General features: G+C 47.8%; 97 protein-coding genes, 9 tRNA genes and 2 rRNA genes. 59 read left to right on the top strand and 49 right to left on the bottom strand.

All coding sequences use genetic code 11. The features are described from left to right. A 23S ribosomal RNA gene (locus tag B5P39_RS10405) occupies window positions 1–106 on the top strand; the annotation flags it as partial. Window positions 107–282: 176 nt separating this feature from the next. Next, window positions 283–398: ribosomal RNA gene (rrf, locus tag B5P39_RS10400) — 5S ribosomal RNA — on the top strand. A gap of 275 nt (window positions 399–673) precedes the next feature. On the opposite strand, the gene B5P39_RS10395 is transcribed toward rrf, so the two are convergent. Then, complete coding sequence (locus tag B5P39_RS10395) at window positions 674–1,378, bottom strand: DUF2057 domain-containing protein (protein ID WP_088211441.1); 705 nt, start codon at window positions 1,376–1,378, stop codon at window positions 674–676. Between the two features lie 237 nt (window positions 1,379–1,615). Then, complete coding sequence (locus tag B5P39_RS10390) at window positions 1,616–3,673, bottom strand: bifunctional 2',3'-cyclic-nucleotide 2'-phosphodiesterase/3'-nucleotidase (protein WP_088211440.1); 2,058 nt, start codon at window positions 3,671–3,673, stop codon at window positions 1,616–1,618. 691 nt (window positions 3,674–4,364) lie between these two features. Between B5P39_RS10390 and B5P39_RS10385 the strand changes: the two genes are divergently transcribed. The 11 genes from B5P39_RS10385 to B5P39_RS10335 all read left to right on the top strand — a co-directional run bounded on the left by B5P39_RS10385 (window position 4,365) and on the right by B5P39_RS10335 (window position 16,536). Beyond that, entirely contained in the window at window positions 4,365–6,512 is a 2,148-nt protein-coding gene (locus B5P39_RS10385) for a M3 family metallopeptidase (RefSeq protein WP_088211439.1), read from the top strand. Between the two features lie 225 nt (window positions 6,513–6,737). After that, entirely contained in the window at window positions 6,738–7,361 is a 624-nt protein-coding gene (locus tag B5P39_RS10380) for a 2OG-Fe(II) oxygenase (RefSeq protein ID WP_088211438.1), read from the top strand. A 427-nt stretch (window positions 7,362–7,788) separates the two neighbouring features. Further along, window positions 7,789–8,391, top strand: coding sequence for a GNAT family N-acetyltransferase (locus B5P39_RS10375; protein WP_088211437.1), 603 nt, complete (start codon window positions 7,789–7,791; stop codon window positions 8,389–8,391). A gap of 82 nt (window positions 8,392–8,473) precedes the next feature. Further along, window positions 8,474–8,938 (top strand): GNAT family N-acetyltransferase, encoded by a 465-nt coding sequence (locus B5P39_RS10370; protein WP_088211436.1) that lies wholly within the window; start codon window positions 8,474–8,476, stop codon window positions 8,936–8,938. 34 nt (window positions 8,939–8,972) lie between these two features. Continuing rightward, window positions 8,973–9,368 (top strand): hypothetical protein, encoded by a 396-nt coding sequence (locus B5P39_RS10365; RefSeq protein WP_011625878.1) that lies wholly within the window; start codon window positions 8,973–8,975, stop codon window positions 9,366–9,368. Window positions 9,369–9,535: 167 nt separating this feature from the next. Further along, a complete protein-coding gene (locus B5P39_RS10360; RefSeq protein WP_088211435.1) occupies window positions 9,536–9,931 on the top strand; it encodes a hypothetical protein in 396 nt (131 codons plus the stop codon). Between the two features lie 224 nt (window positions 9,932–10,155). Beyond that, window positions 10,156–11,220 carry a DUF2157 domain-containing protein gene (locus tag B5P39_RS10355; protein WP_088211434.1) on the top strand — a complete coding sequence of 355 codons (1,065 nt, stop codon included), beginning with the start codon at window positions 10,156–10,158 and terminating at the stop codon, window positions 11,218–11,220. Continuing rightward, window positions 11,213–12,325 (top strand): DUF4401 domain-containing protein, encoded by a 1,113-nt coding sequence (locus B5P39_RS10350; protein WP_088211433.1) that lies wholly within the window; start codon window positions 11,213–11,215, stop codon window positions 12,323–12,325. Before B5P39_RS10355 ends, B5P39_RS10350 begins: the two co-directional genes overlap by 8 nt. Next, window positions 12,325–12,840, top strand: a complete 516-nt coding sequence (locus B5P39_RS10345; protein ID WP_088211461.1) for a GDYXXLXY domain-containing protein — start codon at window positions 12,325–12,327, stop codon at window positions 12,838–12,840. The genes B5P39_RS10350 and B5P39_RS10345 overlap by 1 nt, the downstream gene beginning before the upstream one ends. Before the next feature lie 239 nt (window positions 12,841–13,079). Next, window positions 13,080–15,926, top strand: coding sequence for an ExeM/NucH family extracellular endonuclease (locus B5P39_RS10340; protein ID WP_088211432.1), 2,847 nt, complete (start codon window positions 13,080–13,082; stop codon window positions 15,924–15,926). A gap of 181 nt (window positions 15,927–16,107) precedes the next feature. Beyond that, on the top strand, window positions 16,108–16,536 hold the full coding sequence (locus tag B5P39_RS10335; RefSeq protein WP_088211431.1) for a DUF6678 family protein: 429 nt from the start codon (window positions 16,108–16,110) through the stop codon (window positions 16,534–16,536). A 58-nt stretch (window positions 16,537–16,594) separates the two neighbouring features. Here B5P39_RS10335 and atcC read toward each other — a convergent pair whose 3' ends face one another. The 7 genes from atcC to B5P39_RS10300 form a co-directional block, all read right to left on the bottom strand. After that, window positions 16,595–17,491, bottom strand: coding sequence for a cold adaptation protein AtcC (gene atcC / locus B5P39_RS10330; RefSeq protein ID WP_011716640.1), 897 nt, complete (start codon window positions 17,489–17,491; stop codon window positions 16,595–16,597). 10 nt (window positions 17,492–17,501) lie between these two features. Then, on the bottom strand, window positions 17,502–18,260 hold the full coding sequence (gene atcB / locus B5P39_RS10325) for a cold adaptation protein AtcB (RefSeq protein WP_088211430.1): 759 nt from the start codon (window positions 18,258–18,260) through the stop codon (window positions 17,502–17,504). Next, the gene (gene atcA / locus B5P39_RS10320; protein WP_176399906.1) at window positions 18,260–18,790 is read right to left on the bottom strand and encodes a cold adaptation protein AtcA; all 531 of its coding nucleotides are present in this window, start codon (window positions 18,788–18,790) and stop codon (window positions 18,260–18,262) included. The genes atcB and atcA overlap by 1 nt, the downstream gene beginning before the upstream one ends. Window positions 18,791–18,931: 141 nt before the next feature. Then, complete coding sequence (gene atcJ, locus B5P39_RS10315) at window positions 18,932–19,216, bottom strand: cold adaptation protein ActJcold adaptation protein ActJ (RefSeq protein ID WP_011622321.1); 285 nt, start codon at window positions 19,214–19,216, stop codon at window positions 18,932–18,934. 429 nt (window positions 19,217–19,645) lie between these two features. Further along, a tRNA-Met gene (locus B5P39_RS10310) sits at window positions 19,646–19,722 on the bottom strand. 33 nt (window positions 19,723–19,755) lie between these two features. Continuing rightward, a tRNA-Met gene (locus tag B5P39_RS10305) sits at window positions 19,756–19,832 on the bottom strand. Window positions 19,833–19,894: 62 nt separating this feature from the next. Beyond that, window positions 19,895–19,971 (bottom strand) — tRNA-Met (locus B5P39_RS10300). A gap of 257 nt (window positions 19,972–20,228) precedes the next feature. On the opposite strand from B5P39_RS10300, the gene rlmKL reads away from it, so the two are divergent. The 5 genes from rlmKL (at window position 20,229) to rmf (ending at window position 26,744) form a co-directional block, all read left to right on the top strand. Then, on the top strand, window positions 20,229–22,370 hold the full coding sequence (rlmKL, locus tag B5P39_RS10295; protein WP_088211429.1) for a bifunctional 23S rRNA (guanine(2069)-N(7))-methyltransferase RlmK/23S rRNA (guanine(2445)-N(2))-methyltransferase RlmL: 2,142 nt from the start codon (window positions 20,229–20,231) through the stop codon (window positions 22,368–22,370). Further along, window positions 22,363–22,602 (top strand): glutaredoxin family protein, encoded by a 240-nt coding sequence (locus B5P39_RS10290; protein WP_088211428.1) that lies wholly within the window; start codon window positions 22,363–22,365, stop codon window positions 22,600–22,602. The genes rlmKL and B5P39_RS10290 overlap by 8 nt, the downstream gene beginning before the upstream one ends. A gap of 1 nt (window position 22,603) precedes the next feature. Then, complete coding sequence (locus tag B5P39_RS10285) at window positions 22,604–24,526, top strand: ABC transporter ATP-binding protein (protein ID WP_088211427.1); 1,923 nt, start codon at window positions 22,604–22,606, stop codon at window positions 24,524–24,526. Window positions 24,527–24,554: 28 nt separating this feature from the next. Further along, window positions 24,555–26,381, top strand: a complete 1,827-nt coding sequence (locus B5P39_RS10280) for a DUF3466 family protein (RefSeq protein WP_088211426.1) — start codon at window positions 24,555–24,557, stop codon at window positions 26,379–26,381. Window positions 26,382–26,567: 186 nt separating this feature from the next. Further along, window positions 26,568–26,744, top strand: a complete 177-nt coding sequence (rmf, locus tag B5P39_RS10275) for a ribosome modulation factor (protein ID WP_011071969.1) — start codon at window positions 26,568–26,570, stop codon at window positions 26,742–26,744. Window positions 26,745–26,851: 107 nt separating this feature from the next. Here the strand turns inward: rmf and fabA are convergent, their stop codons facing one another. Next, window positions 26,852–27,367 (bottom strand): bifunctional 3-hydroxydecanoyl-ACP dehydratase/trans-2-decenoyl-ACP isomerase, encoded by a 516-nt coding sequence (fabA, locus tag B5P39_RS10270; RefSeq protein ID WP_011625892.1) that lies wholly within the window; start codon window positions 27,365–27,367, stop codon window positions 26,852–26,854. Window positions 27,368–27,441: 74 nt separating this feature from the next. Then, complete coding sequence (locus tag B5P39_RS10265; RefSeq protein WP_088211425.1) at window positions 27,442–29,175, bottom strand: AAA family ATPase; 1,734 nt, start codon at window positions 29,173–29,175, stop codon at window positions 27,442–27,444. Window positions 29,176–29,396: 221 nt separating this feature from the next. Between B5P39_RS10265 and B5P39_RS10260 the strand changes: the two genes are divergently transcribed. The 9 genes from B5P39_RS10260 to B5P39_RS10220 all read left to right on the top strand — a co-directional run bounded on the left by B5P39_RS10260 (window position 29,397) and on the right by B5P39_RS10220 (window position 34,647). Next, window positions 29,397–29,487, top strand: a tRNA-Ser gene (locus tag B5P39_RS10260). Window positions 29,488–30,132: 645 nt separating this feature from the next. Next, window positions 30,133–30,223: transfer RNA gene (locus B5P39_RS10255), tRNA-Ser, on the top strand. Between the two features lie 511 nt (window positions 30,224–30,734). Beyond that, the gene (gene uvrY / locus B5P39_RS10250) at window positions 30,735–31,379 is read left to right on the top strand and encodes a UvrY/SirA/GacA family response regulator transcription factor (RefSeq protein ID WP_011622328.1); all 645 of its coding nucleotides are present in this window, start codon (window positions 30,735–30,737) and stop codon (window positions 31,377–31,379) included. A gap of 109 nt (window positions 31,380–31,488) precedes the next feature. Next, the gene (gene uvrC / locus B5P39_RS10245) at window positions 31,489–33,318 is read left to right on the top strand and encodes an excinuclease ABC subunit UvrC (protein ID WP_088211424.1); all 1,830 of its coding nucleotides are present in this window, start codon (window positions 31,489–31,491) and stop codon (window positions 33,316–33,318) included. A 47-nt stretch (window positions 33,319–33,365) separates the two neighbouring features. After that, window positions 33,366–33,914: a CDP-diacylglycerol--glycerol-3-phosphate 3-phosphatidyltransferase gene (gene pgsA / locus B5P39_RS10240; protein ID WP_088211423.1), complete on the top strand. Its 549-nt coding sequence runs from the start codon at window positions 33,366–33,368 to the stop codon at window positions 33,912–33,914. A gap of 210 nt (window positions 33,915–34,124) precedes the next feature. Beyond that, window positions 34,125–34,200, top strand: a tRNA-Gly gene (locus tag B5P39_RS10235). 20 nt (window positions 34,201–34,220) lie between these two features. Then, window positions 34,221–34,294, top strand: a tRNA-Cys gene (locus B5P39_RS10230). Between the two features lie 48 nt (window positions 34,295–34,342). Beyond that, window positions 34,343–34,429: transfer RNA gene (locus B5P39_RS10225), tRNA-Leu, on the top strand. Between the two features lie 131 nt (window positions 34,430–34,560). After that, window positions 34,561–34,647: transfer RNA gene (locus tag B5P39_RS10220), tRNA-Leu, on the top strand. Window positions 34,648–34,952: 305 nt separating this feature from the next. On the opposite strand, the gene B5P39_RS10215 is transcribed toward B5P39_RS10220, so the two are convergent. The 5 genes from B5P39_RS10215 to B5P39_RS10195 all read right to left on the bottom strand — a co-directional run bounded on the left by B5P39_RS10215 (window position 34,953) and on the right by B5P39_RS10195 (window position 39,105). Further along, complete coding sequence (locus B5P39_RS10215; RefSeq protein WP_088211422.1) at window positions 34,953–35,228, bottom strand: HU family DNA-binding protein; 276 nt, start codon at window positions 35,226–35,228, stop codon at window positions 34,953–34,955. A 382-nt stretch (window positions 35,229–35,610) separates the two neighbouring features. Beyond that, entirely contained in the window at window positions 35,611–36,519 is a 909-nt protein-coding gene (locus tag B5P39_RS10210) for an ABC transporter ATP-binding protein (RefSeq protein ID WP_088211421.1), read from the bottom strand. Then, entirely contained in the window at window positions 36,516–37,346 is an 831-nt protein-coding gene (locus B5P39_RS10205) for an ABC transporter permease subunit (protein ID WP_088211420.1), read from the bottom strand. Before B5P39_RS10205 ends, B5P39_RS10210 begins: the two co-directional genes overlap by 4 nt. Window positions 37,347–37,433: 87 nt before the next feature. After that, complete coding sequence (locus tag B5P39_RS10200) at window positions 37,434–38,099, bottom strand: YceH family protein (protein ID WP_088211419.1); 666 nt, start codon at window positions 38,097–38,099, stop codon at window positions 37,434–37,436. A 166-nt stretch (window positions 38,100–38,265) separates the two neighbouring features. Then, entirely contained in the window at window positions 38,266–39,105 is an 840-nt protein-coding gene (locus tag B5P39_RS10195) for a CvfB family protein (RefSeq protein ID WP_088211418.1), read from the bottom strand. Between the two features lie 474 nt (window positions 39,106–39,579). Here B5P39_RS10195 and B5P39_RS10190 point away from each other — a divergent pair, with 474 nt between their 5' ends. The 9 genes from B5P39_RS10190 to B5P39_RS10150 all read left to right on the top strand — a co-directional run bounded on the left by B5P39_RS10190 (window position 39,580) and on the right by B5P39_RS10150 (window position 47,838). Continuing rightward, on the top strand, window positions 39,580–39,732 hold the full coding sequence (locus tag B5P39_RS10190) for a hypothetical protein (RefSeq protein WP_011071981.1): 153 nt from the start codon (window positions 39,580–39,582) through the stop codon (window positions 39,730–39,732). 464 nt (window positions 39,733–40,196) lie between these two features. Next, window positions 40,197–42,110, top strand: coding sequence for a biosynthetic arginine decarboxylase (gene speA, locus B5P39_RS10185; protein ID WP_011716660.1), 1,914 nt, complete (start codon window positions 40,197–40,199; stop codon window positions 42,108–42,110). Between the two features lie 297 nt (window positions 42,111–42,407). Further along, on the top strand, window positions 42,408–43,343 hold the full coding sequence (locus tag B5P39_RS10180; protein ID WP_088211417.1) for an adenosylmethionine decarboxylase: 936 nt from the start codon (window positions 42,408–42,410) through the stop codon (window positions 43,341–43,343). Between the two features lie 228 nt (window positions 43,344–43,571). Further along, window positions 43,572–44,210 carry a pyridoxamine 5'-phosphate oxidase gene (gene pdxH / locus B5P39_RS10175; protein ID WP_011716662.1) on the top strand — a complete coding sequence of 213 codons (639 nt, stop codon included), beginning with the start codon at window positions 43,572–43,574 and terminating at the stop codon, window positions 44,208–44,210. Between the two features lie 18 nt (window positions 44,211–44,228). After that, window positions 44,229–44,681, top strand: a complete 453-nt coding sequence (locus B5P39_RS10170) for a YaiI/YqxD family protein (RefSeq protein WP_011716663.1) — start codon at window positions 44,229–44,231, stop codon at window positions 44,679–44,681. A 151-nt stretch (window positions 44,682–44,832) separates the two neighbouring features. Beyond that, complete coding sequence (locus B5P39_RS10165) at window positions 44,833–45,408, top strand: YceI family protein (protein WP_011716664.1); 576 nt, start codon at window positions 44,833–44,835, stop codon at window positions 45,406–45,408. A gap of 162 nt (window positions 45,409–45,570) precedes the next feature. Further along, window positions 45,571–45,927, top strand: coding sequence for a DUF3802 family protein (locus B5P39_RS10160; RefSeq protein WP_011716665.1), 357 nt, complete (start codon window positions 45,571–45,573; stop codon window positions 45,925–45,927). Between the two features lie 373 nt (window positions 45,928–46,300). Further along, complete coding sequence (locus B5P39_RS10155) at window positions 46,301–46,681, top strand: STAS/SEC14 domain-containing protein (protein ID WP_041412987.1); 381 nt, start codon at window positions 46,301–46,303, stop codon at window positions 46,679–46,681. Between the two features lie 191 nt (window positions 46,682–46,872). Further along, window positions 46,873–47,838 (top strand): putative ATP-dependent zinc protease, encoded by a 966-nt coding sequence (locus B5P39_RS10150; protein WP_088211416.1) that lies wholly within the window; start codon window positions 46,873–46,875, stop codon window positions 47,836–47,838. A 31-nt stretch (window positions 47,839–47,869) separates the two neighbouring features. Here B5P39_RS10150 and B5P39_RS10145 read toward each other — a convergent pair whose 3' ends face one another. The 3 genes from B5P39_RS10145 to nhaB form a co-directional block, all read right to left on the bottom strand. Next, a complete protein-coding gene (locus B5P39_RS10145; RefSeq protein ID WP_088211415.1) occupies window positions 47,870–50,488 on the bottom strand; it encodes a PAS domain-containing protein in 2,619 nt (872 codons plus the stop codon). A gap of 170 nt (window positions 50,489–50,658) precedes the next feature. Beyond that, a complete protein-coding gene (gene dsbB / locus B5P39_RS10140; protein ID WP_011716669.1) occupies window positions 50,659–51,186 on the bottom strand; it encodes a disulfide bond formation protein DsbB in 528 nt (175 codons plus the stop codon). A 95-nt stretch (window positions 51,187–51,281) separates the two neighbouring features. Further along, window positions 51,282–52,883 (bottom strand): sodium/proton antiporter NhaB, encoded by a 1,602-nt coding sequence (gene nhaB, locus B5P39_RS10135; RefSeq protein ID WP_011716670.1) that lies wholly within the window; start codon window positions 52,881–52,883, stop codon window positions 51,282–51,284. 303 nt (window positions 52,884–53,186) lie between these two features. On the opposite strand from nhaB, the gene fadR reads away from it, so the two are divergent. Beyond that, window positions 53,187–53,912 carry a fatty acid metabolism transcriptional regulator FadR gene (fadR, locus tag B5P39_RS10130; RefSeq protein WP_088211414.1) on the top strand — a complete coding sequence of 242 codons (726 nt, stop codon included), beginning with the start codon at window positions 53,187–53,189 and terminating at the stop codon, window positions 53,910–53,912. 120 nt (window positions 53,913–54,032) lie between these two features. On the opposite strand, the gene B5P39_RS10125 is transcribed toward fadR, so the two are convergent. The 4 genes from B5P39_RS10125 to sodB form a co-directional block, all read right to left on the bottom strand. After that, a complete protein-coding gene (locus B5P39_RS10125; RefSeq protein ID WP_088211413.1) occupies window positions 54,033–55,559 on the bottom strand; it encodes a SpoVR family protein in 1,527 nt (508 codons plus the stop codon). 9 nt (window positions 55,560–55,568) lie between these two features. Next, a complete protein-coding gene (locus tag B5P39_RS10120; RefSeq protein ID WP_041408751.1) occupies window positions 55,569–56,837 on the bottom strand; it encodes a YeaH/YhbH family protein in 1,269 nt (422 codons plus the stop codon). Window positions 56,838–56,902: 65 nt separating this feature from the next. After that, window positions 56,903–58,837, bottom strand: coding sequence for a PrkA family serine protein kinase (locus B5P39_RS10115; RefSeq protein ID WP_011716674.1), 1,935 nt, complete (start codon window positions 58,835–58,837; stop codon window positions 56,903–56,905). 251 nt (window positions 58,838–59,088) lie between these two features. Further along, complete coding sequence (gene sodB / locus B5P39_RS10110) at window positions 59,089–59,673, bottom strand: superoxide dismutase [Fe] (protein ID WP_011622352.1); 585 nt, start codon at window positions 59,671–59,673, stop codon at window positions 59,089–59,091. 226 nt (window positions 59,674–59,899) lie between these two features. Between sodB and B5P39_RS10105 the strand changes: the two genes are divergently transcribed. Further along, window positions 59,900–60,232 carry a Grx4 family monothiol glutaredoxin gene (locus tag B5P39_RS10105; RefSeq protein WP_011622353.1) on the top strand — a complete coding sequence of 111 codons (333 nt, stop codon included), beginning with the start codon at window positions 59,900–59,902 and terminating at the stop codon, window positions 60,230–60,232. Between the two features lie 136 nt (window positions 60,233–60,368). Here the strand turns inward: B5P39_RS10105 and B5P39_RS10100 are convergent, their stop codons facing one another. Then, complete coding sequence (locus tag B5P39_RS10100) at window positions 60,369–61,607, bottom strand: uracil-xanthine permease family protein (RefSeq protein WP_088211412.1); 1,239 nt, start codon at window positions 61,605–61,607, stop codon at window positions 60,369–60,371. A gap of 215 nt (window positions 61,608–61,822) precedes the next feature. On the opposite strand from B5P39_RS10100, the gene B5P39_RS10095 reads away from it, so the two are divergent. Together B5P39_RS10095 and hda are read left to right on the top strand one after the other, a co-directional pair. Continuing rightward, the gene (locus B5P39_RS10095) at window positions 61,823–62,905 is read left to right on the top strand and encodes a DUF2066 domain-containing protein (RefSeq protein ID WP_088211411.1); all 1,083 of its coding nucleotides are present in this window, start codon (window positions 61,823–61,825) and stop codon (window positions 62,903–62,905) included. Window positions 62,906–62,982: 77 nt separating this feature from the next. Continuing rightward, the gene (gene hda, locus B5P39_RS10090; RefSeq protein ID WP_011622356.1) at window positions 62,983–63,693 is read left to right on the top strand and encodes a DnaA inactivator Hda; all 711 of its coding nucleotides are present in this window, start codon (window positions 62,983–62,985) and stop codon (window positions 63,691–63,693) included. 194 nt (window positions 63,694–63,887) lie between these two features. On the opposite strand, the gene B5P39_RS10085 is transcribed toward hda, so the two are convergent. From B5P39_RS10085 to B5P39_RS10070, 4 genes are all read right to left on the bottom strand, one after another. Further along, window positions 63,888–65,837 carry a hypothetical protein gene (locus tag B5P39_RS10085; protein WP_088211410.1) on the bottom strand — a complete coding sequence of 650 codons (1,950 nt, stop codon included), beginning with the start codon at window positions 65,835–65,837 and terminating at the stop codon, window positions 63,888–63,890. Window positions 65,838–66,280: 443 nt separating this feature from the next. Continuing rightward, window positions 66,281–66,661: a DUF2069 domain-containing protein gene (locus B5P39_RS10080; RefSeq protein WP_011716678.1), complete on the bottom strand. Its 381-nt coding sequence runs from the start codon at window positions 66,659–66,661 to the stop codon at window positions 66,281–66,283. A gap of 47 nt (window positions 66,662–66,708) precedes the next feature. Further along, window positions 66,709–67,059, bottom strand: coding sequence for an arsenate reductase (glutaredoxin) (gene arsC / locus B5P39_RS10075; protein WP_088211409.1), 351 nt, complete (start codon window positions 67,057–67,059; stop codon window positions 66,709–66,711). A gap of 111 nt (window positions 67,060–67,170) precedes the next feature. After that, window positions 67,171–68,640 carry a beta-barrel assembly-enhancing protease gene (locus B5P39_RS10070; RefSeq protein ID WP_011716680.1) on the bottom strand — a complete coding sequence of 490 codons (1,470 nt, stop codon included), beginning with the start codon at window positions 68,638–68,640 and terminating at the stop codon, window positions 67,171–67,173. A gap of 112 nt (window positions 68,641–68,752) precedes the next feature. Between B5P39_RS10070 and B5P39_RS10065 the strand changes: the two genes are divergently transcribed. Both B5P39_RS10065 and B5P39_RS10060 read left to right on the top strand, forming a co-directional pair. After that, on the top strand, window positions 68,753–68,986 hold the full coding sequence (locus B5P39_RS10065; protein ID WP_088211408.1) for a sulfurtransferase TusA family protein: 234 nt from the start codon (window positions 68,753–68,755) through the stop codon (window positions 68,984–68,986). A gap of 208 nt (window positions 68,987–69,194) precedes the next feature. Further along, complete coding sequence (locus B5P39_RS10060; RefSeq protein ID WP_088211407.1) at window positions 69,195–70,295, top strand: AI-2E family transporter; 1,101 nt, start codon at window positions 69,195–69,197, stop codon at window positions 70,293–70,295. Between the two features lie 117 nt (window positions 70,296–70,412). Here the strand turns inward: B5P39_RS10060 and B5P39_RS10055 are convergent, their stop codons facing one another. Continuing rightward, window positions 70,413–71,330 (bottom strand): LysR family transcriptional regulator ArgP, encoded by a 918-nt coding sequence (locus B5P39_RS10055; protein WP_088211406.1) that lies wholly within the window; start codon window positions 71,328–71,330, stop codon window positions 70,413–70,415. Between the two features lie 112 nt (window positions 71,331–71,442). On the opposite strand from B5P39_RS10055, the gene B5P39_RS10050 reads away from it, so the two are divergent. Then, entirely contained in the window at window positions 71,443–72,057 is a 615-nt protein-coding gene (locus B5P39_RS10050) for a LysE/ArgO family amino acid transporter (protein WP_088211405.1), read from the top strand. 180 nt (window positions 72,058–72,237) lie between these two features. Here B5P39_RS10050 and bcp read toward each other — a convergent pair whose 3' ends face one another. Both bcp and B5P39_RS10040 read right to left on the bottom strand, forming a co-directional pair. Beyond that, the gene (bcp, locus tag B5P39_RS10045; RefSeq protein WP_088211404.1) at window positions 72,238–72,705 is read right to left on the bottom strand and encodes a thioredoxin-dependent thiol peroxidase; all 468 of its coding nucleotides are present in this window, start codon (window positions 72,703–72,705) and stop codon (window positions 72,238–72,240) included. Window positions 72,706–72,708: 3 nt separating this feature from the next. Beyond that, a complete protein-coding gene (locus B5P39_RS10040) occupies window positions 72,709–73,260 on the bottom strand; it encodes a glycine cleavage system protein R (protein WP_011716686.1) in 552 nt (183 codons plus the stop codon). Window positions 73,261–73,432: 172 nt separating this feature from the next. Here B5P39_RS10040 and dapA point away from each other — a divergent pair, with 172 nt between their 5' ends. From dapA to B5P39_RS10020, 4 genes are all read left to right on the top strand, one after another. Beyond that, window positions 73,433–74,317: a 4-hydroxy-tetrahydrodipicolinate synthase gene (dapA, locus tag B5P39_RS10035; protein ID WP_011716687.1), complete on the top strand. Its 885-nt coding sequence runs from the start codon at window positions 73,433–73,435 to the stop codon at window positions 74,315–74,317. Between the two features lie 3 nt (window positions 74,318–74,320). Continuing rightward, complete coding sequence (gene bamC, locus B5P39_RS10030; protein ID WP_088211403.1) at window positions 74,321–75,418, top strand: outer membrane protein assembly factor BamC; 1,098 nt, start codon at window positions 74,321–74,323, stop codon at window positions 75,416–75,418. A gap of 369 nt (window positions 75,419–75,787) precedes the next feature. Next, complete coding sequence (locus B5P39_RS10025) at window positions 75,788–76,870, top strand: efflux RND transporter periplasmic adaptor subunit (RefSeq protein ID WP_088211402.1); 1,083 nt, start codon at window positions 75,788–75,790, stop codon at window positions 76,868–76,870. After that, a complete protein-coding gene (locus B5P39_RS10020; protein WP_088211401.1) occupies window positions 76,867–79,962 on the top strand; it encodes an efflux RND transporter permease subunit in 3,096 nt (1,031 codons plus the stop codon). The genes B5P39_RS10025 and B5P39_RS10020 overlap by 4 nt, the downstream gene beginning before the upstream one ends. 74 nt (window positions 79,963–80,036) lie before the next feature. Here the strand turns inward: B5P39_RS10020 and B5P39_RS10015 are convergent, their stop codons facing one another. The 16 genes from B5P39_RS10015 to B5P39_RS09945 form a co-directional block, all read right to left on the bottom strand. Continuing rightward, complete coding sequence (locus B5P39_RS10015; RefSeq protein WP_441347612.1) at window positions 80,037–80,462, bottom strand: GNAT family N-acetyltransferase; 426 nt, start codon at window positions 80,460–80,462, stop codon at window positions 80,037–80,039. 34 nt (window positions 80,463–80,496) lie between these two features. Beyond that, a complete protein-coding gene (locus B5P39_RS10010; RefSeq protein WP_088211400.1) occupies window positions 80,497–80,853 on the bottom strand; it encodes a hypothetical protein in 357 nt (118 codons plus the stop codon). Between the two features lie 219 nt (window positions 80,854–81,072). Next, window positions 81,073–81,828 carry a sulfite exporter TauE/SafE family protein gene (locus tag B5P39_RS10005; RefSeq protein WP_088211399.1) on the bottom strand — a complete coding sequence of 252 codons (756 nt, stop codon included), beginning with the start codon at window positions 81,826–81,828 and terminating at the stop codon, window positions 81,073–81,075. A gap of 179 nt (window positions 81,829–82,007) precedes the next feature. Then, the gene (locus B5P39_RS10000) at window positions 82,008–82,319 is read right to left on the bottom strand and encodes a cytoplasmic protein (RefSeq protein WP_088211398.1); all 312 of its coding nucleotides are present in this window, start codon (window positions 82,317–82,319) and stop codon (window positions 82,008–82,010) included. A 31-nt stretch (window positions 82,320–82,350) separates the two neighbouring features. After that, a complete protein-coding gene (locus tag B5P39_RS09995) occupies window positions 82,351–82,953 on the bottom strand; it encodes a DJ-1/PfpI family protein (protein ID WP_088211397.1) in 603 nt (200 codons plus the stop codon). Window positions 82,954–83,075: 122 nt separating this feature from the next. After that, entirely contained in the window at window positions 83,076–83,249 is a 174-nt protein-coding gene (locus tag B5P39_RS24670; protein ID WP_176399889.1) for a hypothetical protein, read from the bottom strand. A 165-nt stretch (window positions 83,250–83,414) separates the two neighbouring features. Continuing rightward, complete coding sequence (locus tag B5P39_RS09990) at window positions 83,415–83,732, bottom strand: hypothetical protein (protein WP_088211396.1); 318 nt, start codon at window positions 83,730–83,732, stop codon at window positions 83,415–83,417. Between the two features lie 183 nt (window positions 83,733–83,915). Continuing rightward, window positions 83,916–84,572 carry a 3-oxoacid CoA-transferase subunit B gene (locus B5P39_RS09985; protein ID WP_011071998.1) on the bottom strand — a complete coding sequence of 219 codons (657 nt, stop codon included), beginning with the start codon at window positions 84,570–84,572 and terminating at the stop codon, window positions 83,916–83,918. Window positions 84,573–84,681: 109 nt separating this feature from the next. Beyond that, window positions 84,682–85,386, bottom strand: a complete 705-nt coding sequence (locus B5P39_RS09980) for a CoA transferase subunit A (RefSeq protein ID WP_011071999.1) — start codon at window positions 85,384–85,386, stop codon at window positions 84,682–84,684. 68 nt (window positions 85,387–85,454) lie between these two features. Next, window positions 85,455–86,387, bottom strand: coding sequence for a hydroxymethylglutaryl-CoA lyase (locus B5P39_RS09975; RefSeq protein WP_088211395.1), 933 nt, complete (start codon window positions 86,385–86,387; stop codon window positions 85,455–85,457). Next, complete coding sequence (locus B5P39_RS09970; protein WP_088211394.1) at window positions 86,388–88,427, bottom strand: acetyl/propionyl/methylcrotonyl-CoA carboxylase subunit alpha; 2,040 nt, start codon at window positions 88,425–88,427, stop codon at window positions 86,388–86,390. It abuts the gene before it with no gap. Continuing rightward, complete coding sequence (locus B5P39_RS09965; protein WP_088211393.1) at window positions 88,427–89,272, bottom strand: enoyl-CoA hydratase-related protein; 846 nt, start codon at window positions 89,270–89,272, stop codon at window positions 88,427–88,429. The genes B5P39_RS09970 and B5P39_RS09965 overlap by 1 nt, the downstream gene beginning before the upstream one ends. Window positions 89,273–89,316: 44 nt before the next feature. Next, window positions 89,317–90,924, bottom strand: coding sequence for a carboxyl transferase domain-containing protein (locus tag B5P39_RS09960; RefSeq protein ID WP_088211392.1), 1,608 nt, complete (start codon window positions 90,922–90,924; stop codon window positions 89,317–89,319). Window positions 90,925–91,025: 101 nt separating this feature from the next. Further along, window positions 91,026–92,195 (bottom strand): isovaleryl-CoA dehydrogenase, encoded by a 1,170-nt coding sequence (locus B5P39_RS09955; protein ID WP_011716702.1) that lies wholly within the window; start codon window positions 92,193–92,195, stop codon window positions 91,026–91,028. 153 nt (window positions 92,196–92,348) lie between these two features. Further along, window positions 92,349–92,753: a MerR family transcriptional regulator gene (locus B5P39_RS09950; RefSeq protein ID WP_011623082.1), complete on the bottom strand. Its 405-nt coding sequence runs from the start codon at window positions 92,751–92,753 to the stop codon at window positions 92,349–92,351. Between the two features lie 273 nt (window positions 92,754–93,026). After that, window positions 93,027–94,709: a L,D-transpeptidase family protein gene (locus B5P39_RS09945; RefSeq protein WP_088211391.1), complete on the bottom strand. Its 1,683-nt coding sequence runs from the start codon at window positions 94,707–94,709 to the stop codon at window positions 93,027–93,029. Between the two features lie 226 nt (window positions 94,710–94,935). Between B5P39_RS09945 and B5P39_RS09940 the strand changes: the two genes are divergently transcribed. From B5P39_RS09940 to B5P39_RS09910, 7 genes are all read left to right on the top strand, one after another. Then, window positions 94,936–96,843: a propionyl-CoA synthetase gene (locus B5P39_RS09940; RefSeq protein WP_088211390.1), complete on the top strand. Its 1,908-nt coding sequence runs from the start codon at window positions 94,936–94,938 to the stop codon at window positions 96,841–96,843. Between the two features lie 326 nt (window positions 96,844–97,169). Beyond that, window positions 97,170–97,484, top strand: a complete 315-nt coding sequence (sugE, locus tag B5P39_RS09935; RefSeq protein ID WP_011716705.1) for a quaternary ammonium compound efflux SMR transporter SugE — start codon at window positions 97,170–97,172, stop codon at window positions 97,482–97,484. Between the two features lie 227 nt (window positions 97,485–97,711). Then, the gene (gene gndA / locus B5P39_RS09930) at window positions 97,712–99,238 is read left to right on the top strand and encodes an NADP-dependent phosphogluconate dehydrogenase (RefSeq protein WP_088211389.1); all 1,527 of its coding nucleotides are present in this window, start codon (window positions 97,712–97,714) and stop codon (window positions 99,236–99,238) included. A 537-nt stretch (window positions 99,239–99,775) separates the two neighbouring features. Continuing rightward, window positions 99,776–101,893 (top strand): S8 family serine peptidase, encoded by a 2,118-nt coding sequence (locus B5P39_RS09925; RefSeq protein WP_011716707.1) that lies wholly within the window; start codon window positions 99,776–99,778, stop codon window positions 101,891–101,893. A 10-nt stretch (window positions 101,894–101,903) separates the two neighbouring features. Beyond that, the gene (locus B5P39_RS09920) at window positions 101,904–102,368 is read left to right on the top strand and encodes a hypothetical protein (protein WP_088211388.1); all 465 of its coding nucleotides are present in this window, start codon (window positions 101,904–101,906) and stop codon (window positions 102,366–102,368) included. A 290-nt stretch (window positions 102,369–102,658) separates the two neighbouring features. Beyond that, window positions 102,659–103,369 carry a hypothetical protein gene (locus B5P39_RS09915; protein WP_088211387.1) on the top strand — a complete coding sequence of 237 codons (711 nt, stop codon included), beginning with the start codon at window positions 102,659–102,661 and terminating at the stop codon, window positions 103,367–103,369. Window positions 103,370–103,640: 271 nt separating this feature from the next. Beyond that, complete coding sequence (locus B5P39_RS09910; protein ID WP_088211386.1) at window positions 103,641–103,958, top strand: hypothetical protein; 318 nt, start codon at window positions 103,641–103,643, stop codon at window positions 103,956–103,958. A gap of 65 nt (window positions 103,959–104,023) precedes the next feature. Here the strand turns inward: B5P39_RS09910 and B5P39_RS09905 are convergent, their stop codons facing one another. Continuing rightward, entirely contained in the window at window positions 104,024–104,923 is a 900-nt protein-coding gene (locus tag B5P39_RS09905; RefSeq protein ID WP_088211385.1) for a LysR family transcriptional regulator, read from the bottom strand. Window positions 104,924–105,122: 199 nt separating this feature from the next. Here B5P39_RS09905 and B5P39_RS09900 point away from each other — a divergent pair, with 199 nt between their 5' ends. Beyond that, entirely contained in the window at window positions 105,123–105,602 is a 480-nt protein-coding gene (locus B5P39_RS09900; protein ID WP_088211384.1) for a DoxX family protein, read from the top strand. A gap of 69 nt (window positions 105,603–105,671) precedes the next feature. Next, window positions 105,672–106,481: a DODA-type extradiol aromatic ring-opening family dioxygenase gene (locus tag B5P39_RS09895; protein WP_088211383.1), complete on the top strand. Its 810-nt coding sequence runs from the start codon at window positions 105,672–105,674 to the stop codon at window positions 106,479–106,481. Between the two features lie 155 nt (window positions 106,482–106,636). Here B5P39_RS09895 and B5P39_RS09890 read toward each other — a convergent pair whose 3' ends face one another. Continuing rightward, window positions 106,637–107,512 (bottom strand): 1,4-dihydroxy-2-naphthoate polyprenyltransferase, encoded by an 876-nt coding sequence (locus tag B5P39_RS09890; RefSeq protein ID WP_088211382.1) that lies wholly within the window; start codon window positions 107,510–107,512, stop codon window positions 106,637–106,639. Between the two features lie 324 nt (window positions 107,513–107,836). Between B5P39_RS09890 and B5P39_RS09885 the strand changes: the two genes are divergently transcribed. The 3 genes from B5P39_RS09885 to B5P39_RS09875 all read left to right on the top strand — a co-directional run bounded on the left by B5P39_RS09885 (window position 107,837) and on the right by B5P39_RS09875 (window position 110,177). Then, a complete protein-coding gene (locus B5P39_RS09885; RefSeq protein WP_088211381.1) occupies window positions 107,837–108,790 on the top strand; it encodes an SDR family NAD(P)-dependent oxidoreductase in 954 nt (317 codons plus the stop codon). Window positions 108,791–108,904: 114 nt separating this feature from the next. Then, window positions 108,905–109,771: an acyl-CoA thioesterase II gene (gene tesB / locus B5P39_RS09880; RefSeq protein ID WP_023265842.1), complete on the top strand. Its 867-nt coding sequence runs from the start codon at window positions 108,905–108,907 to the stop codon at window positions 109,769–109,771. A 1-nt stretch (window position 109,772) separates the two neighbouring features. Continuing rightward, window positions 109,773–110,177, top strand: coding sequence for a YbaY family lipoprotein (locus B5P39_RS09875; RefSeq protein WP_088211380.1), 405 nt, complete (start codon window positions 109,773–109,775; stop codon window positions 110,175–110,177). Window positions 110,178–110,216: the final 39 nt, after the last annotated feature.

Below are 110,216 nucleotides of genomic sequence, written 5' to 3'. Positions count from 1 at the left end.
AAGTCCACTAAAGAGCCGTTCGAGACTAGGACGTTGATAGGTCAGGTGTGTAAGCGTTGTGAGGCGTTGAGCTAACTGATACTAATGACTCGAGAGGCTTAACCATACAACCCAGATGGGTTTTACTGAAAATGTTCCAGACATTTTCCAGTACTTCCTCCTTCCCTGGAGGTCGTACAGTACTTAGCTTGAATACAAACACTTAAGAAGTGCAACTCAAACCAGCTTTCCGAATTCATTTACTGCCTGCGACAATAAGACAGGTAGTGAATAACAAATTTGCTTGGTGACAATAGCATTGTGGTCCCACCTGATCCCATCCCGAACTCAGAAGTGAAACGCAATCACGCCGATGGTAGTGTGGGGTCTCCCCATGTGAGAGTAGGTCATCGCCAAGCGCCTAATTTGATTTCACTTTTAAAAGTGAAGATAAACAGTCTCGTGAAGAGAGCAGAAAGCTAGCTGAATAAGCTGGCTTTTTTGTTTATGGCGTTTGCAATTTTTACCTCTTACTCCCTTTATATATTCCCACTTCACTCACTGTTTAGCTTGGTTTATCCCTAGCAATTTAGGCAAATAATATCAGGCCAATAAAAAGAGCAACCTAGGCTGCTCTATTCTGTATTGGATAGGTGTCTTGCTCGCTTGTTACTGCCAAAACTAACGAATACGCTTATTGCTCGTTAATTTTGGCCTTGAATTTTGCTTTGGTGGTGTCATCGGCGAGGTGATACCAATAATCCAGCATATGGCTGATTTCAGCTTGGGTCGGCGAGTCAGGTGCTGTGCCTTGTGTTACTGCAGCAGCACTGGCGGTTACGGCTGTTGATGGCGCAGAAGTGGCGGCTTGCAGAGTTGGTGCAGTCGTTGTTGCTGATACTTGAGGCTGGTTTTGCACTGCGGCAAGCGTTATCGATGCGGGATGTTGGCCTTGATTGTATTGAAAGATTTCCTGCTCGAAGTTTCGGCCTATCTGAAGCCCGTTTTTCACTAATCTGTCTTGATCAAAACTAACCGCTTGATTGTGCTGATCTAAAAGCGTGAGTGACGGTGACTCATCGAACTGCTTTGCAGCTTTTGCCGAGTCGATATTAGGCAGTTTGAGTTGTAATGCTTGGTCAGTTTCATTAAAGCGGATGATCAGTACGTCCGATTGATAGCGTACCGAATTAGCCTGTTTGCGATACTGGGCATTGTAGCGAAACGCGATTTGGTTCAATCCATCGCTCAGCGTGACTGGTGAGGTGCTTAATGGCTTTTGTCCATTCACGGTTAACAGCTCGACATCACTTGGCAGCTGCAGGATAACTTCGGCACAAACGGGTTGCAGGCTGGCAAGCAGTATGGCGGATGCGCACAGGATAGCAGAGGATTTCATAGGCTTTCTCTTGGTTGATATCACGCACTAATGATAAGTGAGATGGCCGTTAACACAAAGTGGAGAGCTAAGTTGATGGTCACAAAGAACACACAAAGGATGCATAAAGCGCGATACATTCATTGATATTTGGCTGCGATGTAGAATAAAGAAAAGGCTCACAGGGAGCCTTTTCTTGCCTAAGTACGAGACTGAGTTAAGCCTGACTTTGGCTTAACCTAAGCGCAATAACGCAAATTACTTCGCTTTATCTTGGCTTAGATTGATGCGGTACACGGCGAAACCGAGTTCATCTTTACTAATCTTGGTCATTTCGCGCTGTTTATTCGCTTCGATAAAGGCAGCGGCTTTGTCGCTATCTTGGGTTTGGAAGCGAATATCTAACGCAACATTGGTGCTGATGGTTTTGAAATCCCAGTTGTAGTCAGCACTTGGGTTGACCATGCCTTCATACTTGCCTGTGGTTTCGTTGTACTGAGATTGTGCCGTGATATAGGCCGCTAAGGCTTCACGGTTAGTATCTGGCAGTTCGAGTACCACATGATCACTGCCGGTACCGGCGAACTTGCCACCAAAGGCGCGGTAGTTATTTGAGGCCACGATAAATTCTTTGGCCGCAAACTCTTCGCCAGTGAAGACTTTACCGTTGGCATCTGTGTAGCTTAAATCGACAATACGGTTAGCATTGGCATTGACGACGGCGCAGTCGCGGTCGAACTTGCTCGGTTGAGTCACATCAATTTGGTAGGTCAAGCCATCGAGCACGTCGAAGTTGTAGGTTGGGTGACCATCCCAGTTGATTAACTCCTGCGGCGTGGTTTTGGTTGGATCGATTTGATTGAATTGGTTAGCCGAACACTCCAGCCAATCTTTCAGTTCAGCCCCCGTTGCTTTAACCGCCACCATAGTGTTGGGGTAGAGGTAAAGGTCGGCGGCGTTTTTAAAGGTCAATGCGCCTTTATCGACTTGTACATATTGGTCTGCATCGCTGGTCGTTCCGTGGCGACCACCGGCTTTGAATGGCGCAGAGGCCGATAAGACGGGCAGATCTTTTAACGCCTCAGGGAGTTTGGCTTTGACGTTAGCAATTTGCGCGTCAGAAACGATTTGTACGGTTGGATCGTCCTGCACTAAGGTCAAGAAGCTGTACATATCGGCGGCAGCAACCCCAATCGGCTCGTCCACGAAGGCGAGTGTACCCTGGTGCTCGGCGGCGACAGCATCATGGATAGCTGCATCGGCTTCGACTAACGGTGTTTTGGTCGCGCCATCATAGATAGGACGTGCCTTAGTGGTGGCACTGAGTACAGACCACTTACCGTCTTTACGCTCGAGTTTAAAGTCGACCACACCTAAGTTATCACCCCAGCGTCCAGGCATGACGGCTGGCACACCATTTAACAGACCCTTAGTCACGTCTGTATTAGGTAAGTCGGCGTATTTGGCATCGGGGAAAATAGAGTGGCTGTGACCAAAGAGGATGGCATTAATACCGTCAACATAGGTCAAGGCATAGGTTGCGTTCTCTGCCATAGGATCGCCAGGATTTTCGGTCGAACCAATACCAGAGTGGGGGATTGCGATAATCAAATCCGCGCCTTTCGCTTTCATTTCAGGCACATATTTCTTGGCGGTCGCAACAATATCTTCAACCGTTACTTTGCCCGTGAGATTTTGTTTATCCCACAATAAGATTTGTGGTGGCACAAAACCAATATAACCAATCTTAATGGTTTGGTTATTTCCTTCGCTATCGACGATTTGTTTTTCTTTAATGATATAAGGGGTGAATAAATGCTCACCTTTTTTCACATCATTCCAGCAGCCATTATCGTCGGCACAATAGACGTTGGCATTAATATAAGGGAATTCTGCACCATGAAGTGATTTATTTAAAAAATCTAAACCATAGTTAAATTCGTGGTTACCGATATTTCCTACTTCGTAATCTAATAGGTTCATTGCTTTATAGGCGGGGTGAACATCGCCCATTTGTAGGCCGACTTTAGCCATATAGTCACCCATAGGACTACCTTGAAGCAGGTCGCCGTTATCTACGAGTACACTGTTTTTGGCCTCTTTACGGGCGGCATGGATAAGGCTAGCGGTACGAGCTAGACCGATTGTCGGATCTTCTTTACCGCTGTAGTAGTTGAAATCCATGATATTTGTGTGCAGATCCGTGGTTTCTAATACACGTAAATCCGCTTGAACGATTTGCTCATCATCCGAGCCACAGGCGCTTACGCCTAAGGCGGCAGTGATCATCACTGCGAGTAGTTTTTTATTTAACATCGTTTTCTCTATTTATATTTATTTGACCCTAATACATGTTCTTTTGAGAACATGCCCATCATCCTGTTAATTCATGACGAAAGAACCGTTCGGTAATCGCGTCATTGAGTTAACGGACGGGGATTATAAAGAGATTTGATGATCTGAATGTGACATTAATTGGATAAAAGCTGTTTCAAATTGTGACTAGGCGCTTGATTGATTAATTTGTGCACCATGGCTGCGGTATTTTTATTCATCGGCTGGTTAATTCGATGTTGCCAGCAGTTTATTAAGAATAATTAATATTTGTTAGCTGATTGAATTTCGCCTGCGCTTATATTCGATGAATCTTTGAGATAATGTTGCCGATTTTTATGAGGTGTTTTTGCCTAAGCTTTTATTTATAAAATAAATTCTACCAGTTAAAAACTTGATTGTTTGTACGCCTTACCTATGACCGCTCGTCGCTCAATCGCAGACAAAAGCCCCTTGTTGCCGTCGTTTGACGGCCGTCACACATAAAGAGATACAAATTCCCCTCGATCCTAGGCTTTGAAAACTTGGCCGAAGCTCGCTTAACTTGCTAAGGTTGTGCGTCGAAAACGGACGCCCAAAGCATGCGTCAGTTGGAAGAGAAGCCAAAATCCGTTACTCGCACCTTTCACTTAAAAAATATAAAGACAGGGCAGTAACACTCTAGGGAGTTCCTATGCGTAAGTCTGTTATTACTACTGCCGTGGCCGCGGCATTGTTATTGGGCGCTTGCTCAGAAAAACCGGCAGCAAATACTGAGGCCGCCAATGCGGTTGCGACACAAGCCGCTGCATCGACTCAAGCGAATGCGACCAATGTGTTATTGAGTAAGAGTCCACTGCAGGATCAAGCTCCGCAGTTTAATCTGATAAAGAGTTCGGATTATGCCCCCGCGTTTGCGCAGGGGATAAAAGAACATGAGGCTGAAATCGCAGCGATTATCGCCAATAAACAGGCGCCGACCTTCGAGAATACGATTTTAGCCATGGAAACCTCGGGTGAGTTGTTAACTCGAGTGTCACGCACCTTCTTCAATCTGGCGGGGTTAATCTCCGACGATGATTTTCAAAAAAACGAGGCGGATTTAGCGCCTAAGTTGTCGGCTCACCGCGATAATATTTACTTAGATCCAAGTTTATTTGCCCGTGTCGAAACCGTGTATCAACAACGTGCTGGGTTAAATGCCGAAGATAAGCGCCTAGTCGAGTTTTATTACGAGCAGTTTGTACGTGCAGGAGCCAAATTATCCGATGCCGATAAAGCGAAAATGCGCGACTTTAACGCTGAGTTAGCGACCCTTGCGACTGAGTTTTCCCAAAACAGCTTAAAGTCATTTAAAGACGATGTGATTGTTGTGACCGATAAAGCACAACTGGACGGTTTATCTGACAGCGAAATCGCCACCTTAGCGGCCGCAGCACAGGCGGCGGGTAAAACGGGTTACCTGATCACCTTAGTGAATACGACGCGTCAGCCTATCTTAGCCAGTTTAAATAACCGCGAACTGCGCCAAAAAGTCTGGGAAACCTCAGCTCACCGCGCCGTTGCCAGCAATGGCCCTTTAATCGTGAAGATGGCGCAGCTGCGCGCTAAGAAAGCCAATTTACTCGGCTTTGATACTTGGGCAGCCTATGCCGTGGCCGACCAAATGGCTAAAACGCCAACTGCCGTGTATGAAATTTTAGATGACTTGGCACCTAAGGCGTTGGCTCACGCTAAGGCCGATGCGGCGGATATCCAAGCTGAAATCAAAAAGGCCGGCGGTAATTTTGAATTACAACCTTGGGATTGGGCTTATTACGCCGAGAAAGTGCGTCAGCAAAAGTACGCCCTCGATGAAAGCAGCATCAAACCCTACTTTGAATTTAACTCTGTGCTGAAGGATGGCTTGTTCTTCGCGATGCACAAACTCTACGGCATCAGCGTTAAACCACGCACCGATTTACCGGTATGGAATAGCGATGTCCTCGCCTTTGAGGTTTTCGATAAAGACAACAGCTCTATTGGTCTGTTCTATCTTGACCCTTATGCCCGTGAAGGTAAGGGCGGCGGCGCATGGATGGATGAGTTTGTCACTCAAAGCGGCCTACTAGGCACTAAGCCTGTGGTGTATAACGCACTGAATATCCCGAAACCTGCTAACGGTCCAACCTTGATGACCTTCGATGAAGTGACCACTATGTTCCATGAATTTGGTCATGCGGTGCATGGTTTATTCTCTAAGGTGAAATACCCGAGTGTGGCGGGTACCTCTACGGCACGTGACTTTGTGGAGTTTCCGTCTCAAGTTAACGAAGATTGGAACATTGACCCCGCAGTCATTGCCAATTATGCCAAGCACTATCAAACCGGTGAGCCTATTCCTAAAGCCCTACTCGATAAAATCTTAGCCTCGAATAAATTTGGTCAAGGTTTTGATACTGTTGAGTATTTAGCGGCTGCATTACTGGATATGGAATGGCACTCGATTGGTGCCGACACCCAAATCAAGGACGTGGAACAGTTTGAGCATCAAGTGTTAGCCAAACACGGCCTCGATTTCGCGCCAATTCCACCGCGTTATAAGTCGAGCTATTTTAGCCATGCCTTCTCGGGTGGCTATTCTGCCGGTTATTACGCTTACCTGTGGACGGAAGTGTTTGCCGCCGATGCCTTTGCTTATATGGGTCAACATGGTGGTTTAAAAGCCGAAAACGGCGATAAGTTCCGTGATGCGGTATTGTCTAAAGGTAACAGCGAAGATCTGATGCAGGATTACATCCACTTTACCGGTCAAAAACCCACGACCGACGCCTTATTAAACCGCCGTGGTTTAGTCGATTAAACGATTCATTGTAAAAAGGGCCAAAGGCTTGGTAGGGCAACCTATCAAGCCTTTTTTTACGCTATTGTTTTTCGATAATCTTTACTCTAAAATCCCGCCAAATTTGACTGTGGGATAGCTTCTTTATCCCGTATCGACGCCCCTCGAAAATCAGGCTCAGTTTTCCCTCCTTTGAGCCCTTGAGTACAGCTAAAGCGTAGCCTCTTATTATTGGATGTAGCATTAATGGTTTCGCAATTAAGTGAAGCAGTGCTGGATGTGATCGCTGACGCCTTGGTAGACAAAGGCTATATTTTTTTACCTGAGTTAATTCCTCACCCCATTAGCCAAGTATTATTGGAAAAAATCCAAGCAACAGAAATACATGAGCTCAAAGCGGCTTCGATTGGACGTGGTGCAGAGCAGCAACTCAACCCCGATATTCGCCGCGATAGGATCCAGTGGCTGGAGGAGCAGAGCGAGCCAGATAGCCTCTATTTAGACTTGATGACGCAGTTAAAGGATGGCCTAAATCGTCGATTATTTATGGGATTATTCGACTACGAAAGCCATTATGCTGTGTATCAACCCGGCGCTTTTTATAAGAAGCATGTGGACGCGCTAAAAGGCAGTCAAAACCGTATCTTAACCACAGTATTTTTCTTAAATCCCGATTGGACGCCAGTAGATTGCGGCGAGCTGATTATTTACGATGAAGCCGATAATGAGATTGAACGCATCGCGCCTAAAATGGGGCATTTTGTGATTTTCTTAAGCGAACGTTTCCCCCATGAGGTCAGTAAAACCTTAGCCCAGCGCAACAGTATTGCCGGCTGGTTTAGGGTGAGTAATAGCGTGCATGGGTTTTAATCTTAGGCAGTTTTGACTTGAGATAGCCAAAGGCTAATTGCGACGTAAAAGCGCAGTGTTTCTAAGTAAACACTGCGCTTTTTTGATCTTAATGGGGGTGTTTTATCCACTACCGCCAAATCGATGTCTAAGTCGTGCGCTTTGCTAGTTTGCACTAACGCTAGGCTAAAAGGGGAGTCATGACTATTTGAACTTTTTAGAGCCCTGCGTTATTTAGCTGCATCAGAACGACTACAACATCTGCCTAATCCAATTCATCAACATGTCATTTTCGACGGCGAAGCTTAAGGAAATCTTAGCGCCTGCACCTAGAATGAAATTATCAAATCACATTGAAAATAGAGGTTTTTTTATTTTAGATTAATGTTAGGCTAGTAAAAAATGTGCGCAAGGACACACTTTTTAGTCAGCTAATGGAGGCGATACTGTGGGCGAACGCGATCTTTTAGGTTGTTTAACGGGCGAACATGTCGTGCTGGAACCCCTCTCTTTATCCCATGTTGCCGCCTTGAGTTTAGCGGTGGCGGATGGCGAGTTGTGGCGTTTATGGTTTACCAGCGTGCCAGAGCCAAGTGAGATGAAAGCCTATGTGAGTAAAGCCTTAGATGAGAAAGCGCGCGGCGAGAGTTTCCCGTTTGCGGTGCGCGACCGTCTCTCCGGTGAGATTGTCGGCTGCACCCGTATCTGCCACTGGGAGAGCGAGCATCGCCATTTGGAGATTGGTTACACTTGGTACGCCAAGCGCGCCCAGCGCACGGGGATCAATACCGAATCCAAGTTATTACTACTGACCTTTGCCTTCGAAACCCTCGATGCCATTGCCGTCGAGTTTCGTACCCATTGGCATAATCAAGCATCTCGCCAAGCCATTGCCCGCCTCGGCGCTAAGCAAGATGGCGTGCTGCGCAACAATAAGATCCTCAAGGATGGCACGATCCGCGATACCGTGGTGTATTCGATTATCGATTCCGAATGGGCCACAGTGAAACACAACTTAGCATTTCGCTTACAGCAACGACCGGTAGAGTAAGGCGAATTGAGGCTTCAAATGGCGGCATTCATTCGCTATTTGGAGTCGCAACACGCACGTAGATTTGAGGTAGGAAAGGCCGATGGCAAACATTATTTCTCGCGCTGACGTATCCCATAGTCATGAGGTTGCCCTGTTATTTAATGAGTATCGGCAGTTTTACGGCTGTAAGGATGATGTTTTTGCGGCGGAGCAGTTTATTCGTGCGCGTTTGCAGGATGCCTCGTCCGTGGTGTTTATCGCGCGCTCTCCCGAGGGTATGGGATTGGGTTTTGTGCAGTTGTATCCCAGTTATTCATCGCTGCGTTTGGCGCCGATTTTTATCCTAAACGATGTGTTTGTCACCCAGCATGCGCGTTGCGTCGGTATCGGTCGGGGGTTGGTGCAACAGGCGACTGAGTATGCCAAAGCCCAGGGCGCTCGCGCCTTAGTGCTCGAGACCCAAAAGGAGAATGTCCGCGCGCAGGGATTGTATGAGGCCTTAGGCTTTGTGCGGGATCAGAAATTTTTAACTTACGAGCTTGAGATCCACTCATTGCTTAAGTAGTTTATGCTTAATTGCTAATAAAAAGGACAACAAGATGTTTAAAGCGTTTGCCGTTGCCGGCTTAATGTTAACTGTGAGCCATAGCGTAGTTGCCGATGAGGCAGAAAAGGCCTTTAGTAAAGAAGCCATTGAATGTGCTGCTTATTATCAAATCAGTTCAGAGGCCATTGGCGCCATGAATGCTCCGCAAATGCAGGCTGTGGGTGAGCGTTTAAAAACCTCTAAGGTCGAGGCTGAGAATCTGGCGAAGAAGTATCAGTCAGAAGCCGAAGTCACCCAAGCGGTGGCCGACGCTAAAGCGCGCCAGATCCAGAGCTTAGGCGGCTCAAGTAACTTAGGGGCGCTGATGGGCAAATATAAAGAAGAATGTAAAAACCTGTTAGCCGATCCGCAAAAGCGCCTCGATTACTGGACCATGGCCACCATGTAAGTATTGCGTGTGATAAACAAAGGAGCCTAAGGCTCCTTTGTTTTATTATCTAAAGAATGATTTTTTGAATTAGCGTTAAGCACCTGCAATAGAGTTGAGCTTTGGCGGGTCTTACTCCCTAGATAAGCAAGGGCCTGATGGCCGCGAATAAGGGCGAGAGATAACCAATGATCAGTTTGGCGATAGCAACAATCCTGAGCGCAGGTGTGTGCGTTTACCACTTAGTGGAGGGGAAACAAAAGCGGCTGCCGAAGCTGATGAATGCGCCTTTGTCTGAGCCAGATAAACAGTGGTTTAGCGCGCTATTCTATTGCCAATCGGTATTCTATTTATCCACTACCGCCGTGTTTTTGGTGTGCGCCCTCAAACTCCTTCCTGAAATGTATGGCTACAGCTTATTGCTGTTTTTGGGGCTTAATTACGGTATGTATGCGATTTGGCTTTTTTACGTGGCCTTATTATCCCCACCCCAAGCCAGCCTACGTCTACGTTTGCAATCCTTAGTGTTTCTATTGATAGCCTTGCTTGCTGTGCTGAGTCCACTGCAGTTACAAGCACTTTAGTTCGATTAACCATTTTACCCTTCAAAAGACGTGCTTTTATCCCTTTGGTTGATTTATGGATAAGGCTGAAGATTCACTTATCTATTTGCTCTATTGATCAATACAATAGGGACTATCTTTGGCAATTTACTTGGCTGGTTTGTTGCGCACCTAGTTGTAGCACTTAGTGATAGCATCTGGTGAAGTTGCGCTGTCACGTCAGGTAATAATAGGGAGATTTCAGATTGCGCTATCTTACCTCGCACGTCTATGAATGGCTGGAACAGGGACATATCACGCCAACCGAGGCAAATGAACTGTATCGACAGTTATCCGTACCACCCAACGCCGCCAGTTGGCGCAGCTTATTAGCACAGCTTTTACAATGGTCGGGGGCGTTAAGCTTTGCCTGCGGAGTGATTTTCTTTTTTGCCTATAACTGGCAGTCCCTCGAGCGAATGAGCAAGTTTGCGCTGATTGAAGCGGCGCTATTAATTAGCCTTGTCAGCTTTGTCTGGCTGTATTATCGCAGTGCGGCGAAGCGGCTCGTTGATCCTTCTCATTCTTTATTTGGAGCAACTCTTGCCAATGCTGCGCTGCTGGTGGTGAGCCTGTTGGTGGGAGGATTGTTAGCCCTGGTCGGGCAAACTTATCAAACCGGCGCCGATCCTTGGCAATTGTTCGCCATTTGGGCGCTTGCGATTCTGCCCTTCGCGTGGGTGGCAGGCTTTGACGGTCTATGGTTACTGCTGGTGGGGCTAGTCAATTTAAGCCTTGGGCTGTATGTCGATACGACTTCACTCTGGCTAGATGAACAGTTGTGGTTATGTCTCTTTGTGGTACTTAATCTGACTATCTACTACGGCTTTGTATTTCTCAGCAGTAGTAGCAGACGTTGGCATGCGCCATTTGTAGAGTATGCGAGTTCACTGACGGCCATGGGCTGTTTTACCTTACTGGTCTGTTGGATGATTTTTGAGCCGAGCGACACTAAGCCGCTGCTTGTCGGTGTGTGGGTTGGCTACGTTGGCCATCTATTGTTTGGATTCTGGTGGTTCAGGCACAAACGATTGCAGGTTTATCCCTTGGCGTTGGGTGGCTTTAGCTTGATTACCGTTGGCGCGGCACTATTCACCGAACTGTTGTTTCGCGATAGCGATCCCATTGGCGGCTTTTTGTTGATTGGGCTTTACATCATTTTAGCGAGCACTGGCTTAAGTGCGGTGTTAAGACGACTGCATCGGCAAGCTAAAGCGGGAATCTCGCCTACGCAGACACCCAGCGAGAATGAGGGGCTAAGCCATGAATAAGCACCCGAATGAGCTCCAGAATGAGTCGGCGCAATCTCTGTGGGAGAGTTTGTATACCAAGGGCGCAGTGAATTCCCCTGAGTTGCCTGAATCCCAAGACATGCCTTGGTATATCGCCTTGATGCAAGCCGGTGCAGCCTGGATAGCAGCTTGGTTTTTATTAGGTTTTATGGTGTCACTTTTCGATAGTTTGTGGGGGCGATTCGAAGGGGGCGCGGCACTCTTTATCGGTGGCAGCTATTTAGGCTTAGGGCTTGCCTTATATTGGGGCGGGCGCCAACAGCACTTTTTGCAGCAGTTTGCCTTTGCCTCCTGCTTAAGCGGCTCGCTTGCCTTGGCTTGGGGGCTGTTTGATTTACTCGGCGGAGCCTTCAATCTGGCTTGGTATCTGAGCATGGCTGCATTGTTTTTACTGCTTTGGGGGATTATCAAGCACACTGTGGCCCAGTGGGTATTTGCATTTGGCTGTAGTGTCTGTGTCACCGGCCTGTTGGCCGAGTGGCATCTCTTATCGTTAACGCCGACGCTGTGGCTATTGCTATCGAGTATTGTGCTACTCAATCTTCACCGCACTGGGCACCACTATCAAAGGGCGAGAATGTGGATTTTTGCCACGAGTGCAAATCTGCTCACCATTCAACTTATGCATGTGTTTAGTCTGGATAGGGAGTTTTCGCAGTTGTATGCCGTGGGGTGGCAGTCGGGGATAACCGCGATTCATTTACTGGTCGTGTTTGCCATCTGCAGCTTTTTGCTCCTGAGTCTGTGTAAGCAATGGCAGATCCCATTCACCCATCCTGCCATATTGTTCGCGCTTTTAGGGTTAGTGCTTATTAGTGCACTGTCTTTGCCAATGCAGGGCTTATCAACGGCTGTGCTACTGATATTGTTAGGGCACTACGGGCACGAGGTGTGGCTTAAGGGGATGGGGATTGCCTCTGGGCTGGTGTTTGCGGCGGGCTATTATTATTCCCTAGAGACGACCTTGATGCTTAAATCTCTGTATTTGATGGGATTAGGCGGAGTGCTTATTATCGCGAGATTGCTGATGTGGCGCTATTTTCCCATCAAACAAGTGCTGGTCGCAGCAAAGGAGCAAGCATGATGAATCAAGCGACCTTAGCATTAAGCCGTTTTCATAAGCGCGCCATAGTCTTAGTGGTGTTTACCGCTGCGGCACTGCTGATAAGCATCAACTGGCGAATCGCTCAGTTTGAGCAGTTATTACAGGATGGCCAAGTGGTACGTTTTGCCTTAGCGCCAGTGGATCCTCGCTCGATTATGCAGGGGGATTACATGGCCTTGGAGTATGCTATTGCACAGGAGGTGCGCGCCGCGTTGCCCGAGGGGATGACGCAGGGACAACTGCTGTTGACGCTCGACTCGCAAAAGGTGGCGCACTTTGTCGGTATTTACCGTGATCAACCCAAAACGGCTGAGCAACTCACGGTAGATTTTCGTCTGCGCAATCATAGAGTAAAACTCGCCTCAAATAGTTTTTTCTTTGAAGAGGGCCAAGCCGACCACTTCAGCCAAGCAAAGTATGGCGAGTTTAGAGTTAGCGATAAGGGAGAATTGTTGTTAGTCAGCCTACTCGATGCGCAGTTGCAGCCGCTATAACGGGCTACTCTGATGATCTTTAACAAGATGGTGAGCCATGCCCGCCATCTTCGCTATTTTTCCTAGTCCAATCCGCTAAATCGCCGCCTAAATATCCATCTTAAGTTGCAACTTGCGTGCAACTAATTTGTAACCTTGATTCCCTATAGTATCGTCAGTTTTCGAGGCTAAGCGCTTCGTGAAATCGTAAGTCTTTAACTTCAATACCAATATAAAAAATATACTTATTAGGGGTCATTATGTTTAATAACAAAACGCTGTTGGCATTAGCCATCAGTGGCGCGTGTGGATTTGCTCATGCAGCCGATAATCTGATTATTACTGAATATGTTGAAGGCAGCAGCAACAACAAAGCCATTGAGTTATACAACCCAACCGCCAGCAGCATCGATTTAAGCCAGTATCAATTACGCTTCTATTTTAATGGCAGCACAACGGTGGGCACGACTATCGCCCTGACCGGCACCTTAGCCGCAGGGGCGACTCATGTGGTTGCTGATAATGATGCATCGGCCGATATTCTGGCGGTGACAAATCAACAAAGCAGCGCGAGTTTTTTCAATGGTGATGATGCCATTGTGCTGACCTATCAAGATCAAGTGATTGATAGCTTAGGTCAAGTGGGCGTCGATCCCGGCAGTGAGTGGGGCAGTGGTGATTTATCGACGCAGGACAATACCCTGCGCCGCAATCCTGATCAACTAATCGCCGATCCCATTATTGATGATGCAGTCACCTTTAATACATGGTTAGGTTTTGCCAAAGACGATATCTCGGATCTGGGTAAGTTCAGCGCGGGCACACCAACCGATCCTGTTGAGCCGCCACCGAGTTCATTAGCCTGTGGTGAAGCCTCAACGCCTATCCATGCCCTGCAAGGTTCGACCAATGTCAGTCCGTTAAACGGACAAACCTTAGTGGTAGAAGCCATTGTGGTGAGTAATCAAGAAGCTGGCCTCAAGGGCATCTTCGTGCAAATGGCCGACAACGAAGCCGATAACGATCCACAAACCTCGGAAGGGGTGTTTGTTTATACCGGTAATGCGCCTACGGGTTACGTGGTTGGCGACCGTATACGCTTAAAGGCTAAAGTCACTGAATATCAAGGCTTAACGGAACTGACTACCGTTGCCGATCATAAGCTGTGTGCCGCAGGGCAGACCCTGCCGACAGCCGCCGTGGTGACCTTACCTGTGAATTCGAGCGATGACTTTGAACCCTTTGAAGGCATGCGCGTCCGCTTTAGCCAAGACCTGGTGGTGAACGAAGTCTACAACTTGGGCCGCTATGGTGAAATTTCACTCGGTAGCAGCCGTCACTTTATTGGGACGCAAGTGGCCGCGCCAGGCACAGATGCCTTAGCCGTCACTGCTGCCAATCTCAAAGACAGTATTTTACTCGACGATGGCTTAACGGCGCAGAACCCTGATCCTGTGATTTTCCCGGCGCCAGGTTTAAGCGCTTCAAACACTGTGCGTGTGGGCGATAAAGCAACGAGTCTGACGGGCGTTATGCACTATGGCTTTAATCTTTATCGCATTATGCCGACTGAGCCAGTTAATTTTGTGGCAGAAAACCCTCGTCCACAATCGCCAGTGCTTGCCGAAGGCGGCAACCTGAAAGTCGCTAGCTTTAACGTACTGAACTACTTTAATGGCGATGGACAGGGCAGCGGTTTCCCTACTGCGCGCGGTGCCAATACCCTGAGTGAGTTTGAGCGTCAAAAAGCGAAGATTGTCAGCGCCATGGTAGGGATCAGTGCCGATGTGTTTGGTCTGATGGAAATCGAGAACGATGGCTTTGGCGCTAACTCGGCGATTGCCGATCTCGTGGCGGGCCTCAATGCCGCCGTGGGTGAAAATCGCTATGCCTATGTTATTCCAAAGGTCAATGGCAACAACTTAAGTGCGATCGGTACGGATGCGATTACCGTCGGTCTCATCTATCGCAGCGACAAAGTGAGCCCTCAGGGTGATGCGCGTATTTTATCGAGTGCTAACTCTCCCTTGAATGACGCCGCGCAGCCACTGTTCGACGACAGCAAAAACCGCCCTATGTTGACTCAAGCCTTCGTGCTAAACGGCAGTGAGGAGAGTGTAGTCGTTGCGGTTAATCACTTGAAATCTAAGGGCAGTGAGTGTGCAGGCGATCCAGATATGAACGATGGTCAAGGTAACTGCAATATTACCCGTACCCGCGCAGCAACGGCGGCGGGGCAGTGGATTGCCGCGCAGTATCCAGAGCAAGGCGTACTGCTGATTGGCGACTTAAACTCCTACGCTAAGGAAGATCCGCTAAGCGCATTGGCTAACGCTGGCTTTAGCGAGTTGTTTGCAAAACTCGAAAAAGCCAATCCTTATTCCTATGTATTCTCGGGTGAATCTGGGCAGTTAGACCATGCACTGGCCAATGCCGCGTTAGTGGATAAAGTCCTAGATGTGACCGAGTGGCATATCAATACCGACGAGCCACGCGTGTTAGATTACAACGAAGAGTTTAAGACGGCTGCGCAGCTGCAAGACCTTTATGCCAGTGATGCTTATCGCTCATCGGATCATGATCCTGTGGTGATTTCACTCCTGCTTGAAGCGGAAAACGTGGCTCCTGAAGCCAGCTTTACTCAGCTTGTGAATGGTGCGAGTGTGCAATTGACTTCAACTTCCATTGATAGCGACGGCCAAATTGTCTCTACTCAGTGGGACTTTGGCGATAATAGCCAAGCCATGGGCGAGTCGGTATCCCACACCTATGCGCAAACTGGTGATTATCTAGTGACGTTAACCGTGACCGATAATGACGGTTTAAGCCATAGCAGCTCACATATGGTGTCTGTGGTGGTTGAGAATGTGAAAAAGCCACCCGTTGCACAAATTCAGCACATCAATTTATGGTTAGTCGATATGTTTATTTCGACCAGCTATGACACTGACGGTGTGATCAAACAGCATAAATGGAAGTTTGATAACGGTAGCCGTGCAAGTGGTCCTGTTGTGTTTCGCCAAGCACGCCGCGGGCTGCATACGGTCGAGTTAACCGTGAAAGACAATGATAAATTAACGGATACCACGTCACTGACCTTCCGTTAAGCCTTAGCCTCTTTCTTTAAATATCAAAAGCCTGCATTGCAGGCTTTTTTACGTTTATTCGCTTACTTTAATTCACAATCGCGTGCTTGAAATTCAAGCTAAGTCGCTGTAAGTACATCCTCGCTTAAGCTAAGATGACGCTACTTATGGATTTTTACTCACAGGGAGCACACTCATCGCAATGAATGCAGACACCTTGGCGTACCTCAATCAGCACCAATTAACCTCGGTGATGAATCTGACTAAATGGCGTCAGCTTGAGCAGGCGCTCCATGAAAAACCGGATTTTGTGCCCCATGTGCGTTATAAACTGCTGGAAGATGAAGGGCCAAACCCTGGTTTTACGCCAGTGTGGTGGGACGAGTTACTCGCAATTTGCGAGAGGATTGAATGGCTTGAGATTGATCCGCTCAAAAGAGAACACCGCGGCAGATTACTGCCGGAAAAAACCACGGATTTCACTGATTATATCGAGGCGCAACTGCACAAGTATCGGCTCCCCTACAGCAAAGAAGCGCAAGGGATCAGGATTTGGGGCTATCTTCGCCCCGATGCGGCTATGCCGGTATTTTGTATTGCAGCTGGTGGCGAGACGATAAAGGAAGCGTAAGCAACTTCAGATGGTAGATAAAAAGCGGGGCGCTAATTGATTAGCGCCCCGCTAAGGATTAAAGCACGATATAAAGTGGCCAGCCGAGTAGACCGACGAGTCCTTCTTTATGCTCGAATCTTTCTAAACGCTCAGGGGAGGCGTCGCTAAGCAGCAATTCGCGGTAGCTTTTCGCGAAATTCAATGTACGCAGCAATGCTGGCGCAAAGTTTTTACCCAAATCTTTACCGATGGTCTCGGCCAGTTCCGCTGGGAGTTCCGCCAAGGCTTTTTGGGTTTGCTGCTCGATATACTCGAGGCTAAACCATTCGTCCTGCAAGCTGATTTTGGCAATGCGCTTTTTCAGATCTTGTCTGACTTTGGCATTATCAAACAACATCCGATACAACACGGCTTCGGCCAATACGCTCTCCAGATTTAAGAAATCTAAAGGATCATAGCTGGTTTGGGCATAAAACTGCGCCATTAGCGCCGCAATCGATTGCTGACGTTGGTGCTCGGCCAATGCATCTTGGTAGGCCTCATAGCCCAGCCACTCTTCGGCATCTGGCGGTGTAGAGACTTGTTCCAGCAGGAATTTATCCACATCACCATAGAGCGACTTACCATTCACCAGCTTATGTTTGCTGACGACGCTGAGCATGCTCCAACCCTTTTGGAAGCATTTGACCACGCCATCGGCGGTGAGCAATAAACGCACCGCTTGCTGTTGGTCCTGATCAGACAGTTCCATTAATCCGAGACTGACGACGCCAATCACATCGTGCGCCGCCTGTTCCAGTAAGTGCATCTTGTACTTGTTGTAGAACTTATCCGCCAATTTGAGGCTCATCAAAATGGCTTTAGATTTGATTTGTGCGAGCTGCTCACCGCTAAGGGTGTCGTCTGCTTGGCCTTTGGCCAACACCTTGCTCAGGTATGGGCCTTGGTCTAAATCACGCAGTACCAGTTGCATCTAAGGATCCTTAATCTAAAAAGCTAAACATATCATCCACTTCTGCGTATTCGTCCGTGACTTGGTTTTTCTCTTTCGCTTGGATAACCAGTTCATTGACGAACTTGTTAATGATTATTTCCCAGCCAGAGCTTTCGTTACGCAGCAGGTTTTTAATGGCTTTTTCTACATCGGGTGCCAGCTCATGGATTAACGCCATCAGACTACGTGGGTCATCTAGGCTTAAGCTATGGGCTTCTTCACTGTCGACACGACTGTCATAACCGACGGTGTCGGTATCTTCTTCATCGTCGTAATAATCGTTGAAGTGGTCTTCATCGTCGTGGCGCTCACCCAACATCATCTCGATAAAGGGGATAGACAGATAGAAGAGGCCGGCGGGATCTTCGGCAATACATTCTAAAATAGCGGTTTGTTTTTCTTCGCTGTCTTGGATGCGAATTAAATAGGTCAAAAAATCAAAGGTATGCTGAATGAGCTCTTCGGCATTGTTCTTGATTTTTTCTTCCCAATACAAAGGTTGCTGACAGACGATGTCGCGAATTTGCTCTGGGGTCATCAGCTCCGACATAATTGACGGGCAGGAGATATCGTGGTGACTGTTGATTTGCGTCAGGGTCACAATATCCATTTTTTCAATGACTTCAACTAATTGCTCATCGTTCATTGTGGTGGCGATGAGTTCGAAACGTTTACTGGCCTGTTTTGGCTCGACATCGGCGAGCTCTTTAATCTCGGCAACGGTTATTTCAATGAGACTAGTGTTCATTAGCGGTCCTCATCATCGTAGTGATCGTAGTAGCCATCTTCCTCTTCGCCGTCATCATCGTCATCGGAATAATCGGCGTAATCACTGTCTTCGTCTTCAAAATCATCGTCAGCGCTGCGTTTAGGCGCAGGTGCACTTTTGCCTTGGTTTTCCAGTAAATAGAGTACGGCGCAGCTTTCAATCAATAAATCTTCTGAATAGGCGCGCACCGCCTGCACTAATGGGACATCGGCATTGTTAAAGCCGATAGTGACCTTGAACTCATCCCACTCGGGCTGCGTTGCGGTGTTTATCCAGTGAGCCCACTTGAGCTTGGCATCACTTGGAAATTTGACTCGGCCATAGAGTGCTACAGGCAGGTACTCGGGCACCGACTCGAGCATTTTAGGATCGGCCTGTAATACTTTTTTGATTTGACTGGTAAATTGTTCCAGTGCCTTGGGCGTATCAGGGTCATCATAGGACTCGATATTGTCGTAGGCATTGGTCTTAAGCTCATTAATGCGTGAGATATTCAGTTTTTTGGCCATGGGCATGTCTCGAAATAAAAAGCTATCAAACAAACAGCTTCTCAAAATAAACCGTGTTGCAATAAAAGGTCCAAATTAAGGGGCTTGGCAAATTAAGCTCATTAATTTGGCACTCCCAGTGTTGCACTGGAAATAACCCGCTTAAGGGTAAAATTGATCCCACAATTCGCGCATCGCGCCATTGGGATCGGTCACGATCACATTGTTGAAGTCTCGGATAAACGCATTTCTAAGCTTGGGATCTGATAGCACTTCATAAGCTTTTTTAACGCGCTCAAGTTGCTGCGATGCTTGCTCTTTTTCTTCATCAGAGGCACCTAACAACTTATCGGGATGGTATTTGTTTGAGAGCCGGCGATAGGCTTTTTTAATGTCGTCTTCTTTGGCGCTAGGTTTGATACCGAGCACACTAAAGTGGTTAATCATATTTGTACCTGCAGGCGATGGGTTGGTATCGCAAGATAAAAGCTAAGTGCTGATTATCTGTCAATTTGTGGAATTATGATTAGTCAGCGATGGATCATAGCAGAAATGCGTATTGGGCGGCAAACGACTCTGTTGGCATTTATGACTGAAATCGTGGCATTTATTAGGCTTGATGAAAATCGCCGGCGCTTTTGGAAATGAGATATATAAAGCCGAACAGGGGCAGGGGAAAAGATAAGTAAACTGAGTGAGTTGACGGCTAGCAACTTGTGCTGGATTTAAACCAGCCACTTCGTCTGTTGCTTATAGATAGTAGAGCCCGACGAGCGAGTCGTTACCATTGGCTGAAACGAATCAGAGACACAAGATGTGAATTTTAGGCACAAAAAAACCAGCTTAATGCTGGCCTAATGATATTAAGTTGATAATTGGTTGCGGGAGCTGGATTTGAACCAACGACCTTCGGGTTATGAGCCCGACGAGCTACCAAGCTGCTCCATCCCGCGTCCGATTATTACTTTTATTTGTTATCCATCAATTGGTTGCGGGAGCTGGATTTGAACCAACGACCTTCGGGTTATGAGCCCGACGAGCTACCAAGCTGCTCCATCCCGCGTCCGATATTGAGGATTTACAAGATTAGATATCCTTTTGAATATCATCACCTTGGCTTTAAATTGGTTGCGGGAGCTGGATTTGAACCAACGACCTTCGGGTTATGAGCCCGACGAGCTACCAAGCTGCTCCATCCCGCGTCCGTCTCTAAAGCGGGGCGAACTATAACGGCAGTGCTGTGGCATTGCAAGGAGGAATTTCAAAAAAATGAACGAGTGCTTAATTATGAATCGTAATGGGGGAATTTCGGACAATCTGGGCAATATGGCCCGCTTATCTGTCGTAAAGAGAGTGGTAACTGCCTGACTAAATCGAGTTTCGGCTAATAACTGTTTATCTTTTATGTCGCTTCACAGGTATAATGTCGCTTTGATTTTGACTGCGTATTGATTATCCCATGCTTAATTTTTTTGCTGCCGCCCCTAAGGGCTTTGAATATAGCTTAGCCCAAGAACTGACAGAATTTGGTGCGACTGAGATTAAAGAGAGTGTTGCCGGTGTCTATTTTACCGCGCCGCTTGCCTTAGCCTACCGTATTACCCTGTGGACGCGTTTGGCCAGCCGTATCGTACTGGTGATCTATAAGGGCCCCTGTGAGTCGGCGGAGCAATTATATAACGCAGCTTATTGTATTGATTGGTCTGCTCATTTCTCAAATCGCAACACCTTTAGTATCGATTTTCACGGCACTGGCGGTTTTATCAACAACACCCAGTTTGGTGCGTTAAAGATTAAAGATGCGATTGTTGACCGTTTCCGTGATGACGGTGACGCCCGTCCAAATGTCGCCCGTATCGATGCCGACATTAAAATCGACGCCCATTTCCGTAATGGGGTGATCACCATTGCGATGAACTTCTCGGGACCTTCTTTGCATCAACGCGGTTATCGCTCTACGACCGGCGAAGCCCCGTTAAAAGAAAACCTCGCCGCCAACATGTTGGTACGCAGTGGTTGGAAAGCCGCGCCAACCACTTTACTCGATCCTTTCTGCGGCAGTGGTACTGTACTGATTGAGGCTGCATTAATGGCTGCCGATATTGCTCCCGGGTTGCAGCGCAGCCGTTTTGGTTTTGAGCATTGGCGCCGTCATGATAAAGCCACATGGCATGAAATTTTAGAAGAGGCCAAGGCGCGCGCTTCTTTAGGCGTAAAGCGTTGTGACGTGAAGTTCTACGGCTCGGATATCGATTCGCGTTTAGTGGCACTGGCAAAACGCAATGCGCAAAACGCCGGTGTACTTGATTTGATTGACTTTAAGGTTGCTAATGCGCTGAATGTCGAGCCGCCCGCTGGTGAAGGTTACATGATTACTAACCCTCCCTACGGTGAGCGTTTAGGCAGTGTCTCTGAGCTATTGCAGCTGTATTACCAATTAGGCGACAAGTTTAAGAAAGAGTTTGGCGGCTGGAAAGTGGCTATGCTCTGTAGCGATATCGAGCTGATTTCGGCACTGAAACTCAAAGCCGATAAGCAGATGAAGATGTTTAACGGCGCGCTAGAGTGTGCCTTTAACCTGTATACCTTGCACGCGCAAAGCACTCGCCGTGATACGCCCGTATTGCCGGAAGGGGTGGACATTGCCGATATCGCGCCAGCATTTGCTAACCGTATTAAGAAAAACGCCAAGCAATTAGAAAAGTGGGCGAAAAAAGAAGGTATCGACAGCTACCGTTTATATGATGCCGATATTCCCGAATATAACGTAGCGGTCGACCGTTACTTAGATCATATCGTGGTGCAGGAATATATGGCGCCGGCCAGCATTCCTGAGGCCGTGACAAAACGTCGTTTAAGCGATGTGCTCTTGGCGCTGCCTGCTGCGATTGGTGTCGACCCGCACAAGATCACTATGAAGACCCGTGAACGTCAAAAGGGTACCAATCAGTATCAAAAGCTTGATGAGCGTAAGCTTGAGCTTATCACCACCGAATATGGCGCTAAGTTTAAGCTGAACCTGACGGGCTATTTGGATACAGGCTTGTTCCTCGATCACAGATTAACCCGCCGCTTAGTGGGACAAAAATCGAAAGGATGCCGGGTATTGAACCTGTTCTCTTACACGGGTTCTGCCTCTGTGCATGCCGCATTAGGCGGTGCTAAGTCGGTCACGACGGTCGATATGTCAAACACTTATCTGGCGTGGGCGAAGGAAAACTTTGCGCTTAATGACCTTCATGGTAAGCAGTATGAGTTTGTGCAGGCCGATTGTTTGCAATGGATCCGCGATAGTGCGCTCGATAAATCCGTGCAGTACGACTTGATTTTTATCGATCCGCCGACCTTCTCTAACTCCAAGCGCATGGAAGATTCCTTCGATGTACAACGTGACCATGTGAATTTACTGGGCATGCTCATCAAGCTGTTAACTCCAAATGGGGAAATAGTGTTCTCCAACAACAAACGCAAGTTTAAGATGGACACCGAAACCTTGGCCAAGATGAAAATCAAGGTGGAAAACATCGATGATCTGACCTTGCCTATGGATTACAAGCGCAATCCCCATATCCATAATACTTGGTTAATCACCCATGCATAATTTACTGCAAGCGGGTTACATTCTATACCACACCGAAGGCTGTCACCTATGTGAACAGGCTGCGGCATTGCTTAATGCCGCCGAGGTGCCTTTTACGGCCATCGATATTTGCGATGATGAAGCCTTAGCTGAACGTTATGGCGTGTGTATTCCCGTGGTGAAGGCCGCGGATGAGCGTTGCCTCTTTTGGCCCTTTGACGCTACCCAATTACAAGAATTTTTAGGAGCTTAGTTTGAGTCTGGTTCGTATCAATAATGGCTCGTTAGCCTATGGTTATACTCCGCTGCTGCAAAATGCCGATTTTACCATTGAGCGCGGCGAGCGAGTGTGTATTGTTGGCCGCAACGGTGCGGGTAAGTCGAGTCTATTGAAGATTTTATCCGGCGACGTGCTGGTCGATGAAGGGGAATTCAACATCGATGGCAGCGTGACAGTCAGCCGTTTGCAGCAAGATCCACCAAAGGCGGAGCAGGGCTCGGTTTACTCTTATATTGCTGCGGGTTTAAAGGAAGTCGGTGAAGCGTTAGAGCAATACCATCAACTGTCCCACGATGTAGCTTATGCCGAACCTGAGCTGATGGAGCGCATGCTTAATCAAATGCAAAAGCTGCAGGAGACTTTAGATCATCACAATGGCTGGCAGCTTGACTCGCGCATCAAACAAAATTGTGAGTTATTAGGCCTCGATCCCGATAAATCCTTAAGTGAATTATCCGGTGGTTGGCAGCGTAAAGTGGCGCTTGCCCGCGCCCTCGTCAGTGAGCCGGATTTATTGCTGCTCGATGAACCGACTAACCATTTAGATATCGATACCATTGAATGGCTGGAGAAATTCCTGCTGGATTTCCAAGGCGCTATCGTGTTTATCAGCCACGACAGGGGCTTTATTGCCCGCATGGCCACCCGCATCGTCGATTTAGACCGCGGCGTGGTGACTTCATGGCCTGGCAATTACCAAGCTTACCTCGATGGTAAGCAGGAATGGTTAAGGGTTGAAGCCGAGAAAAACGCCTTATTCGATAAGCGCTTAGCCGAAGAAGAAGTCTGGATCCGCCAAGGGGTTAAGGCCCGTCGTACCCGTAACGAAGGCCGCGTGCGTGCACTCAAGGCACTGCGTCAAGAACGTAGCGAGCGCTTGAATCGTCAGGGCAGTGCCAAGATGGCGGTGGCCGATACCGAGCGTTCGGGTAAGTTAGTCTTCGATGTAAAGGACTTAAACTACAATCTGCCCGATAAAAATCTGGTTAAAAACTTTAATACCACAGTACTTCGAGGCGATCGTATTGCGCTTATCGGCCCGAACGGTTGTGGCAAATCAACCCTTATTAAGCTGTTGATTGAGAAGTTACAACCTCAATCGGGTGAGGTGAAAGTCGGCACTAAGTTAGAGATTGCCTATTTTGACCAATACCGTGAGGCGTTGGATCCTGAGCAAACCGTTGAAGACAACGTGGGTGAGGGGAAAAAGACTATCACCATTAATGGTCAAGACCGTCATATCTTAAGTTATCTGCAGGATTTCCTATTTTCGCCGATGCGCGCCCGTACGCCAGTAAAGGCATTATCGGGTGGTGAGAAAAATCGATTACTGCTGGCTAAGTTACTAATTCGTCCTGCTAACCTGATTATCCTCGACGAACCGACAAACGATCTTGATATTGAGACCCTAGAATTGCTAGAGTCGCTGCTGACTGAATATCAAGGCACACTGTTGCTTGTGAGCCATGATAGGGCCTTTATCGATAACACTGTCACCAGCAGCTGGTGGTATGCGGGTAATGGGCATTGGAGCGAGTATGTTGGTGGTTATCAAGACGCAATTGACCAAGGGGCAAAGTTTTATTCAGAGGAACCTAGTCAGCCAAACACGGTCGAAGCTCCTGCGACAGTAAAAACCGCTGAGGTGAAAGTGGCCGAGCCCGCCAAAGCCGCGAAAAAACTGTCCTATAAGTTACAGCGTGAATTAGAGGCCATGCCTGAGTTGATGGAAACATTAGAGGCAGAAATCCTCGAATTGCAAACCACAGTGGCAAGCCCAGATTTTTATAGTCAAACACAGGATAAAATCAATTCGGTATTGAACCTGTTGGCGGATAAAGAAAAGCAATTGGAAGTTTGCTTCGAGCGATGGGAAGAGCTTGAGTCACTGAAGTAAACCAATAATAAAAATGGGAATAGAATTAATGAAGTCAAAGTTGGATAAAGCCCTCTCCTTGGTTGCCTTAGGTGTCCTTGGCGTATTACACAGTGCCCATGCCGCACCCGTATATGAAATTGTTAATCTTGATAATTATGATCTGCAAGGTACGCTCGAAGGCACACGAAACGGTTATGCCTTGGGCGTGAATGCCAACGATGAGTTAGTCGGTATCGCTAAAGGTAAGAAAAAACTCAGTACTTCTGATGTGGAAGGTGGGGTTATCGACGTTGAAGATGGTATTGCCCCTGAGGAAACCATTACTTACTCCATTACAGAAGCTATTGTTGCCAATAACTTTGCTTTTGTTGCTGCGCAAAATGCTGCCGCTGGTGCATGGTTACCGACCTTCGATAGTATCAACGGCACTACACCACCCAGCGATACTTCGGTAGTTAACTCTGTCGATACTTTTTACTACGGCATCAACGATGCCGGCGTGAAAGTGGGCAGCATGACGGCCCCTGAAAAGAAGACGGAAAATACCGCAACTACAGATGATACGACTGATTACTGGTATTACCGTGATTATGAGTATCGCGGTGTAGCCAAAGTAGGCGATAGCGAAATCCCATTACTGCCACCTTACACTCAGTACGTGAAGGATGATAAAACGGTTGAGTTAGGCGGTTGGTCGGCGGCGACGGCGGTTAACAACAATAATTTGGTTGTTGGTTATGCTAGTACCGATATCAGCAAATACGGTGGCGACCGCGTAGCCTACTGTTTAGGCACAGATAATACGTTACCGTTAGATGTGTGTATTCAACGCGAGCAATACCCTAATGCTCAAGGTACACGCAATATTCAGTACCAAACCCGTGCTTATGTATGGCAACTGGACAATGGTGCTGCAACGGGAACCGCTTTACCTTTAGGGTTAACTCCGGCCAGTGACAATACGCTGACCTTTACCGCCCAAGCGTTGGGTGTTAACAATGAAGGTGTGGTCGCAGGACGCTCGCACGTTTACCGTAACGGTAATACCGATAGATTACGTCAGGACGCAGCCTATTGGAGCAAAGATGCTGAGGGTAACTATCAATACCATTGGATCCCGATGGGTGATTCTATTTCAAGCTCCATCGCCTACGATGTGAATGACAGCGGTATTCTTGTTGGTAGCTATCGTAGTTATATCCAAGGATATTTACGTGATAAGTTCTTCTACTTTGATACCAATACGCCTGAAGTGGCTTATGTTACGCCAAATGACTTTGCATCAACTACCACGGACCTATCTAGCAAACCCAAAGATATCAATAATAAAGGTCAAGTTGTTGGTTATATTGAAACCACCTATGATAAGGAAAAACCACGTCCTAAGGCGGGCTTCCTGTATGAGAAATCTACTGGGGAGTTCAGTAACCTCAATAACTTGCTGACCTGTGAATCCAAGGGTTTTGAAAAAGGCTCTGATGGTAATTGGACTCGCCATCAGGTCGAAGTGCAGGATGGCACTGGTAAGGTGCTAAGCTACAACAGCGATATTCTGGTTGTTGAAGCCGCAAGCATTAATGAAGATGGCACTATCGTAGGTACTGCCTTTATTCGTAAACCTTCCTATCAGTTTGACTCGGATGGTAATGTTATTGTGGGTGAGAATGGTTTGCCGCTATTTGAACTCAGTGGTAATGGTGACCCAGTCACAGCTTATATTCCGCGTATGGTTGTATTAAAACCGACCACTAATGGTGAAGCTTGTACAGTGGATGAAAGCACTGACACAGGCAATTACGAACGTAAAGGTGCCGCTTCTCTTGCTTGGTTACTTGCGTTACCTTTAGTCTGGTTACGTCGCCGCACTCGCTAATTTTTCAGCTTGAATTCAGACTCAAAAAATCGAGGCAAAATGCCTCGATTTTTTTAATCATGATCTCAATAGTTTAATAAATAGTCGATAAAATGGACGATTTTTTGATTGATCTCGAGGCTGAAAAGCACTATCTCTATGGATGAAGCTGTTGCTTCTATTTCACGTAGAACAGAGGACGCTTGCATGAAAAGACAAAAACGAGATCGTTTAGACAGAGCTTTTTCCAAAGGATTCCAGGCTGGTATTGGGGGCCGCTCTAAAGAGCTTTGTCCTTATGCAAATCTTGATTCGCGGTCACAGTGGTTAGGTGGTTGGCGTGAAGGTGTGGATGGCCGAGTTAATGGGCTATTTAATAAATAACGAGTGTTTCTCGTGGATTAAATAGCCCAGAACAGACAGAGTAATGCAGCATAATTGCCCTCAGATGAGGGCATTTTTGTATCGAGTCGTGTAGGGTACAGCAGCGATTAGAAGGTCGAAGTGTCGCTAAATACGCCAACTTTTAAATCGGTCGCGCTATAGATTTGACGACCATCCACTTCAAGGATGGCATCGGCAATACCCATGACTAACTTGCGATGAATAGTACGCTTGATATTTAGCTTGTAAGTCACTTTTTTCGCACCGGGTAATACTTGTCCGGTAAATTTCACTTCACCTACGCCCAGCGCGCGGCCTTTACCCTCGGCGCCTTCCCAACCGAGGTAAAAACCCACTAATTGCCACATGGCGTCTAAGCCTAAACAGCCTGGCATCACTGGGTCGCTAATAAAGTGACAGCCAAAGAACCATAGGTCTGGATTAATATCGAGTTCAGCAACAATTTCACCTTTGCCAAATTCACCGCCGTTATCGTTAATAGTAATGATCCGGTCGATCATCAACATATTATCGACGGGTAAACGAGGCGAGTTTGGACCAAATAAATTCCCATGGCCACAGGCGATGAGTTCTTCTTTATTGAAACTGTTTGCTTTATTCATTGTTTTACTACTCCAGCAATAAGAGCCGCCAAGATTAGCGAACACGTGTAAGCTAAACAACTCCGATCAGCTAATTAATGGCGAAATAATCCCAGTTTTGCGAGTAACCTCGTCATTAAGCTAATCTCCTCTTCGCCATTTCCTGCCAACTTATCTAGCCGTTCTTGCACTAGGCCGTATAAGGAGTCTTCTGGGAAGTCATTATCTTCATTGGCCACCCCCGCGGGCATCTGCATCAGCAGCTCCACCGCTTCGTCCATATGCTCAATCGCATAGATATGGAATTGTCCTTTGCCTACAGCTGTTATCACTTTTGGGGCAAGGTTAAGCTGCAGAACGTTCGACTTCGGCATAATCACGCCCTGTTCGCCAGTTAAGCCGCGACGCTCACACAGATTAAAGAAGCCTTCAATTTTCTCATTAATGCCGCCAATGGCTTGCACATTACCGAATTGATCCAAGGCGCCGGTAATCGCGAGTGACTGGATAATCGGTTGCTCGGCAATCGCCGACATCAAACAGCAATATTCGGCGAGCGAGGCGCTATCGCCATCGATCTCTTGATAGGACTGCTCGAATACGATGTTGGCATTAAGGTGCAACGGTGCATCGCGACCAAAGATACGATACAAACAGGCAGAAAGGATCATCATGCCTTTGGCGTGGATATTGCCACCCAGCTCGGACTTTCTTTCAATGTCAGCCACTTCGCCATCACCATAATGCACGGTTGCGGTGATCCGCGCGGGTTCGCCGTAACTATGGTCAATCGCATCGATCACAGTCAGGCCATTAATCTGTCCTACCATAGCGCCTTCAGTTGGCAGATTTATGAAATTGTCATCAAAACTTTGCCCCGAAAATTCCTCAGAGCTGTTATGACGGTAGTTGGCTTGCTCGAGCGCGTGTTCAATACTGGCGGCATTGATAGAGGCTTTGCCGCGATAAACCTTAGCCTGAGCCATTAATTGGGCAAAATCGAGCATTGAGAGGCTTAAACGGCGTTGATGTTCGGTCAACCTCGCGCTGTGCCTAAACAGCGGCGCAAGGCTTGATTGCTCTAAACCAACTTCAACGCTCTGAGCCACGGCTTGTAACCAACTGGCATATTGCACTTCTTTAAAGCGCGTCAGATCGAGTTCACTCGCCAGCTCTGCCAGCAAACTAAAGTGGCGCTGAAATTGCCAGTCTTCTGAGCGGACTTGGCTATAGATTAAGCCTGCACCAATAAGAATGATTTTACAATTTAGCGGAATAGGGCTGAGGTGACTGCTTATCTGATACGATTTTTGCGTCAGAATTTGCATGACCAGATCCCATAGGCCTTCGCGTTTCCACAGCGATTCGGCGCAGATAAACACATAGTGGCACTGGGCGAGTGCACCGGGTTGATATTTGCTGCCATTTGCCGATTGCACCATGCGACCGAGAAGATCGGCACGGCGGATATTGCCACTCAGGTAACGGTAACTGACATTTTTCTCGGCAATGGCGCCTTGATTATCGAGCGGCGCTTCATACTGCCATTGGAACTGAATGGCTTTTTCTACAGGCCGAGCCGCCACTAAATAAGCACTGGATAAGGGCTCGACAGTTTCCATTAGGGCTTGCATGATTAATTGTCGGTCGATGCCCGGAAAATCGGCGAGGTAGAGCTGTTGATCGGCAATGGCGTTATGTAACTTAAAGGCATCCAATACACGTTCTTGCCCTAAAAGCAGGGCTTTTAACCCTGTGGCCGATTGCGGCAAGGTAGGAAGGTTAAATTCAGGCGCGAGTGAGGATGATGGTATTAAGAGTGAATTCATATAAGCATTTACCATGAAAAGTTACCGCGATTTTACCATACCAAGACGGCAAGTCTCTTACTGTATAGGTGTTTTTGCGTTGGTTTACTCAGATATTGCTGAAAATTTGTTGGCAATTTGCCTGAAAAAACATCTTGGTGAACATAAGATGAGCATTTGACACAATATTGAAAAATTGCTGTTTACAAGCACCGATGATGCTTATATTATTTGCGCCATTCGGAGGGGTGGCAGAGTGGTTTAATGCACCGGTCTTGAAAACCGGCGTGGGTTTATAGCCCACCCAGGGTTCAAATCCCTGCTCCTCCGCCATATTTTACGGAAAAGCCATCAGCAATGATGGCTTTTTTGTTTGTGCAATTTGAACCCGGGTTCCTCATTCTAAGTGCAGCTCCTACGCCATATTTGTTAGAAAGGCCGCTAAGTCATTAGCGGCCTTTTTGCATTCAAGTCCACACAAGCTTCCTGTGCTTTATTTAATGCTGCATCTGAACAGAGCCTGCTTGAGTACTTCCTTGGCTCATATGGGGTCGCATTCGCTTCAGTCTCTCGCATTGTCTTAAATGAACTTATATTTGCCTTGAGGGTTTATACCTACCTTCTAAGCCACTTATGAGTTCAGTCATCAGCATCGCCAATTTGCCTTCACAAGCCTTTAGCGCGCTTTGATTTGAGTGACTTTTTATCGAGTCTTTATTTCGACTATATAAAGTGGCTACTTTAAGGTGCTGTCGAGTTAAAGAAGTTAATGGGGGGGGCGAGTGTATTGAGCGCAGCGTTTTTGGCCTAAGTGGCTATAAGTACAACCTTAATTTAGGGATAACACGGCTTTTGATTGAAGATCAGGCGTTATTCGATGGATTTATCGACGACTGAGTATCAAATCGCCAATCAATTCAATTAATAATAAATTTAGGTTTACAACCAGAGGGGAGATAGCTATTATCTCGCTCGTTCGGAGGGGTGGCAGAGTGGTTTAATGCACCGGTCTTGAAAACCGGCGTGGGTTTATAGCCCACCCAGGGTTCAAATCCCTGCTCCTCCGCCATATTCTACGGAAAAGCCATCAGCAATGATGGCTTTTTTGTTTTTGGCATTTCGGAATTTGAACCCCAGGGTTCCTTATTCTCAGCGCAGCACCTCCGCAATATTCCACAGATAAACCATCAGCAATAATGGCTGTTAGTTAATATCATTTGAATCCCAGAGGTTCTCATGCTAAGTGCTGCTTCTCCGTCAAATGCAATCCAAAGACCGCTAAACAATTCGCGGTCCTTTGTATTTTAGCCTTCCATTCTATGGTGTTTAAAACTTGCGGCGTTGAGCACACACTTGGTTATTTGCCGTGAATACCGAAACCCGCAGCGCCTTAAGTGCAGAATTTAAACTGGGTTAATGAGTCCGTTGTTCCTTTAAATATCATCTAGTTAACAATATTCATTTTATGCTTTGCGAAATGCCATTGTTGGGCTAAATTACCCTGATAACCTATATTCCGGTTGCGGTATTCTGATTTGACTACACTGTGTTAGTCGACATTGGTTAAAGGTGGATAAAAGTTGATATCGATATATTTAGTTGACGACCATGAGCTTGTAAGAACTGGGATCCGCCGCATCTTAGAGGATGAACGTGGGATCAAAGTCGTGGGAGAAGCACCTGATGGCGAAACCGCGGTACAGTGGGCGAGACAAAATGAAGCCGATGTCATCTTAATGGACATGAATATGCCGGGGATGGGAGGGCTTGAAGCCACGCGTAAAATTTTACGTTATCAGCCCCATGCCAAGATTATTGTGTTAACTGTGCATACTGAAGATCCTTTCCCCAGTAAAGTGATGCAGGCGGGCGCGTCCGGTTATTTAACCAAAGGGGCGACACCTCCCGAAGTACTGCAAGCGATACGTCAGGTTTCCCGTGGTCAGCGTTATTTATCCCCAGAAATTGCCCAGCAAATGGCATTGAGCCAATTCAACCCTGCCGATGAGAATCCGTTTAAAGCCTTGTCTGAGCGTGAGCTACAAATTATGTTGATGATCACCAATGGTGAAAAGGTCAATGATATTTCTGAGCAGCTCAACCTTAGCCCAAAAACCGTTAACAGTTACCGTTATCGCTTGTTTGCCAAACTAGGGATCAGTGGTGATGTGGAGCTGACCCGTTTAGCGATCCGTTATAAAATGTTAGACGCTGGCCATTTCTAGTGGCCGCTTGTGTCAATGAATCTAACATTAATTAAGTGTTAGCAGTGAGTGTGAAGACGATTTATCAAGTTGTGTTGAAGACAGTGAGTCAAAGAGTGGGTGTATAACGATGTCGACAGGTTTTAACGCCCAGAGTTTTTTACGCACAGTCTCATCCTCTGCCGGAGTTTATCGCATGTATGACGTCAAAGGCGACGTCATCTATGTGGGTAAAGCCAAAGATCTTAAGAAGCGCTTATCCTCCTATTTCCGTAAAAACCTTGGGAATGTGAAAACCCAAGCGCTGGTGTCCCATATCCATCATATCGATGTGACGCTGACCCACAGCGAGACCGATGCGCTGCTGCTTGAGAATGACTATATCAAGCAGTACATGCCCAAATACAATGTGTTACTGCGGGACGATAAGTCATACCCTTATATTTTCTTGAGTCAACATGAGCATCCACGCCTCGCATACCATCGCGGGCCGCAGCGGGAGAAGGGCTATTACTTTGGGCCTTATCCCAATGGCGGCGCGGTGCGTGAAAGTTTGCACTTGATGCAAAAGCTGTTTCCTATCCGCCAGTGTGATGATCTCTATTATAAATCCCGCACTCGTCCCTGCCTGCAGTACCAGTTATCCCGTTGCAGTGCACCTTGCGTCGGTAAGGTCAGTAATGCGGAGTATGACGAGCAGGTTAAACTCGCCAGTCTGTTCCTGAAGGGCAAAGACAAGCAAGTCATCAGTGAACTCGTGGCTAGGATGGAAGAGGCCGCCGAGCAGCAAGCCTATGAGCAAGCCGCGCGCTTTCGCGATCAAATTATGGCGCTGCGCCGCGTGGCCGAGCAGCAAGAGGTCTCGGGCAATACCGGGGATATGGATGTTATCGGTGTGCACTACGCTTCGGGCATTGCCTGCTTTCACCTATTATTTATCCGCGAAGGTAAAATTTTTGGTAGCCGCAGCTATTATCCAACGGTGCCCGCGCAAACGGATATCGAAGAAGTCTTACGTTCCTTCCTATTACAGTTTTATTTAAATGCCGATATTCAACGCACAATTCCTAAGGAAGTGGTGATAAGCCATCACTTTGAAGAATTGCATGAGTTAGAGGCGGCGGTGTCTGAGGCGTTAAATAAAAAGTTCAGCATCAAAACCAATGTGCGCGCCGACAGGGCAAGCTTTTTGCGCCTTGCACTGACCAATGCCACCAATGCGGTGATGACGCGTCTGTCCCATAAAAACACCGTTGAACAGCGTTTTGTCTTGCTGGAGGAGATCCTCGAGCTTAATGCGCCAATTCAGCGGATGGAGTGTTTCGATATCAGCCATACTATGGGGGAGAGCACGGTAGCCTCCTGCGTGGTGTTTAATCGCGAGGGGCCCCATAAAGCCGAATACCGCCGCTACAATATCGAAGGCATTACGCCTGGCGATGATTATGCCGCGATGAAACAAGCTATTAGTCGCCGATTTGATAAAATCGATGCCAGCGGCAAAATTCCTGACATCTTATTTATCGACGGTGGCTTGGGTCAGCTGCGTATCGCCCAGCAAATAGTGGATGAGAAATTCGTCAATTTAGATAAAGCGCCGCAACTGATTGGGGTGGCAAAGGGGGAGAGCCGTAAACCCGGGCTTGAAACCTTAATCTTTGGCGACACTGAAACGAGCTTTTCCCTTGAAGATGACTCGCCAGCGCTGCACCTTATTCAACATATTCGCGATGAGTCCCACCGCTTTGCGATTACTGGCCATCGTAATCGTCGCCAGAAAACCCGTAACACCTCAACGCTCGAGTCGATTCCTGGCATTGGTCCTAAGCGGCGCAAGGCGTTATTGCAACATCTTGGTGGTTTACAGGAAGTGAAGGGCGCGAGTGTGGCCGAGTTAGCGAAAGTACCCGGTATTAGCATAGAAATGGCACAAACCATTCATGATGCATTGCGAGGGTGATAAATTTAAGGCAAGATTGGCGCTGCTTTTGACTAACTGGTTTGATCATGCCGTTTAACTTACCTATAGCATTAACCCTTTTTAGGCTTTTTTTACTGCCCATCTTCGTGGTGCTCTTTTATCTGCCGTACAGTTGGACTCCCTTCGTTGCTGCATTTGTGTTTTGGCTTGCCGCCATTACCGATGCCTTGGATGGCTATGCCGCCCGTAAACTCAAGCAACTCACGCGTTTTGGGGCTTTTCTCGATCCCGTTGCCGATAAACTAATGGTGATCACCGCGCTGGTGTTGCTGGTGGATCAATATGCCGATATTTGGTTAACCTTGCCGGCACTGTTTATGATTGGTCGCGAAATTGTGATTTCAGCCCTGCGTGAATGGATGGCCGAATTAGGTAAGCGCGGGACGGTTGCGGTTTCTTGGATCGGCAAATATAAAACGGCGGCGCAGATGGTGGCGATTATTGGCCTGATCTGGCAATACAACCCTCTCATGATCACCGCGGCATTTGTGCTGTTATATATCGCTGCAGTGTTAACCTTCTGGTCAATGATGAGCTACATTTTAGCCGCTTGGAAAGATTTAACGGCCGAATAGCACAATAAAAGATCAAAGAGATTATTTAGTGCGCAAGCAGTAAGTTATCGATAAAACAGCGGTTGACACTGCATGGTAAATAGGTAGAATGCCTCCCCGTAGACGAGAGACGAAGTGAAAACAAAATCTTAACTCTACGAGATGCAACATAAGCTCAGTTGGCAAGGTGAATACGATGCCTTGTTTTTTGAGTGAGTGTGAAATCGAAATGCGACATTAGCTCAGTTGGTAGAGCGATACCTTGCCAAGGTATAGGTCATCGGTTCGAACCCGATATGTCGCTCCAATCTAAATGATTGGAAAAATGGCGCGATGGCAGAATGGCTATGCTGCGGATTGCAAATCCGTCGATCTCGGTTCGACTCCGGGTCGCGCCTCCATAATTAAGATATTAATGACACGATTCCCGTCGTTAATATAAAGAGTTTGCCCGAGTGGTGGAATCGGTAGACACAAGGGATTTAAAATCCCTCGCTGGTAACAGCGTGCCAGTTCAAGTCTGGCCTCGGGTACCATTATTATAATGGTGACAGCTCAAAGCGAGCTGAATCGTTAAACTTCGTTACTTATTTTTTTGAAATATAAGTAAAATAACGAAGCAAAGAGTTAACAATATCAATAGCTGTGCTTGCGATATTCAGAGTTTGCCCGAGTGGTGGAATCGGTAGACACAAGGGATTTAAAATCCCTCGCTGGTAACAGCGTGCCAGTTCAAGTCTGGCCTCGGGTACCATTATTCTTAGTGAATAGTAAATAAGCCCCGACATCAGTCGGGGCTTTTTTGCATTTACAGCATTGATATTTTCGTTTTGTTTTACAGCGACTTTTTATCTTCTCATCTATAGCCTCTGGTGCTCTGTCAGCCACTTTTATTACAGGCTCTAGTCTGACCTTGTAATCTTCTTATTTCTGCGCTCTGAACTTGATAGTGTCAAACTCAGCAGGAGCATCTTCCTCCTTGCCAAAGTAATATCGTTAACCTTGACCCATAAAAAAGCCCCGTGGTTTTCACGAGGCAATTTTTACACATCCACAATACTACTCATTTATCGCTTGCTTTAGCGCTGTCGCCGCCTTAAAGCTTGGCTGGTTAAAGCCAGCAATCTCCATCGTCTCGCCGGTTTGTGGGTTCCGACCCGATTTAGGTAAATGATAACGTAACTCGAAGGTGCCGAATTGCGGCAGGAAGACTTTCTCACCTTCGCTTAAGGCGATATGGATCTGTTGCAGGAGCTGCTCGACAACAGGTTTAGTGCTGGCCTGGGACTGTTCAAGCGAAGTGGCGATACGTTGGATAAGTTGTGCTTTGTTCATTGAAACCTCTGAATTCAGCGAAAGAGCAGGAAAGGGAAGTTATAACAAGCGCGGGATCAGATTGAAAGCCTAGCTTTACCAAAGCGGCTTAACTGCTGCTTTATTGGTTAGCGGTGGTGACTCACCTTTTCTTTGAAACGGAAATACTCTTCATATAAGCAGCGTTAGGGGCTAAGTGGGCCTAGTGGCGTTTAGTGCTAAGGTGGGCGTGAAACGATAAAGCGTTTTAACACTGATAGTTACGACTGTTCCACCTTTGATAGGGTGTAAGCAAATGGCTTGCTTTCGTTGTGTATAAACAACACTGTGTTTACTGAGCGCCCTTGCGGGCGCTGTAAGAGTTGGTTTAAGCGGTGGAATTATGGCTGGACTTATCGCGGGCTTAAGAAAATAACGTCTCTTCCAATGTCCGTCCTTTCAGCAGCATCTTATATTGCCAATGCTGCAGCTTAAATAGGGCGAGTAAGGCGGTTTCAAACTCATAATGGCGATTTGCCGTGTCATCTAATTGGATCACAAATACATGGGCTTGTTTTGAGGTGATATTCACTACACCGGGTATTTGACCTACTGTTTGGATAAGCGTTTCACTGTCGCAGTGTTCCATCGTGAGGGTGAGATAATCACTACCGCTATTGGATGAGCGCATCGAAATCGATTTGCCCAACTCACCTTTATCTAGATACAACACTTGGTCACAGAGCTTTTCGAGCTCGTCCAAGTTATGTGAGCTGATCACAAAGGTGATACTGGGCGAAAGCGTTCTGACGAGCTCACGGATTTTCTTGGCATTGGCGGGATCGAGTCCTGCGGTGGGTTCATCTAGTAATACCAGCTTAGGCGAGCCGATTAAGGCTTGAGCAATCGCCACACGTTTACTCATCCCATGGCTTAGACTCGGTGGCTTTTGCTGCGCCACCTCGGCTAAGTCAACTAAATTCAGTACTCGCAGGGCTTCTTGATTTGCCTGCTTGCTATCCATCCCTTGAAGACGCGCAAAGAAGCTTAACTGGCTGATAATGGTTAAATTGGGATCGAGCGTTGCATCCTGTGGCAGGGCGGCAATTTGGCCTAATAATGCTGGACTATTGGGCGCTTCTCCCAGAATACGCACCGTGCCCGCGCTTGGGGTGAGGTAACCACAGAACAGGCTAAACAGTGTGGTTTTACCTGCACCGTTAGGGCCTACCAAGGCGATCGGCGCTCCCGCTTCGAGGGTTAAGTTAACGTTATTGAGCGCTTTTTTACTGCCATAGTGTTTGGACAGTCCTTGGCATTGAATGAGGATCATAGTTGACTCCTTTGGATATAAACGCGGCCAAGGAAGAGGGCGAATGCGGTTTGTAATAGGGGAATAGGTGCGTAGGCAAAGCTATTGAGTCCATTGGTGTTGACCATGTTCGACAGTTGAGCGCCCGGCAATATCCATTGTAAGCCTTCAAATAAGCTGGATTGATTACCCAAAATCAATAGTGCAATCGAGACGACCGTCCACAAGATGGTGGCGAGCACCATGGCCTGTCTTGCCGTGTTGGCATAGAGGGACAATAAGGTCATGACCGCGGTAAAGGGTAAAATCACGATAAGCAAGTTGACACCGACCAAGGCCCCCGACGTGAATGCAGGTAATAACAACCCGATATCGCGAGTGAGTGCCAGCGCTATGGTGGCGAGGATGGTCAATAAGATCAGTAGGCCTTGGATCAATATTTGCCCCAAGAAGCGGCCGAAGAGTAGGCTGTCTTTGCTGGTTCTTAGGGTATAGAAGCGCAATGTGCCGCGGGTTTTGTCTGAGGAAAACTGATCGGCGGCAATCAAAATACTGAACATTGGAAACAGATACAGCGCAAAGCACCAGAAGATGGCCATTTCCGCCACGGGCCAGTCAAACAGTACATTGAGTGCTTGGTTGCCTAAGAGGCCGTCGATCAAATCTTTGATATTGGGCTGCATCAATAGGGTCGAAGCGCCTTGGATGGGGTAGAGCAATAGTATGCCCCACACTAATGCAAAGGCGACCAGGGCGATAATCCCGCGAAGGTTAAAGAGAAATTTTCGACATTCAAAGCCAGCGATCAAAAGCATGTTGTTGAATGTACTGGGAGCGTTCGGTGTCATTCGCTGTCTCGTCAGTGAGTGGGCGGACAAACTTTCACGTTAGTCATCATGAAGAGCGACCATTCGCGAAAGTCGTCCGCGGCGCGGTTAGGATAAAGAAGCGATAAGTGAGTCTAACTTATCTTTAAGTTCAGCCACTTGCTCTTCAAGCTGCGTGACTCTCGCTTCCAGTTGTTGTCTATCCTGCTCGTTTAACGGGTGTACATCTGCATTGGTGGCACTGGTGAATGACGCGGCGCTAATTTGCTCCGCGCCTTGGGAGAACAGCTCAGTATAACGGCATTCACGCTTACCCGGCTCCCGTGGCAGTTGGGCTAGCACGGGTTTATCTCGCTCCATCAATTGCTTAATACAGGCTTCCACTTCGAGCACATCTTTAAAGTCATGCAGCCTGTTGCTGCGGGTACGCAATTCGCCCGGCGTTTGTGGGCCGCGAAGCAGCAGCAAACAGACGATGGCTACCGCCGCGCTGGAAAGTTGTAACTCGCTAAATTCGGTGTTGCAGAATCTGTGCTTATATTTGACGACTCGGCTACCAAAGCCGGATTGTTCGCTGATTAAGCGCTTTTTATTCAATGAATCGAGGGCATCTTGAACCTGCGCTTCGCTTAAGTCCAATACGGGATCGCGGCTGGTTTTTTGATTACAGGCGAGGGTCAGGGCATTGAGTGAAAGAGGATATTGCTCTGGGGTGGTGACTTCTTTTTCAAGTAGGCAACCGATAACTCTGGCTTCGTGTAACGTGAGTTCCATATAAGCTCCAAAGAAAAAAGCATGGCTTTGTTATAACAGAGCCATGCTTAATATCCTAGCGCTTGTCGGTAAACTGAGGTTTAAGGCAAACTATTTGTACAAATAAAGCACTAACATGGGGGCGAGAGAGTGCTAAGTCCCGTATTCGGTTGACTATTCTGCCTAATCAGTCTGCTTCCGTCAGGCGTAAGCCATCATCGTCGATACTTAATTTGCCCGCTTTAAACAGGCCGCCGATGCTCTTCTTGAAGGCTTTTTTACTCATGCCGAGTTGCTCGTAAATCACTTCGGCATCGGTTTTATCGGTCAGCGGTAAGAAGCCACCCGCTTGCTTGAGTTTTACTAAGATAATGTGTGCGTGCTTATCGAGCTCTTGCTTACTGCCTTGCTGCAAGACCAGATCGATTTTGCCATCGCGGCGCACTTGTTTGATAAAGCCTTTAACTCTTTGGCCAAAACGCAGCTTTTGGAACACTTCATTTTGGTAAATCACACCCCAGTGGGCATGGTTAATAATGGCTTTGTAGCCTAAATCTGTGGTGCCACCAATATATAAGTCAACCTGTTGACCCACTTCGTACTGAGCTGGGGTTTTATCGAGGAACTTATCGATTTTAGATGAGGCAACAATACGTTCATCCGCGCGGTTAACATGCACGTAGACGAGGTAAGAGCGGCCTTCTTCGATGGGCTTATGCTGCTCGCCAAAGGGCAGCAGTAGATCTTTATCTAATCCCCAGTCTAAAAATGCCCCGTAGGGACCCGTTGCCACGGCTTTTAGATAGGCAAACTCACCGACTTGCGCAAGCGGTTTGCGCGTTGTGGCAATGACGATATCTTCAGAGTCCAGATATAAAAATACCTCCAGCCAGTCACCGACTTGGCAATCTTTTGGGGTGGCTTTGTTGGGCAGTAACACTTGGCCAAATTCGAGGGCATTTAAATACACACCGAAGCTGACTTGTTTTACCACCTCAAGTTTGCAGGTTTTTCCTATCTGTACCATGTAGCTCTCTATCTATAGATGTCATTCGGCGGTGATTATAACCGCTTTATCCGTAAACGGCAGCTTCCAGTTCGGCTTTTAGGTTTGCACTTTAGGATTAATGGCTTAATAGCCGTTAAAAATCATGCCGACGCTGAGATTGTTAGCCATTTATTCTGCAAGCCTATTAAAAAATATTGAACGTATTAAAAGTAGGATTATTCTCTAAGTCATTAATTTGTTGAGATTAACCCTGCGTGTGGATGCCATTCCTGTTAATGGGGTGTTTGTTATATTTTAATGAAAAATATTAAATGAGATTCTTGCTTGCAATCTGTGACATTGCGCGGTTTAATTGCGCCGTTTAACGACTTCGCTCGTTACAGACATGACAAATATTACGTGAGTTGTAATGGTTTTATGGTTCACAGGTCATTAACCGTGTAACGTACAATTTATAATGGTTACATGGGGTTAAGAGGAATTGTTTAGCTAATGCACAAGCATCCATTTTTTGCTCTTTGCCTAAAAGCATCACAATGTCAGCGCTCAATCGTTGTGCCCTATGACGATACCAGCCTTAAACATCTCACGTTAATCCGTATCAATTCTGGCCGCGAAGAAGCCAACAGTCCCCTGTTACAATAATCTTGCCTGTTATTAGGTGCGCTCGGTCTTGCCTAGCCGCTTAATATGTAATGTTGTTCCTTTAGTGTTACCTGTTGTTGTAGACATGCTTAAAACCCCTTGTTAGTGAATTTTGGGTCTTGAGCTGTGATGCGACGCCTAACGTTAGGGTTTTGGGTGTTTTTTAACCTCAAAGCGCGCTAAGGTTAATGCCATTGGTGAGAAACCTTGGCGATAAAGGGTGATATGAATTGCCGTCTCCTACCATCGCTAAAGTAATAAGAATCTGGGGTCTACCCCGGCGCGTTAAGGAAAAACGCATCAATGTCACCTAAGCTGGGTTGATTTTGCTGCATTAAATAGGGTGAGTTCATCCTAATTGTATGTCAGGTAAATATTTGTTTTACCTGGGTTTGTCGAACGGGCGGTCGTGCAAGAATGCAGTGGCCGTTTAACCCATTTTTTTATAGACGGGCTAAATAAAAATGAATGATTGGTCTATTGATGCTGCTCGTGCTGGGTACAACGTTACCCACTGGAGCCAAGGGTTTTATGGGATCAGCGACCAAGGTGAGGTGACAGTGTCGCCGGATCCTAAGAATCCTGATCACAAGATTGGCTTAAATGAGCTAGCAAAAGACATGGTTAAAGCAGGGGTCGCTTTACCTGTATTAGTTCGTTTCCCGCAAATTCTGCACCACAGAGTGAACAGTTTGTGCCAAGCATTCGACCAAGCGATACAAAAATATGAGTATCAGGCGGACTATTTGCTGGTTTACCCCATTAAAGTAAACCAACAAAAAACTGTGGTAGAAGAGATCCTTGCGAGCCAAGCATCAAAAGAAGTTCCACAATTAGGCCTAGAAGCCGGCAGTAAGCCAGAATTAATGGCCGTGTTGGCCATGGCGCAAAAAGCCAGTTCAGTGATCGTATGTAACGGTTACAAAGATAACGAATACATTCGTTTAGCCTTAATTGGTGAAAAGTTAGGCCATAAGGTCTACATCGTTTTAGAAAAACTGTCTGAGCTGAAGATGGTGTTGGCCGAGTCTAAGCGTTTAGGGGTGAAACCTCGCTTAGGTCTACGTGCTCGCCTTGCATTCCAAGGTAAAGGCAAGTGGCAAGCCAGCGGCGGTGAAAAATCGAAATTCGGTTTATCAGCAGCGCAAATTCTGACCGTGGTTGATCAGTTAAAACAAGAGGATATGTTAGATTCTCTGCAGTTACTGCACTTCCACTTAGGTTCGCAAATCGCCAATATCCGCGATATTCGTCAAGGTGTGAGCGAAGCGGCGCGTTTCTACTGTGAATTACGAGAGTTAGGCGCCAGCATTAACTGCTTCGACGTCGGCGGTGGTTTAGCGGTGGATTACGACGGTACCCGTAGCCAAAGTAACAACTCGATGAACTATGGCTTAAGCGAATACGCGAACAACATCGTCAACGTGCTTACCGATATCTGTAATGAATACGAGCAACCAATGCCACGTATAATTTCAGAATCTGGCCGTCACTTAACGGCGCACCACGCTGTGTTGATCACCGATGTGATTGGTACTGAAGCCTATCAGGTAGAAGAAATCCAACCACCTGCGGAAGAGTCGCCACAGCTGCTGCACAACATGTGGCAATCTTGGACCGAGATTAGCGGCCGCGCCGATCAACGTGCTTTGATTGAGATTTACCACGATAGCCAAAGTGACCTGCAAGAAGCGCAATCGCTGTTTGCCTTGGGCCAATTAAGCTTGGCAGAACGTGCGTGGGCTGAGCAGGCTAACCTGCGTGTATGCCACGAAGTGCAAGGTTTGTTAAGCACCAAAAACCGTTACCACAGACCGATTATCGATGAGTTAAATGAAAAGTTAGCCGATAAGTTCTTCGTTAACTTCTCATTATTCCAATCGTTACCGGATGCTTGGGGTATCGATCAGGTGTTCCCAGTGCTGCCACTGTCAGGTTTAGACAAGGCACCAGAGCGCCGCGCCGTGATGCTGGATATCACCTGTGACTCTGACGGTATTGTTGACCAATACGTAGACGGTCAAGGGATTGAAACCACACTGCCAGTACCGGCTTGGAGCGCTGAAAGTCCTTATCTGATGGGCTTCTTTATGGTCGGCGCCTATCAAGAGATCTTAGGTGATATGCACAACCTGTTTGGTGATACCAACTCTGCGGTGGTGAGCATCGAAGAGAACGGCATGACCAACATTGAGTCGGTTCTTGCCGGTGATACGGTTGCTGACGTACTGCGCTATGTTAACTTAGATGCCGTTGACTTTATGCGTACTTACGAAGAGTTAGTGAATCAGCACATTGCCGAAGAAGAACGCGCCCAGATTTTAGAAGAACTGCAAGTGGGCCTAAAAGGTTACACTTATTTAGAAGATTTTTCTTAATATTGAATGTGTTAAAAAAGTCAGCCTAGGGACACTTAGGCTGACTTTTGTTTTTCATAGCCTATTGTTTTTGCTAGCGAGTTATAAGCGTGAGTGCTTTGTAAGGCTGAAATCTTGTAAAAGCAAGCTCGGTGGTTTTATTGCGGCGTGAGTCGTGTAAAAATAGCCGCGCAAAATTGATGGAGTATCAGTCTTAAAATGCGTGCGTTCACTTAAGTCTGCATTGACTGTGAGGCATGAAGGATTGCAATACCAATAGATGCCCAAACACAGGGATAAGATGAGGCGTACGGCTTGATGTTTTTTGAAGGCGCGGAAAAAAAGCTTGAGATCAGACTCACTCCCAATATGGCGTCACTACGCCAACGAGAGTACGGCTTTTGGTCAACCTTAGTGGCCTGCGCCAATGCGGAAATCTTGTCCACAATCAGTAATCCTGCCTGCGATGCCTATCTACTGAGTGAATCCAGTTTGTTCGTCTGGGATGATAAAATTCTGCTACTCACCTGCGGTAATAGCACCTTAGTGGATGCTGCCTGCCATTTTATCAACGCCTTAGGCGTGGAGCACATCGCCGCACTCTGTTATCAGCGCAAGAATGAATACCAAGCCCAGCGACAAAGCACGAGCTTTGTGGACGATATCGCGAAATTGCGGACCCTGATCCCTGGCAAAGCCTTTCGAGTGGGCCATTTAGACTCACATCACCACTATCTGTTTTGTACTGACAAGCAAACTGTATCCTCAACCGAGACTTGTCTTGAATTGATGATGTACCACATCCGTGGCGAGCTTGCCGATTATCTCAAGCAACCGACACAAACTGAGCAGGGGATTTATCAGCGGCTTGAATTTCAGCAACTTTTCGGCGATTTTCAGTTTGATATGCACTGTTTTCAACCTGCTGGGTTTTCGTTGAATGCGATACGTGGGACAGACTATGTTACCTTACATATCACGCCATCTCTGGGGCAAGGGGAGCACTCCTATGTGAGCTTCGAGACTAATCTCGATTTAGCTAATTACCCCCAGCCCGTCGTGGCGCGGCTAGTGGATTTATTCTCTCCAATCAGTTGGGATTTGATTAGTTTTAATCAGCCTATCCTTACCGAAGGATTCCCTGAGCATCTGTGTCTTGGCCAAGCCGTGGTCACCACAGCATTTGGAGGGGAGATCACCTTTAGTCATTACCAACAGCTTGAAACCCAAGTGTTACAGCCCGAGTTTATGTAGTGGCAAACTTTAGTGAGTTTAGCCTGCGCCGCTTTAGTCCATCTTAGTACTATCTCAGTACCCTACTTAAGCGTTGGATTATCAATTAAAAAGCTAAGGTTTACTGCCTTGGCTTTTTTATTGATGGCTTAATAACAGAGCAGCGAATTGCGAGTAAGGCATGGTAAACTTGCTTTATCAGCGGATTGCACCGATGGCAATCATTGTGCGCTTGTAAAAGGAAACCCTATGACAGATCTCAGTGATATTCGCCGCGAATACACCAAAGGCGGCTTAAGACGCGCCGATTTACCTCAAAATCCCATGCAGCTATTCGAGTTATGGATGACGCAAGCTCGCGATGCTGAGCTCAGCGATCCCACTGCGATGTGTGTCGCCACAGTCGATGAGCATGGTCAGCCCTACCAGCGGATAGTGTTATTAAAGCGTTTCGATGACACGGGATTTGTTTTCTTCACTAACCTAGGCAGTCGTAAGGCGCAGCAGATCGCAACCAACAATAAAGTGAGCCTGCATTTCCCTTGGCATCCGATTGAACGCCAAGTATCGATTCTCGGTGAGGCGCAGCCACTCTCTACTGCCGAAGTGCTGAAATACTTTATGACCCGTCCCAAGGATAGCCAGATTGCCGCTTGGGTGTCACAGCAATCGAGTAAACTGAGCGCGCGACAAGTACTCGAAGGCAAGTTCTTTGAGATGAAAGCCAAATTTGCCAAGGGCGATGTGCCATTACCGAGTTTTTGGGGCGGCTACTTGGTTAAGCCCTCGAGTATCGAGTTTTGGCAGGGCGGGGAGCACAGATTGCATGACCGCTTCCTCTACACTCGCCAAGCGGATGAATGGGTCATTGACCGTTTAGCACCTTAATTGGCTAGGAGCGTAAGCGTGGGACAGTATAAGATTTGGGTCGATGCCGATGCCTGCCCAAACCCGATTAAAGAGATTTTATTTCGCGCGGCTGAGCGTAAATCACTACCGTTAGTGCTGGTGGCGAACCAAATGCTTCGGGTGCCGCCGTCGCCCTATATCAGCCAAGTGCGTGTCGGCTCAGGCTTTGATGTGGCAGATCAATACATTGTCAACCATGTTGAGCCAACGCATTTAGTGATCACCGCCGATATCCCGTTAGCGGCGCAAGTGATTGAAAAGGGGGCGCTGGCGCTCAATCCCCGCGGCGAACTCTACACCACTGACAATATTCGCCAAAAATTGACGATGCGCGATTTTATGGAAGATTTACGTTCATCGGGCGTACACACGGGTGGCCCAGATGCGTTATCGGCGGCGGATAAACAGGCTTTTGCCAATAGTTTAGATAAGTGGTTGGTGCGAGTTTAACGATAGTTAACTGGTCGCTAATTAAGAAAAAGAGTATCTTTAGCGAGACTTAGGTGATCTTTGTCACAGATTGTCTGAGTGATTTGGCGGTTACGCGCGTGTTATCGGGTGACTGTCTTGCCTTTAAACTCACTGATTGAGGATAGATACAATGAAAAAATGGATAGGAATCGCGGCATTATCGACGCTGGTTAGTTTTAGTTGTGCGGCCCAGTGGCAAGTGATGGAGCAGGATTCTCGGGTCAGTTTTGTATCGGTAAAAAAGGGTGATATCGCTGAAGTTCACCACTTTAAGCAACTCAATGGTGTACTTAAAGATAATGGTCAATTTGAATTAACCATTCCTTTGGTCGGCGTGGCAACTGGTATTGAGGTACGCGATGAGCGTATGCAAAACCTGTTGTTTGAGGTGTCCTTGTATCCCGAGTTGAAATTAAGCTCGCAGGTGGATACCAAGATGCTCAAAGATCTTGCCGTGGGTGAGTCCAAGGTTGCTGACATCGATGGGAAAATTTCCCTCCATGGCAAACAACAAACGAAAACTTTTTCGGTAATTTTAACCAAAGTATCTGATAATAAACTGATGGTTAGCAGTTTTCAGCCGATAATAGTCAATGCTAACGAATTCGATTTGGTCTCGGGTGTGGATAAATTGCGTGATATCGCGGGTTTATCTAGTATTAGCCAAGCCGTTCCTGTGTCGTTTGTACTAACCTTAACAAAGTAACAGCGATAAGATTGGCTTAGATCAATACGTCAGCTCTCCAGTTCGAGATATGGTTAGTGAGTGGCTGACGTGCAAATCTTTATATCGACCACTTTATAGGTGGGTTTTGTTTTTTTTCAGTATCGCCTTTGGCGATAGATTTTGGTGTGTGAAGGGTAAAAAATGGTCACAGATAAAGACGGTTACATGCATTTGATCCAGTATTTGACTGAGCATCTTGGCTTGTTTGAAACGCCTGATACCCAAAATGTGTCCGATGATACTGTGATGGAGTTGTTTGAAGAGCAATTATCCGCACAGATTATTATGGTTTGCGGCCAAAATCCTTCCCTCTCTTTTGCCGAACGCAATACCATTATCCGTGAGGTCGATGCGATTGTGTACGATCTTGAGGAAATCTTAGCCTCAGTGGCAAATCATAGAGCCACGCCAGAGCAGACGCTGTTTATCACTGAGTTTTCAGGCCTTATCAAGAATTTATTCGATCAAGAAATTGCGAAAATTCAAGTCCATGTGTAATACCTTCGCCTAAGCTTAACCTTAGGATTAACCTTGTTACTTGGGCTAGTCCTATCCGTTGGTTCGTTATTTCCTTCATTATTTGATATCGAGCTCATTACATAGGCTCAGTGAATTGTTGAGTGTCGCCAGTCGATGCTTTCGCTCAGGTCTTAAAGGTGCGAAGTTAATGGAGCTTCGCCTACCTAGCATAGTGCTATGCTCGCGCGCAACCTTTGCAAACCATACCATTTCACTTCGTATAACACCCGCTATCGCATCAGTTTCCCCATGTTTGAGTAAAATAATTCCCATTTTTCAAGCATCTTCATTAACAGGGTATATCTTTACTCTATAGCCGTATTTTCTAGTGCGCTGTAAAGGGAGATGCATGATGCTAACCATACGTCCAAGCTATGCCGAAGATATGCTGACAATAGTAGTATCGGGCCAAGTCACCCATGAAGATATCGAAGCCTTACTGCTTCCCGCGATTGAGGCTAAGTTGCAGGATCATGCAAGCCTTCGCTTATGGTACGAGTTCAGCCCAGACTTTATTGGTATTACCGTGGGTGCACTCTGGGATGATGCTTTACTCAGTGTGTTTCATTTTAGTGATTTCTCGCGGGTGGTGATGATTGCGGACATGCAAAGCCTTGGTGCAATGGTCAATACATTGGCTTTTATGTTGCCCTGTCCGGTGAAGGTTTTTAGCGAACATGAGCGCGCCTTGGCGAAGGCTTGGTTAGACGAAGCGAAAGTGGCTGAGGTGTAACGGCTGTAACCATAGTGTGTTAACTTGTGACTATTCCTTATCTATTCATTGGCTTAAATGCTGTATTTACCCTCGGCTTAGTGTTTTTCGACTCTTTTCCTGTGCTTTTGTGCTATCACTAGCCCCAACATCGACCAAGGTGATGGGGACTCAATGTGGCTGACCCGTCATCGTTCAGATAAGGAGTGAGGATGTTACAACATCAAAATGTCGGTCGCTGCACTACATTATTGCTAGGCGCCATTATCGTAAGTTTGAGTCTTGCTGGCTGCGGCAAAGTCAGCGAAGAGGCGCAAATGACAGCTAAGAGCGCGGTATCTGCTGACACTAAGGCGATAATTGGTCAATCGGAGAAGATGCGCCTCATCGCCGCACAGCTGGATTTTCAGGCAAGAATTGATACGGGCGCGGCGAATACCTCCTTGCATGCCATCGATCTGCAAGTTGAAGGCGGTGCATCCGACAAGATGCAGGATAACATAGGTAAAACGCTACACTTTACCACCGAAAATGAGGCGGGTGAGCAGCGGCGCTTAGCTGCGAAAATTTTAAAGACCACCACAGTGAATAACGCTCAAGGCAGTGAAGTACGCTATCTGGTGGAGTTAGATATTGGTTTTGAGGGCCAGCATCGTCTGGTTGCCGTTAACCTACGTGACCGAAGCCATATGGATTACAAATTACTGATCGGCCGTAATTGGTTAGCGGGACGTTATGTTGTCGATGTGGCCGAGAAACGTCTGATTGGCCCGACGGCTTTTATCAATGTGAAAGAGGCAGAGTTGACCTTCAAAACGCGCATCGATACCGGCGCGGTTGAAAATTCCCTGCATGCGGTCGACATCAAGATTGACGATGAAGATCCAACCAATATGGATAACAACATCGGCAAGTGGCTTAATTTCACCACCGAAAATGAGCGTGGTGAGGAAAAGCGGTTAAGGGCACGGATTGTCGATACCTCGCTTATCCGGAACGCGCAGGGGAGTGAAGTGCGTTATATGGTCGAACTGACCTTAGGTGAGCCGGGATTGGAGTATCCCGTCAAAGTGAATCTTAAGGATCGCAGTCAGATGTCCAATAAACTCTTGATTGGCCGTAACTGGCTTCAGGGTCATTATCTGGTGGATGTGACCCTTGATAAGTCGAGCGACTAGTCTCTCTCAATCGGTTTGCCTATAGCCGTGGCTATATCGCAGATAATGGCCAGTGGCACCCAATCAGAGTGCCACGATTGAGCTCACTCTCTACCTTTAGCTCGCCATGTAATTCTTCTTTTATCCAAAGGTTAATGCAAGTCAGTGTGCCAATACATTGGTTTTGTTGCATTTCCTGTCTTAGCTGCTCAAGATGTGCGATTGGTATCCCAACACCATTGTCCTTAAGCTGCATGTACAACTCACCGTCTTTTTTCTCGAGTGTTAACACTAAGGTTCTGTCTTGATTATGCTCTTTAAAGGCATGGTGCAAGGTGTTGTTGATAAGTCGATAGAAAAACTGCAAATATTGCCAAGCATTGCCATCGACCACCAATTGCTCGTCGCACTCTAGTTTGACCTTAACCTGAGTTTTCAACAATTGTGGCTGCAATAAGCTCAGTAATTGATTGATAAACTGGGCTAAATGCAGCGGGCGTATCTCACTATGCTGATCGGTAAACAGCTGCGATATGTGCCTGAGTCTCGCCGCCTGCTGGCTCATCAGTTGCACCACTTGGACTTGATGGCTGTCATCCTGATTACTGCGCACTTGGCAGATCTGAGCGAGGAGTTTGTCCTGCTCGAGCATCATTTGGCTCATGACATCGGCTAGGAAGTTCTGCATCAGTTTCTGACTTTGCTGTTTGCTCAAGTTGAGTTGGATTTGCTGATTGATCTCATCTTGAATCGCCGCGAGTTGTTCCCTGAGCTGGCTGTTTTCTTGCTGCGAGAGTTGGGTCTTGTGCTGCTGCTCTTTAAGCAGGCTTAATTGCGATTGCAGCAGCTTTTCTTGTTCTTTTTCTTGGCGTTTTCTCAAGTCCACATTAAAACCAATAGCGCCGACACCCAAGGAATTATCCTCATCGTCGCGAATGTCGAATTTACTCATTTGATAGATAAGCTCGCCGCGAAGAGAAGGAATGACTTCTTCGAAATGCAGGGCCTCGTGGCTATGGGTGACCCTTTGGTCGTTCTGTTGATACTGCTGTGCGAGTGAGTTTGGGAACAGATCAAAGTCCGTCGCCCCGATGATCTTGCGCCGCTCAATTCCTAAAACTTCGCAGTATTTGTTGTTCACTAAGGTGTATCGGCCATTTAAGTCTTTGATATAGATGATGGTAGATGAGAAGTCGAGCAGGGATCTTAATTGCTCCTTGCGTTGACTCAACTCCTGCTGAAAATGTTGTTGGGTTAGCAATTGCTGCTCGAGCGCGAGATTACTGGCGTCTAAACTGGCCATGGCGACTTCAAGCTGTTGGGTGCGGGATAAAAAGCTTTTTGCTAACAAACCGACCTCATCATGTCGCTCCTTGGCTTTTAATTCGATAGAGGCCGAATCATTGCGTTTGAGTGCCTGCACCATCTCCATAATGGGGGCGATAATCAGTCGATGTTGCAGTAAAAACAGTAGGATAAGGCCGAGCATCTGAATTAACACTAGGGAGAGCCCGACTTTTTCGATAAGTTTTTTGGCCGTGTCCTGTAAGGGGGCAATGGGCGTGACGACGAGAATTTTCCAGTAGGTGTGGGGCATTAAAAACACCGACACCAGCGAGGGGCCCTTGAGGATGGGGTCCATAGTTAATGAAACCGAGGCTATCCGCCTTGGGCTCGAGAACTGGCTCTTAGCATTGTCATTGACGATGGCAGAGAGCATCTCCCGTTCACTGTCCCCGCTTAGGCGGGTGAGGTTATCCATTTGCTCTTGGGTAAATACGCGCTCAGCCACGGCTTGTTCGATAAAACTGCGGTCGGCGAAGTGCAGTGCCGAGGCGATTGGGCTAAAGGCCGCCTCTGTTTTTGCTAACTCGTCGAAGGTTTGTAGCGTATGGGGTGGATTTTGCGAAGATTGCGGTAAAATATCGCTATTCGGCGAGGCCAAGATTTGGTTTTGATGGTCGAGGGCTATCACATAGCCGCTCACATCGAGCATGGTATTGCGTAGGAGCTGACTAAGTTTTTCAAGGCTGATATCCGTGGTGGCCGCCCCAATAAACTGATGTTCCATCCACATTGCACCCGATGCAGTCACCATCGGTTCATGGGTAGTCGGGTCGACATAGGATTTAGACCAAAATATTTTTCCCACGGGAAAATAGCGGGTTGGCCGATACCATTCTTCGGTGTGGTAGCTTGGAAAGCTGTCGTCGTTATAGCTGTTGATGGCGACTAATTCGCCGTGAATATTGTGTGACCAGAATAAGCTATCGCGAAACTTTTGCCGGTCAAATGCCCCTGGCTCGGGCCAAATCCCACCACCTGAAATAATCGCCTTTTGATTTTCAATCGAGAGTAATACCGGAATGCTCTTACTGAGCTGCTCGGGCTCATAACGGTATAGCATGGCGATTTGGCTGATGGCATTGACCTGATTCTCCACTTGGGAGGTCATTTCCTGCAATTTGGCTATGATGATTTGGCCATGGTTTTGATTGAGCAGAGTTTGTTGCTCACTGATCTGCTGGGTCTGAATGTTGAGAATGACCCACGCCGTGCTGAAGATCAGTATGCTGGCGATCAACAGTTGGATCAGGCTGAGTTTAAACGGCAGGCTTTTTTGCCATTGGGTTAACGGTGCTTGAGGCTCAATGAGAGGCCGTTTATCCATGTTCTACGCATTCCAAATGCCGTTATCATGGAGCCAGTTTAGCGTTTTTTCGCCTATTTGCCATTGGCTTAAATCAAAGTTCGCACAGTGCTTTCGGTGATAAATATTGACAGAGGTCGTTAAAAATAAGGCAGACCTTATGTCTGCCTTAGGAAGATTATTGATGAAGATTATTTGTAGAGCGAAGGTTTATTCGAACCGCTTAGGATGGGCACAATAAACAGTAACAGTGCGACCAGATAACCACTAAAGGCTACCACCATCCATTCGGCCATGGTGACGCCCATAAACTGCCATGGCACATCGGTACACATGCCAGTTGGTAACATGACGGATGGGAACCATTCGTGGAGTGGCATCCAAGCTGGAAATTCGGGTAAAAATGAGCAAGTCGAGAAGGGCGAAGGATTATTCTGCATATCGACTAAGGCTAGCGCCAGTTTTAGTCCCCAGGTTGCACTGACGGCCCAACCAATGGCGCCTAGAATGCGAACGATAAGGAACTTGGGCGCCGTCATACCAATCAGTCCAGATGCCAAAATGCCGAATACGGCGAGCCGCTGGTAGATACACATCACGCAGGGGTCTAACTTCATCACATATTGGAAATACAAGGCGGCCGCTTCGAGGGCAATCGCAGAGCCTGTGAGAATGAACCAAGATGCGCGGGAATGGGCAAAGCGAGTGAATGCTGTCAAAAGTGAACTCCGTATCAACAAAAAACGCCCTCGAAGGTAGGGCGTTTTTTTGACTTTACTGAACTCATAAAGTTCAGTCAACTCCGATATTTATGTTAGTGAGCTGCAGCAGGCGCTAACGCTTCTTTAACACTGTGGTGCAATATTGCATGGGAGTCATAGAAGTACTGGGTCATCTGCTCTAAGAAGCCCGATTGAATAGCCATCACGCCCACAATCGATAGCACGATAGTGTAGGGCAATGCCATCCACACCATTCTGCCGTAGGATAAACGGATCAGCGGTGCAAGGGCCGAGGTCAATAAGAACAGGAATGCGGCTTGACCGTTTGGTGTTGCCACCGAAGGCAAGTTAGTACCAGTGTTAATGGCAACCGCTAACAGATCGAATTGATCGCGGGTAATTTGACCGTTAATCAGGGCGGCTTTGACTTCGTTAATGTAAACCGTGCCCACAAACACGTTATCACTGACCATAGAGAGTAAACCGTTAGCGATATAGAAGATCACTAATTGGGTATTACCTTCATGGTTTAGTGCCCATTGGATCACAGGGCCAAACAGTTGTTGGTCGATGATCACGGCCACAACCGCAAAGAATACCGCTAACAAAGCCGTAAATGGCAGAGCTTCTTCGAAGGCTTTACCTAGCGCATGCTCATCGGTAATGCCGTTAAAGGCCGTGGTTAAGATGATCACTGACAGACCAATCAAGCCCACAGACGCTAAGTGCAGCGCCAATCCGGCAATTAACCACACACCCACAAAGGCTTGGATAACCAGCTTCATCTTGTCTTTATTGGTACGACGCGCGTCTTCATAGGCGGCATAATCACACAGGATTTTATGCACTGCATCTGGTAGCTGAGCACCATAACCAAACCAACGGAATTTCTCGACGATAAAGCAGGTGAGGATACCTGCGAACAATACAGGTACTGTCACAGGTGACATGCGGATCGCAAATTCGCCAAATTGCCAGTTTGCTTGAGCCGCAATAATTAAGTTTTGTGGTTCACCCACCATAGTACACACGCCACCCAATGCAGTACCGACACCAGCGTGCATTAACAGGTTACGTAGGAAACCACGGAAAGACTCGAGCTCGTCTTCATTGAGCTGGTTTTCACCATCGTCATTTTTGCCTTCGGAGGTATGGTCATGATCGGCCGAAAAATCTTTACCTGAGGCAACTTTATGATAAATAGAGTAAAAACCAACCGCCACGGTAATAATCACGGCGATAACGGTTAACGCATCTAAGAAAGCGGATAAGAAGGCGGAAGCCAAACAGAACAGCAAAGATACTAAGATTTTCGAACGTACTTTAGTGATCATCTTAGTGAACACGAACAGCAGTAGCTGCTTCATGAAGTAAATGCCGGCCACCATAAACACTAGCAGTAATAGCACTTCAAGGTTTGCTTCAATTTCGTGTAGCACTTGGCTGGCAGAGGTCATGCCGATGGCGACAGCTTCAATCGCTAATAAACCACCGGGTTGTAATGGGTAGCATTTTAGTGCCATTGCCAAGGTAAAAATAAATTCAAGCACTAATACCCAACCAGCCACAAAGGGGCTGACATAGAAAAAGAGTATTGGATTGATTATTAAAAACGACAGTATTGCGATCTTGTACCACTTAGGAGAATTCCCTAAGAAGTTCCCAATAAACGCCTGACTCATTGTCATCGGCATGGCATCCTCTCTTCTAATTATCTTTTAAAATTGCACAGGTTATTGTTTCTGGCATTTGTTTTAGAAAATCAGTCTAGCCTAAAGAGAATGCTAATGTAACGATATACTGAAACCCAGATTTCAAAAAGCGGAGCTAATCGGCAAAATTGGCACGATTGCTGTTGATTCATGTCGTTTTTTTGAACATTTCTGTGACAATTGTACGGTGATTTTAAGGTGAGCCTCAGTCAATGGTTTCCATTTTTTACCGCTCTGGTATGATCAGTGACCATTATAAAGCACAACAACTGGAAAAGTGGGCTGATGATTATCAATGCCAAAGGACCTGCAAGTTTTGCAGAGAAGTATATTGTAAGATCGATTTGGGAAAATAAGTTTCCCCCAGGGTCCATTTTACCGGCTGAACGTGAGCTTTCTGAATTAATTGGCGTAACACGCACCACCTTGCGTGAAGTGCTGCAACGCTTAGCCCGTGATGGTTGGTTGAAAATTCAACATGGTAAACCAACACGGGTGAACAATTTTTGGGAAACCTCGGGCCTTAACATTCTTGAGACCATAGCGGATCTCAATCCTGAAGGCTTCCCTGTGCTGGTGGACCAATTGCTGTCGGCTCGCACCAATGTCAGTGCGATTTACTTCCGTGGCGCACTGCGCAACAGCCCAGATACCGCGGTGGAAGTCCTAGGAAAAATTCACCAATTAGAAGATACGGCCGAATCCTTCGCCGAGTATGATTACCTGTTGCACCACACCTTGGCCTTCTCTTCTGGTAATCCACTGTACGTGTTGATTTTAAACGGCTTTAAAGGTTTGTATAGCCGGGTGGGTCGTTACTATTTCAGTAGTCCTGAGGCGCGTCAGTTAGCGCTGAACTTCTATAAAGAACTCGAAATATTAGCCAAAGCTAAAAACTATATCGATGTGCCCGCATTAATGCGTACCTACGGTATTAACAGCGGCAAAATGTGGTTGCAATTGCGCGACGATATGCCAACTTCGATTGCCCAGCAGGACGGCAATGCTTAAGTTTCGATTCTGAAGCTTAAAAGCGGTCAGTGGCCTGTTTTAAGATTGGTTAAATAAAAAGCCGTTTCATTGAGAAACGGCTTTTTGCTTTTACTTTTGGCTTTTTAATTAAACTGATTTTTAGTCGGCCTTAGGTTGCTCTGGACAGGAGGCTAACAAGGTCACGCTGGTATCGGCATTTAATTGCTCCAAGCTGACGGTAAAGCCCCAGAGGCGATGCAGATGCTTTAACACTTCCTTATAGGTGTTGGCGAGCGGGATGTCATTACAGGGGACATACCTTAAGGTTAAGGAACGATCGCCGTTTATCTCAACGTTATGTACTTGAATATTAGGTTCAATATTCGACAGATTGTACTGCTGCGAGAGTAAATTGCGAATGTCTTGATAACCCTGCTCATCGTGAATGGCCGACACGGACAGATAATTACGTTTCTCATCATCGTGGATGCCAAACAGTTTGAACTGACGGATCACCCTCGGTGACAGGTATTGGCTGATAAAGCTTTCATCCTTAAAGTTTTGCATCGCAAAATGTAAGGTATCGAGCCAATTACTGCCCGCAATATCAGGGAACCAGGCTTTGTCTTCCTCTGTGGGAGACTCACACATACGCCGAATATCGGTAAACATCGCAAACCCAAGGGCATAGGGATTAATACCGCTGTAGTAACGGCTGTTATATTCGGGCTGGGCGACAACGCCAGTATGGCTCTGCAAAAACTCCATCATAAAGCGGTCGGTGACCACGCCATCATCGTATAGATGATTCAAAATGGTGTAATGCCAGAAAGTTGCCCAGCCTTCATTCATCACTTGTGTTTGTTTTTGCGGATAAAAATACTGCGCCATCTTACGCACGATACGGATAATCTCCCGTTGCCATGACTCCAGCAGCGGTGCATTTTTTTCAATAAAATACAGAATATTTTCCTGCGGCTCGGCGGGAAAGCGGCGCTTAGTGGTCGACGGTTGCTGCTGTTGATGGGTGGGAATGGTACGCCACAAATCGTTCACTTGGCTTTGCAGGTAAGCCTCGCGGTCTTTTTGCCTCGCCTGTTCTTCCCTAAAGGAGATTTCCGATGGGCGTTTATAGCGGTCGACACCGTAATTCATCAGAGCGTGGCAGGAGTCGATGATGCTTTCAACCTGCTCGACACCGTATTTTTGCTCGCAATCACTGATGTAGTTTTTGGCAAACACCAAGTAGTCGATAATCGAGCTTGCATCCGTCCAGGTCTTAAATAAGTAGTTATTTTTAAAGAAACTATTATGGCCAAAACAGGCATGCGCCATCACTAATGCCTGCATGGTGATGGTGTTTTCTTCCATTAAATAAGCGATACAAGGGTTGGAGTTAATCACGATTTCGTAGGCGAGCCCCATTTGCCCACGTTTGTAGCCTTGTTCGGTTTCGATAAAACGTTTGCCGAAGGACCAATGGGTATAGCCAATGGGCATGCCAATGCCGGCATAGGCATCCATCATCTGCTCGGCGGTGATGATTTCGATTTGATTGGGATAGGCGCTTAGCTTATAAATGGCTGCCACACGCTCAATCTCTTTTAGATAACTTTGTAACAGCTCAAAGCTCCAGTCGGGACCGTCACTCAAGGCTGTACGCGTTTTTGATTCTTTTATCCCCATAGAGCCCCCTTAAACCGCCTGCTTTTTAAATAATTCTCTAAATACAGGGTAGATATCTTCGGCTTGACGAATATGTTGCACCGCTATGTTGTCGTAGTGTTGTTGTAGGGATTCGTATTCGCGCCACAGGGTTTGGTGCGCACGATTGGTGATTTCGATATAGCTAAAATAGCGCACTAGCGGCAGGATTTTTTGCTCCAATAATTGTCGACAGGTGGGAGAGTCATCGGCCCAGTTATCACCGTCAGAGGCTTGTGCTGCATAGATATTCCACTCATCGGCAGGGTAGCGAGCCTGCTGAATTTCGTGCATTAATTTCAATGCGCTTGAGACAATCGTGCCACCAGTTTCTTGGGAGTAGAAGAACTCATGCTCGTCCACTTCCTTCGCTTGGGTATGGTGGCGGATATAGACCACCTCGAGGTTTTTGTAGGTTCGGGTAAGAAATAAGTACAGCAAGATATAGAAACGTTTCGCCATATCTTTTGTCGCTTGGTCCATCGAGCCTGACACGTCCATTAAGCAGAACATGACCGCTTGGCTTGAGGGCACTTCACGCCTTGCAAAGTTATTGAAACGTAAGTCAAAGGTATCGATAAAGGGGACTTTAGCAATCTTCTGCTTAAGCGCCTCAATCTGGGCTTTTAAATCCAAAATCAGTTCGGCTTTAGTACCCGGAATATTTTCAAGCTCCGCCAGCTCTTGCTCTAACTCTTTGAGCAATTTCTTTTTACTTGCCGACATGGCAATGCGGCGCGCCAAGGAGGAACGCAGTGAGCGCACAATATTGATATTGGCTGGTACACCATCATTGGTGAAACCCGCACGGTAGATTTGATACTCGACGAGCTTGTTTAAGCGATTCTTCTGCAGATTCGGCAGTTCTAAATCCTCAAAGAGCAGCTCTAGGTATTCATCCTTTGAGATTTCAAACACAAAGTCGTCATTTCCTTCGCCCGAATCCGAGGCATCGCCTTTACCCGCTCCGCCGCCAGCGCCGCCTTGGGGTCTATCGATTTTATCGCCGCGGGTGAATTGATCATTACCTGGGTGGACTCTGTCTCTTACGCCTCCTTTGCCTTGATGGAACATAGGTTCACTGATATCCCGTGTGGGAATACTGATTTTTTCGCCTTTATCTACATCCGTTACACTGCGACGCGTGACGGCATCGCTGACGGCTTTTTTGATTTGTTGCTTATATCGGTTGATAAAGCGTTGGCGGTTGACTGTGCTTTTTCCTTTCGCATTCAACCGTCTATCGATAAAGTTCGCCATACGCACCTCCCAAACCCCAGCGAAGGCTTTGGCAACACCAAAGCCTCGTTTTTAGTGAGCGCAAGTTAAGAGGATTTACGAACCCGTAAATACCACTCAGACAGCAGTCTGACTTGTTTTTTGGTATAGCCTTTCTCCATCATTCGATTAACAAAATCATCGTGTTTACGTTGATCGTCAGTCGAGGTTTTGGCGTTAAAGGAAATTACAGGCAATAAGTCCTCTGTATTTGAGAACATTTTTTTCTCAATTACCGTGCGTAGTTTTTCGTAGCTGGTCCAGAGTGGGTTGTTGCCCTCATGGCTTGCGCGGGCGCGCAGGACAAAGTTAACGATCTCATTACGGAAATCTTTAGGGTTGCTGATCCCCGCGGGTTTTTCGATTTTCTCCAGTTCGGCATTCAGTGCGGAGCGGTCAAACAATTGGCCAGTTTCGGGGTCACGGTATTCCTGATCTTGGATCCAGAAATCGGCGTAGGTGACATAACGGTCGAAGATATTTTGGCCGTATTCAGAGTAGGACTCTAAGTACGCGGTTTGGATTTCCTTACCGATAAATTCGACATATTTAGGGATCAAATAGCCTTTTAAGAACTCCAGATAACGTTCGGCGGTATCGCCGGGGAATTGTTCCTGCTCGATTTGGCGCTCGAGTACATAGAACAAATGGACAGGGTTAGCGGCAATCTCTGAGTGGTCAAAGTTAAATACCCGCGACAGGATTTTGAAGGCGAAACGGGTAGAAAGACCGTTCATACCTTCATCAACACCTGCGTAGTCGCGGTACTCTTGGTAGGATTTTGCCTTAGGATCGGTATCTTTAAGGCTTTCACCATCATAGACCCGCATCTTAGAGTAGATGGAGGAGTTTTCAGGTGTTTTGATCCTCGAGAGCACACTAAATTGCGCCAAGGTTTCTAAGGTGCCAGGTGCACATGGTGCTTGGGACAGCTCGGAGTTTTGCAGTAATTTTTTGTAAATCTGCAATTCTTCCGATACCCGCAGGCAATAGGGCACTTTGACGATATAAACCCTGTCGAGAAACGCTTCATTGTTCTTATTGTTTTTGAAGGTTGACCATTCTGACTCGTTAGAGTGCGCCAAAATGATACCGCTATAGGGCAGGGCGGATAAGCCTTCGGTACCGTTATAGTTACCTTCTTGGGTGGCGGTGAGCAGTGGGTGTAGCACCTTAATCGGCGCCTTGAACATTTCCACGAACTCCATCATCCCTTGGTTTGCACGGCAGAGTGCGCCCGAGTAGGCGTAAGCATCGGCATCGTCCTGCGAGAAATGCTCTAGCTGACGAATATCGACCTTACCGACCAAGGAGGAAATATCTTGGTTGTTTTCATCCCCAGGTTCGGTTTTGGCAATCGCCAATTGATCGAGAATAGAGGGATAGACCTTGACCACACGAAATTTTGAAATATCGCCGCCAAACTCGTGCAGACGTTTCACCGCCCAAGGCGACATGATGGTTTTTAGATAACGGGTGGGAATATTAAATTCATCCCGCAGCAGCTGGCCGTCTTCTTCGACATCGAAGAGACAGAAGGGGTGGTCATTCACCGGGCTTCTTACGCCATTAGCGCTTAAAATGTAGATTGGCACTTTTTGCATCAAGGCTTTGAGTTTTTCCGCCAATGATGACTTACCGCCACCCACAGGGCCGAGTAAGTACAAAATTTGCTTCGATTCCTCTAAGCCTTGGGCCGAGTGTTTTAGGTAGGCGACGATTTGTTCAATCGCATCTTCCATACCGTAAAAGTCTTTAAAGGCGGGATAGCGTGAGATGAGACGATTTGAAAAGATACGGCTTAGGGTTGGATTTTTCGCGGTATCAATAATTTCGGCTTCGCCGATGGCAAGCAGTAATCGCTCGGACGCTGACATATAAGCACTGCGATCTTCTTTGCAGATATCGAGGTATTCTTGCAAAGTGTATTCTTCATCGAGTTTTTGTTCGTAGCGCTTTTGGTAATGCTCGAAAATGCCCATATAAACCCCCTGAAACGCCAGTGATGTCATGGATGGATAACTGATTTTTCAGCTTCCTACACTAATCTTAGACATAAACTTGCCAGCTGTGTCAAAAAAATATCAAATAAAAACAATAACAAATGATTGCAATTGCAATTGTTGCACTTGTAGCTATTGGGCGAGGTTGGGCGAAAAGGGAAAGGTGGATGATTTGTGAGGCCATAAAAAAAGAGCCACTTGGGCTCTTTTTAGGAATGACTTAGCAGCGATTAACCAGCGAAGTTTTGGTTCACGAAGTCCCAGTTAACTAATTGCCAGAAGTGGGCTAAGTAGTCAGGACGTACGTTGCGGTAATCGATGTAGTAAGCGTGTTCCCACACGTCAACAGTCAGGATTGGTGTCACAGTGCTGTCAGTCAGAGGCGTTGCAGCATTGCTAGTGTTAACGATAGCTACAGTGCCATCGGCTTTTTTCACTAACCAAGTCCAAGCGCTACCAAAGTTGTTTACCGCAGAATCGGTAAATTGTGCTTTGAATGCGTCGAATGAACCGAATGCAGCATTGATCGCATCAGCCACAGGACCTGTTGGCTCACCGCCAGCGTTAGGCGCTAAGCAGTTCCAGTAGAAAGTGTGGTTCCAAACTTGAGCTGCGTTGTTAAATACGCCACCAGTAGAAGTCTTGATGATCTCTTCTAAAGATTTACCTGCGAAATCGGTTCCTTCGATTAAACCGTTTAGCTTAACAACGTAGGTGTTGTGATGCTTGCCGTAGTGGTATTCAATGGTTTCTTGAGAAATGTGTGGTTCTAGTGCGTTCTTTGCATATGGTAATGCGGGTAATTCGAAAGCCATTAGTATCTCTCCATGGTCTTAGGTTATCGTTTTTTAAACGTGCTCACTGCGCTCTATTGTACCGATAATATTTGTGATGTGAATCATTGTTTGGCTAATTGATTAGATAGGCGTCATCGAAAAACTAATTGTAGGGCATAACCTTACAAACTGTGGGATTTTGTTCTGTGCCTAGCTGTCGTACAATAGCGGCATTGAGTCAATGTCATCGTACTTAGGAATTAAAATGGAAACAGTAGAGAAAATTAAACAGCAAATCGCTGAAAACCCAATCATCGTATACATGAAGGGTTCTCCTAAATTACCAAGCTGTGGTTTTTCATCTCAGGTAGCACAAATCATGATCAACTGCGGTGAGCAGTTTGCATTTGTGGATATTCTCCAGCACCCAGATATCCGTGCTGAATTACCTAAGTATGCAAACTGGCCAACTTTCCCACAATTGTGGATTGAAGGCGAGCTGATTGGTGGGTGTGATATCGTGGTTGATATGTACCAAAAAGGCGAATTACAGCCGTTAATCAAAGCGACTGCTGATAAATACAAAACCGCAGAGTAACCACGCGTAAAAGTGATGAAAGAATAATAAAAAAGCCGTTAAGTGAATAACTTAGCGGCTTTTTTGTTGCCTGCTCCTAACATAAGGCATAAGGATTAGGCGATGAAGGATGCTCTACTGTGCTAACTCACACTGTTTAGTGTGATGCAGCGTCACGCTCGTGGTGTTTGCTCGCGGGTAACAGCAGATTCATGGTGATGGCCACAATACCACAGAGGCTGATGCCCGTGAGGCTGAAGGAGCCGATGCCAAAGGCCATACCGCCGATACCAAATACCAGGGTCACGCCGACAATGCTTAAGTTACGTGGCTCGGATAAATCCACGTGATTACGGATTAGGGTATTTAAGCCCACTGCGGCGATAGAACCGAATAGCAAACACATAATGCCGCCCATCACAGGGACGGGAATGGTTTGCATCAGGGCGCCTAACTTACCCACGAAGGCCAAGGTAATAGCGGTAATCGCCGTCCACGTCATGATTTTGGGGTCGAAGTTGCGGGTTAAAGTCACCGCGCCTGTCACTTCAGAATAGGTCGTATTTGGCGGACCGCCGAAGGCGGCTGCGGCAATTGTCGCGACGCCGTCACCGGTTAAGGTGCGATGCAGGCCGGGTTTTTTCATAAAGTCTTTACCCGTGACATTAGAAATGGCAAGGATGTCACCAATATGTTCAACCGCAGGCGCAATCGCGACTGGGATCATAAAGGCGATGGCATGCCAGTTAAATTCGGGCGCGACAAATTTCGGAATAGCAATCCAGCTTGCCGCGGTAACCACTGCAAAATCCACGATACCAAAGGCAAGACTTAGGCCATAACCTACCACAATCCCCGCCAGAATCGGCATGACTTTAAGTAAGCCCTTGGCAAAAATAGCCACAGCTATGGTAGTACAGAGTGAGGCGAGGGAAATAATCAAAGCCGTATTGGTGGGGACGAGCGTTAAACTGCCATCTCCACTTTTACCCAGTGCCATATTCACCGCCACTGGTGCTAAACCTAGACCAATGATAATAATCACTGGGCCAACCACCACAGGTGGAAGCAGTCGATGGATAAAGTCGGTGCCGCGCACTTTAACGAGTGCCCCAAGGAGCACATACACTAGACCCGCGGCAATGATGCCGCCCATGGTTGATGGGATCCCCCAGGTTTGTACTCCATAGAGAATTGGAGCAATAAAAGCGAAGGAGGAGGCGAGGAAGATAGGGACTTGGCGTTTCGTGATCAACTGAAATAATAGCGTACCAATACCCGCAGTAAACAGGGCGACACTGGTATCAAGCCCCGTGAGTAGCGGCATTAGCACTAGGGCGCCAAATGCAACAAAGAGCATTTGTGCGCCCTGAAGCGGAATAGCGAGTCGTTTCATTTATTATTCTCGTAAATTTAGGGTAAACCGCGAGATGATAACAGTTTGTTGCTATATGTTCCTTATAAAATGGCTCGTTTGTAGGTGAGGATCACTGTTTTATTGCCAAAGCAAGTGGCAGCACTTAATCCGTGCTGGAAATCTCCCCAAGACTCGCTAAAGGCGCTAACTATGGTACAATTTGCACTATCTGACGTTACTTCAACTACTCAAAGATGCTGAAATTCCTATTAAAGCCAAGCTTACTCGCGTTTTTATACTGCCTGTTTACCGTTAATAGCCTGCAAGCTGTTGAAGTGAGTAAATTAGATGAAGCCGATGTGCCCGTAGCTTCCCGCGCCGTGCCTGAGCGGAATAAAGCCCTTAAAGCCGCGCTGGAAAAAGTGATCATTAAGAATACTGGGACAGCACGCTCTTTAGATAACGGCGTTATCCAATCGCAACTGGCTAATCCTGATGCACTGCTCAGCCAGTTTGGTTACTTTGAGCAAAATGGCCAACTGTTGTTAAAAGCCAACTTTGAACATCGCCGCATTATTACCCTGTTACGTCAGGCCCAATTACCTGTGTGGGGCATTCAACGTCCGCTGACGCTCTTTTGGGTTGCCATGCCTAGTGAAGGTGACACGATTTTACTGAGTGATTCATCGACCTTAGCCGAGCGTCAGGCATTTACGACTTTTTCCGATGAACGCGGTATTCCTGTCATGCTGCCGATCCTCGACCTTGATGAGTTAATGGGCATCAATCCCAATGATGTCAAAGGCATGTTTGCCGATATAGTGGCCAGTGTCTCGGGACGTTACCAAGCCGACTTCTTAGCCCTCGTCGCTATTGACCCTGTGGGAAATCAAGTGCGTTACCGCCTAAACCTGTATACCAAGGCCACAATCGACTCGTTAACGCCGCCACTGTTTAGCTTTAATGGTACGGCAGAAAATAGCGCACAGGCGATCACTGCTATGATGGCGGCGCTAGGCGATTACTATTTTACTAAGTACGCCATCGCGGATTCGGGCGAGCAGGTAGGCGCCAGTGTGACCTTTGTGAACATTGATAAAATGGCGCAGTTAGTTGAAGTTGAAAAATACTTAAAGCAACTCAGCGCCGTGAAGAATGCGACTTTGTCGCGCATCCAAGGTAATACCGCGACGTTTTCCTTGGACTTGTTTGGTTCTCAGACCGACTTTGAGCGTTTACTGAGTCTAGAGCCGCGAATTTCGGTGGTGGCGCCAGGGGAGTTTTCTGCCGGTGCCAGCCCTGCAGGTAAAACTGTCTATCAATGGCGGTTACCTTAAACTTCCCTCGTCGTGACTGGGCATATGTGCTCAGTCATGTGGGGGAGTCGATAATTTATTGATATTGAGACGTACGAGTGCCATTAAACTCACCGCTACAACTGTCGTTACCGGTTTACTTACCGGATGATGAAACCTTTAACAGTTATTATCCGGCAGCGGGTAATGATGAACTTATTCAAAAGCTGCGCGCCAATGCCGAAGGCCAAGGTGAAGCCGCTATCTATGTGTGGGGACCCGTGAAATCGGGTCGGACTCACTTAATGCACGCCGCCTGTGCTCATGCCAATGAACTCGACCGCCGCAGTTTTTACCTTCCCCTTGGCATTCATGCGAGTATTTCGACCGCGCTGTTGGAAGGCTTGGAGCAGCTCGATTTGATCTGCATCGACGATGTGGATGACATTGCGGGTCACCCGATTTGGGAAGAAGCCATATTCGATTTATACAATCGTGTCGCTGAGAACAAGCGTTGTGCGCTGGTGGTTAGCGGCCGCTCGGCGCCCGCGGATGCAGGCTTCTTATTGCCCGATTTAGTTTCCAGAATGCAGTGGGGACTCAATTATCAGCTGCAACCCATGGCCGATGATGAAAAGTTAGCGGCATTGCAACGCCGTGCGGCGATGCGCGGATTACAGTTGCCCGAAGACGTGGGTCGGTTTTTGCTTAATCGTATGGCAAGGGACCTGCGTACCTTGTTTGATGTGTTAGATAAACTGGATAAGGCATCCCTAGTACATCAGCGCAAGCTCACGATTCCTTTTGCTAAAGAAATGCTCCACTTGTAATCGCATTGACTTACAGTTAGTTACTGTTAATCGAAAGCCTGTGTTAATAAACATTTAGTGTTAACAAAAAGCCCGTCATTTCACGACGGGCTTTTTTTATCGCTATTAATCTCACATCTATAGTTATCTTAGGCCTGCTAACAGGCTTGAGCTTAGTGTATCTGCCGATTTAGCAATCCAAATCACTGTTCAAATCACTGCTGTGGATGGCGGTGACGATCGCCACTGAAACGCAGTGCTGGCTCGGTAAGTGTCTCGCTACTTGCCGCGACCCCCTGTAGGCCTTTCACTGTGGAATTGGGTGAAATCCCTAGGGCTTGGCGCCAGCTTTGGCCTTGCGTCATCGCAATGGGCTCGGGCAGGCTCGTGAGTAAGCTGATACCATCAAGCTCAGGCAACATACCATCGATCACCAAGGCGGCGCGGTTTGCCAGACTATCATCACCAATTCGTCCCCTTTGTCCCCAGTCAACAATCACTGTATCTGCCGTGAGTACGGCGGGCAGGTTGGTGACGGCCACATCGCGCTGGATTTGGTAGCGGTAACTCATCATGGCTTCTTCGAATAACATCGCCGCGTCTTCACGGGTACTGGAATAGTTATAAAAGTCATTGGCGATGTCACCGGAGAAAAACGTACTCACATCCGAAGGTTGATAGGCTTTTTGGGTTGCAGTGGCTTTAGCGCCCAAGAAGCTCACCGCCGCAAGGCTTGTCATTTCGCTGCTGGTGAGGGGATAGCTGCGACTCACTTGATCGGATATCAAACTCTTATTGGCATTTCGGCGGCTATAGTCGTCCAACAATCTAGGGCCAGTGAGCGTGGCGTGTATGCTTCTTGGGAAGAAGTCATTGGCGTGGGCGAGTTCATGGTACAAGAGTGAAGCAAGATCGGGATTAATCTGGTTGAGCGTGCGGGTGGCGCGCGTCGTGATAGGGAATCCCTGTGAAGCATATTGGTTATTTTTAACGTAACGCCACGGCATGAGGAAATTGAGTTCACTGCCAAAGTCGCTGCGATAATCCGGTGCCTCGTTAATGCTGTCACGCTGGGTTGGCGTGAGCCACAAATCATTAGGGTCGAGATAAATCGCCCCTGTGACCACCCAATAAAACGAGGGGCGCACATCATAGCTGATCACCACGGCGGTGACCGATTGTAGCAGACGGGCGAAATCGCTATTCGGGTCCATTTGACGTAAAAACGCGGCGAAATTGTCTCCCATCCAATCGTGGGACACTAATACGCGATCGAGAATTGTATCGATATCGAGCGTATTTGAGACTTGGCCAATAAGCGGCAATTGGTTGATAGTACAAGCTTCTTTTAACTGATTTGAGTACACACAGCTCGTTAAGGCACTGGCATAAGGTGAGGCGGGATTATAAGCGTGGGTCCGCGCCACTGGCGTATCGAAGTAGGTAGAGCTTATTGTGGGCGATGCCGTAGTGAGCACATAGGCTTCGTCTGTCACGGTATTACCGTTAATCGTGGCCGATGCCCTAAGGCGGGTTAAGGTATCTTGACCAACAGTGGGCGCGATAAACAGGGGCCTAAATGGATCGCTGATATCGAGACTGACACTGGGGCCCTCGGCGATACACCAATTGATGCTTGATGCACTAAGGCCCGCTTGCTGAGCGATTCGTAGGCTGACATCGTTACCCTCAACGGCTTGATGATCTTGACGAATGTTCAGCATTGCCCCCGCGCTGCTGTCTGCATTGATCGCTATTTCGCCAGTCTCATCGATATTACTGCCGCTGATATGTAGGCTAAAACGGTAGCTACCTGCAGTGGGAATATCGAAGGCTAATACTGGACTATTTTGACTCACGAGTTCAATGCTGGGTCCTTCTAACTGTTGCCAGCGGAAAGTAAGATCCTGTGAATCGCGATTCCCTAGGCTGGCAATAATGGCGCTGGATTGTCCCACCACATATTGGGGCTCAGTTTTAAAGCGGATGGCGCCTGAGTCTGTGGTGATGAGCGCAGTCACTGTGGTGCAGCGTGGCACGTTAGTGGTTGGTGGGGTGACTGTACCACCATCATTATTCTCCCCACCACCGCCACCACAGGCGCTGAGTGCGACGGTTGCCGCGATAATACTTAATCGACGTATTGGAACCCATATTTCCATCATGACTCACTCCAATTAACGCTATGTTATTGTTTTTGTAGTATGACTGGCTTGATTGGCCGTCATTCCTTGGCATATCAATCGACTATAGCATGCTCTTTTGGTTACAAAAAGTGATGAAAGGTAAGTTAAATGTTGTCAATTTGCGGAGTTGGAGTCGTACCGAAAAGGGATTAATACCACAGCGTATTTAACTGTGAGTGAAGATTATAAAGCGGGGTTAGAATTTATAGAGTCATGATGTTTTGAATCACAATCTCTTGATTCACAAGCTCTTGAATGACAGCATCTTGAATAACGGCATCTCGAATCAGAACTTCTCGAATCCAAGAGCGCGGAGCGGTATTAAAACCGAACCGCGCTTACTCATCGGAACTTGCTCATCGGCACTGGCTAATAGTGACTTGCTGTTCGCTGCCAGCGATGAGATTGATTGGAGCTGACAATCAGTCTTGCTTGTCGGACTTTTTCTTAAGGCCCAGACCGAGCTCACGTCCACGGATACGAGCATAAAACGGGAACGCGACTAACAGCGCGCCAATCAGCAGGACTTCAATAATGGCAAAGGCCAATGCATCGGTCGTGACATACAACAAGGTGAGGGCGTGCAGCATATATAAGCATAAAATAAAGCTGGCCCAGGCATAGGTGTATGGGTTGCCCTTTAAAATGCCTCGTACAGGCAACAATAAAGGCACTAGCCAGAGTAGGCTGAATAATAAGGTGTATTCCCCATTGATGCCCTGACCAATAAACCAACCGCCCAGCAGGAGAACGAGGGCAAGGTAGCCTAAACGGCTCAGTGTCAGCAGAGTGCTTGAGGTCATGATGTTCCTATTTTTGTCGCATCGTATGATGGTGAAATGGCCGAAGATTAGAGAATGTTCAGTACATTTTCCGGTGGACGACCAATGGCAGCCTGTTGATTGGCCAGTACGATTGGGCGTTCAATCAATTTTGGCGTCTTGACCATGGCGTCGATAAGTTGCTCTTCGGTTAATGCCGGATTGGCGAGTCCCAGTGCTTGATATTCGTCTTCCTTAGTGCGCATTAACTCACGGGCGCTGAGTTTGAGAGTGGCTAAAATCCCACGGATATCGGCGGCGCTTGGTGGATTCTTAAGGTATTCCACGACTGTGATATCACAGCCTTGCTGCTCGAGTAGGGCTAAGGTTTCGCGGCTCTTTGAACAACGTGGGTTATGGTAAATCGTTGCTTGGGTCATAGTACTTATGCTCAATCGGCTAAAACAATGGCGCGGATGATAGCAGAAAAAACAGCGCCCCGTCAGGGTGTTCGGGGCGCGATTATAAGGGATAGAGATAAAATGACTATTTTACTTCAGGGCATCCATCTCTTTATCCGCTTGTTTAAATTGGCGGATACGTGCTTCGATTCGTGCCAGCTGTAAGGGATTACCTTCCGAGGCGCGGTAGGCAAAGTTCAGCTGATCGATAGCGCCCTTATAGTTAGCGCCTAGCGCCATTAACTCAGCATTGGAAAAATACTCCATGCCCTGATTGCCCAATTTTTTATAGGCAAGATTGAGCAGTTGATAGGGCAGTTGATTTTGCTTATCGAGGAAAATCATGTCTTCCAGCAGTGGGATAGCCTTAGCTGGCTCACCGGCCTCAATATAGATATTGGCTAAGTTCGCGTTAATCACCTGCGATGTGGGTTTCATCTTACGCTGGGCTTCGAGTAACTTAGTCGCCTGAGCAAAATCCTTACGCTCGTTGAGTAAATCCGTCTTGGTATCGATATAAAACAAGTTGTTATCATCGATTTTTAACAGCTCATCGATAATCTTTTCGGACTCATCAAATTTCTTCAATCTAAACAGCGCTAAGGCTTTGCCGTAGAGGGCGGCCTCTTTAAAGCCGTAGGTTTGCTTATTGAGCTGCTTTTCAAACATGCTCAATACCGCATCGTCGCTGTAACTGGAAAAACGCACCTGAATACGGGCTTTGGCGAGCTGGAAGTTCAGATTATCCGGCACATAGCGGTGCGGATACTGGTGGGCGCGATCGCGCGCCTCGGAGATCCGTGACTCGGGTAATGGGTGAGTCAGCAACATTTGCGGCGGCGTGGTGGTAAAACGGTAGCGACTGGCGAGTTTACCAAAGAAATCGGCGGCCGCATTAGGGTCAAAGCCCGCATCGACCAAAATCTGCATGCCAATCCGATCGGCTTCTTTTTCATGCAGACGGGTATAGTTGATTTTTGACTGGGTCGCCATGGCTTGAGTGGTTGCCAGTGCGGCCATCCCCGCTTGAGGAACGGCGATGGTTAATAAAATCGCCCCGAGTAAGCCCGCAACGGTCGCTGGACCACTTTTTTGCTGCGCTTCGAGGGAGCGCGCCAAATGACGTTGGGTCACGTGGGTAATTTCGTGGCCAAGCACTGAGGCCAGCTCACTTTCATTATCGGCGTTAAGGAATAGCCCTGTGTGTACTGCAACGTGGCCGCCGAAGAAGGCGAAGGCGTTGATCTCATCGTTTTGCAGTAAGAAGAAATAAAAGGGTGTTTTGACTCCCGTGGCGTGGGCGACCAATTTGTTGCCCAGTTCAGTCAAATATTGGCTCAATACCGGATCGTTCAGCATCGGCGCCGATGAGCGAATAACGCGCATGTAGGCATCGCCATAGACCATTTCTTTTTCTAGGCTGAAGGTATTGACGGCGGCGGTGCCCAAGTCGGGCAAGTCGTTGTTGGCAAAACTCTTTGCGGCTCCACCGAGTAACATTAATGAAAGCACACTCGCCGCAAGGGGTTTACATCGGGTCAAAAACGTCAAATTACGCAAGTGGATCCTTTATCTCTTTTAATTGTCTCAACTAAGGCGAGGGTAGCCCTTAGCTTGTAGTTTGAGTTGCAACTTAGGATAATAGCCCAAGTTCATTCATAGCAAGTTCATTATGATTTTTATTGATTTAACATCATTTCGCTGCCCCATTCCCTTGGTTAAGGTCAAACTTGCTTTGAAGTCCATGTCTGCTGGCGACAGCTTGCATATCCTACTCTCAGACCCAGGTTCCCGCCGAGATGTTCCCGCGTTTTTTAAAAAACAGGGGCATACCGTTGTGACATTGGAAGATGATGCCAGTCAGTTAGGGTTATTAATCATAAAAGTTGATTTATCGCAGGGATAAGTCTGCACAAAGCATGATTCAATGCTGCAGTAAAAATGGCCAGTTAGCATCGCTGGTTGCAACTTCGCCTTTGCGTGTCGGTCATAGGTAGCAGTTAACTGATTTTCAAGCATATACACAGTAAAACGGATGCGATAAGGTTTACCACCAAAGCATAAGCATCTTTCCTGCGTTTTCGGAAAGCCAATCACCTCATTGGAACGAATTCATGTTTAGTTTTTTCTCTCGTTGGTATCAAGAGCGCTTTAGCGATCCTCAGGCGGTGACGTTGCTCGCCATTCTCGTCGGCCTTGCTCTAGTGTTGTATTTTGCTGGCGGCTTATTAGCGCCGTTACTCGTGGCGTTAGTGCTGGCCTTTTTGCTCGAATGGCCCGTGGCGCAAATGCTGAAATTGGGGATTAATCGCACGACGGGCGCTTCTTTAGTACTCGTGCTGTTTTTAGGGATAGTGGTGCTGCTGACCTTTGGTCTTATCCCGAGCGTGTGGCGCCAAGGCGTGAGTCTGATGACAGATTTGCCGAGTATGATCGACAAGGGATTACAAACCTTGCAGGGATTGGCGACCCAGTATCCACAGTTTGTCAGCTCTGAGCAGCTCAATTTAATGGTCGCCGAGCTTAAAAAACTGCTAGATACCCAGCATCTGCTCGATATTGCCAAGCAGTTGATTGGTTATTCTGCCTCGTTATTGGTGCTGATGGTGTACGCCATTTTAGTGCCCTTATTAGTGTTTTTCTTTCTGAAGGATAAAGACCAGCTGATCAGTGGTAGCAAACGTTTTTTCCCTACTAATCGACAGCTTGCCCGTAAGGTATGGTTCGAGATGCACCAGCAGATCTTTAACTATATCCGCGGTAAAGTGATTGAGATTGTGATTGTCGGAGTAGCGAGCTACATCTTCTTTGCCTTTATGGGGCTGAGATACTCGGCTTTACTCGGGGTGTTGACTGGTTTGTCGGTGCTTATTCCCTATGTGGGCGCGACCTTAGTCACTCTACCCATCATGTTGGTGGCCTTCTTCCAGTGGGGCTTTAGCTCCGAGTTTGGTTATTTGATGTTAGGTTACGGCATTATTCAGGCGTTAGATGGCAACGTGCTGGTACCTATCCTGTTTTCCGATGCAGTGGATTTACACCCTGTCATCATCATTGCCGCCGTGTTGGTGTTTGGTGGTTTATGGGGCGTTTGGGGCGTGTTCTTTGCCATTCCATTAGCCTCCTTGGTGAAAGCGGTGATTAATGCGTGGCCGAAAACCGAGATTGAACCCGTGGCGATAACGCAGGTGAAGGCGGATTCGACAGAAGCCTAAGCCGATGGCAGTAGGTAAAAACTCATAGAAAACAAAACTGAGCCTGAGTGCTCAGTTTTTTTATCCGCTAACTATTTGTACTAACTATTGTTTGTTGTACTAACTATTCAGCACTCATCATTGCTGTAATAGATGCTGCGCGGTGGCGGCGAGGGCACGATACACTAAGGTCGTTTGCTTGGCTTTTATATTCCAATGTTGCCAATAAAGGGGGACACGAATGCGTTTTTCTGGGGTGAGCTCAATCAATATGCCTTTGTCTATCAAAGGTTTTGCCTGTAAGTGTCCCACTAAACCATAACCCAGACTTAAGTTAATCGCCTCCAAAAAACTCTCCGATGAGGGAATGCTGTGTTGCCACCATTGGCCTGGCAACATTTGAAAATACCGGGCGAGATACTTTTCATGCATTTTATCTTTAGTAGAAAACACTACGGCCGGGGCTTTCGCGAGCTGTGCTTGGGTAATTTGAGCGCCGACATCTTCGTTATTTTCTGCCCATTGAAAATAACGCGCCGCAAATGCCGGGGTGGCGACACACATATATTCCATGGTCCCTAAAAACTCGCTGCTGCAACCGGCCATGGGGTTGGCTGTTGTGGTCACACAACCGACGGCCTCACCGTTTTTCAGTAGGTGATGGGTGTAGGACTCATCATCGACAATCAATTCCAGCAGCCAAGCATGGCGGCTGAACATATCGGCCAAGGCGGGCAAAAACCATGTCGCTAAACTGTCGGCATTGACAGCAATTCGCACTGTCGTGGGATGGTTAGGGTCATCGGCATCTAACTCGGCTCTCAACTCGCTCTCGAGTAGTTGCACCTGTGAATAGTGGCGCAATAGACGTTTACCCGTGGGGGTTGCCACCACGGGCGTTGAGCGGATTACTAAGGATTGGCCGACTCGTTCTTCTAATTGCCTGACGCGCTGTGACACCGCCGATTGGGTGATATGCAACACTTTGGCGGCACGCTCGAAGCCACCTTCGGAGACGACAACCGCAAGCGCTTTAAGATTGGCGTATTCCAACATGATTGCCGTCCTTAAAATTATTAATTTTACTTATGATACATAAAAAACATTAGTTATATTAATTTTGTTGTTTTGTCTATGCTAGCGCCTTCTTCAGACATGAGAGGTAGTTATGCAAACGGCGTTTATACAAGGTATGGGCATTGGTGGTAGTTTGATTATTGCCGTAGGGGCGCAGAATGCCTTTGTGCTAAAGCAGGGGATTAAGCGAGCTTATCCTTTGCCGATTGCGCTGCTTTGTTCAATCATCGATGCCTTAATGATCACTGCGGGTGTGGCGGGGCTTGGGCACATTATCGAAGCCTTCCCGACTATCAAACATGTGGCCAGTTTTGGTGGTGCCGCCTTTTTGATTTGGTACGGAGCCAATGCACTTAAGGCCTCGTTTGTCGCTAAAGGGATGGAGATGGGCAATGCGCAAAATGCCGATACTTTGCGTAAGGCCATGCTGACCACGCTTGGGATCAGCCTGCTTAATCCACACCTTTATTTAGATACCGTAGTGCTGCTGGGGAGTATTAGTACTCAGTTCGAAGATGCCCATCGTCCTTGGTTTGGTGCGGGCGCGGTACTGGCTTCGTTTATTTGGTTCTTCAGCCTCAGTTTTGGTGCGCGTTTATTGGCGCCGATATTTAGCCGTCCAGCGGCGTGGCGATACTTAGATCGCTTTATTTGGTTGACCATGTGGAGCATCGCCGCGGCAATTATGTGGCCTTATCTGGCATAATCTTGGGTGATTAAGCGGCATCCGCTTGAATTTATTCCACAAAGCAGGTTGATTTTTAGACGCAAGCTGAAAATTATTCATGAAAAAAGGCCCTGATAAAGGGCCTTTTTGCGTTCAACTGCTAATTTTTTGTACGCGGTGTTGAGCAGTGAGACATTAACACGGCACTAAAATGCGCAATTAACCAGCAATTTGCGCCAGCACGACTTGGTGATGATCGCTGGTTTTAAACTTATCGAACACGTGGGCAATGGTGCCGTCAGTATTGATGAGGAAGCTCAATCTATGGATACCGTCGTAGATTTTGCCCATAAACTTTTTCTCGCCCCACACGCCAAAGGCATCGGCCACGCTGTGGTCTTCATCGCTGAGCAGGGTAAAGTTAAGCGACTGTTTTTCTGCAAACTTAGCTAATTTAGCCACGGGATCAGGACTAATGCCAAGTACGGTCACTTTGTGGCTGTCCAGTTCGGTTTTGCTGTCACGTAAACCACAGGCTTGCACTGTGCAGCCAGGGGTTGAAGCCTTAGGGTAAAAGTAGACTAAAACCGGGCCGCGCGTTAAGCATTCTTGTAGGGAAACTGCATTACCCTGTTGATCTTGAAGGGTAAATAGTGGCGCTTTCGCGCCAGCGGTTAATGTGTTCATCAATTATCCTCTATCGCTTCTTGAGGTGGTGCCTTCCATGCGTCTAATGGTGCAATCCAGTGCCATTTCTTCAGAGAGTTGATAGATACTCTTTTCGAGCTTTTCTAGTTCAACTTTTTCAGGAATATTGATGGTTAACGAAATCGTCTGGGTTTGCTCACCGTTGTCGAGTTCTTCAGAGAAAGAGCGTACTGCGGCTAAGTCTAAGGAACGGTCGGCGAGGAACTGGGTGATAAGCTTCATGGTGCCGCGCTGATCCTTACCGGTAAAGCGCACTTCAAGGCGTGAAAGGTAGTTTTGCGGCGTATGTTTAGAGGTGCGCTTCATCACTGTCATCAGTTCTAATTCAACACTGAGACTCGGGAGCAGGCTTTCAATTTTCGTTATGGATGCCCACGAACCTGACAACATCATGATTAAGGTAAATTCGTTACCAAATAATGCCATACGGCTGTCGACGATATCGCAGTCACAGTCGCTGGCAAGCCGAGCTAGTTTACTTACGAGTCCAGGACGGTCTACGCCCATTGCGGTTACGACCAGGAAATTGGTCATGAATTGTCCTCACTTTTTCGATATCATAGAGCGAAAACTCGAGACTGAGTGCCGAGTTTTTGTGCGGGATGTAATGCTACCATAACTAATTCAATTTGAGAGCCCCGTTAGTGCTTGTCATTAATGGTTGGCATCAGTACCATAGCGAATCCTGAAATTTTGGGGAAGTCAGATGATAAACGGAAGCATCGTAGCCTTAATCACGCCAATGAACAGTGATGGCTCAGTAGATTTTGCAAGTCTTGAAAGGTTAGTCGAATTCCATATTGACCAAGGCACAGACGCCATCGTCGCCGTGGGCACTACCGGCGAGTCAGCGACTCTGCCAATGAATGAGCACGTTACTGTGGTCGCGCAAACGGTTAAGTTTGCCGCAGGCCGTATTCCTGTGATTGGTGGCAATGGCGCGAATGCGACATCTGAAGCTATCGAACTCACCAAGTCTTTATCTAAAGTAGGGGTTGCCGCCATGTTAGGCGTGACACCTTACTACAACAAACCCACGCCAAAGGGCTTAGTCGCGCACTATAAAGCGGTCGCGGCGAGCACGGATATTCCGCAAATTCTCTATAACGTACCAGGACGCACCGCCGTCGACATGAAGCCCGAAACTGTGGCTGAATTGGTCGCTGTGAGCAATATTATTGGCGTTAAAGAAGCCACGGGCGATGTATCACGCGTACAGCGTTTACGTGAGCTTTGCGGTAATGACTTTATGTTGTACAGCGGCGATGATGCAACGGCGAGGGAGTTTTTACTCCTTGGCGGTAATGGCGTGATTTCGGTTGCTAACAACATAGTGCCAAAAGCATTCAAAGCCATGTGTGATGCAGCTCTGGCGGGCAACGCCGAATTAGCGGCGAGCATCGATGAGCCGCTGCGTGGTCTCTATAGCACACTGTTCTGTGAAGCGAACCCAATTCCTGTGAAGTGGGCCGCCCACCGTATGGGACTGATTGAATGTGGCCATATTCGTTTACCTTTGACTGAACTTTCTGAGCAATGTCATGGTCTGTTGTTAGATGCAATGACTCGCGCCCAGATAGAGGTTAAATAATTAATGTTAAAGAAAGTCACCCCACTGTTCCTAGTTGCTGCCGTTGCAGCTTGTAGCTCGCCATTAGAGCGTCGCCAAGCAAACGGCGGTGAAGACTATGTGCAGGCCGAGCAAGCGCCAATGCTGAAGATCCCCGAGGGATTAAAAGCACCGCCATACAATAAAGAATTTGAAGTGCCTAACTTAGGGCCAAAGGCGAATTCCGCGCTGGTTGGTAAAAACCTCGATATCCGTCCTCCACTGCAAGTACTGCCAATGGCAGAAGGCACGCACGTGGAAGAGGGCAGCGATAACATTAAGATCGTGGTTGAATCGATTGATAACAGCGTCGATCTTAAGCAAGAGATCTTCACTAATTTAGATGGTTTCTTTGCTAAGCAAGGCATCAGCATCCGCAACCGCGATTTCGATAAAGGCACTATCGAAACCGATTGGATTGAAAACACTGAAGTGTTGGAGTCTAGCCTTTGGGGTTCGGATAAAGAGTATCTGCTGCGTCAACGCTATCGCTTCGATGTAGAAACTCGTCCACACGGCCGTACCGCCAATATCGTTATTCACTTGGTTGAACACCAGGAGTTTTACGATGGTAAAGAGCAAGATGTCCTGTTAAGCAGCGAAGATAAACAGCGTTACACCATCGACATGCTCAACAGCTCTATCGCTTATATGAGTGTGAAGCGCGAGCAAGCGATTCAAGCGAACCGTTTGAAGCAGACCTTAGGGATCAATGTGGATCTAGTGACGCCTGAAGAAGGTGCCGCTTACTGGTCCGCGAAAGCGCCATACAAGCAAGTGTGGGAACGTCTGCGTATCGTGCTGCCAGAAATGGGCTTTGAAATTGCCGATATGGACAGCGCCAAGGGGCTTTACTTCATTAAGTTTACCGACAACTCTGGTTTCTGGAGTTCGTTGTGGAACGACAAGCAATTGGCCCTGAAGGAAGGCAGTTACCGCATACTGCTGGAAGACGGTGATAGCCCAGAGGAAACCAAAATCCTGCTGCGCGACGGTGAAGACCAACCACTGTCAAATGAAGTCGTGACCAATGTGTACCAGTCATTGTCTAGCCTGATGAAAGAAGAGCGCAAACTGCGTTAATCCCATCTCAGTCAAAAAGGGCGATTTATCGCCCTTTTTTGTGCCTGCCATTTGAGCACCGCTGTGCTCGCCCTGCGCGTTAACTATACAGAATGATGTTTCAGAATATTTCTGGCGTATATCAATATTTAAAGCATGGTTTTAGATAAACTGGTTTTAATTTTGATATTTGTTGAAGCAATTCGCTAAAAATGCCAATTATCCTACTGTATTCTTAATCCATCTTTCCCTTTCTGACTCGAATCGCCGTTTATTACATATTTTATGCAGTTGGCGTAATTTGTAAGAAAAAGTAAAACGTATTGATGCAATGATGCGAGTGGGTAAACTAGCCGTCACTAATGCGAGTCATCATCATTTGGAAGCCAGATGAAAAAAATCATAATTATCATCGCCATTTTGGCTGCGGGCTGGTTTGGATACCAAAGTATGCAACCCCAAGAGACGCAGCAAGCTAAAATTAAGCTCACCCCTAATGTGGTCATCGCGACGGCCGCCATGGCCCCAGTGCGTGACGAAGTCGAAGCCATAGGCACCAACAAGGCCTTTGAGTCAGTCACTATCACGCCTAAAGTTACCGATGTGGTCACCTCGCTCAAGTTTGATGATGGCGATATCGTCAAGAAGGGCGACTTATTGGTGCAACTGCAAAATGCCGAGCAGATAGCCAAAGTGAAAGTGGCGCAGGTGAAGGTGAGCGACAACCAGCGCGAATTAGCGCGGATCAGCTCTTTAGTGACCAGCCGCACTGTGGCGGAGCTAGAGCGTGACCGCCTGCAAACCTTAATCGACACCACCCGCGCCGAGTTAGAGCAGGCGCAATCATCCCTCAATGATCGCAGCATAGTGGCGCCTTTTAATGGCCGTTTAGGCCTGCGCCAAGTGAGTGTGGGTAGCCTAGTGACTCCGGGTACTGAGATCACCACACTCGATGATATTTCTAAGATTAAATTAGACTTTTCGGTGCCTGAGCGTTTTATTCAAGACCTGCAGCCTGGCAAACAAGTCGAAGCCAAAGCCGTGGCGTTCCCCGATGAAATCTTTAAAGGCAAAGTGATTTCTATCGATAGCCGTGTAAACCCAACCACTCGCGCCGTAATTGTGCGCGCCGAAATCCCAAATCCTGATTTACGTTTACTGCCCGGCATGCTGATGAAGGTGAAACTCATCAAGCGCAGCCGCGAAGCCTTGATGCTGCCAGAGTCGGCGATTATCCCGATCCAAAAAAAGCACTTTGTTTACAGCGTCAATAAAGACAATGTGATTGAGCGTAAGCAAGTCACCATTGGTATTCGTACTCGCGGTTGGGTCGAAATCCTCGGTGGTTTAGAGATTGGTGAAAATGTGGTGATCCGCGGGCTACTCAAAGTGCACCCAGGCGATGTGGTCAAAACCGAATTGGCTGAAAAGTTTAGCTATCTTTCCGATGCTAATACGGAGCCAAGTGTATGATCCTGACAGATCTTTCCGTTAAACGACCGGTATTTGCCTCGGTTATTAGCTTATTGCTGGTGGCCTTTGGTTTAGTGGCATTCGATAAGTTACCGCTGCGGGAATACCCTAATATCGACCCGCCGATTGTCTCGATTGAAACCAACTATCGCGGCGCCAGTGCCGCCGTGGTCGAGAGCCGCATCACCCAGCTGATTGAAGATAGGATCAGCGGCGTCGAAGGTATTCGCCATGTGAGTTCATCGAGCAGCGATGGTCGCTCGCAGGTGACCTTAGAGTTCGATATCAGCCGCAACATTGAAGATGCGGCCAACGATGTGCGCGACAGAATTTCGGGCCTATTAGATAACTTACCCGAAGAAGCCGATCCCCCAGAGGTACAAAAAGCCAACGGTGGCGATGAAGTGATTATGTGGCTCAACCTAGTGTCGGATCAAATGACCACATTAGAGCTGACCGATTACACCCGTCGTTATTTATCCGACCGTCTGTCCGTGGTGGACGGGGTGTCGATGATCCGTATCGGTGGTGGCAAGGTCTACGCCATGCGCGTGTGGCTCGACAGACAAGCCCTAGCATCCCGAAGCCTCACTGTGGCCGATGTTGAAGCCGCGCTAAGGGCTGAAAACGTTGAGTTGCCTGCAGGTTCGCTCGAGTCCAAGGAGCGCCACTTTACTGTGCGTTTAGAGCGTAGTTATCGCACCGCCGAGGATTTTGCCAATTTGGTGATTTCCCAAGGAGAAGATGGTTACTTAGTCAAACTTGGTGATGTGGCTAAGGTGGAAATTGGCTCAGAAGAAGAGCGCATCATGTTCCGCGGTAACAAGGAGGCCATGATTGGTCTTGGGGTGTCGAAACAGTCGACCGCCAACACCTTAGAAGTGGCCCGTGCTGTTAACGCTTTAGTCGATAAAATCAATCCTACCTTGCCCGCAGGCATGTCGATTAAACGTAGCTACGACAGCTCAGTGTTTATCGAAGCCTCGATTAAAGAGGTGTATCAAACCCTGTTCACCGCCATGGTGTTGGTGATCATCGTGATTTATCTGTTCCTTGGCAGCGTGCGCGCCATGTTAATCCCCGCGATTACCGTGCCCGTGTCTTTGCTCGGGACGTTTATCGTGCTCTATGCCCTAGGTTATACAATCAACCTGTTGACGCTGCTGGCGATGATCCTCGCCATCGGTATGGTAGTGGACGATGCGATTGTGATGCTGGAAAACATTCACCGCCGTATCGAAGAAGGCGATTCACCCTTAAAGGCGGCATTCTTGGGCGCCCGTGAGGTGGCCTTTGCGGTTATCGCCACCACCTTAGTGCTAGTGGCGGTATTTATGCCGATCACTTTCCTCGAAGGGGACTTAGGTAAGCTCTTTAAGGAGTTTGCTGTGGCCATGAGCGCGGCGGTGATCTTCTCCAGTATCGTGGCCTTAACCTTAAGCCCGATGATGTGCTCAAAGCTGCTTAAACCCGCGTCGCAGGATTCGTGGTTAGTGCGTAAGGTCGATAGCATTATGACGGGGATTTCCCGCGGCTATCAAAGCTCGCTTGAGAAGGCGATGGCAAGACCTGTGCTGATGTCGGTATTAGTCTTGATTGCGCTCGCGAGCAGTGTGCTGCTGGCCCAAAATGTGCCGCAGGAATTTGCGCCGCAGGAGGACCGGGGTTCGTTATTTTTGATGGTGAACGGGCCGCAGGGTGCGAGTTATGAATATATCGAATCCTACATGAACGAAGTGGAAAACCGTTTAATGCCGTTGGTAGACTCGGGCGATATTAAGCGCTTGTTGATCCGAGCTCCCCGTGGCTTTGGCCGCGCCGCCGACTTCTCTAACGGTATGGCGATTATCGTGCTCGAAGATTGGGGACAACGTCGCCCGATGAAAGAAGTGATAGGCGATATTAACAAGCGCCTCGCGGATTTAGCCGGTGTGCAAGCTTTCCCTGTGATGCGCCAAGCCTTTGGTCGTGGTGTGGGTAAACCGGTGCAGTTTGTGATTGGTGGACCAAGCTACGAAGAGTTGGCCCGCTGGCGCGATATTATGATGGAAAAGGCGGCGGAAAATCCTAAACTGATTGGCCTTGACCACGATTATAAAGAGACCAAACCGCAGCTTAGAGTCGTGATCGACAGGGACAGGGCTGCCAGCCTTGGGGTATCGATTTCCAATATCGGTCGCACCTTGGAATCTATGCTGGGCTCGCGTTTAGTCACTACCTTTATGCGTGATGGCGAAGAGTATGATGTGATTGTGGAAGGGGAGCGCAGTAACCAAAACACCGCGGCCGATCTGCAAAATATCTATGTTCGCTCCGAACGGACTAAGGAGCTGATCCCGCTGTCGAACTTAGTCACGGTAGAAGAGTTTGCCGATGCCAGTTCCCTCGATCGTTACAATCGTATGCGGGCGATCACTATCGAAGCCAGCTTGGCGGATGGTTATAGCCTAGGTGAAGCACTGGATTACCTCAATCAAGTGGCGCGTGCTTATCTGCCTGCGGAAGCGGTGATCAGCTACAAGGGACAATCCCTTGATTATCAAGAATCTGGCAGCTCAATGTACTTTGTGTTCCTGCTGGCGCTGGGGATTGTATTCCTAGTATTAGCGGCGCAGTTCGAAAGCTATATTCACCCTATGGTGATCATGCTGACGGTACCGCTGGCCACGGTTGGCGCCTTGATTGGACTGTGGTTTACGGGCCAGAGTCTCAATATCTACAGCCAGATTGGGATTATTATGCTGGTGGGTCTTGCGGCGAAAAACGGTATTCTGATCGTCGAATTTGCCAACCAGTTGCGGGATAAGGGCGTCGATTTTGACCGCGCCATTATTCAAGCCTCTTGTCAGCGTTTACGCCCGATCCTGATGACGGGGATTACCACTGCCGCGGGCGCCGTACCTCTGATATTGGCAGCAGGTGCTGGGGCGGAAACTCGTTTCGTGATTGGTGTAGTTGTGCTTTCGGGCATTATGCTGGCGACCTTGTTCACTATCTTTGTGATCCCAACCGCCTACGGTCTCTTTGCCCGTAACAGTGGTTCGCCAGAAGCGATTGCCCAGCAATTAGATAAGGAGTTGGCGCAGGATTAATCCCTCGCGAACGCTTAGCCAAAATAGGCGCTTAAGTGAACTTAAGCGCCTATTTTATTTGGTTAACACTCTACTCATTTACCTTCGATAGCTTGGATATAGCGAAAGGAGGTTTTCTCAAAGCCAATAGATTCGTAGTAGGCTTGGGTCTGCTCGCGGCGCATAGACGTAGTGACCTCAAGCTGGCGACAACCCAGCTCACTTGCTCTGCCTTTGGCAAAGTCAATCAGTTGCGTCCCTACGCCTAAACCACGACTCGCTTCAGCCACCACTAAGGCGGTAATGCGGCAAATTTGCTGCTGCGAGGGAAAATAATCAAAAAAGATCAAACTTATCAACCCAACCACGGCTCCCTCAGACTCGGCGAGATAGATTTCATCGGATCTTTTAGGATCATCGAGATACTGCTGTAACTGCGCCTCGGTGGCACTATAACCCAGCTGCAACAGTAAGTTAGCCATGGCGTTAAGGTCGGTTATTTGTGCTTTTTTTATTAGCATTTCTCTCAACATACTCCAATGTTAAAAACGCTTATCAGTTCATGACCATTTGTTGTGTCATATAAACCTCAGCATTTATAGGCGATGCCGTTGCAGGTGTAACCGAAAAAATCAGCACCATGAAAAGATGAATGCCCTGTTTTAAGTAGGCTATTACCTCCAAGTTCATGGGCTTTAGATTGGCATTGCATAAAAACTCTTGATATGAGTTCTGTGCCAGACAAGTTGAATTCCGGCGTATTTTTTTATAGTTTTCAGAAGCTTTTACTGGTGCGAGCAGTATGCATGTTGTTGGAAGTTCATCCTCTGAAAGATACATTTTTACCGGCTCGGCTGAATATGCCGTCTGGAGAGCGAGAGCTATGATAATCATCGGTAATCGTGTTTTCATACTTTTAAATCACTAATAGTGTTGTTGTATCTGTTATTTAAACTGTCTGCCTAAAGCACTCATTTTCAACCAAATTACGGTTAAATGAAAAGTCAGAAGGCGTAACTAATTCATAGCGTTAAATTGATTTATTATGAGAAGCTTTAAATCGACGCTCGCTAATTGTGATCACCTGAGATATGCCGCTATTACTACAGGGAACATTCTGACTCAGAAGCATTAACGCATAAAAAATCCAACACTCATGGCGAAACCGACAAGCACAATAAAACCCCGCAACAGGGATTGGGGAATGCGATAAGCCAGCGCGGCGCCAAGATAGCCGCCAATAATCGCCATAATGGCAAGCAGTAATAGATATTGCCCGTCAATCAGATTTCCTAGGGCGTAAATCACCACGGCAATGGTGGTGAGTAGGGCGGAGAGTAAATTCTTAAGTCCGTTCATCCCATGTAATTGGGTTTGCCCGAGAAGCCCAAAGGTGGCGAGTAAAATAATCCCTAATCCCCCGTTAAAATAACCGCCGTAAATACAGACAATACTGAGAATCATCATTGCCGTCAGTGGCTTGACGGTATTCACACGCGGGACGCTGGCATTCGCTAAGCGTTTTTTCAGTAACCAAGGTCCGGCGATAAAGGCGAGTGTGGCCAGCAAAATCAACCAAGGGACGAGATAAGCAAACACTTGCTCGCTGGTACTTAGCAGTATCGCCGCGCCGAGGCTTCCGCCAGTTATCGCAATCAAACACAGGGTTTTTAGGTTAAGATTTGCTGGATATTCAATCTCTTTTCGAAAACGCCAGGCACTGGCTAGGTAGCCGGGGAGCAGGGCAGCGGTACCCGTAGCGTTGGCCATCAGTGGTGGCACGCCCACAAACACAAGGGCAAATAAGGTGATAAAGCTGCCGCCGCCCGCCACCGCATTTAACATGCCGCCGAGTAAACCTGCGAGGGCGATCAGTAACCAATCCATAGTGAATGCTCCGCTGCCATTGTCTGGCTCAATCTGAACGTTAATTGCTTATAAAAACATCACCTTAACAGTAAGTCACTCAGATGAAAAGCCATCAATATTGCTAAGTAGCGGCAGATTGATGGCTTTGTTATGGGGTCTGAATCGGGTTTAAATAGAAAGCCTTGGCATTGATGCCTTTATTCAGCGTGAAACAGCCCTGACTCAAAAATCACCGCAGCAATTGCCAAATGTTGATCGCTAAATACCTCTTCTCCCCAGCAATGTTGCCCACGCTCTTGATAGTACACATGGTAACTGGCATTCGATGGCGTAGTGACGCAGTACCAACCATCAAAGGTCTGCTTGCTAAAGTTGACCCAATACTGCGCATCCGCCTGTTTGATCTGCTGAATTAGCGCCTCATCTTGCGCCAATAGCGCTGCAAGTTCGGCTGCGCTGGTGAGCTTGTGTTCGGTTTTTAACTGATTAAGGAGTGCTTTGAGTGTCATTATTGAAGCCCTTTTATCCTGAGGCACTATGTTAGCGAATGGCTGAGGCAATAGACGACTCGATTAAAGCGTCAAACACATCGGCTTGGCCTGCTGGGATTAGTTGCCGATGAATTTCGCGGCGCTTTGCACTGTCAAATAAACGCTCCGCAACCCAACCCGTTAAATAGAGTGAGGACAGACAACCTCCCGCAGTGGCAATATTGCCATTGACCACCAGAGCAGAGTCTTCTACATCGACGCCCATGGCCACCAATGCGGGTTTGGCATCGGGGTGCGTTGTTGCCGAGATATTGTCGAGTAAGCCTAACTTGGCAAAGAAGAATGATCCTGCGCAGATACTGCCAAGCAATTGCCGTGCGGGATCTAATTTAAGGGCCGACATAAACTCAGGATCCGCAAGTGCGGCAGGTACGCCTTTGTAACCACTGCTGAATAATACTACGTCAGCATCGGCGACTTGCGCGACATGACCATCGGTTTCTACCGTCATCCCCAAACTCGACCTGTGGCTAGGTTTGGTTCCGAGCACTTTGACTGTCCAATCGGTTGTTGTGCGGCCGAGAATATCGCGCATTAAAAAGAAATCGATATCGGTAAATTCATCAAATATCACAATCGCAATCTGGTACATCCTTTGTCCTCTCGTTTGCATTGGGATGACTTAAGGCTTGAATAGGCTCAGCCTTAAGTCAGGGGTTATCAATATGGGGTTATTGGAATGCATGGTTAATCAATATGTTAACCAGCACTTAACTATGGGAGCCGCATGGCAAAAATAGCATGGGCATTAAGATCTTGGCTTTGCATTCTGGTTAATGTCTTTCTTAACACTTCATCGGCCGCATCTTCAATCCGCTGGAACCCTGTCGTTGCAGCATGATCACGCATATATTTGCGGCTGCGCTTATTGAGGAATTTAGCTAACAACTTGAGCGTCCTTACTATTTAGGCTGCGGCGAGTTTACCGTAACTGTGCTTAAGATCGCTAATTTGGGTGCTAAAGAGTTAAAACATCTTTTGGTAACAATGATTCAGCACCTGTAGGCGAGTAAATCGATTGCTTTCAGTTAATAGGTTTTAAAATGATGGACCTTAAACAACATTTAGCCCTTGATAAGTTGGATAAAAATAAAGAAACCATAATATTGGGATGGATATGACGGTTAGCTGTTTTATTAGGGGGCGAGTGTTGTACCAATACTTATATAAAAAGAACGCGTAGGGGATCTGAAAAAATAGGGAATAAAACCACATGCCAGCCGCTAATATTATGCCTTCGTGGGCATTTGGCGAGGTACCAATTAAATAGATGCCAATACCATATAAGCCGATGATTGCTTCAACCCACAGTATTGCGCCCAGTGAAAGTACAACGCTTTCGTCATAAGTGAATCTAATAGGAAATTTCACTAAGCATTCTCCCTTCTTTAGCTGTGTTAACAATGTGATAGCTGCTTAGTTTTTGCTAATGATTAGCAATGGATAATTTAGTTGGGTAATTCACTAGATAGCTAGGCTTATATGGAGGTCTAAGCCTAGCATTTAGCTGATGTATATTGTGTGAGTTTATTAACTTACCGTGTTAAACAATGCTTAAAACACCATCTCTGGTACATGGTCTGGCACGATTAACTTACCAGCGGTTTTGCTAACAATTTCTTCAACGCTGACACCGGGGGCGCGCTCTAACAGATGGAAGGCGCCATCTTTAATCTCAATAAAGGCTAAATCGGTAACAACACGTTTGATGCAGCCGTAACCTGTGAGGGGCAATTCGCACACGGGTAACAGCTTAGAGTTACCGTACTTATCGGCGTGCATCATAGTCACGATAATATTTTCCGCACCCGCGACTAAATCCATTGCGCCGCCCATGCCCTTGATGAGCTTGCCTGGGATCATCCATGAGGCGATGGAACCATTCACATCGACCTCAAAGGCGCCGAGTACGGTCAAGTCCACATGGCCGCCACGGATCATGGCAAAGCTTTCGGCGGAGGAGAAAAACGAGGCACCTTTTACTGCGGTAACGGTTTGTTTGCCGGCGTTAATTAAATCCGGATCTATGGTTTCTTCCGTCGGAAATTCCCCCATGCCGAGCAGGCCGTTTTCCGATTGCAGCATCACTTCCATACCTTCGGGAATGTAGTTAGCCACGAGCGTCGGGATACCAATACCGAGGTTGACGTAGTAGCCGTCTTGTAATTCTTTGGCAACGCGCTGTGCCAGTTGTTCTCTTGATAATGCCATGATCTTTATCCTTCCTTTACCTAGAGTCGCTATTGGCCTCAATTTTTCGGTCTTTATTTAGGGCTGAGACTCTGTCGCTTTAGCTTGCGTTGTTAATCGTTCGCGTTTCTTATTTCGCCGCTTTTACCGTGCGCTGCTCGATTCGTTTCTCGAACTTGCCTTGGATGACGCGATCAACATAAATGCCGGGAGTATGGATATGATCAGGATCGAGCTCGCCCGGCTCCACAATAAACTCGGCTTCCACTACCGTGATTTTGCCCGCAGTCGCCATCATAGGATTAAAGTTAGCGGCGGTTTTGCGGAACACTAAGTTACCCATAGTATCGGCCTTCCAAGCGCGAACGAGGGCAAAATCGGCGGTCAGAGATTCTTCTAACACATAGTGACGGCCTTTGATTTCACGGGTTTCTTTACCTTCAGCCACGGGGGTGCCGTAGCCTGTGGCGGTGAAAAACGCCGGAATACCTGCGCCGCCCGCGCGGATTTTTTCCGCCAGCGTACCCTGTGGCGTTAAAATCACATTCAGTTCGCCAGAGAGCATTTGCTGTTCGAAAGTGGCGTTCTCACCGACGTAGGAGGCGATCATGGTCGAAATCTGGCGATGTTTTAACAATAAGCCCAGACCGAAATCATCCACACCCGCGTTATTTGAAATGGCGGTTAAGCCCTTAACGCCCATCTTAACCATTTGATTGATTAAGCCTTCAGGAATACCGCACAGGCCAAAACCGCCAACCATAATGGTCATATCATCGGATAAACCTGTTAACGCTTCTTCATAGCTGCTGACGACTTTATTGAGTCCTGCCATTTTGATGTCCTTTTACTGTTATTCAGTCCCCAAGGCGCTAGGGATGTTTAGCGCCTCGACGCTTGAGTCTAGGCTTTGGCGCCCTGCAAAATTGCATTGGCGACTTTAGAGCCATTAAGACGATTTAATTGTTTGCTGATCCCAAAACCCGCTAATGCCAGTTTTTCTAAATCGATACCCGTCTTCAAACCGAGCCCGTGGAGCATATAGACCAAGTCTTCACTCGCCAGATTGCCCGATGCGCCTTTTGCATATGGGCAACCACCTAGGCCCGCCACTGAGGCGTCAAAGCTGCGCACACCTAAGTCTAGGCAGGCGGTAATATTGGCTAATGCTTGGCCATAGGTGTCGTGGAAGTGCAGGGCAAGCTTTTCTACCGGGACTCGCTCCATCACGGCTTGCAGCATTTTACGGGCTTTTAACGGCGTGCCTACACCGATAGTGTCGCCGAGCGAAATTTCGTAACAGCCCATTTTGTAAAGGATTTCAGACACTCTTGCCACTTCGCTCGCCGCGATTTCCCCTTCATAGGGGCAACCTAAAACGCAGGACACATAGCCACGTACTGGGATATTGGCGGCTTTTGCCATGTCCATCAATGGGATAAAGCGTTCAATCGACTCTTCAATCGAACAGTTGATATTGCGTTGGCTAAAGCTTTGTGACGCCGCACCAAAGATAGCGACTTCGGAAGCTTTTGCATCCAGGGCCAGCTCTAAGCCTTTGACATTGGGGGTGAGGGCGCTGTAAACCACGCCCGCTTGGCGGCGAATTTGGCGCAATACGTCACCGCTATCGGCCATTTGTGGCACCCATTTGGGTGACACAAAACTGCCTGCTTCAATTCGCTTCACACCCGCATCGGCGAGGGATTCAATCAAGGCGACTTTGGCCTGTGTTGGGACGGCGGCCTCATTCTGCAAGCCATCACGGGGCCCCATCTCGAATAGGCTAACCCTATCCGAGCTGGCGCTTAAGTTCGTAAGATCCAGCGCAGACATTTAGGCTTCCTCGCTCTGGGCTTTTGGCTCAACATGGAGCAGCACAGCGCCATCGCTCACTAACTCGCCCGCCTTGAAGTAGAACTCAGTAACAATACCGTCGAAGGGCGCTTCGATGGTGTATTCCATCTTCATCGCTTCCATCACCAGTAGCCCTTGTCCTGCCTTCACCTCAGCACCGACTTCCACTAAGTGGGTGACGACTGTGCCGTTCATCGGAGCTTTGAGTTTATCTTCATTGCTGGACTCGGCCTCAACCACTTGGGTTTTAACCGCCCTGAAGTGATAACTGCCCGAGGGTAAAAACAGCGTAAAATCATCGCCTTGAGCGCTAACAGGCACTTTGCTCTTATGGCCGTTGATTTCGGCTAACAGTAAATCCTGCTTAAGCTCACCACTAAGTGACTTGCTGACATGACCTTCTTCCGTTGGCAGAGATAGCTGATAGTGATCGCCAAAGTCTAATAGCACCAATTGTTGTAACTCGTGGGCATCGTCGAGCAGGGCAATAGTATGTTGGCTAACGCTGTTGAGTCTAAAGCCACTGACTTGGCCCCAAGGCGAGTAAGGATCGGCGCTATTAATCGCCTGTGCCTTGGCGGCTTCTTTACGGGCAAGTACTTGATACAGCGCGGCAAAGGCGATTGCCGTATCGGTTTCGCTCGAAGCACTGCCAATCAGCGCATCGCCGTAACGGTTGATAAAGTCGGTGCTAAAGTCTGCCTTGGCAAAGGCGGGATGCTCGGCAATATTGGCTAAAAATTCAATATTGTGTTTAAGCCCGCTGATTTGATAGGACTCGAGGGCATGCACTAGGCGTTGCAGCGCACGTGGACGCGACTCATCCCAAACTATGAGCTTGGCTATCATAGGATCATAGAAATTACTGATCACATCGTTTTCACGGATGCCGGAATCGATACGCACGTATTTGCTTTGCTCGGGTTCGCGCAGGAAATTGAGCTTACCGCTGGCGGGTAAGAACTCATTTTGCGGATCTTCGGCGTAAATACGCACCTCAAAGGCGTGTCCATGGATACGCACTTCGTCCTGTTTGAGCGGTAACGGCTGGCCACTAGCGACCATTAACTGCCATTTGACTAAGTCTTGGCCCGTCACCATTTCGGTGACTGGATGCTCTACCTGCAGACGGGTATTCATCTCCATAAAGTAGAAGCTATTGTCGGTATCTAACAGGAATTCAACGGTTCCTGCACCAACATAATCGATGGCCTTGGCGGCAGCTACGGCGGCTTCACCCATTTGGGCGCGCAGCTCATCGCTTAAACCGGGCGCTGGGGCTTCTTCGACCACTTTTTGATGGCGGCGCTGAATCGAGCAGTCGCGATCCGATAGGTAAATCGCATTGCCAAAGGTATCGGCAAATACTTGCACTTCGACATGGCGAGGCTGGCGTAAATAACGCTCCATCAATAATTTATCGTTACCGAAGGAGGAGGCCGCTTCACGGCGCGCCGAGTTGATGGCGTCCATGATTTCGCCTTCATGCTCAACGATACGCATGCCTTTGCCACCGCCACCGTAGGCGGCTTTTATCAGCATGGGGAAGCCGATTTTTAAGGCTTCGGCCTTGAGTGTTGCGTCGGTTTGATCGTCACCATGGTAACCTGGCACTAAAGGCACTTGGGCCGCCGTCATAATGGCTTTGGCCGCGCTCTTGCTGCCCATGGCATCGATGGCATCACTGCCTGGGCCAACAAATACGATTCCGGCCGCCTCACACTTGCGGGCAAAGTCGGCGTTTTCCGATAAGAAGCCATAGCCAGGATGAATGGCTTGTGCTTGGGCTTTTTTGGCGATTTCAATAATCAAGTCGCCCTTGAGGTAAGAATCCGCCGGAGCGCTGCCACCTAAGTAAAACGATTCGTCGGCCATGGCAACATGGCGCGCGTTTTTATCGGCATCGGAATATAAGGCTACGGTGCGAACGCCCATGGCCTGCGCGGTTTTGATAATGCGGCAGGCAATTTCACCACGGTTAGCAATTAAAAGCTTAGTGAACATGCTGTTAATCAACATCAAATAACTCCTTGAGTATCTGTTGGCGTGTGCCAGTTCGGCTGACGTTTCTCAAAAAAGGCGTTTAAACCTTCTTGGCCTTCATCAGATACCCGAATGCGGGCGATGCGCTCGCTGGTGTAATCAATCGTATCTTGGTCTATCACGCCATCTTCTAGGCGGGCGAGTAGGGTCTTTACCCATGCCATTCCCTGCGGACTGTTGGCGAGCAGCGCGGTGATAATGGGTTGGGCTGCGGCCGCTAAATCATCGTTTATCTCATGGATAACATTGAGTTTGAGCGCCGTTTGCGTATCAAAACGCTCCGCTGTGAGCATATAGCGGCGTGAGGCGCGATTGCCCATGGCGCGGGCAACGTAGGGGCTAATCACTGCGGGGATCAGCCCTAGTTTGACTTCGCTTAAGCAGAAACTGGCACGCTCGGTGGCGATGGCTATATCACTGGCGCAGATTAACCCAAGCGCGCCGCCAAAGGCTGCACCTTGGACTAAGGCGATAGTAGGTTTTGGAAAGGTATCTAGATCCTGCATCAGCTTAGCCAGCGCCTTAGCGTCATTCAGATTTTGATCAAAATCCATCTTGGCTTGTTTGCGCATCCAGTTTAAGTCGGCGCCTGCGCTGAAGTTTTTGCCATTGGCTTTTAATACCAACAGTTTGCAGTCTTTGTGCTCGGCAAAATAACCTAGGACGGCGATCATTTCGCTGATCATCACCTCATCGAAGGCGTTGTGCACTTCTGCGCGGTTAAGGATTAACTCGCCCACGCCGTTATTCAGCGCATAGCTGACGTGCTGCAAATTAGCTAAGGATTGAGTGCTAGTGTTCTGGTGTTGTGTGTCAGTCATTATTATTCCCTCTATGAGTTATACGTAAGGCATCGCAAGATGCGTTACATACGGAAGACGCCGAAGCGGGTGTCTTCGATAGGGGCATTTAATGCGGCTGACAGGGCAAGGCCCACCACATCACGGGTTTGCGCCGGGTCGATAATACCGTCATCCCACAGGCGTGCGCTGGCGTGGTAGGGATGACCCTCTTTATCGTACTGGGCAATAATCGGCGCCTTGAAGGCCTTTTCAGCCTCAGCAGACCATTCTTCGCCCTTACGGGCTAAACCGTCGCGGCGCACTGTGGCTAATACGCCAGCGGCTTGCTCGCCACCCATTACAGAGATGCGCGCATTGGGCCACATCCACATCATGGTCGGTTCGAAGGCGCGGCCACACATGCCGTAGTTACCCGCGCCGTAGCTGCCGCCGATAATCACGGTAAATTTTGGTACATTGGCGCAGGAGACTGCGGTCACCATCTTGGCGCCGTGCTTAGCGATACCTTCGTGTTCGTACTTTTTACCCACCATAAAGCCGGTAATGTTTTGCAGGAACAGCAGCGGGATCTTGCGCTGGCAGCACAGTTCGATAAAGTGCGCGCCTTTTTGCGCCGATTCTGAGAATAAAATGCCGTTGTTGGCCACAATTCCCACGGGATAGCCGTGAATACGGGCAAAACCACAAACTAGGGTTGCGCCATAGTTGGCCTTAAACTCATCGAAATCGGAGTCGTCGACGATGCGAGCGATCACTTCTTTCACATCGAAGGGCTTTTTCAAGTCGGTGCCGACGATACCGTAGAGTTCGCTGATATCAAACTTAGGTGGCTTAACTGGGCTCAGCAGACTATTGATTTGTTTTTGATGATTCAGACGCAGCACAGCGCGGCGGGCAAGCTCTAAGGCATGCTCATCGTTTTGGGCTAAGTGGTCCGCTACACCTGAAATTTTAGTGTGTACGTCGGCGCCGCCGAGTTCTTCGGCGCTGACTTCCTCACCGGTCGCGGCTTTAACTAACGGCGGCCCAGCTAAAAAGATAGTGCCTTGTTCTTTAACGATAATAGATTCATCGGCCATGGCAGGCACATAGGCGCCGCCCGCGGTACACAGACCCATCACCACCGCAATTTGCGGAATGCCCTTGGCGGACATTTGTGCTTGGTTGTAGAAAATCCGGCCGAAATGATCGCGGTCTGGAAAGACTTCATCCTGACGGGGCAAGTTAGCGCCGCCCGAGTCGACTAAATAGATACAGGGCAGATGGCAGCGACTGGCAATCTCTTGTGCCCTTAAGTGTTTTTTGACTGTGATAGGGTAGTAAGTGCCGCCTTTGACCGTGGCATCGTTGGCGATAATCATGCACTCCACGCCGCTCACTCGGCCGATACCGGCGATAATTCCTGCGGCGGGGACTTCTTCATCGTAAACGTCGAAGGCGGCGAACTGGGACAGTTCTAAAAAGGGCGAACCAGCGTCGAGGAGTTTCTCAACCCGTTGACGGGGAAGGAGTTTGCCGCGGGCCAAATGGCGCTCTAGGGCAACGGGGCCGCCGCCAAGTTCAATTTTGGCGAGTTTGGTTTTAAGATCGGCCACTAGGGCGGCCATATCGTCGGATTTGGCTTTAAATTCATCGCTACGGGCGTTGATACGACTGCTTAATTGCGTCACTTTGATTGTCCTTATAAAGCGGTAACTCAGTATCAGTTGGCTCGGTGGGCGAAGGGGCATGAAAGGCAAAAGCTCATCATGCGCCGTTCGCCCTAGGCTGCTTATTTCGATTCGTTAAAGAGCTCGCGGCCAATCAGCATACGGCGAATTTCTGAGGTGCCAGCGCCAATCTCATAGAGTTTGGCATCGCGCAGTAAGCGGCCAGTCGCATACTCGTTGACGTAACCGTTACCGCCGAGCAATTGAATGGCATCCAGTGCCATTTTGGTCGCCAGCTCCGCGCTGTAAAGAATGGCGCCTGCGGCGTCTTTACGGGTGGTTTCACCGCGATCGCAGGATTTCGCCACGCTGTAGACATAGGCTTTGGCGGCGTTCATACCAGTGTACATGTCGGCTAATTTGCCTTGTACTAATTGGAATTCACCGATGGATTTACCAAATTGCTCACGCTCGTGGATATAAGGTACGACGATGTCCATACAGGCGTTCATGATCCCCAGCGGGCCGCCTGAGAGCACGACGCGCTCGTAATCTAAGCCGCTCATCAGCACTTTTACGCCATTGTTGAGGCCGCCGAGAATGTTTTCCTCTGGCACTTCGACATCTTCAAACACCAGTTCACAGGTGTTTGAACCGCGCATCCCCAGTTTGTCGAGTTTTTGCGCTTGGCTGAAACCTTTAAAACCTCGCTCAACGATAAAGGCCGTGATGCCGTGTGCGCCCTTGGTTAAGTCGGTTTTGGCATAAATCACATAGGTATTGGCATCGGGACCGTTGGTGATCCACATCTTGTTGCCATTGAGGATGTAACGGTCGCCTTCTTTACGGGCGTGCAGCTTCATCGAAACCACATCTGAGCCCGCATTGGGTTCACTCATCGCCAGTGCGCCGATATGTTCACCGCTGACCAGCTTTGGTAAATACTTGGCTTTTTGCTCTGCATTACCGTTACGGTTAATTTGGTTTACACACAGGTTGGAGTGGGCGCCGTAGCTTAACCCGATAGAAGCAGATGCGCGGGAAATCTCTTCCATGGCGACCACGTGGGCAAGATAGCCCATGTTGGCACCGCCGTATTCCTCAGGCACAGTGACACCTAAGAGTCCCATTCCACCGAGCACGGGCCAAATTTCGTTAGGGAAGGCGTTGTCGTGGTCGACTTTCGCGGCAATAGGGGCGATTTCGTGTTTAGCGAAATCTTGCACCGCATCGCGCAGCATATCGACTTCTTCGCCTAGGCCAAAATTGAGACTGGTGTAGAGTGAGTTCATTGCTTGTGTCCTATCTTAGGTTCTAATTTATATTTTTATGATTATTAGGTGCTTGAGTCTTTAAAATCGTCTTACAGTGCGTGATATGTCCCTGTCACGCGGTCGTACCAACTGAGGTGTTGATTAATGCTATGCTCGCAAGCCTCGAAGGAATTAGGCTTTGGCCTTGCTTTCTTCTAGGGCGAGGCGGCATTGTTGCTCGGCCGAGTTCAGCTCCATCAGTACCACTTTAATGTCGTCCATTTGCTGCTGCAGTGCGGATTTTTTCTCTTCCACTAGGGCAAGCATGGTATTGAGCTGGGTGGTGCTGCTCTTGTCGGCATCGTAAAGTTCGAACAGGCGACGGGTTTCTGCGAGAGAGAACCCAAGGCGCTTGCCGCGCAGAATTAGTTTGAGTCGAACCCTGTCTTTGAGACTGTAAATACGGGTTTGACCGCGACGTTTTGGCTTAAGTAAGCCTTGGTCTTCGTAAAAACGAATGCTTCGGGTTGTGATATCAAACTCTTTGGAGAGATCACTGATCGAATAAGTCGTTTGTGGCGTGTTAGTTGCGCTCATTCAGGCACCTTAGTTAATCATTTTTTAGCAAGATATATGAAGTTTACGTAAAGGTAAAGATTGCGGTGTGGTTAGTCTGAATTTTTTGTCAATTCTTGTTGCCACTCGCTCGAATGACCTCAAATCAACCTATTGATATTAATGAGCTAAACACTGAGTAGGAAAGGCACTTTTGATGCGGGGAAGTGCCGCATTGCCCTCGTCTTACAATTGGGCAACGCAGCGCAGTGGATTGAGCAAGCAACTTGTATCAAAAGCCGCGATTATCGGCGCTTACTCCATGGTGTTGAGCAAGCCATCATCGGCTAACACACCCTCATAAGTTGGGCGGTTTAACGCCTCGATAAGTACCGGATCGCGTTTATATACGTCATTGTAAAACTTGATTTTCCCGTCCTTTAAGGTGACGGTCCAATACATGATCAAAATGTCCAAGGGCTCATCTAAGAACAGGTTTTCCGTTTTTCCCTCACTTAATTTGCTACTGAGCGTGTTACTTGACCAATAGGCATTGGCACTCAGCAATTTATCCGCCAGCACGAGCGGATCTTTGACTCGAATACAGCCATGACTGAAGGCTCTATCCGTTTGTTCAAACAGACTTTTTGCTGGCGTATCATGTAGATAAATCGAGTATTGGTTAGGGAAGATAAACTTAACTAACCCCAGTGAGTTATCTTCACCCGGGTCTTGCACAAACCAGTAGGGGAAGTTTTTGCGCGTCATGCTATGCCAATCGATGCCGCTTGCATCCACGGGCGTGCCCGAGCCTTCGACCACTTTAAAGTGTTTCTTCTGTAAATAATCGGGATCTTTACGCAAGTGATTGATGATTTCAGTCGAGATGCTGCGGGGCACTGTCCAAGTGGGATTGACAACCACGTATTTTAACTTGGATTTAAACAGCGGCGTTTTAGCGTTAATTTTGCCGATGATAATGTCGGTTCGCCAGCTTAGGCTGTTGTCTTTAAAGAGTAACAGTTCATAACCTGCCAAGTTGACGATAAGATAATTGGCGGGCAAGTTTGCCGATAACCAGCGCGCACGCTCGAGGTTGATACGGATCTGATCGACCCGTTGCGAGTAGGGCACATTCAGCGCCGCCATAGTGCCCGCACCAATCACGCCATCGGCTTTGAGGCTATGGTCGGTTTGGAATTGACGCACTGTGGCTTCAAGCGTGCTGTCGTACGTTAAGGGCTGGTTCACGGCGGCGCTATTGTCCGCTGGCGCGCTAGCCGCTAAGTAACCTAACTCTGTTAGCCGTGTAGCAATGCCTTGTACCGAAGGGGAAGTGCTGCCGGGCTTGATGACTTCCGTATAGGGAATGGGGCTAAAGGGATAGCGTGCTGCTAAGTCTTTGTACTGGGCAAGATACTGTTTAAGCTGGTGATAGGGCGCAATCTTAGGTGCTAAGCCTGCAATAGCATCAGCCACAGTGTGTGCTTTAATGTGTTCTTCGAGCTGCTTTAACGTGGTATCGAAATCCAGATGGGTTTCATCATAATTCCAGGTTTTGCCGAGCATACTGGGGTTCACTTTGCCGTTTAGCAAGTGAATGGCGTAGGTGATGATCCCATCGCTTAGAAGCACTTCAAATACACTGCTGCGGTATTCATCCTGCCAATTCGAGGCACTGAGCTGTTGGTAAAGTTCGACTAGCTTGGAGTAGTGATAATCTTCCTTCGACAACCCTTCATCATCGGCACTTTTAATCACATCGAGCATAGTGCCCGCGTATTCTCTGTCTTGCCAGAGCGGCTGATATTGACGCACTTGGTAGACCCGCGACAGCAACTTGGCACTAATGACCTGAGTATTGTCGACCTTGGCTCGTTCACCAATAGATAAGGGTTCGAGTAAGGTCTCTAGCTGCTGGGTTGACGCAACGCCGCTCGCGCTAACGAGACTGAGGATCAGGAGTAAGGCAGGTTTGAGTTGTTTGAAGCGCATCATAATGAGTATTTCTTTCCATGAAAAAATCCATTAAAGACATAAGACTATGTTGAATCATTTCGTACAGCAAGTGTGCTGTACAATTATCCAACATGTTTAACAGTTTTAGTGGTTATATCCCTTAGTCTAATGGGGGAATAGCGCTGGGCAGGTCATAATCAATTTGGGAAGGAAGGGGAGAGTTTCATCTGTGGTGACACGGGTGAGTGTCATGATGGGAGGCCTTATGACAGATGTTGGACAACAATTACATCAGACATCTATTGCGAATAAACAGGCATTTTGGCAACAAGCCGCCAAGGCCTTAGACTGGGTTACGCCGAGCAAACAAATATTAGATGAAAGCGAGGCACCGTTTTATCACTGGTTTAGCGATGGCGAGTTAAACACTTGCTACAACGCGGTGGACAGGCACGTGTTGGCGGGGCGTGGTGAGCAAATTGCCATCCATTACGTGAGCCCTGTGACGGAAACCGAATACAGCATTACTTACTGTGAGTTGCAGGCTCAAGTGGCAAGGCTTGCGGGCTATTTGCAAAGCGTTGGCGTGACTAAGGGAGACCGTGTGGTCATCTACATGCCCATGGTGCCCGAGACCGCCTATGCCATGCTTGCCTGCGCGCGCATTGGCGCCATCCATTCGGTGGTCTTCGGCGGCTTTGCGGCTAATGAGCTGGCGACCCGGATCAATGATGCTAAACCAAAGTTGGTAATGTCCGCCTCCTGCGGGATTGAACCTTCGGGCGTGGTGCCCTATAAACCCTTACTGGACAAAGCATTAAATGAAGCCGTGCACAAAGTTGAGCACTGCTTGATTTTAAATCGCCCCCAATATGAGGCGCAGATGCAAGCGGGGCGCGATAAGGACTGGCAAACCGCCTTATGTACTAGCGACAGTGCCGATTGTGTGACAGTGAAAGCCACCGATCCCCTGTATGTGCTTTATACCTCGGGGACCACGGGTCAACCCAAGGGCGTGGTGCGGGACAATGGCGGCCATGCGGTGGCATTGGCTTGGTCCATGGCCAATATTTATGATATTGCCCAAGGGGATGTGTTTTGGGCTGCATCGGATGTGGGCTGGGTTGTAGGGCATTCGTATATTGTCTATGGCCCGCTGCTTGTCGGGGCGACGACCTTGTTATATGAAGGAAAACCCGTAGGCACACCTGATCCCGGCGCCTTTTGGCGCACGATTGCTAAATATCGAGTCAAAAGCTTTTTTACGGCGCCCACGGCGATCCGTGCCATTAAGCGCGAAGATCCCGACGGCGAATTTATCCAAGGTGTCGATTTAAGCTGTTTGAAGAATGTTTTTTTGGCTGGGGAGCGCTGCGATCCCGATACCTTACATTGGGCTGAAGCCAAACTGTATAAACCGGTTATCGACCATTGGTGGCAAACAGAAACGGGCTGGCCTGTGGCTGCGAACCTGATGGGGGTGGCACCGATTGCGGTTAAAGCGGGATCGCCCGGTCGACCCGTCCCAGGATATGAAGTCGATGTGGTCGATGAACTAGGCGCCAAAGTGGCGGCGAATGTCTCGGGCAACGTGGTCATCAAATTACCGTTGCCACCGGGTACGCTCACTACACTCTGGCAAAATAATAAACGCTATCAAGACAGTTACTTATCTATGTACCCAGGCTATTACCTTACGGGGGATGCGGGTTACATGGATGAAGATGGTTATCTGTATATCATGAGCCGTATCGATGACATTATTAACGTAGCCGGCCATCGACTCTCCACCGGGCGATTTGAAGAGGTCCTGTGTCAGCATCCCGATGTAGCCGAAGCGGCCGTGATTGGTGTCGATGATAAACTCAAAGGCCAAGTGCCCTTGGGCTTAGTGGTGCTGAAAAAGGGCGTGACCATTACGGACGAGGAACTGCATAAGCAGTTAATTGCCCTCGTTCGCCAAGAAATTGGTCCCGTCGCGTCCTTTAGGTTGGTGAGTGCGATTCAAAAGCTACCGAAAACCCGCTCGGGCAAAATCCTGCGCGGCACTATGCGTAAAATTGCCGATAATCAGCAATATACGGCGCCAGCGACCATTGAAGATCCGCAGACCCTCGATTTAGTCCGCACGACCTTAACCCGCATGGGTTATGCCGATGCTCTTGTAGGGTAATCTGACAAGGCAGTAGTGAGCGGTCAAAAATAAGGGCCGTACAGCCAAGATAAAGCGATAGCCTGATGAGAGCAGTCCCATCAGGCTATCGCTTTTATTTTGGGAGAAATCGCTGGAGCCCAAGGCTTGCTCTTATATATCACTATTTGCTAGTCTAGCCCGCATACTTAATAGTTAAGTCTTTACGGAGCACTATTAAGGAATTGGATCTTAAGCTTTATATCTAGATTCAAATTGTTAGCGACATTACACATTTCACAACGGCTTAGGGACGACCCTAAATACGCCGATATCAATTTGGGGACGACCCCGTATGGGAGTTCTCTATGAGCTGGTTTCTATTAATTCTTGCTGGACTATTTGAAATTGGTTGGGCGATCGGGCTTAAGTACACCGACGGATTTAGCCGCCTCTGGCCGAGTGTGTTTACTGTATTCTCCATGACAGTGAGTGTGCTGCTGTTGGGGCTGGCGGTTAAACAGCTACCGATAGGCACGGCGTATGGCGTTTGGGTCGGCATAGGTGCCATGGGCACGGCAATTGCGGGCATTATTCTGTTAGGTGAGGGCGTGAGCCTGCTGAAAATCGCCAGCTTAATCCTCATTTTGCTTGGCGTGCTCGGCTTAAAACTCGCTCATTAATCCATTTACTTCCCTAGGGAAGAGTTCGCCCAGATGTATACGATTGGTAAAGATGTTTAATGAGATCTAGGAATATTCTCCTGAAAAAACAACACATCTTAGGCTGTAATCGGGATTGCCAATCGTATGCATCGTCTATTGTCTCTGGTAATTAAGTTACAAAGCCCGATATAATTACACCTCCAAATTGGTTATTTCTAACCTCTGTGACCCGTGGGAATTATATAATGCAAAACCACAGCAATCTTAATGACATTGGCGTGATTGGCCTTGGCGTGATGGGCAAAAACCTCGCGCTAAACATTGCCGACAATCAATATAGCGTCAGTGCTTTCGACCTCGATCCTGTTAAAGTCAACGGTGTTTTACAGCAAGAAAAACAAGAACGTGTAGGACAGGAACTGCGTATTACTGGCTGTGCTAATCTTTCAGAAATGTTAGCAAGCCTCGCTCACCCCCGTATTCTCGTGCTGTCTGTCCCTGCGGGTGCGCCTGTGGATGGGGTATGTCATGCCTTGATTTCTGCCGGCATCGAAGCGGACGATATCGTTATCGATACGGGCAACAGTCTTTGGACGGACACCGTTGAGCGCGAAAAGCGTTACCAAGGGAAATTTATCTTCTTCAGCTCGGCGGTTTCTGGTGGGGAAGTCGGTGCCCGTTTTGGCCCTTCCTTAATGCCAAGTGGCGATCTTGGGGCTTGGCAGCATGTGGCGCCGATTTGGAAGGCCATTGCCGCTAAGGTTGCTCCTCAAACAGGGCTGCCGATTGAGCGTTTTGAGCCGGGTAATCCCGTGACCGAAGGTGAGCCTTGCACGACCTATATTGGTCCTGCTGGCGCCGGGCATTATGTGAAAATGGTGCATAACGGGATTGAATACGCCGATATGCAACTGATTTGCGAAGCCTATCAGTTAATGCACGATGGTTTAGGCATGAGTGCAGCACAAGTGGGTGAGGTGTTTGAACGCTGGAATAAGGGCAGTTTAAATAGCTATCTGATGGGGATCAGCGCCGAAGTACTCAAACAGGCGGATCCACTAACCGGTCAGCCGTTAGTTGAGATGATCCTCGATAAAGCTGGGCAAAAGGGCACCGGGCTTTGGACTGCGGTCAGCAGTTTGCAAATTGGTTGCCCGGCTCCCACCATTGCCGAAGCGGTTTATGCTCGCGCGGTGAGCACCCAAAAATCCCTCCGTGTTGAGCTCAGTAAAAAGCTCGCAGGTCCTGCCTCAGTGGCGATGGATGATGCTCAAAAAGCCAGTTTAATCGATACCTTAGAGAGTGCGCTCTACTGCGCGAAAGTGTGTTGCTACGCCCAGGGTTTCCAACTGATGGCGATGACGGCGCAGGAGCAAAAATGGCAGCTCGATTTTGCTGAAATCGCTAAGATTTGGCGTGCGGGTTGTATTATTCGTGCGACCTTCTTGCAATCGATCACTCAAGCTTATCAAGCGGATGCGGACTTAAGCTGTTTATTGATGGCAGACACCTTTGCAACTACCTTATCGGAAAAACAAACTGAGTGGCGCAGTGCTGTAGCGGCGGCTGTGATGCAAGGGATCCCTGTACCTTGTATTAGTTCGGCACTGGCCTATTACGACAGTTACCGCAGCGAGACCCTGCCAGCAAACTTGCTTCAAGGTCAAAGGGACTTTTTCGGTGCCCATACCTTTGAGCGCTTAGATAAGCCCGCTGGCGAGAAATATCATTTAGATTGGAGTGCCCCAAACAGGGTATTAATTAAACTCTAAATAAATCGTACAAAGGCCCCTAAATAGGGGCTTTTTTATTGCTTGGCTTTATTTTGATAAATACTGCATGTTATTTAAATGTTAATTTTATGGTGTTTACTTATATTATTTACCATATCTATAGTATGGTTATTTTTATAAATGTAACATCATAAAAGGATTTGAATATTTAAAAATGTAAAAAAGTATGTGTGTTTAACTGTTTGTCATACTGTAAATTTAAAATGATTTAATATTGTATAACTCATTGTTTTACTTTGGTTTAGCTCCGATATGCTTCGTTTTAACTTATCTTGGTTTCTTTTTGATGTTGTCGATAAAATAATCATTAATATTTAATCGGTCTACCATTCTATTTATATTCCTTTTCACAATCATTTCTTCCGTGTTAAATCTTTGCTTCCTATTTGGTGCTTGTGTTTTATCGGGAATCATAGGGAATAACTAAAATAACAGAACTTAATGCGGAATAAGATTAATCAAAATTATCACGCCAAATTAAGTTGCAATAAGTAATGACAAGAAGGAATGTCTACTATGCGTATGTCCATTGTTGCATTGAGCATCACGGCGGCCTTATTGGCTGGCTGTGGGAGCGATGATAAGAAGGCTCCGGCACCTGTGCCTAAAGTGAATACTGCCCCGACCACGGCGGATATGACTGTTGATGTGTCACAGTCGATGCTGTTTACTGGAAAACTAGAAGCGAGCGATGCCGAAGGTGGTTTGACCTATTCATTGGTTGACCCGGCCGATCTTAAACTGGGCACCTTTACGCTAGTGAATAAAAACACTGGCGAATTTACCTATGCATCCGATGCCAGCGAAGGGACTGAAGTGGTTCGGTTCAAAGTCTCCGACGGTCAATTACAGGCTGAAGCCAATCTGACAATCAATATTAAGCATGGCGATCCCCTCTTTACCTACCAATGGCATTTAAAAAACACCGGGCAGAATGCCTTTGCGGCTCACCGCGGTGTGGCCGGTGAAGATATGAATGTGAGCGGTGCGATTTCAGATAATGCCATGGGACAGGGCATTACCGTTGCTGTGGTGGACGATGGTTTAGAGATTGCGCATCCAGACTTGATGAACAATACGGTCAATGGCGGTTCTTATAATTTGATTACCGGTACAGTTGACCCAACGCCTTTCTCGGGTGAATCGGGCCATGGTACTGCCGTTGGTGGGATTATTGCGGCCGAGGGCTGGAATGGCATCGGCGGTCGTGGTGTTGCGCCTAAGGCTAAGTTGATTGGCTTTAACTTTTTAGACCAAGACCCAACGGGTAAAGTCGAGAACGTTCAAACATTTGAAAACTTTGCTAAATCACATGGTGCCAGTGCCTATAGTGATAGCGCGCGAGTCTTTAACCAAAGCTATGGTTACAGCGTGCCATTCCCCCATGGTTTTGATGAGGATGAAACCGAAGTTTATCAAGATATTGCAACCCAAAGTTTCGATGGTAAAGGCAGTATTTTCGTTAAATCTGCGGGCAACGGCTATAACTACTACCGTTACCGCACCTTCTGGTTGCCTGGGGATTACTTCACTGCAACGGCGGAAAAGCCTGCTAACCATGGCTTACCTTTCCATAACTCCAACATGTCCTCTGACAATGCTAACGTGTATAACTTAGTGGTCAGTGCCATTAACGCTAAGGGCGAGCTCTCAAGCTACTCATCTGTGGGTTCGAACATTTTCGTCACTGCACCGGGTGGTGAATATGGTGATGACGATCCTGCAATTGTGACTACCGACCGTATGGGATGTGAGAATGGTTCCGCGATTGCTGAAGATAGACCGAGCACGCCATTCCACGGTGGGTTGAACCCATTAAACCCTAACTGTGACTACACATCGACCATGAACGGCACCTCGTCTGCGGCGCCAAATACCTCGGGCGCGGTGGCGGTGATCATGAGTGCGAATCCAGATCTCTCTTGGCGTGATGTTCGCTATATCCTCGCCAAGACTGCAACCAAAGTAGATGCGGATATTGCACCTAAAACTGTGACCATAGGTGAGGGTGAAGCCGCTCCAGTGTACACGGCTATCCCTGGCTGGTTGCAAAACGCGGCTGGATTCTCTTTCCATAACCTCTATGGTTTTGGTCGTGTGGATCTTACCGAAGCCGTTAAACTGGCTAAATCCTATGCCGAAGATTTAGGTGACTATGTGGTCACTGAGTGGCAAGCAAGCCCTGAACTCACTAAGGCTATCCCCGATGCGGACGTCAATGGTGTGACTGATACCCAAGTGGTCGCAGACGATTTAGTGATTGAAGCCGTACAGATTGAGCTGACTGCCGACCACCTACGTCTACCGGATTTAGCGGTCGAGCTGATTTCACCTTCGGGTACTAAGAGTGTGTTGATGACACCTTATAACGGTTTAGTTTACCAAGGTGTGATGGATAAAACTGACCCAGATGATCTGGTCACTGGCTACGATGCAACTCCTATGTTATCGAATGCCTTCTATGGCGAATCATCAAAAGGTGAATGGACAATCAAGCTGATTGATGTGAATAGCGGTAGCTATCGATTTGTTAAATACGATCAAGGCTATATCTCTATCCCTAACGAAGCCGATGGCAAGCTGAAAGGTTGGTCAATTCGTTTCCATGGCCATGCTGCCAAGTCTGCATCTTAAGGAGTAATCAATGAAAGCGTTAAATTTATCGTTAGTGGCTGTGGCCCTTTCACTGTCGGTGCAGGCGATGGCGCATGACAAAGTCGAATTTACTGAACCTCAAACTGAGTCTAAGGGTTTTCAGGTTAGTCGTGCTGAGTTTTTAGGTTTGGATACGCCTTACTTTGTAAAAACTGAGTCAGGGGTCATGCAGGCTAAGCAGTTGGTCAAAGGGCAAAAAGTGGTCACCCAATCGGGTAAGGCCTTTGCCGAAATGACCGGTAAATTAGTGGTTAAGTTAAAACCTGGTGTGTCGGCTGCCGATTTTGCTAAGGCCCATGGTCTAAAAGTAGATTGGCAAAATAACAACAATTTATTGTTGCTTGCCGCCGAAGAGGGCACAGATCTGCTCGGTTTAATTCAAGCGATTAAAGCCTCACCAGAGGTTGAGCGCGCCAAACTTGACCGCGCACTCGCCAAGCAAGAAATCCAATAATCATCTTGTTAGGTTAACATCGAATAAAGGGCCGCAAGGCCCTTTATTATTTTGGAGGTCTGCTCAATAGCAGTGATAAAAGTGGCCAAGTTGAGATAAAAACCGTGGGTAGTTAACTGCTTAATGGTAAATCATTTGGTTTCAGATGGGTTTGGCGATTACAATCTGCGCTTAAGGGGTATATTTTTACTGACCGAAGATACCTTGTTGGTGAAGACCACGAAGCTCAAGCACCTAACTCAAACGCCTAACTTAAACACCTAAATCAAGCTACTAACTTAAACACCTCTATGAACTACTGGAATAGCGACAACTTTGAAGGATTAAAGGCGATAGGGGCCCTGTATTCTGCCCGGAAGGGGTATGAACTTTTTGGTCAATATTGCCTGCAAAAAGAGCAAGGACTAAAGAAGCAAGCGATTGCGACGGTAAATAAATTCGTATCACACTGTAAAACCCAGCCCTTGGCCGAGCAGAGGCAAATGGCGGAGGAGCTATCCTCCTTAGGCTTTTGGCACCGTGAAACACACCAGTTACTCGCTTATCCCCTTATCGTCTTGCTTAAAGGCGTGCTAACCCAATGGGCATTAGATGAGCCCAATAATCCCATCCCCAACAAATGGTTAGGCTTCATTGGCGAGGATATCTCCTCCTATGAAAGGGCGTTGGCGCTCGAGCCTACCGATGAAATTTGCCTCACTCAAGTCGCGTTGTCCCATTTAAACAGTGTCGATTTTCAGACCCACCATTTATCTGAATCTGTATTGCTGGGGGATATATCGCGGGCAAAAGACTCGCTAGCGTCAGCACAAGCATTAATCACGCGGTTACAAACGCAGGAGAGTAAATCAAGGCTGCAAAACAGGTATGATTATTACCTGTCGATGATCAATTGCTGGGAGGAGTATTCTACTCTTGCTGGGGTTGAGCCGTTTCCGGATTGGTGCGCCGCCAAAGGCGAGCAGTTTGATTTTTGGTCAGTTGTTTATTATCAACGCTGAGTGAATTTATTCACGGGATAAGAATGATTAAGCGGTCTGTCGGACAAATTAGGTCACAGTGGCCGCAGATGGCAGGATAAACCAACGATAGACACTTACTGAATCAGCATAATGAATACTGAATGCATCAGCTTTAGTGCCTAAATTGAGGGGCTATCGTAACAGCCCGTCGTAAGTCGTATCGTGGAAGTGAATATCGTTAAACTTGAAATAGCTGCAGTGTTTGGTAAGTTGGAATAAAGCTATTAGTACTATTCAATGGAGTGAAACTATGCAAGAAAATCAGACTATTCAAGAAAGCCTAATCAAGTCAGCTATCGCGACGGCGCAAGATGGTGTGGCGCGAGCCGATGGCCAGCTAAGTGTCACCGAGCAGCTGGTTTGTTTCTCCCCCTACAATAAAACCTTAAGACTTGGGCCTTATCAGCTGCAAAGAAAAGATATCGCCAAGGTTGAATCCTGTTGGGGTAAGGGCGGAGGTATTTTACCTGTGACCTCTGATGCGATAAAAATCACCTTGATTGATGGCGGCGAGTATCAATTTATTTTGGCAAGTCCCCAAGAGTGGTTGAATCTGCTCAGTCATTAGCTCTGCGGCTGCTCCATAAATGCTTATTCAGTCGACATATCTTGAGCGTATGATACCTAGATTGCTTAGACGCTTTGCTTTGCGGCTAATTGGACTAAGTTTTTCCACAGTGCCTGTGCCACTGGGCCTAATGGCGAGTGGGGCGGGCGCATCACATAGTAATCGAGTTGGATAAGGTTTTGCCTTTCGCGCAGTTCCAGTGGTAATAGGCTTCCATCCGCGAGGGCTTGTTCCACCAAATAATGTGGTAATTTTCCCCAGCCCATGCCGCTCTGAATGAGCATTCTCTTCGTATAAAAATCATTAACGTACCAACGGCGCTGCCCAGCTTGCACCCCAAATTCGATATTGGCGGTGCCAGTGCCAGTATCTTGGATCACAATTTGGTACTCGTTCACCAATTCACGCACATGGCTTAGAGTGGGGTGCCGACTCAGCAAGCGCGGTGAGGCCACATCCAACAGACTACCTGAAAATAAGTAGGCCAGCTCAAATTGGCTGGAACGGACAGGATCAATGCCGCCCGCTGAAATCGCAATATCGGCTTTGCCTTGATTTAAGGCTTCGAGCGCGCCGGTTAAATATTCTTGTTTAAGAATGATTTGAGTGTGAGGGAACTCATTTTGTGTGCGCTCCAGTATCGGCAAGATGCGGGTAAGATTAAAGGATGCTTCGAAGGCTAAGGTGATACTGGCCTCGTTACCTTTAGCTAAATGCTTAGCGACTTGTCGCATCTCCTGCGCTTCATTCAACACGCGCTGGGCGTATTGCAACAGCTTTCGGCCCTCTTGAGTGAGCGTTAAGCGATACCCTTGGCGGTCGAACAGCACTAAATCTAACTGGGATTCCAGCTGTTTAATGCTCTGACTGATCGCCGGTTGGGTCTTATGAAGTTTGTCACTGGCGGCCTTTAGTGAGCCGGCGAGGGCGACGGTATTGAACATCAGCAGTTGTTCTAAGGTCATGGCAAGACTCTTAAACAAATAAAGAATTATTTTAGGAGATGTTAGATATTATTCCATATTTATTTATTTTTTGTGGGCGCATAATTCCGCCATATGACAGTAGTGGGCTCAATGCGAGTCCACTACTTTGCGTTTAGGGTGCCGTTTAGCGAGGGTTAATGCTGAACAGGGGCTAAAAGAGATGAGTAATGAGGTAGTTATGTCGATAAATCAATTATGTTTAGCCAAAGGCAATGCAGATAAAACCGTTGCCGAGACTGACCCTCAAAAACTCTTTATCTGTGCCAATACCTTAAATCGTGCGGCGGTGGTGGTGACGCTGGCGATGAGCATAGTGTTTTTATTCTCGGGCATGGGCAAGTTACTCAGCGTGCCGTTTTTCCATGTGCCCTTTAGCGTGATGAATTTGCCAACGGGTTTTGGCTACTTTATCGGTGTGATTGAAGTGCTGGGCGCCATTGGCATTGGCTGGCGTGAATATCGAGTCCTGTCGGCGACGGTATTACTGTCGGTGATGATGGGGGCCATTTACTACCACTTTAATTACGAAACCACCCTGAGCGCGTTACCCGCACTGTCTTTATCTGCGCTGTTGTTTTTAATCATCAAGCTCGATGAAACCGTTGATAGATTAGTGCGTTTTCAACGTCAGTTGGTGGACATGAAAGCAGCTTTCTAATCTTAGCCACAAGACTGGCAAGGTCTGATTACAAGTGACAACTAACGGTTTCATCAAGAGAAGTTTATTATGACGCAAGCACATTCCGCTCTAATGCCAGTGTTATTTGTTCCCCATGGTGGCGGGCCTTTACCGCTACTCAATGATGCAAATCATCTGGAGTTAAGGGCATTTTTATCCAAGGTTTCAGATACTATCCCGACACCCAAGGCCATTGTATTGGTGACGGCACACTGGGAAGAGGCGCAGGTGACACTGTCGAGCCATCCACATCCTGGCATGTTGTTCGATTACTATGGCTTTCCACCTGAGGCCTATACGCTTTCTTATCCCGCGCCCGGTGAGCCGCAGCTTGCCGAAACTATTGCTGGTTTGCTCAATGCAAGTGGAATCGAGGTGCGGCTCGACAATCAGCGCGCATTCGATCACGGCACCTTTGTGCCACTTAAGTTGATGTATCCGGAGGCGAATATTCCTGTGGTGCAAATGTCCTTAGTGCAGCACCTCGACCCGAGCGCCCATATCTCTATCGGCGAGGCTCTTGCGACATTGCGAGCGCAAGGGGTGTTGATTGTCGGTTCAGGCATGTCGTTTCACAATATGCGGGCGTTTTTCTCCGGCGATCCTAAGGTGTTGCCTCGCAGCCAAGGGTTTGATACTTGGTTAACGGATGTAGTGACATCAGGCGATAGCCACGCCAAGGCACAGTTAATCGATTGGCAATCGGCGCCGGAGGCACGTTTTAGCCACCCAAGGGAAGAGCACTTAATTCCTTTGCATGTGTGTTTTGGGGCGGCGCATTTGCAGACGCCAAAAGCCACACATCAATTTAGTGGCGTGTTATTTAACACGGCAATATCGGGTTATCTCTGGTCTTAATCTGCCCCTAAAAGTAAAAGGTTCGTCATCTTGCGTATTAAACGCATAGTGACGAACCTTTTTGTATCTTAAGCCTGGTCTATTTGAACCTAGCCGCCTTGCGGGCTGGTCTTTAACTCAACTCTGAGGCAATCCCGAGACGTTGATATTCCCATTTAGGCGGTAAACACCAGTCCCACACTGAATAGGGTGCTGAAAATCATGGTGAGTTTTGCCGTGCGTCCTAGCAGTGGATTGAGTGCTTCACCCGATACGGCATAGAAATCGCTGCTGAGTTTACGGGCGATAAGCAGGGATAACCCCGCGAGCAGTACCGGTAAGCCCGGCAGAATGCCCAGTAAGAATCCCGCGATCACTAAACCAAAGGGCAAGTAAATTAAGGCTTGATACAAGACTTTGGCCTGCGCCTCGCCAATCCTCACCGCGAGCGTATGTTTGCCCGCTTGGGTGTCGGTACGAATATCTCGGGTGTTGTTGACCAACATAATGGCGGCGTTAAATAAGCCAATCGCACAGCCAAGTAGCCAAGCATTCATATTGGTATCACCCGCCTGCAGATAATAACTGCCGACCACGGCCACTAAACCAAAAAACACGAAGGCGGCGACTTCACCTAGCCCGTGTGATGCCAGAGGATAGGGGCCGCCGCTGTAGCCGAGGGCTCCTAAAATGGCCGCCGCCGCTAAAATCGCAATCGGCCAGCCGCCATGCCAAATCAAATACGAGCCTACGGTTAATGCCAGCACTAAGCAGAGGATCATCGCATTGCGTACTTTATGGGGGGGGATCATGCCACTCTGGGTCACGCGTACCGGCCCGATCCGTTCGGCGGTATCTATACCGTTTTTAAAGTCAAAGTAGTCATTGGCGAGGTTAACGGCGATCTGCAATAGGATGGCACACAACATCGAGGTGGCGGCAATTAACCAGCTAAAACGCTCAAGGTGCAGTGCTAGAATATTACCAATTAACAGGGGACCGATTGCCGCGGGTAAGGTGCGGGGCCTGATGGCTAAAATCCAAGGATTCATGATGTCCAGTCGTTATCTAAGAAAAGAATTGGGTAGTGAACAGCGTCATAGCATAACAAGAAATTACGTTAAAGTGAGTACTATCTAATACACGCATGTAATAGAGTTTGAATTGGCGCACAGATGTTTCGCTTTCAGGGGAAAGATTTGTCGTCAAGTTCAAAGAAAATCCACTATGCCTGTGTTTTTATATCTCCTGTGATCCACAGCCGAACATCGGTTAAGCCGATGAACTTCACCCCTATTTTTGCAATAACCAGAGCTGTGAGGTGAATGGTCAAGTGTGGCGTTCAGCGTTAATGTCAATGATAAGGATACGATAGGATGCGTTTCGATAATCAAGTGGCGTTGGTAACGGGAGCAGGCTCCGGGCTAGGGAGAGCCTATGCCATTATGTTGGCTGAGCGGGGCGCCAAATTGGTATTAGTTGACCAACCTAAGGGACGTCCATCCCAAGGTGAGGCATTGAGGGCAACTAGCTCTTCTAACTTAACTCAGGTAACTAACGTAGAACTGCAGCAAACCCATGAGGCCATTTTGAAGCTCGGGGGAGAATGCCTGTATTTTGAAGTGGATGTTAGCCAGCAGGATGACGTCAAGGCGATGGTGCATCGCCTACAGCAAGATTGGCAACGCGTGGATATTTTGATCAATAACGCCGGGGTTTACGGCGCGTGCTCCTTCGAGCATATTCAACAAGCCGACTGGCAGCGACAGTTTGATGTGGATGTGTATGGTAGCTTTTATCTGACTCAAGCAATTTGGCCGCTGATGAAGGCCCATGGCTATGGCCGAATTTTGATGACCACAGGGGTGTCGGCGTTGTTTGGCGACTTACATCAGGTCCCGTTTAGCGCCGCCAAGATGGCCCTCGTCGGTATGGTGAATAGCCTTGCTTTAGAGGGCGAGCAATATAACATCCATATCAATAGTCTGTGCCCGCAGGCACTCACGGCCATGACCCATAAACACTTAGCGCCAGCGATTCAACCGCTGTTTTCCTTTGATACGGTCACGGCGACCATGGCATTTTTAGTCAGTCGTGCCGCACCGAATGGCCAACATTTGCTTGCGGGGGCGGGCAGCGTGAGTCATGGGATGTTTGCCGAATTTCAGTCCATTTATTTCAGTGAGGGGCTGTGCACACCCGATAAACTGGTCAAGTACTGGCCTGAGTTGCATTATGCCTTTCCGATTAATCTGCATACCTGCGGCGAAGATAAAGTGTTGGCTTGGTCAAAACAGAGTGCCCTTGAGCATCATATTAAGATTGAGTAGTGCTTTGGGCGTGCAGAAGCCACAAGATGCAATAAGCTATCGACTCTCTACTGGTCAGCCCTAGTCTAACTGAGTTACCCTTGGGCATTAGTTGCTAATTTTCAGTAGGATCCCATGAGTCAGGTATTAGACGATCTCTTATCATTATTATCCCTCGAGCAAATTGAAATCGGGCTGTTTCGTGGTCAAAGCCAAGACTTAGGATTTGGGCATGTATTTGGTGGCCAAGTGATGGGGCAGGCCCTGAGCGCCGCTAAGCAAACCGTGCCAGCCGAGCGTAAAGTGCATTCGCTACACTCTTATTTTTTACGCGCAGGGGATGAAAAGCTGCCCATAGTCTATGAAGTGGAAAATATGCGAGACGGCGGCAGTTTCAGTGCCAGACGCGTGAGCGCAATACAAAAGGGACGGCCGATTTTTCATATGACCTGCTCGTTCCAAGAACCCGAGGCGGGCTTTGACCATCAAGCCAAAATGCCGGAGGTGCCGGGCCCTGAAGGTTTATTGAATCAAAACGAGCTGGCGATGACCTTAAGGGATAAAGTGCCCGCGCGCATTCTGGAAAAGTTTATGGAAGACGCGCCGATTGAGATGCGATTAGTCAATCCTTTGCATCCCTTCGCGCCTAAAGAAACCGAACCCTATCGCTATGTGTGGCTAAGGGCGAATGGGCCAATGCCAACGGATGCCCATATTCACGAATATTTGCTGGCCTACGCCTCTGACTTTAACTTTTTAGTCACGGCGGCTCAGCCCCATGGAGTGTCGTTTTTAACGCCGGGGATCCGCATGGCAACAATCGATCATGCGATGTGGTTCCATCGCCCGATTAATATGGGAGAATGGTTGCTTTATAGTATCGACAGTCCCACCGCCAGCGGCGGACGGGGTTACGTACGAGGCCAATTTTTTAATCAGCAGGGTGAGCTTGTCGCATCGACGACCCAAGAGGGGCTGATCCGTATGGTAAAAGGAAGTTAATATGTTGATGAAAATAAAGTTGTTTCTTTCATTTTTACTGGTGTCATTTGTCTTAAGTGGTTGCGTGACGGTTCAACCCGATCCTCCGGTGGTGGTGAACGGGGCTGCGGGCTATTTGGAAAAAATTCTCCTGCCCCAAGGCAGTGAAATTACCATTGCGATTATCGATTTGAACACGCCCGGCGTCATCATTGCCCAAAAGAGCTTTAATATCGCTAGGGCGCCTGTGCCATTTAAGTTCTTATTACCGGCGCAATCAATCGATAAACGCATTAATTACGGCGTAGTGGCCATGATCAAGTATCAGGACAAGGTGATTTTTCAAACCTATGACCGCTTCCCTGTGATTAATAATGATAAATACACCACTGAAGTACTGATGAAAGCGGTACGCACTGAGCCCTAGGCTGAGTGTTTTAAAGCCTATTGGCAGGATGGTGAAGGT

The sequence above is a fragment of the Shewanella sp. Shew256 genome (assembly GCF_002196695.1).
Taxonomy (GTDB): Bacteria; Pseudomonadota; Gammaproteobacteria; order Enterobacterales; family Shewanellaceae; genus Shewanella; species Shewanella mangrovisoli.
The sequence above is the reverse complement of the archived record's forward strand: the minus strand, read 5'-3'. Positions and strand labels throughout refer to the sequence as shown.

Coding starts and splice junctions, on each gene's coding strand:
- B5P39_RS09910 (WP_088211386.1), top strand. CDS start 103,641: ATGCAAGAAAATCAGACTATTCAAGAAAGCCTAATCAAGTCAGCTATC.
- B5P39_RS09940 (WP_088211390.1), top strand. CDS start 94,936: ATGACAGATGTTGGACAACAATTACATCAGACATCTATTGCGAATAAA.
- sodB (WP_011622352.1), bottom strand. CDS start 59,673: ATGGCTTTCGAATTACCCGCATTACCATATGCAAAGAACGCACTAGAA.
- fabA (WP_011625892.1), bottom strand. CDS start 27,367: ATGAATAAAGCAAACAGTTTCAATAAAGAAGAACTCATCGCCTGTGGC.
- B5P39_RS10345 (WP_088211461.1), top strand. CDS start 12,325: ATGAATCAAGCGACCTTAGCATTAAGCCGTTTTCATAAGCGCGCCATA.
- B5P39_RS10025 (WP_088211402.1), top strand. CDS start 75,788: ATGAAAAAAATCATAATTATCATCGCCATTTTGGCTGCGGGCTGGTTT.
- B5P39_RS10180 (WP_088211417.1), top strand. CDS start 42,408: ATGTTTTTTGAAGGCGCGGAAAAAAAGCTTGAGATCAGACTCACTCCC.
- B5P39_RS10015 (WP_441347612.1), bottom strand. CDS start 80,462: ATGCTAATAAAAAAAGCACAAATAACCGACCTTAACGCCATGGCTAAC.
- fadR (WP_088211414.1), top strand. CDS start 53,187: ATGATTATCAATGCCAAAGGACCTGCAAGTTTTGCAGAGAAGTATATT.
- B5P39_RS09970 (WP_088211394.1), bottom strand. CDS start 88,427: ATGTTGATTAACAGCATGTTCACTAAGCTTTTAATTGCTAACCGTGGT.
- B5P39_RS10145 (WP_088211415.1), bottom strand. CDS start 50,488: ATGGATAAACGGCCTCTCATTGAGCCTCAAGCACCGTTAACCCAATGG.
- B5P39_RS10290 (WP_088211428.1), top strand. CDS start 22,363: ATGCATAATTTACTGCAAGCGGGTTACATTCTATACCACACCGAAGGC.
- B5P39_RS09925 (WP_011716707.1), top strand. CDS start 99,776: ATGCGTATGTCCATTGTTGCATTGAGCATCACGGCGGCCTTATTGGCT.
- B5P39_RS10060 (WP_088211407.1), top strand. CDS start 69,195: ATGTTTAGTTTTTTCTCTCGTTGGTATCAAGAGCGCTTTAGCGATCCT.
- B5P39_RS10100 (WP_088211412.1), bottom strand. CDS start 61,607: ATGAAACGACTCGCTATTCCGCTTCAGGGCGCACAAATGCTCTTTGTT.
- B5P39_RS10340 (WP_088211432.1), top strand. CDS start 13,080: ATGTTTAATAACAAAACGCTGTTGGCATTAGCCATCAGTGGCGCGTGT.
- B5P39_RS09895 (WP_088211383.1), top strand. CDS start 105,672: ATGACGCAAGCACATTCCGCTCTAATGCCAGTGTTATTTGTTCCCCAT.
- B5P39_RS10280 (WP_088211426.1), top strand. CDS start 24,555: ATGAAGTCAAAGTTGGATAAAGCCCTCTCCTTGGTTGCCTTAGGTGTC.
- rmf (WP_011071969.1), top strand. CDS start 26,568: ATGAAAAGACAAAAACGAGATCGTTTAGACAGAGCTTTTTCCAAAGGA.
- dapA (WP_011716687.1), top strand. CDS start 73,433: ATGATAAACGGAAGCATCGTAGCCTTAATCACGCCAATGAACAGTGAT.
- B5P39_RS10365 (WP_011625878.1), top strand. CDS start 8,973: ATGTTTAAAGCGTTTGCCGTTGCCGGCTTAATGTTAACTGTGAGCCAT.
- B5P39_RS10190 (WP_011071981.1), top strand. CDS start 39,580: ATGCACAAGCATCCATTTTTTGCTCTTTGCCTAAAAGCATCACAATGT.
- atcA (WP_176399906.1), bottom strand. CDS start 18,790: ATGGCCAAAAAACTGAATATCTCACGCATTAATGAGCTTAAGACCAAT.
- B5P39_RS09980 (WP_011071999.1), bottom strand. CDS start 85,386: ATGGCAGGACTCAATAAAGTCGTCAGCAGCTATGAAGAAGCGTTAACA.
- B5P39_RS10205 (WP_088211420.1), bottom strand. CDS start 37,346: ATGACACCGAACGCTCCCAGTACATTCAACAACATGCTTTTGATCGCT.
- B5P39_RS10125 (WP_088211413.1), bottom strand. CDS start 55,559: ATGGGGATAAAAGAATCAAAAACGCGTACAGCCTTGAGTGACGGTCCC.
- B5P39_RS10380 (WP_088211438.1), top strand. CDS start 6,738: ATGGTTTCGCAATTAAGTGAAGCAGTGCTGGATGTGATCGCTGACGCC.
- tesB (WP_023265842.1), top strand. CDS start 108,905: ATGAGTCAGGTATTAGACGATCTCTTATCATTATTATCCCTCGAGCAA.
- B5P39_RS10395 (WP_088211441.1), bottom strand. CDS start 1,378: ATGAAATCCTCTGCTATCCTGTGCGCATCCGCCATACTGCTTGCCAGC.
- sugE (WP_011716705.1), top strand. CDS start 97,170: ATGAGCTGGTTTCTATTAATTCTTGCTGGACTATTTGAAATTGGTTGG.
- atcC (WP_011716640.1), bottom strand. CDS start 17,491: ATGCAACTGGTACTGCGTGATTTAGACCAAGGCCCATACCTGAGCAAG.
- B5P39_RS10165 (WP_011716664.1), top strand. CDS start 44,833: ATGAAAAAATGGATAGGAATCGCGGCATTATCGACGCTGGTTAGTTTT.
- B5P39_RS09915 (WP_088211387.1), top strand. CDS start 102,659: ATGAACTACTGGAATAGCGACAACTTTGAAGGATTAAAGGCGATAGGG.
- B5P39_RS10050 (WP_088211405.1), top strand. CDS start 71,443: ATGCAAACGGCGTTTATACAAGGTATGGGCATTGGTGGTAGTTTGATT.
- B5P39_RS10020 (WP_088211401.1), top strand. CDS start 76,867: ATGATCCTGACAGATCTTTCCGTTAAACGACCGGTATTTGCCTCGGTT.
- B5P39_RS10000 (WP_088211398.1), bottom strand. CDS start 82,319: ATGACACTCAAAGCACTCCTTAATCAGTTAAAAACCGAACACAAGCTC.
- B5P39_RS10040 (WP_011716686.1), bottom strand. CDS start 73,260: ATGACCAATTTCCTGGTCGTAACCGCAATGGGCGTAGACCGTCCTGGA.
- B5P39_RS10095 (WP_088211411.1), top strand. CDS start 61,823: ATGCTGAAATTCCTATTAAAGCCAAGCTTACTCGCGTTTTTATACTGC.
- B5P39_RS10210 (WP_088211421.1), bottom strand. CDS start 36,519: ATGATCCTCATTCAATGCCAAGGACTGTCCAAACACTATGGCAGTAAA.
- B5P39_RS09890 (WP_088211382.1), bottom strand. CDS start 107,512: ATGAATCCTTGGATTTTAGCCATCAGGCCCCGCACCTTACCCGCGGCA.
- bamC (WP_088211403.1), top strand. CDS start 74,321: ATGTTAAAGAAAGTCACCCCACTGTTCCTAGTTGCTGCCGTTGCAGCT.
- B5P39_RS10200 (WP_088211419.1), bottom strand. CDS start 38,099: ATGGAACTCACGTTACACGAAGCCAGAGTTATCGGTTGCCTACTTGAA.
- uvrC (WP_088211424.1), top strand. CDS start 31,489: ATGTCGACAGGTTTTAACGCCCAGAGTTTTTTACGCACAGTCTCATCC.
- B5P39_RS09905 (WP_088211385.1), bottom strand. CDS start 104,923: ATGACCTTAGAACAACTGCTGATGTTCAATACCGTCGCCCTCGCCGGC.
- B5P39_RS10080 (WP_011716678.1), bottom strand. CDS start 66,661: ATGACCTCAAGCACTCTGCTGACACTGAGCCGTTTAGGCTACCTTGCC.
- B5P39_RS09965 (WP_088211393.1), bottom strand. CDS start 89,272: ATGACTGACACACAACACCAGAACACTAGCACTCAATCCTTAGCTAAT.
- B5P39_RS09945 (WP_088211391.1), bottom strand. CDS start 94,709: ATGATGCGCTTCAAACAACTCAAACCTGCCTTACTCCTGATCCTCAGT.
- nhaB (WP_011716670.1), bottom strand. CDS start 52,883: ATGCCGATGACAATGAGTCAGGCGTTTATTGGGAACTTCTTAGGGAAT.
- B5P39_RS09975 (WP_088211395.1), bottom strand. CDS start 86,387: ATGTCTGCGCTGGATCTTACGAACTTAAGCGCCAGCTCGGATAGGGTT.
- B5P39_RS10085 (WP_088211410.1), bottom strand. CDS start 65,837: ATGATGGAAATATGGGTTCCAATACGTCGATTAAGTATTATCGCGGCA.
- B5P39_RS09920 (WP_088211388.1), top strand. CDS start 101,904: ATGAAAGCGTTAAATTTATCGTTAGTGGCTGTGGCCCTTTCACTGTCG.
- atcJ (WP_011622321.1), bottom strand. CDS start 19,216: ATGATTAACCACTTTAGTGTGCTCGGTATCAAACCTAGCGCCAAAGAA.
- atcB (WP_088211430.1), bottom strand. CDS start 18,260: ATGAACACTAGTCTCATTGAAATAACCGTTGCCGAGATTAAAGAGCTC.
- B5P39_RS09875 (WP_088211380.1), top strand. CDS start 109,773: ATGTTGATGAAAATAAAGTTGTTTCTTTCATTTTTACTGGTGTCATTT.
- B5P39_RS10265 (WP_088211425.1), bottom strand. CDS start 29,175: ATGAATTCACTCTTAATACCATCATCCTCACTCGCGCCTGAATTTAAC.
- B5P39_RS09985 (WP_011071998.1), bottom strand. CDS start 84,572: ATGGCATTATCAAGAGAACAACTGGCACAGCGCGTTGCCAAAGAATTA.
- B5P39_RS10010 (WP_088211400.1), bottom strand. CDS start 80,853: ATGAAAACACGATTACCGATGATTATCATAGCTCTCGCTCTCCAGACG.
- B5P39_RS10370 (WP_088211436.1), top strand. CDS start 8,474: ATGGCAAACATTATTTCTCGCGCTGACGTATCCCATAGTCATGAGGTT.
- B5P39_RS10105 (WP_011622353.1), top strand. CDS start 59,900: ATGGAAACAGTAGAGAAAATTAAACAGCAAATCGCTGAAAACCCAATC.
- B5P39_RS10335 (WP_088211431.1), top strand. CDS start 16,108: ATGAATGCAGACACCTTGGCGTACCTCAATCAGCACCAATTAACCTCG.
- B5P39_RS10390 (WP_088211440.1), bottom strand. CDS start 3,673: ATGTTAAATAAAAAACTACTCGCAGTGATGATCACTGCCGCCTTAGGC.
- B5P39_RS09900 (WP_088211384.1), top strand. CDS start 105,123: ATGTCGATAAATCAATTATGTTTAGCCAAAGGCAATGCAGATAAAACC.
- B5P39_RS10215 (WP_088211422.1), bottom strand. CDS start 35,228: ATGAACAAAGCACAACTTATCCAACGTATCGCCACTTCGCTTGAACAG.
- B5P39_RS10155 (WP_041412987.1), top strand. CDS start 46,301: ATGCTAACCATACGTCCAAGCTATGCCGAAGATATGCTGACAATAGTA.
- pdxH (WP_011716662.1), top strand. CDS start 43,572: ATGACAGATCTCAGTGATATTCGCCGCGAATACACCAAAGGCGGCTTA.
- bcp (WP_088211404.1), bottom strand. CDS start 72,705: ATGAACACATTAACCGCTGGCGCGAAAGCGCCACTATTTACCCTTCAA.
- pgsA (WP_088211423.1), top strand. CDS start 33,366: ATGCCGTTTAACTTACCTATAGCATTAACCCTTTTTAGGCTTTTTTTA.
- B5P39_RS10195 (WP_088211418.1), bottom strand. CDS start 39,105: ATGGTACAGATAGGAAAAACCTGCAAACTTGAGGTGGTAAAACAAGTC.
- B5P39_RS10360 (WP_088211435.1), top strand. CDS start 9,536: ATGATCAGTTTGGCGATAGCAACAATCCTGAGCGCAGGTGTGTGCGTT.
- B5P39_RS10065 (WP_088211408.1), top strand. CDS start 68,753: ATGATTTTTATTGATTTAACATCATTTCGCTGCCCCATTCCCTTGGTT.
- B5P39_RS09995 (WP_088211397.1), bottom strand. CDS start 82,953: ATGTACCAGATTGCGATTGTGATATTTGATGAATTTACCGATATCGAT.
- gndA (WP_088211389.1), top strand. CDS start 97,712: ATGCAAAACCACAGCAATCTTAATGACATTGGCGTGATTGGCCTTGGC.
- B5P39_RS10160 (WP_011716665.1), top strand. CDS start 45,571: ATGGTCACAGATAAAGACGGTTACATGCATTTGATCCAGTATTTGACT.
- B5P39_RS09885 (WP_088211381.1), top strand. CDS start 107,837: ATGCGTTTCGATAATCAAGTGGCGTTGGTAACGGGAGCAGGCTCCGGG.
- B5P39_RS09950 (WP_011623082.1), bottom strand. CDS start 92,753: ATGAGCGCAACTAACACGCCACAAACGACTTATTCGATCAGTGATCTC.
- B5P39_RS10055 (WP_088211406.1), bottom strand. CDS start 71,330: ATGTTGGAATACGCCAATCTTAAAGCGCTTGCGGTTGTCGTCTCCGAA.
- B5P39_RS10350 (WP_088211433.1), top strand. CDS start 11,213: ATGAATAAGCACCCGAATGAGCTCCAGAATGAGTCGGCGCAATCTCTG.
- B5P39_RS10150 (WP_088211416.1), top strand. CDS start 46,873: ATGTTACAACATCAAAATGTCGGTCGCTGCACTACATTATTGCTAGGC.
- B5P39_RS10005 (WP_088211399.1), bottom strand. CDS start 81,828: ATGGATTGGTTACTGATCGCCCTCGCAGGTTTACTCGGCGGCATGTTA.
- B5P39_RS09955 (WP_011716702.1), bottom strand. CDS start 92,195: ATGAACTCACTCTACACCAGTCTCAATTTTGGCCTAGGCGAAGAAGTC.
- speA (WP_011716660.1), top strand. CDS start 40,197: ATGAATGATTGGTCTATTGATGCTGCTCGTGCTGGGTACAACGTTACC.
- rlmKL (WP_088211429.1), top strand. CDS start 20,229: ATGCTTAATTTTTTTGCTGCCGCCCCTAAGGGCTTTGAATATAGCTTA.
- B5P39_RS10385 (WP_088211439.1), top strand. CDS start 4,365: ATGCGTAAGTCTGTTATTACTACTGCCGTGGCCGCGGCATTGTTATTG.
- B5P39_RS10115 (WP_011716674.1), bottom strand. CDS start 58,837: ATGGGCATTTTCGAGCATTACCAAAAGCGCTACGAACAAAAACTCGAT.
- arsC (WP_088211409.1), bottom strand. CDS start 67,059: ATGACCCAAGCAACGATTTACCATAACCCACGTTGTTCAAAGAGCCGC.
- B5P39_RS10120 (WP_041408751.1), bottom strand. CDS start 56,837: ATGGCGAACTTTATCGATAGACGGTTGAATGCGAAAGGAAAAAGCACA.